We start from the raw sequence: 91,093 nt of genomic DNA, 5'->3' as shown, positions 1-91,093 counted from the left end.
CAATTAGCGTAAAGGTGCAGACTTGCACCTTCACGCAGCGACGGAGCGAATCCCATCCTCTCCGCCAGTTATATTCCAAGAACAAATGACAACGCTTGAGCGCTAGCCGCTTAGGCGTTTTTTCATCGTATAAAACATCGTCATTCTTCGCATCTTAATCGATGTGGAGGTGCTTCAATCATGGCTAAAATAGACGAGCTTCGCACGAGTCCTGAGCAGCTAGCCGAAGCTTGGCGCAATACGCTGCCGGAGACGATGAACAGCTCCGATAAGTGCGAGGTATTCCCCGATGAAGCAGACGCGAAAGCGCTGCGCGTAACGATTCATTCGGCAGGTCATCAAATGTATACGTTCGATTTCAAGGTTTCCTACGTGGATAGCCGCGAGGTGCTGGTGGAGCTGGTCGATGTGGAAAAGGACAAAGTAGCTGTCGACGAGCGTACCGATATGATGCAGCAGCTGATACACGATTATAAGCGTCATTTGCATGAGTGCGCTCAAGCACTGCAGCAATTGACGCATGCCTAAAGGAGACGCGCTGCTATGACGAAAGCAAAGGGCACTGCCGACAAAAACCTGCAAAACGTCGTTGAGGCGCTGGAGACCGAGCCGGTTAACAGCCATCATGCGCAACAGCTGCAGCAGGACAAGAACGATCGCCGTCATCAGGATTCATTGAATTTCGATCAACCTACCGACTTGGAGCATCAGCGCAACTAACAAGCTTGGAAGAAGGAGGTTATACGATTGAGCAAGCCAGATAGCGTTCCGGTGCCAGAAGCGAATGCGCAGCAGCAGCAGAAGCAGCGATCCGGCGGCGGCCTGCAAGCCCCGAATTCAGGATCCAAGAAGACCAAGCAGCATAATCATGTGTCGCATAACAATCCGCAAGGCTAGCTAGCTCGGCAGCAACACGAACAGGTAGAACCAGAACCGTTCGTCCGCAGCAGCTTTTGAAATATTACTTTGGAACCGTTTCGAGTCCCTCGGAACGGTTTTTTTCCTATGCGCTTCAAATGATCAGGTTATTAGTATAGAATGGAGGTGCTTGAACTAATGAGCGGAGGGGAACTTCGTAATGATAAAATATCAAAAATTAACGTTGCTGCTTATCGCGGTAATGATTTTCGCCATAGCGGGTTGCAGCTCCAGTACACCGCCTAAGGAAGCGCTCTTGAAAGCTTTAAGCAACAATGCGGCGGCTGACTCCTACGCCATTCATATGGATGTCGACATCGATGATTTGGAATGGACGGGGGGCGCGACAACGCAGCCTAATACGCTTGTAGCGGCAGCTCTTGTCGGCATGTTGAAAGACGCGAAGATTACGATAGATGGCGTGTATCGCAAAGATCTGATGCAAATGGACATGGATATGGAAATCGTGTTTCCCGGCGACATGGAAATGAAGCTGAGCGTGCCGATGATTATGACAAAGGATGCGCTTTACGTGAAGATTCCGCAAATTCCGATGCTGCAGCTGCCCGAAGCGATTAAGGATAAATACTTGAAGCTCGAATTATCCCAAGCTTCAGCTTCAGCGGAGCAAGAGAACGTAACGGAGATGGATGTTGAAGCGCAGCAGAAGCTCGGCAAGGAAGCAGTGAGCACGCTTCTCGAGTCATTTGACGAGAAGACGTATTTCAGCGAGCCGAAAGCGGCCGATGCGGGCTTGCCGAAGGATATGAAGGCGAACCAAATCGTTCAATTCGAAATCAATGACAGCAATTATGAGCAGACGGTTGAGACGCTTGTTAATCAGACGCTTCCGAAGCTGATCGATGTTCTGCTAGCGAACGAGGCGGCCCTGCCAGCCTTGAAGCTGGAGAAGACAGATGTCGAGAAAATGAAATCCGAAATGGATGCAAGCAAAGCGAAGGCGCTCGATATGTTGAAAAACGACGTTACCCTCGACCTTTTCAAAGCAACAGGAGCGATTAAGGACGAGTATCTGTCTTATGTAGGGATGGACTTGGCGGTTAAGGTAAGCGATAAGGAAGAGGGCAAGAAGCTGAACCTGGGACTGCATATGAACGTCAGCTACACGGATGTGAACAAATCACCGGAGCTGAAGTACGAAATTCCAACCGAAACAATCACGTTAGAGCAGCTCGTTCAGCTGTTCAAGTCGCCAACTGGCATGTAAAAATAGGAAAGGCAGGGAACGCGGATAACCGCTGTCCCTGCCTTTTTTAGTTGTCACGCAACCACCATTGATTTCTTGAGCAGCTCTTTCATCATTTGCGCTGCTTTCACCTTTACGTTGAGGCATTGGGAAATCTCGAGACTATAGCGACCTGCACGGATTTCATCGCGAATCTGCGCTGCTGTATCGCAATCCGCTTGGAGCTGGTTGTAGACGCTGCCGAATTGCAGCGGCTGATGCGAATCGCTTCCGGCGCAGGCCGGCAAGCCAAGCTGGTCGGCGAAACGGCGCACTTCATCGGCCATGCCGAAGCCGTATTGGAACAGATCCTTGGCGTTGACATCAAGGGCATCGAGACGCTGCAGCTGGAGCGGATCGTGATGGGTCAGCGGCGTGCTCTCGCGTTTCGGATGAGCGCCGATACGCAGAACGTCATAGTTTTCCGTGCGGTCAAGCAGCTCCTTGAAGGGGATAAAGCTGTCTTTGCCGCTATAAGGCTCCAGCTGCCCGCGCAGCTCCCTGATATCGACACGGTTACCGATAATGAGAATATGGCCAACTTCGGCAACGTCAACCTCCATGCCCGAGAACACTTTAAGGCCGCCTACTACATAGTGGTCACCGATATATTCAAACTCGCGATCGAGCTGATCCAGCATGTCGAAGAAATTGCGCGTGTTGAAATGCTCGGTCAGAGCTACCGCTTGCAGATCGTTTTCCTTCGCTTCGCGTGTCATCGAGAGGAAGTAGTCCATCGAAAAATCCGTTTTTTTCGCTAGTTTGCCGTGTGTATGCAAATCGATGTTCATTGTTATGTCTCCAATCTATAAATGAGGTGTTGGTTTGGTTTGATTTGATTTCTTTTGATCAAAAGACGAACATATGGCCAAAAGCGAGCAAAGCGATCATATAAAGCGCCGAACAGCCTAGGAAAACGAAATCCAGCGGCTTCACGCGCAAGTAGGCAAGTTTTAACCGCTTAGCGTCCGGGCTGATCAGAGCATACGTGAAGCCGCGTACCTCCAAGGCTTCTACGGTCGTGCGCGTACGCTTGGCTGTGTTCAAGATCAGAGGATAAAAAGCGCAAACCGCGATTTTGCCCATATAGACGAGAGACCGCCATTTCAGAAAACCTTTCTTGCGGGGCGAACGGCCGCGCAGCCTGAACGAGTGAATCAGGTTATGGTACTCCTCGATCAGAATCGGCAGCATGCGGTAGCCATAGGAAACCCCGAAGCTGAATTGCGCCGGCATCCCCATACTTAGCAAAGCATCACTGAGCTCCTCGGGATCCATGCTGGAGAAGACCGCAATGCTGGCGAGCGATATGATGAGGATTTTCAGCGTTAACGTCAATAAGGGCCAGACGGCTTCCAAGCTTCCGCCGAACAGGAGCGAGCCGAATAAAATATAAGTGATCTCGCTGACAAGGCCGATGCCCATAATGATAAGCACGAGCGGACTAACTTTGGACGAGATCGTAAGAAAAATCATCGGAATGAGCATGCCGAGCAATACGGTTTTGTTGTGGAAAAACCAAGGCGCCACAGCAAAGAACGAGTACCAAACAATCAGGATGCGCGGGTCGAAGCGGGACAGCAGGACGGACTGACGACCGAAGGCAGTGCGCATCAGCTCAATCTTGATTTGCTCCACGCTCAGCTTGTCGAGCATGTTTTGTTTAATGGCTTCCAGTTGCAATGGAGGCAGCCTCCTCTCGAATGTGATGTTGACCCATAAGCGAATGGATACGAGCGGCAAAATGGTCCACGGACAAGGAAGGCGGCCGTAAATCCAGCGCTAAGCTGAGCTGGGCGATCTGGGGAGCGATGAGTCCCGCAAGCTCCAGCACGGCCGTATGGCCGAACAGCGACTGCTGATCAGTGTCGAGCGCAACCTGGCCGTTATGCATAACGATGACACGGTTCGCCCACTCGGCGACAAGCTGCATATCATGCGTGGCGATGACCGTCGCCTTCACTCGCCCCTGCAGCTGATTCAGCATGGCGGTCATCTCGCGGCGGCTGGATGCGTCAAGGCTTGCCGTCGGTTCGTCCAGCAGCATGACGGTAGGCTGCATGGCGAGCCCGATCGCCAGTGTTGCCCTGCGCTGCTGACCGCCGCTGAGCAGTCTGCCATCCCGGTCTTGCAGTGGAGTGAGTCGCAGCCGCTCCAGTACTTCATCCACAAAGTGACGGTAATCCTCGGTGCTGCGGGCTTTGAGAAAATATTCGACGTCCTTGCGGACGGTATCTTCAATGAACATCTCTTCCGGGTTTTGATAAATATAGGACACGTAGTCGGATAGCGTCTCTGGTGAAGTATGCTTCGTTAGATGACCGCATACCGAGAGTGAACCTTCATTCGGACGCCGAATGCCCGATATGAGCTTTAATAAGGTCGATTTGCCTGCGCCATTGTTTCCAACAAGCGCAATGCGATCCCCTTCATGGATGGAGAGATTGATGCCTCGAAGGACGGGATGCAAGGTTCGAGTGATCGTTTTGTAACCATAGGATACGTTATCGAAATGGACAAGCGGTACTGCTGCAGCTGCTGCTGAAATAGATGGGCTGTTATCCTCGGTCTGAGTTGTAACGACTGTTGAGTGCTCCGGATGCTGAGGCAGCTTCGCGCGATAATAATCGACGGCTTGCGGGATTGTAATCGGGTAGAGCGGCGACTGTTGTCGGTGCGCCTCTGTCTCCCTAACCGCGAGCGTCACTTGCGGCGGCAATATATGAAGAGCTTCCAGCTCTTCAACCGCCGACAGCGCCTCTTGAACCGGCTTCACCCAACGAATCGTGCCGCTGTCCATAAGCACCACTTTGCTGCAATAGTCGGCTATGAACTCGGTATGATGCTCAATGACGATAATCGTTTTCCCATATTGCTCGTTCAGCATCTTAAGCTTGTCGTAAATAAGTCTAGCATGATAGGGATCGAGCTGAGCGACGGGCTCGTCGACGATAATAATATCGGGATCAAGCGATAAAGCGCCGGCCAGTGCCGTCAAATGCTTTTGCCCGCCGCTAAGCTGCCATATCCACTGCTCCTTCAAAGGCTCCAATCCCAGCATCGCTAGAGCGCGAGCAGCACGCTCACGGTAGTCCGCGAAGCCGTAGTTAAGCGGCGCGAAGCAAGCTTCGTCATAGACGGTTGGGCGTACCAGCTGGTTCTCGAAGTCTTGGAAGACGTAAGCCACCTTGCGAGAAAGGGAGGATACGGATTCGTTCTCGGCAATTAGACCGGCGACTTGAATATAGCCGCTAAGATCACCAACGTAATAGTTCGGGATCAGTCCGTTGAGGCATTTGCACAGCGTCGACTTTCCGCTGCCGTTCGTTCCCGCGATGGCGATGAACTCCCCTGGCTGTACGGTAAGATGGATATGTGAGAGTGCCATGACCTCCGCACCGGGATATTGAAAGTTAACCTCTTGCAGCTCGATGATAGGAGCCGCGGCTAGCGGCCCCTCCTGTTGTCTGTCGTTCCGATGTGCGTTCAAATCTGTTTTCCCTCCGGAGATTGACTTGTTTTGGACTTGGCCCGAATGGCTGCGAATAAGGTGACAATCAGAATCAGCGCCGCAGCGCCAACGCTTACCCACATGAACCCGCTGCCGTACTGCTCCAAGAACTCCGGCTCCCATACGGCGATATTAATGTCGGCTTCCGATAAAAATTCGCCGGTTACACCGATGAAGACGAACAGAATCGACGTGATAAGCAGACGCGGCGTCATCAGCTGTCCGAACGACACCTGCACGCGGCTGTCGCGCGGCTTCATGCCAAGCAACGGCTCGATCTTGCCGTACAGGCGCGGTACAAGATACAGCGTAGGGAGCAAGGAGAACAGTACGCCTGTAATGACCATGGCATTCAGGAAGCTGAGACCTTCGATTAACACGATGCTCTCTGGAATGCCGGGAACGGCCTCCAGCTCTTCGATGCCGAACCATACTTTGCTAATATCGACAATCGCGCTAAGCATTTGATCAATGCCGACTGCAACGAACGAAGCGAGCGCAAGCTGCTTGCGGTTGCGCGGATCGCTGACGAGCAGGCCGGCTATGTACATCGCAAGAGTGAACTCGATAAACTTCTCCAGCTCGCCAAGACCGCCGAATTGGCCCAGCAGCAGCTCGCCGAAGATGACTTCGCCGAAGGAGGCACCCAGGGCGGCGTACAGCGGGTTGAACAAGATGCATAGCGTCAAAGGAATGAATGCGAAATATTCGACCTTAATTTCAATCGGCCCAAGCTTGAGCTCGGGAATAAGCTCGGAGAACATATTAGAAATTCCGTAAAGCGACATCGCGAGTATGAACACCATCAGTTTTTGGGATTGCGTAAGCTCGTATCGGCGCCTTGGCGCAGAAACCATTGTAATTCCTCCTCGAATTAGATTCCTCCCTAATATAGGGATCAATTGTTATCGGATCATCAACAAATTGTATGGTTTGTGTAAAATAAATTTCATGATGTGTATGTATGAAAGAAAACTTTCAAAACAGATGATCATTTGCTATAATCCATGTAAATAGAATGAGGGGAGCGGTGACCAGGATGGCAACTTTTTTTCAATTGGAGATGGCTTTGGAGTCGATGTCGAAAAGCCAGCAGGCGATTGCCAATTACGTAGCGGGCGCACTGCAGCATATCCCGTATTGTACGGAGGAGGATATCGCGGTAGCCGTTGGCGTTAGCACGGCTACTGTTTCTAGGTTCTGGCGGTCGATCGGTTATCCGAATCTAAAGGCTTTCAAGAAAAGCTTGCTGCAAAATGAGCATGCAACACCAGCACGCAAGATGAAGTCGATCTTAAGCAAGGTCGAGCATGAAGAAGCGGATATTGTGACGGAAATGATGGGCATTGCTTCGGCTAACGTGGAGGAAACGTCGAAGCGGGTGGAGAGGGAGCAGTTCGAACAAGCTGTTGAGGCGATTGATCGAGCGAGTACGCTCTATGTATTCGGAACGGGAGCTTCCGTCTGCTTAACGGAGCTGCTGAAATTTCGTATGAACCGGCTAGGCGTAAGGGTCATTGGCATGGCGGGAAGCGGGAGCGAGCTGCTCGAGTCGCTGGCACAAGCGGGAGATGGCGATACGGTGCTTATGTTCGGTTTCGTGCGGCGGTCGCCTGAGCTTACGGTATTGCTTGAGCAGTCGCGGGAAGCGGGCTATACGACGGTGCTCGTGACCGATCTGCTCGTATCGGATATGCTGGCGCAAAGCGATATCGTGCTGCAGCTGGACCGCGGCGAGCTGGAGGGCTTTCACTCGATGACCGCTCCTGTCGCGCTGATCGACGCCTTGACGGTAGGACTTACGAAGCGCCGCGGCCGCGAGGCGCTCGACAAGCTTGATAAGCTGCATGCTCTGCGCAAGCAATATGCGGCACAATTGCCGAAGTAAGACACAACAAAAAACGGATTCCTCGATTGTCGAGAGAATCCGTTTTTTGTTGGCTATTTAAAAAACCGAATCGTAAGCGGATAACGGTAGAACTGACCTTCTGTAGCGCGTATCGTTCCGATAATTGTCAATACGAGCCAGAAGATACCGACGGCGATCGATGCAACAATACCGATGACGACCAGCCACAAAATAGCGGATATGATGCCATAGATCATAATGCTGATTTGGAAATTCAGCGATTCTTTGCCGTGGAAGTCCACATAATGCGATTGATCCTTCTTGATCAGCCAAATGATGAGCGGTCCGATAATGTTGCCGAGCGGAATGATGAACCCGGCGAAGGCAATGACATGGGCCAACATCGCAAATTGTTTCTCATCGGGATGAGGCGTGTAGGGATGGTTCAAGTAACGATTCTCCTTTCTTGTCCGTTTAGCTGTCGCTCGCTGCGCGGACGCACAGCATTTATGTATAAATATAACAGCTTTAGCTCGGAAATTCATGTAATATTTTGTATGTCGCATTGACGACAAGGGGTGGCGTCTGTTCCCTGCATGGGCGCTGCCTGCAGCCGGTTTCGTGCAGGAGCACAAACTTATAGATGGAAGGCCGGGCAACCGGTTCGAGCCGGATTCCGCCGTAACCCGCGCCGAGGAGGTTGCTGTTATTGTCCGACTAATCGAAATGCAGAAGTAACGGGCTCGAAATAGCAGAAGAAGTCCCTGCGATCAGTGGTCAAGACCCCATTTAGTGGACAGTTAGAAAAAGCCCTACCCAATAAGCTGTTTCCGGTATTGTACCGGAGGCAGCTTATTTAATTTTCTCTGCGGACGATGGTTGTTATAAAAATGGATATATTCTTCAATCCTACTTTGTGCTTCCTCGATGGATCGGATATCATAAGGATAGAGTGCTTCCGTCTTCAAATGTGAGAAGAAGCTCTCCATTGAGGCATTGTCGTAACAATTGCCTCGTCGAGACATGCTGATTTGGGCGCCAACCTTTGGCAGCATGTCGTGGTAGTCGTAGGACGTGTACTGGGATCCCTGATCGCTGTGAACGATCAGCCCAGTCACGTCCTTTTCCTTTTCAAATGCTTTGGAAAACGTTTGGAGTACAAGATCCTTATCATTTCGTAAACTCATGTTGTAGGCGACGATTTCGTTTTGACACAAGTCTTTGATGGTAGAGAGGTACAACCAGCTATCTTTCACTCGGTATTGTGTTACGTCTGTGACCCACTTCTGATTAGGTTGAAGGGCTTCAGAATTGCGCTCCAGCACATTTCTCACGACTCTGTCGCCTAAGCTCCAAGATCGATGATGACGGAATTTGCGGCGTATTTTTGCTTGCAGCCCCATTTCCTGCATGAGACGCAGGATCTTCTTGTGGTTCATCCATACCTTATGATCTTGGTACATAAACAATTGAATTTGTCTGTAGCCATAAATGCTTTTATAGCGTTCATACGTGGTGCGAATGATCTCTTTGGAGGACTTGTCCTTATCTACTGCTTTTCGTTTAAGATAGGCATAGAATCCGCTCTTAGAGAGACCGACTTCTTTGCAAAGTTCTGTAACGGTGAAATGGTCTCTGAGCTCTTCAACGAGCCTACACTTTTCTGGTACACCTCCGCCTTCGTAATGGCCAACCACTTTTTTAGAACGGCATTCTCCATTTCTAACCGTCTGACATAACTATTTTCAGTGGCATACTCTTTCCGTTTCCCGCGAGTGTCTGTCAGCTCGAATTCTCCCATCTGATTGTAGCGTCGCATCCACACTTTCAATCGCCCTACATCTGTAATCCCCAGTAATTCTGCTACTTTCTGCTTCGTCATACCTTGCAGTCGCATTTCTATTGCTTTTTTCTTTGTATCAAAGCTGTACGTCTGCAGACGTTGCCCTTTTCTCGCCATAACGAAAAGCACCCCCTATAGTTTTCATCGGTTTTAAACACCAGGGTGTTTTTCCAATGTCCACTATAAGGGGTGCAGTTCATCAGTCGCAGGGGCTTCTTCTGCTGTGGTTCTATGCGACCGGCTTAGTAACGTTTGGTTAGCTTCAAACGTCTAAGGTCTTATGCCATTGTATTGAGCCGTGCGGAGGGTATAGTGATTGTTTAAGAGCGTTATCCGTTTTAATCATCGGACAAGAGGCTTGCGCAAATGGGAAAACTTAGTTTATTATATACATAGATATTCGATGCATATTTAATCTATGTATTGTTTCGCTCATGAGGAGGATTGCAGTGAAGATCAATAAAGAGCTAATGAAGGGAAGCACGGTCATTCTTATTCTGACGCTGCTGAATCGGAAAGAAATGTACGGCTACGAGATGACGAAGGAGATCGAGCAGAGCTCCGGGGGCGTATTCACGTTCAAGGAAGGGACGTTATACCCGATCCTGCATACACTTGAGGTGGAGCAGCAAGTGGAGTCTTATTGGAATGAAGAGGGCGGACGCAAGCGCAAGTATTATCGGATAACGGAGCTGGGCCGCAAGCAGCTAGGCGAGAAGAAGAAGGAATGGTCCTTGTTCCGTGCAACGGTGGATCGCGTGATCGGGGAGGGGCATGCATGAACCGTGAGCTGAGACAGCATCCGTTGGTCGAGCAATATCTAGAAAGCGTATGCGGGAAAGTGAAAGCAAAGGAAGTGCATGAGGATATTAATCTTGAGATGCTTAGCCATCTTGAGGAGCGAGTCGAGGACAGACTTCTGGCAGGCGATATATCCGAGGAAGACGCGATAGCGGACGCCATCAAACAGATGGGCGATCCGGAGCAGATTGGCAAGCAGCTTCATGAGGCGCATAAGCCGAGAATGGAGTGGACTTTGCTTGGCATATGCATGCTGCTCATCGGTATTGGACTTGTTGCTATGCTGACGGTGCAGGCGACGGGAAATGAAAGGCTGGGTAATCATTTTGTAGAAAAGAAATTGTTGTTTGTCATAATGGGACTATTCGCGATGGTTTGCCTCTATTTCTTTGATTATCGCAAGCTGCAAAAGTACTCCTGGCATCTGTACGGCTTCACGATTCTTCTGCTGGCAGCTACCGGTCAAATGGGCAGCGCCATAAACGGAGCGAAGCAATGGATTATTATCGGCTCGGTTACCTTTAATGTTGCTGCCGCTTCTCCTTATCTATTCATGGTTGCTTTCGCAGGGATATTGACCAGGGAAACAACTGCCGGGCCGAGCAGATTAAGGCCGAAGCTGCGGCTGCTTCAAGATACTGTCTTGTTCTTCTTGCTGCCGACGTACTTCTACCTGACAACATCCTCGTTGTTATATTACAGCATCTTCTGCTTCGGTACGTTTCTAATGCTGATCCTAATCGGCAAGAAATACAAGGTGGTATTAGCCGGAGTCGGCACATTGGCCGCGCTCGCGCTATGGCTTGTTCAGGGAAGCCACAGATATAATTATGTATGGTTACGATTGAAAGGATTTATATTTCCCAATGCGGATAGCCATTATTACACAGATCGATCTATTGAAGCGATCCAAGATGGCGGTATGTGGGGGCAAGGGTTTGGCGCAGTCAATAACCGACTTCCTTCGTATAACAGCGAGATGCTCTATTCTTATTTAGTGTATAGCTTGGGATGGGTATTCGGTTTCATTATAGTCGTGTTGGCATTCTTGTTTGTTGCGCGTATTGTCAGAATGGCGTTGAAGCTGAAAGATCGTTATGCGAAAGGAATTATTGTCGGAGTGTTGTCGATAATGGGCTTTCATTTCATTTGGAATCTGCTCATGTGCTTTGGATTTATGCCCGTCTCCTCTACATCGCTTCCGCTTATAAGCTGGGGCTCCTATACTTTCATCGAGCTGGCGGCTGTGGGGTTGATGTTGGGCGCGAATAGACGAAAAGATATATTAGGGCAATCCGCATTGTCTTCGCAGAACATATAGCGGCCACTTGGCCGAACTTGGGTGGACCGTAGGCTTCAACGCACATCGTTGACGTTTACGGTCTTCCGCTTATTCTCATAATGGTGACCGCTACTGTTTCTTGGAGAACAGCTCCGTGACGTAAAAGGAAATGCGATTGTTGATTTCGGCGTTCAGTCGCTCTTGCTGTATATGCGGAAGCGCTGAACTGATGTCGATATGCATGCTCCGAAGCAATTGCTCGGCAAGCGCAAGATCGGCTTCGATTCTTGCGATCACGATATTCGCCGCTTGGATGAAGAGCGGGCGAAGCGATCTTGCCTTCTTATCCAGCTCCAAGCGATTGCGCTTGACGGCGGCAAGCGTATAAGACAGAATTACGTATTCTTTAATCAGCCCATTGGACTCCCTAACGGGATGCTGCTCTGTTACATAAGCGTTCATAGCCATTCGATCGTCACCTCATTTCCATTATATGCGAACACTTGTTCTCTAGTCAATGGAGTGTAGTAAAGACATCTTACTGAGCTGTTATATGCAGGCAGGATAAGGAAAATGGGGTGGCTAGATGACTGCTTGGGAGAGCGTGTTGGATATTTATGATATTTTTTAATCATAATTACCACAAAATATTAGTTTTTAAACAGCGTTGGTACGGTATTGTTCAGAGTTTCCTATTGAAAAAAAAGCCGTCTTTTGGTCTGTTCGAAACAGACCGAAAACGGCTCTTGTGTATAAATGCTGCAATATTTAAAAGAATAATGGCGCGCCGCGGGGGGATTCGAACCCCCGACCCATCGTTTAGGAAACGATTGCTCTATCCTGCTGAGCTACGGGCGCAACACTTCACATTTTAACATGGGTGAAGTTGGAGGCGCAAGTGATCGCTTTATTGCGGGATGATTCGAATGGTCTTCACTTCGAACGGGCAACCGTGCAATGACATGCCCGGAGCCGTCTTCGGCTATCTTCACCGTGTCGAAAATAATATTGGCATTGGATGAAGTGAGCAAGCTGCAGAACGTTCCGATTGCGCCGGCTGCTTGCGGAATAGGCGTATTGAGCTCTAACGCTTCACGAATGACCGGATTGCTGATGAAGCCTTCGCTCCAGACATGGAACGTATACGTAAATTCATGCTGACCGACATCTGCCGTCGCATCAGGGTCCGAAGGAACGCGAAGCAGCGGTCGCCCTCGACAAAAGCGGACCAGCTGTGCTGGCTTACCTATAACGGTCGGCGTCATGCGGCCTTGAGTAATTTAATGCCCGTAATGTCGAGCTTCGACTTAAGGTGGAGGTATAAAGCGTCATAGGTAACGAGCGAGCTATCCTCTGGAATCCGCAGCTGCAGCTTATCGAGAGGGAGCTGTAAGAGCACCGGTGAGCTTACAGTGGTGAAGTAGCTAGTGTGTTTGTGCTGTAAGAGCACGTGTGCTCTTACAGCGTAAGGGTCTGGTGTGGCAGTGGTGGTCGAGGAGAGCGCCAAAGAAAAAGAGCGGTGCAGGGATTAATCCCTGTACCGCTCTTAGTTATATCTCTGTGATCGTCTGCTTGCCGGAACGCACAATCGATTGGTCCACGAGTACCTGCATGGCGTCGATGCTGATTTCCATCGTTTGTTTGTTAATCGGTATGCACGACAGCTCCGTGCAAGCGATAATGACGCAGTTGCAGCCTTCTTGGTAGACGAGCTCGTTAATGATGCCTTCAAGAACGGCCGGATCGACCTCCAGATTGCTTTTTACCTGATTATAGATAATGTCCATCACGAGCTCTTGAATCGCTTCATTCGGCTCATGGAGCTTCATATTGTAGCTCTCGCAGCCCGCCTTATAAACACCGCTGTTAATAGTGCCGGTGGTCGCCAGTATACCGATCTTGCTATTGTCGCCGTATTTGGCATGAATGGCCTTCAACGTTTCGTCGACCATATTAATAATAGGAACGGTGGTCATTTCCTGCATCTGATCGTAGAAGTAATGCGACGTATTGCACGGAATGGCGATATGCGCCGCCCCAGCCAGCTCGAGCAGCTTGAAGTCCTTCTCGATCGCCTCCAAGAACAGCTCTCCTTGTCCGCTAAGAATGACACTCGTACGGTCAGGCAGCGTCACATGATTCAGAATGATCATGTTGATATGCTCTTGATCGCGGTCGGCTGCCGTATGCTCAATCACCTTATCGAAGAAAACGGAGGTTGCCTTCGGGCCCATTCCGCCAATGACGCCTAAGCTTTTATGTTCCATTGCTCTACCCACTTTTAAAATGAATTAGTTGTCCATGCGGCGGATTAATTGGCAGCGGATCTGTCCTCGAGCTGCTTCAGAGCGATCTGAGCGCCGGGATCCATGCCCTGACAGCCTGCCAACAGCACTAAGTCGCGAGATGCTGCATGGGACAGCCCTTCAGCAATCGCGTCAGGCAATTCGTCATACAGCCGTACACGGATGTTCGCTTGCTCCATGACGTCGAGGAATACTTGCGTCTCCTCATCGGTGACAAAGTCCTTGCTCGTCACATGCGAAATACTCCGCGTAGCAATGATCTCATCAAGCTCCAAACGCTTCATCCACTGGACAATCGTCTCGGCGTTTTCCCGATTGACGGTAGGTCCGCGGCTGCCTCTAATGGCATAGACTAGATGAAGCTTATCGTAATCCATGAACTTCACCGTCTCTAGCGTGACATGGATATTGCCTGGATTGGCGAAATGATCGTCAATAATCATAAAATCATTTTCATATATGAATTCGAACCGGCGCTCAACGCCGGCGAATGTACGCATCGTCGCTTGAATGGTTTCAACGGGAATGCCGCAGAGCAGGGCCACCGTAATGGCCACTATCGAATTATAGACGGAATGCAGACCTGGTACAGCAAGCTGAATATCGAATTCACCAGCCGTATGCCAAGTGCCATCCACTTGGAACGGCTTCACAATCTCGTATGTATAACGTGCGCGTCCCGTTGACAGATCGAGATTTTTGCAATAAATATGGCCTTCCTTGCTCTTCACGCCGAACGTCACGACGCTTGCCTTCGTTTTATCCGCGAGCGATGCCGAGTAGGAATCGTCGAGATTAAGGACGGCGTAGCTGTGCTCGCCCGCATTCGTGATCAAGCTGGATTTGGCCTCGAAATATTGTTCGAACGTTCCGTGGGAGTCGATATGCTCCCGGCTTAAATTGTTGAACGTCACAATGTCGTAATCGACGCCCTCAACCCGGCGAGTTTCCAGCGCGGCGGAGGATACCTCCATGCTGACATGCGAGACGCCCTTATCGACCATTTGCTTCAAGTAATGCTGCAGGTCAAGCGATTCCGGCGTTGTCAGCTCCGACGGGATAGAGACTTCGTCAACCTTGATGACAACCGTACCGATCAACCCCGTCTTGAGACCATGGTTCTCTAGGATGGCATTGGTCATATAGGAGGTCGTTGTCTTGCCGTTCGTCGCCGTTATGCCGATCATCTTCATCTTGTCGGCAGGGTTGCCGTAGAATGCCGCGCCAAGCTGCGCTAAAGCGATTCGGCTGTTCGCTACGCGAATTTGCGGTATGTCGAGGTCGAAGTTGAACTCTTCGACGACAGCTGCGACAGCACCGTTCTCTACCGCATTGCCGAGATACTTGTGGCCATTCGTTTGGTAGCCGTTGATTGCGACGAACAAGTCGCCCGGTTTGCACTTCTGGGAGTGGTAGCTAATTCCCGAAACCGTTATATCCTTCGGATGCAGCGTATCTAAAGTTGCGGTGGATGTCAGTAGTTCCCGTAACAGAATCATTTAAACGCACTCCTTTGTCCGAATCGATTCATGTTCTGCGTAAAATTTTGCCGGTAATCATGCGAAGGAATCCGAAGGCAGGCTTCGGATCGCTCCATGACCAGATAGCTGGTGCTTTGGGCTTGAACAGCGACTTGAACACTTGGCCGACGGTTAGCTGCTTCGTGCGAACGTAACCTCTGATGGCTAGCAAGTCCTCGTAGAAATACCAGAACACGCGGTTCGTGTCCTTCTTGAGCGCGCTTGGCGGCTGCGGCGAGCCTGTCAGTTCCATATATGTGAGATAAGGAATGTTCATTCCGACTTTGTAGAGCAGGTTGTTCAAGTTAGTGATGCGCACGTTGACCTCGATCAAGTAAAACTGACCGGTATCAGCGTCTTTTTTGAACTCAATCTCGGCGAAGCCTTTCCATTTCATCTTCTCTAGGAAGGGAGCGCCGATATCATGCAGCTCCTGTACATACTTCTGTCCCGTGTACACCGAAGCGCCGAAGTTGATCGGGAACTGGCGGTACTTCTGGCAAGTTACCCAGTTCGTCACCTTGGAATCTTGATTCAAATACGCGTCATAGGTGTACATATGATCATCGAAGCCTGGAATAATGCGCTGCACAATGACTTCTAGTCCTGCTTGCTTCGACTTCTCAAGCGCCTCAACGAGCTGCGATTTGTTGTCAACAATGAACAGCTTCTTCCTGAACTTCGCGACGAACGAAGGAGAATCTGTCGGCTTCACGACACAAGGATATTTCAAGATCGATTCTACTTTTTCGAAAAATTGGTCTTCGTCCACGCGGACGGTTTCCGGGACAGCAACGCCGTTCTCGCTCGCCAGACGGTGCAAAATTTCTTTGTTCATTAGGTTCGTGTAGATGCCTGGAACATCTTGCGGAATGAGGTAGAACTCGCGCAGCTCCTCCAAAAATTCATCCACTACCTCAACATAATTGTCGTGGCAAGGAATGAGCACTGGAGGCGCAGACTGCCCTTTGGCGTAGTCCTTCAGAAATTGAATGAAAGCCTTCTTATCATTCTTATAATGAGGGGCAATCAGCCGCTCTGAACAATACTTGGACTGAGCACCGTAATTATGATTGTCTGTGTAATCGACAGCAACCGTATGTATTCCATTAACGCCGAGGCAACGAATCGTACTAAGGCCGATATAATAATTGCATCCTAAGATGACTGCTTTATTGTTCATAGAAAAGGCACACCCCGCTTGATTTGCTTAAATAATTTTACTGCATACTTCCTTATAATACAAATGGATTTATTAGCAATAATAGGCGCCTTAATCGGTTTTAAACGTAAACAATTATAAATTGATTTTCTTTCACTATAAACAGAAATAGGAAATTAGAACTATTAAAGGGTGAAAAATAAAGCGCATATGTCGAATAATAAATGAAAATTGCTGGTGATCGTCGACATGATTTTACAAACTCCTTAAAAGTCTAGGAGTATAATAGAACTATTACCACACGAGTGCTATATAAGGAGCGTGCCCCGAAGCGAATATGGACAAATACAATCTGCTACAACAATTGCATTCGCTGCGGCTTAAGCTTCATGAGATTGCTGAGGCACGAGGCAGCTTGACTGACCCCGACGTTCTGGCGATCAGCGAAGAGGCTGATCAATTGATCGTAGAACTGCAATATCTACAGCGGGAAGAGCTGACATACAGTTCTTCCAGGCAATCGAATATATGATTATTTCTCCCTCAATTTGCGGAAGAACTGCGTTAGCAGCGAGGCGCATTCTTGCTGAAGAATGCCGCTCGTCAGCTCCGTTTCATGATTGAAGCGCGGCTCTTGAAGCAGATTCATAAGTGTACCTGCACAGCCGGCCTTCGGATCGGTTGTGCCATAGACGACACGTTTCACACGCGACTGGACGATTGCGCCTGCACACATCGGACAAGGTTCCAATGTGACGTAGAGCGTACAGTCCAGCAATCGCCATGCGCCGATGCGTTCTGTGGCGTCGCGGATTGCGACCATCTCCGCATGGGCGGTTGGATCGTTATGCGTCTCTCTTAAGTTATATCCCCTTCCGATAATCTCATTATTACGAACGATAATAGCCCCGATAGGCACTTCCCCGATCTGCTCAGCTTTTCGGGCTTCTGCGATAGCTTCCGTCATCCAGGCCTGATCTTCCAGTTCTCGTATCATTTTGGTAAATTTCCTTTCGATAATCGTAGTTTATTCTGCGAACAAATATTCCGTTGTTAACATGCAGTGGATAGAATTGTGTATAAAATAATAGTTATCCACAAACTTATGCACATTATATCAACTTCTGTGTATAACTCATGTGAACAGTGGGTATAAGCTGTCTATAAGTAATCGACTTTTATGCGATATCGCTATTTTTATAAATTGCTAGTTAATGGAATAGTTCCTAGGAACTGCTCCGAAATGATTACTGAACAAAAGGATGTGTCTATCGTTGTCGATTAAGATGAAGTTTTCACTTATGATTTCTCTTATTGTACTCTCGATTTTCATTGTCTACAGCATGTTGAACGAATATGCTTGGATACGCAGCATACGGGAAGAAATGAAGCAGGTCATGCTGGACACATCCATACAGGTAGCTGTATCCATGGATGCCTTCGAAACGAGCTCGGATGGCGGGTCTCTAGAATTGAAGAGTAGGGTAGAAGGCAAAGACATGTTCGACCTGGTACAGAAATTAAATAACAATATCAAAGAGATTACCGTCTTCCATAATAACTCGCAGGAAATATCGGCGGGCACGTATGCTTACAATGATGCTACCAACGATAGCCCATTTGTGCAAGAAGCGAGAGACAGTGAATTTGTGTTTCGCAAAATGACCATCGACGATAAAACGTATTATCGAAGCTACTATTCGAACGAGAAGCTTGGAAGCTATACAATCAGTATCGTCTATGACGGCAAMGGCATTCAGGATCTCGTTGGAGAGAAACGAAATGATACGTTAATCTACTCCGCAATCGTTACGGTACTCGTACTATTAATTAGCTATTGGCTTGTAGGCGTTATGATACGCCCGCTCAAAGATATTTTATGGAAGGTTAATGAGGTGTCATCCGTAAGGTTCCATCAGCCGATTCAGATTCGGCGCAAGGATGAATTCGGTTTGCTCGCTTTGAAGGTAAATGCCATGTCGCAGAACTTAAGCATCTATATGGACAAACTGCGCAAGGCGTTCGAAGAGAATAGACGGATGAAGGAGCATCTGGAGTCGTTCATTAATCATACTAGCGATGCGATCCATCTGTTGGAGCTGGATGGCACGATTATTCAGGTGAACCGCGCTTTCGAGCTGCTTTACGGTTATGAGGAAGAGGAGGCGATTGGACTTGTATTCCCGATCTTGCCCGATTCACACCGTGACGAGCTGGAACAGATGCTCAGTCAGCTCGTCGCAGGCAGAGTTCTTCCGGCCAAGGAAACCATGCGAATGACGAAGTCGGGAGAGTTGATCCCGGTGAGTATTACCATATCGCCAATCCGCGATTCAGATGGGACAATCCGCGCCTTCGCAAGCATTTCTAGAGATATGCGCTCCCGCAATAAGATGGACGAGCTGCTGCGGCGCTCCGAGAAGCTAACCACGGTCGGACAATTGGCGGCAGGGGTCGCGCATGAAATTCGGAATCCGCTTACAACACTGAGAGGTTTTCTCCAGTTGCAGCAGCAGACGAAGCAGCTTAATGTGTCTCATGTAGGTCTGATGTTATCGGAGCTGGACCGAATTAATCTTATTGTCGGCGAGTTCCTCATCTTGGCGAAACCGCAGGCCACGAAATTTGTAACCAAGGATATGCGCAATATTTTAAATGATGTTGTTGCTTTGATGAATAGCGAGGCACATCTGCACAATATCGAATTTAAGTCGCTATTCACGGAAGAAAACTGTCTCGTTTCATGTGAAGAGAATCAATTGAAGCAAGTATTCATTAATCTGCTGAAAAACGCGATCGAGGCGATGCCGACAGGCGGCCCGATCCATATTCATATTACGAATCGAAAAGGGATCGTTTCGATTACGATTACAGACGAAGGTGTCGGCATTCCGGAGGAGATGATCTCGAAGATCGGCGACCCGTTCTTCACGGGGAAGGAATCGGGCACGGGACTTGGTATTATGGTCAGCCAGCGAATTATTCTGAATCATAAAGGGAATCTCGATTTTCAAAGCCAAGAAAATGTGGGAACAACGGTGCATGTGTCGCTTCCGGCTTTGAAACCTTTGACGGAGGACGGTATACTAGAAGCATCATTAACCGAGGGTATGTAGATGCGAAGTGCGAGGGAGAGGATGCAATGAGCGCTGGGCCTCGTGACGATAGAGAGGGCTATAGCTGTGTGCTTGCAGGTGCGACCGGGCTTGTTGGCGCTGCGCTGTTACGACAGCTGCTGGCGGATCCGAATACTAGAACGGTGACCGTGCTCGTTAGGCGGCCGCTGGATGCTGCTGCAACGGCGGGACTTGAGGCCATGAGGTCTAAGCTGCGAATAATTGTAGCGTCCTTCGATGATATCGATCTAGCGATGCAGGACGTAGAGGCCGATATTGTCTATTGCGCGCTTGGAACAACGATTAAAGCGGCGGGCTCGCAGGAAGCGTTCCGCACGGTTGATTTGGAATATCCGCTCGCGCTGGCTCGCTATGCGAAACGAGTGAATGCATCGCAGTTCGCTGTTATTACGGCGATGGGATCTTCCAAGAGCTCGGCCTTCTTCTACAGCCGAGTAAAGGGCGAGCTTGAAGAGGAGCTTGCGAAGCTGGAAATACCGCTGCTCCATATTTTCCAGCCGTCGTTGCTGCTTGGGCACCGGAAAGAAAAGCGGCTAGGCGAGACGGTAGGGACGTGGCTGGCAACGGCGCTTGGCTTCACGATGGTCGGACGGCTGCGCAGGTATAGGGCGATTCGCGGCGATGTAGTGGCTGCTGCAATGCTTCGGGCTACTCGAATCGCATGGGCGGAGCAGCATGGGCAAGGGCAGAATAGGACCGTTCAGCGGAGTCCTGAAGTGAAGGTATATGCTTCGGGCGACATTGCTGAGTTAGGGCATATACAGGCGAGGTGACATGCAGATGAGAATTAACAAGTTTATTAGTGAGACGGGCTATTGCTCGCGCCGCGAGGCGGACAAGCTGGTGGACAGCGGCCGAGTTACGATTAATGGCGAGACGGCCATGCTCGGCAGCCAAGCCGAGCTAGGCGATGATGTGCGCGTGGATGGACGACGGATTGGCGAACAGAAACGGCATGTATATATTGCGTTGAATAAGCCTGTTGGCATTACTTGTACGACTGAGCTTCATATTAAAGGTAATATCGTTGACTTTATCGGTCATGAGGAACGCATATTCCCGATCGGAAGACTCGATAAGGATTCCGAGGGCCTCATTCTGCTTACGAATGATGGCGATGTCGTGAACCCGATCCTGCGTTCGGAAGGCAAGCATGAGAAGGAATACATAGTAACCGTTGACCGTCCTATTAACGATTCCTTCGTTCGAGGCATGTCGGAGGGAGTGCGCATACTCGGCAGCATGACGCTGCCTTGCAAGGTAACGCGTGTGACAGACCGCGTATTCCGCATTATTCTGACCGAAGGAAAGAATAGGCAAATTCGTCGCATGTGCGAGGCGTTCGGCTATCATGTCAGGAAGCTTCAGCGTGTAAGGGTTATGAATATTCAGCTTGGCGGGCTCGCATCCGGGAAGTGGCGTGATCTAACGGAGGCGGAGAAGTCGGCGTTATTCCGGACGCTGGGGTATGAGGTAAACAGCTAACCTTATCTATGTTAATTTCGATGAAAGTATAAAGCCCCGACAGGCTGCGATTAAGCAGCTTGCCGGGGCTTCGTATTTATTTGGCGGCTGGAATGACTTGCTGATTAGTTGGATCGGCGACGGTATGCGAGATCGATACTTCGACCCGTCTATTCTTCGCTTTGCCCTCAGTCGTCTTATTGTCGGCAATCGGCTGATACTCGCCATAGCCGACGGCTCTGAATTGTTGAGGCTTAAGCTTTTTGTTCTCCAGCAAAATATCCATGAACCGAATTGCCCGCATCGAGCTTAAATCCCAATTGGACTTGAAGAAGACGGTCGAAATGGGAGTCGTATCGGTATGGCCGGATATGATGACTTCGTAATCGGGATATCCTTGCAGCATCTTGCCGATGGCTATGGCAAGCTCTCTCGATTCCGGCTTGACGGTCGCCTGTGCAGGAGCGAATAGCGCATTGTCGCTGATCGTAATCATGAGCTGGGACATATTGAGCTTTGTCTCCAGATCGGTTGTCAGGCCGTTTTTATCAATATATTCGTCAAGCTGCTTCTTCAGCTTCTCGAGATCCTCTTGCTCTTGCTTCAAGGCAGCCTCGCGAAGCTTCTGAGCATCTTGTTCTTTCTGATCCTTCGGATTATCGTCTTTTTTGATTTGATCTTCCTTCGGCTTATCAGGAGAATCGCCTTCCGGCGTGATTGCCGGACTATCGAGTATGCCGCTGCCGCTATTAAGCGCGATGCTGAACGCCTTGGACATTTCCTCGAACTTCTTCACATCAACGGAGTTCATGGAGTACAGAACGATGAAAAGTGCAAGCAGCAGGGTCAGCAAGTCGGCATAAGGGATGAGCCAAGATTCGTCTACATGCTCTTCGTGATCGTCATGCTTATGCTTTCTGCTCAACGGCGCCTTCCTCCTTCTCCCTCAGTTTTCTTCTTTCTGTTGGAGTGAGGAATACGGACAACTTCTGGTTAATCGCAATCGTCGATACGCCGGATTGAATGGACAGCAGACCTTCAACCATCATTAGGCGGATTTGAATCTCGCTCTTCGACAAACGCTTTAATTTGTTGGCAATCGGATGCCATAAAACATAACCTGTGAATATACCAAGCAAAGTTGCGATGAAAGCGCCGGCGATCGCATGAGCCAGCTTCTCCATGTCGCTCATGTCGGCAAGTGCCGCGACGAGACCGACAACGGCGCCGAGTACCCCGAGCGTAGGCGCATATGTGCCCGCTTGCGTGAAGATGAGCGCGCCAGCTTTGTGGCGATCTTCGGTAGCGGCAATGTCTTCAAGCAAGACGTCGCGAACGAAGTCTTGGTCGTTGCCGTCGATAATCATACGCATGCCGTTCCGGAGAAACGGATCTTCGATATCGTCGACCTTCGCTTCAAGCGCAAGCAAGCCCTCGCGGCGCGTGATCGATGCCCATTCCATAAAGTTAGCGATCAACTGATCGCGTTGCATAAGCTTTTGTTCGGAGAAAACCATTTTGAACAGTTTGCCGATTTTTCCGAGCTCAGACATTGGGAAGGCAACCATGACCGCTGCAATTGTACCTAATATGATAATCATGAATGCGGCCGGATTGGCTAGAGACGATAAATGAGCGCCTTTAAACACCATACCTCCCAGAACAGCGACAAGACCTAGTACAATACCTATAATTGTTGAATTTTTCATCATACACCCCGTCCAGTACGTATTCGAATTAAATATTCTAGCGTTTACGCTTGTCTACTTTCTATTATTATCGACAAATAGGGTGGCTGAGATTAGAGTAAACGAAACGATTTGGGGCGGAAGACGTTTAATATTGTCGAAATGATGTAAAATAAGAGTATAAGGCCATATGCATTCGGGATTGAAAGCCCATCGAAGACATGCGGAGCAAAACGACACTAATAATAGAAGGCAGGTTATGAATATGGGAGTAAGACATGCAAGAGAATATGCGGATATATTGAAAGAGTTGACGGAGGCTGTAGCAGAGATTGAGAATAGCTACACGTTTTTTGAGATGGAAACCGAGGAATGGGAAGCGCTGCATGAGGATGACCGTCATGAGGTAATGGAAGCGCTGGCTGACGATGTGTTTTTCGGACTGGGCGAAAATCCGGAAATTAAGGTCGGCGAAGGCGTCATTACTTACAACAGCAAGCATCATATTATAGAAGTATCTCAGAGCAATCAGGTTACACGCATAGTTAGACTGATCTAAGTCAGCTTTTCTCCGGTTGTTGTTAGATTGCTACTATATAATAGATGTATCATTCGACAAAATAGTCGGGATGGCAGTTAATATGTCGCTTCTTTACATTTAATGTCGATTCATTTACAATGGTACTCATTAATATGGTAGATAATATAACATGCGAGTAAYACAAAGGAGAGCGCTATGAGTGATGGTCACACTACAATAGCACTACCAAAAGCGCTAGGTCTACAAGACGAAAAGCTAGCAGCCTACTATCAGCCGATCATAGCGATGGATACTCGGCGAATTATGGGCTATGAGGTGCTGGCTAGAGCGGTAAAGGGAGATTCTGTTCGCAGCTTGGGGCCTTTCTTTAGTGATGAAACGGTGCCCGATGAGGAGCATATTCTCGTGGATCGGCTGTTGCGCGAGCAGGCTTTTGCCAAGCTGGGTCAGATGGATGAACCTCCTATGCTGTTTATTAATCTAAAGCCTTCTTGGATTTATCGTTATGAGCAATCCGGAGAGCTGTTCACGTTGTCTCTGCTTAAGAAATACGGTATTGACCCAAGGAAAGTCGTTATTGAGATTACGGAGCAGAGCTTCCAAGGCTCAATGGAGGTGCTTCGCACCGTTGTAGACCTCTATCGGGAGCAAGGTTGTCAGATTGCAATTGATGATGTAGGCAGCGGTTTCAGCAGTTTCGACCGTATTGCTCAGATTCAGCCTAACTTGCTGAAGATCGATATACATATGATTAAGAGGAGCGCAACGCATGACGGCTACTTCGGCGTGCTTCGCTCCTTCTCAGATATGGCGGAGCTGATCGGCGCCTCCTTGCTCGTGGAAGGCGTCGAGACGAGAGAGGATCTTGCAAGGGCGATTCGAGCAGGCGCGCGTTATGTGCAAGGGTTCATGTTCGCGAGGGCTGAGGCGGACTTCCGCGATCCCGATTGCTTCGCTCCAATTATTGTAGAGGAGCTGGAGCGGCATCTGCTGCATCACGTCATCTCGGAGCGCGATTGGCAAGTCAAGGCTGAGCAGCTTGCGAAGCAGCTCGCGCATATCGTGGATACCTCCGATGGCATTACGGAAAATAATGACGATTGGGCTCTGCGGCTTCTGCCGGAGCTGGACACGAGCTATATTCGCGTGTACTTGTGCAATCAGGACGGCATTCAGCTATCGGCGAACTATTTCCGAGAGTCTGACGGCTCATGGCGGAGCGAGGACCAATTTCGAGGCGCGAACTGGTGCTGGCGGCCGTACTTCGTTCCGAACATCGTACAGATGAACGAGGATCGAAGATCGATTGTATCGAGAGCTTATACGGATCTCGATACACATGCATGGATTCGGACGATATCGGTGCTTGTTGGACCTGGACTTATTTTATTCGCGGATGTAATCGATATAGAGCACGGCACGCAAGCGATATAATAGCATTCAGAGCTGTTAGCTCTGGATAGGCTCGAACACCATGCAGTGGCATTCGGCGTAACCGTTCTGAGAAGGACGGGCATACGTATCGGTAATGCGGAAGCCCGCCTGTCCATAGGCGCGTACGGCTCGCGTATTCCAAGCGAGTACCTCTAAGTCGATCTCATGCTGAGGCATTCTTCTTCGCGCTTCAAGCGCAATTAGCTTAGCGAAGGAAGGACCTAAACCCCGGCTGCACAGATCAGGGTGAAGGCCGAGTCCGAGCCTGGTTACGCCGGTCATGGGGAACAACTGGGCGAAGCCGATCAGTCTCGAGCTATCGTCAACGATTGCTATATATTGCTGCGCACGCAGGACGGGATCGCCGAATTCGATTTCGTCCTTTTGCATTTGCTCCCAAGTTGGCCAGTGGTAGACATCGTAGGGAGGCTCATAAATCCAATTACATATTTCGACAGCATGCTGTATTTCCAGCGGACATATGGTCATTTGAATCGGATAGCGTTTATAATGAGAAGAATGGTTTAAATTATTCAATATCTTATAACCTCCGGATGGAGCAAATGAGTTGGATACGTATGACTAAGTATATCAGATAGGCGCCAGAAGGCGCGCGGACATAAGGAGAACTACGGCATGAAGAAGTTAATATGGATCGGCTGTCTGTCTTACTTGGTAATCGGTATTGCGCATGTGGTAGGCGGATCGATATTGGAGCAGCTAATTGATCATTATGGGCTCACGTACAAAGACGGCGGACAATGGATTATGAATCAATTTCTCGGCTTCCTGGTCGGTGTCATACTGGCTCCCTCCATCACGGCAAGAATCGGCAAGCGAGGCGCGGTGCTTATTGCGCTTGGCGCGCTTACTTTAAGCGAGGCCGCTTACAGCCTGCTTCTTCCCTGGGGCTGGATGCTGGCCGTCGCTCCTCTCGCGGGGTTCGGCTTCGGCATGACGGAAGCGGTCGTCGGCGCGATGATCATCGACCTTGCTAAGGGCAAGGCTTCGGCAATGAGCCGACTAGAAACGTTCTTTGGCGTCGGCGCACTTATTATACCGGTTGCAGCCGCTTATTTGATCGCTCAGAACGTATGGCAGGTATCGTTCCCGATACTGGCAGCACTGTCGGGCGTTACATTCGTATTGTGGCTCACGATGTCCTTCGGCAAGCTGGACGAGCAGATCGGCTTCCAACCGCCGAAAGCAGCGGTGAGCAGCAGCATGGAGCAAGGGACGGCAGGTGCAAGAACAGGTATATTCGGTTATCCGCGCACTGCGCTTCCGTTCTTGCTGCTGTCGGCAGCGTTCTTCATGATCTACGTAGGCATGGAGATGAGCTTCTCCAATTACTTGCCTTCCTTGCTTATTGAGCGTTCGCAGGTAAATGAGTCGAGTGCTGCGGCAGCGCTCAGCCTGTTCTGGGCAACAATGGTGTTCGGACGTATATTTGCAGGCACGTTGGCGGAGAAAATGGGGTATGCGAAGTATTTGTTTATTGCTACTGGCGGAGCAACGATCGTGTTCGCATTAATGGCGCTCATGGGTCAGCTCAGCTGGATGCTCTTCTTCGTCGCTTTAAGCGGTCTGTTCTTCTCGGGTATATTCGGTATCGCCCTTGTCTATGCGAACGCGTTAATCCCAGGCATGACTGAGCGGACGACGAGCCTGCTCGTAGCATGCGGCGGGCTTGGCGGGGCAATTTTCCCTCGCGTTACCGGCTGGTTCATGGATCGATATGACGGCGGGGTTACGCTTTGGTATGTAAGCGTACTGGTTCTGATCATGCTGCTCGTACTGGGCGCAATGCTTGTGCTCGGCAGAGGGCAGTCGCAGCGGCGCGATGCTGTGCGTAATAGATAGAAAGTAATAGGCCACCCCAACATGAACTGCACCCCGTCAAGTAGACAGTACAAAAAATAAAGATCTATGAAGCGGCCTTAGCCCTAAATTCAAGGGGACTGAGGCCGTTTAGTTTTTTCTGCAATCGTTCGTAATTGTAAAAGTGGATGTAATCATCAATATCGTTCTTTAGCTGCTCAAAAGTTTGGTATTTATGTAAGTAGTACTTCTCACATTTCAACGTTCYCCAAAATGATTCCATTGGACCGTTATCAATACAACGTCCGACCCTGGACATGCTCTGCTTCAGCTTAGCCTTATCCAACATTCTCTTAAAACCCGAAGACGTGTACTGAAAGCCCCGGTCGCTATGAAGGAGCGCTTTGCTTCTTGGCGCTGCCTTTAGAGCCAACTTCAATGTTTTAAACACGAGCGGATTATTATTGGAATGTCCCAGTACATAAGAAACAATCGATTTATCATGAAGGTCGAGAATGGCGCTTAAATAGGCCTTYTGACCGTTGCCGTATTTAAATTCAGTGACATCCGTTAGCCACTTTTCGTTCGGTACTTCCGCTTGAAACGCACGGTTTAATACGTTCTCAGCTACGTGCTGCGGTATAGAACGTTCATATTTCTTTTTCTTCCTGCGAATGACGGACTGAATTCCTCTTATCTTCATCAGACGATACACGCGTTTGTGGTTAATCTGCTTCTCCGTTTGTCGACGCATATGCAGCGTTAATTGACGGTAGCCGAAGGTGCCTTCAACCTTTTCATATAACGTCATCATGACCGCCGTAAGCTCYTGGTTCTCCAACTGTCGTTGGCTAGGCTTGTGACTGAGCCACTTGTAGTAGCTTGACCTTGGAATCTCCGCAACCTTGCACAGTAGCTGTATGCTAAGCGCTTCTGCCTGCTGCACGGCTTGGATAGCGAGATAAATGTTTTCCTGTCGATGTCCGCTTAGCGACGCCTCCCTTGAAACTCCTGTAACTTTTTTAAGAAAGCATTCTCCGCCCGAAGCCGCTCAACCTCGTACTCCAGTTTCTTCATGGCGAGCTTTTGCTGATCGACCTCAGATAACTCTTYAGGTGCCTTCGTGCGCCCTCTGCCGTCTMGCAAAGCGTTCTCGCCGTCTGCTTCGTACTTCTTTACCCATCCGTAAACTTGYTGATAAGAAACGTGATATTTCTCTACTGCTTTTTGATAGTTTCGATTTTGTGATAARCAATACATTACAATGTCCATTCGTTCTTCCCAAGTCGTTGTCCGTCCCTTTGTCATAGCGGCTCCGCCCCCGTTCTTATACGGTCTTAGACCGCTATGACTATTATACTTCTTAATCCAGTTTCGGAGCTGTGTGCGGCTTGCCATACGGTACTTCCTTATAATTTCATTCTGTGAGTACTTTCCAGATAGATAATCTTGAACAGCCTGAAGTTTAAGTTCCACTGAGTAGCTCTTATTCTCTGCACGCCATGCTAACCCTTCGAATCCGTACAGTGCATAACGACGTCGCCATTCCTTCAACGTACTGACGTTAATGTTATATTTACAAGCGATCTCACTTCGTGATCCCCGTCCTGCTTCATACTCCTTCAGAATGGCTAATTTCTCTTCCCCGCAGTACTCATTTATTTGAGACATGAAAAAACTCCCCTTGATAAACAGGTTTTTATTATTTCACCTGTCTACCTAAAGGGGAGCATATCACGCCGGGATGGCTTCTTCTATGTTTACTTCTATGCAGCGACCGCGATTAGTCGCGGCTGAAGATTTTGGAGAGCAGGCGGAGCATCTCGATGTAGAGCCATACGAGCGTGACCATGAGGCCGAACGCGCCGTACCATTCCATGTACTTCGGAGCGCCGCGCTGTGCGCCGTTCTCGATGAAGTCGAAGTCCAGCACGAGATTGAGTGCAGCGATGACGACGATAACGAGCGAGATACCGATGCCGATCAGGCCGTTGCTGTGCAGGAAAGGTACGCTGATGCCGAACATTCCGAGCACGAAGCTTACCAAGTAAAGAAGGGCAACGCCTGCTGTTGCGGCGAATACGCCAAGCTTGAAGTTTTCCGTTGCTTTAATAAGTCTTGTCTTGTATGCGAGGAGCAACGCTACGAATACACACATCGTCAGCAGTGCTGCCTGCATCGTTATGCCGTTGTACAGCGATTCGTAATTAGCCGACAATGCGCCGAGGAAAAGTCCTTCTGCTATGGCGTAAACCGGTACTAAGTACGGCGCCGTTCTTGGCACGAAGCTTATGATAAGCGCCATCACAAGACCGATAATAACGCCGCCGATCATATAGCCCATGACGTTCTGGCCGTTGAAATACATGTTCCAAGTCGAGAACGCGCCGCCTAGCATTAATGCGAGCGTAATGAACGCTTTATTGACCGTTCCGTTGATCGTCATCGCGTCATTCAACGAATTGCCGTGCCGATCAAACGTATGATCTCTTAATGTCGGATTACCGCTTCTTCCTAACATGGGTAATTCACCTCATCATCATTTTGTCCCGATTCTATCACATCCTATGATGCTCATCCACTAGCAATGACTATTTCTTTCGCTGCGGCATCAATAGGCGCTTCGGATCGGAGTAAGAATGTAATACGTATCATGCCCTTGCGTAGTTTCAATAATGATCGGTTTCTCTCTTCCTGTCAGGCGTAAGTATATATGCTCGCTCTCAATAGCATCAACCATATCTTTCATATATTTCCCGTTAAAAAATACCGTAATCGCTTCCCCCGACCTCTCCGCAAGCGCCACAGCTTCCGTCACATCGCCGATGTCGGGCGAAGCGGCGAACAATTCCGCATCATCTTCTCCGATGCGTAGTCCGATAATGTGCATATTGCCTGCCAACAGCGATACTCGTCCGACCGCTTCAGCAAAAGAGGCGGTATTCAGCTTGAGCGCTGTAGCTGTAGAGAAGGCGGACGGCAGCAGCTTGTCGGTCGGCGGGAATTGGCCTGGAATAAGCGATGTCTGCATGCTGAAGCTGCTTGTGGCGAACCGCACACCGTGTTCGCTGAAGCTGATCTGCGTGTCGCCGGCGTTGTCGGTTAGCATTTTCGAATAGTCGAGCAGATGTTTAGCTTCAACGACGATAGCTGTCGGCAAGCTGCCGCTGTCATCTGCGTGAAGTCGCGAGGAGCGGGATGCGAGCCGAACGCCGTCCGTTGCCAGCAGCTTCAGCTTACGTCCATCCTCGAGTATGGACATGGAGACGCCGGTAAGGACAGGGCGCGCTTCCGATGTAGAGGCGGCGAAAGCGACTTGCTTCACCATACCTCGCAGCTCCCCGTTGTTGATAAGGAAAAATGAGCGCGCTACGCCATGCAGAGTATTCGGGAATTCATCAGCATTCATCGTTGCGAGCCTGTAGTTGGATTGGCCGGCTTGGATGTGCAAGATTGTACTCTCGATTAACTCGAGCGAAACGATGCCTTCTGGCAAGTTGCGGACAATATCGATGAAGTAACGGGCGGGAACGACGGTTCTTCCTGCTTGCGTAACCGCAAGCGAATCGGAGGAAGAGGGCAATTGATATTGCAATGTCATCGTTAGTTTGGTGCAGGTCAACGTTAACTGGCGCATATCGGCCTGCAGCTTAATGCCTGCGAGAATGGGCTGGACAGGCCTTGAAGGCAGTGCTGCCGCGACATGCTGCAAGGCGTGATGGAGGTCGTGTCTCGCAATTTCAACTCGCATCGCGCTCACTGTTCTCCCGTTTGCTGATCGGACAAGTAAGCTTCAATCATGTTTCGTATCACTTCCGATCGTGAACGTCCGTCCTTCTCGCATTGGGACTCGATCTGCTCCCAAGTTGACGAAGGCAGCGTTAACGATATTTTTCTCGTTTCGCCAATGCCTTTGCGGCCGGCGCCGGTACGAGGCCCGCCTTGCGAGAACATGATCGATAGCTGTCCTTCGTGCTCGGGAATGCCGAGCTTTATTTTTTTCGCGGGCATAGGGATTAAGCTCCTCGCTATATTTGATTAAGGTAACCTATTTCAAATATTCATTAACTTAACTTTACCATGCCTAGTTGTGATTGGCAATATTTGCAACGAAGGCTGGCGATAAGCACTTTTTCGCACAATCTAATGAAGTCATGTTCTTGGATAAAAAGGTTGCGGAAACGGGACAACTTCCGCTTCGGCAAGCCTTTTTGGCCGTTGCCCGGCGGTTGGCATAAAACGAAAGTCCTATCCATATGGATGAGTATAATAGTGGCCGGAGAGGGTGGGCGCATGAGCAATCGTTACCCGTATTACAATCCGTATCGGCCGGGTAAACCGAGAGGTTACCGCCAATTGAACGGTCATGCCCTTGCATCGATGATACTCGGCATATGCAGCATCCTATTTTGGTGGACGTGGCTGCTAAGCATCGCGTGCGGAGTTATTGGACTGTTGCTCGGCTTCAAAGGCATCGATTCACAGCGACCAGGCTTAGCGAGAGTTGGAATCTTCACTTCGATTATCGGACTTGGCATAGGCGCGATTTCCTTATTGTTCAAGGTGATTTCATGGTTGTGATGTGGATGATGATCGGTTGCAGCCTTGTATTTATGATCCTTATCGTGGGGTTGCTATCCGGCAGCCAGCCGCATATTGATGAAGCGCTGGCTGAGTCCGAGCGTGACGTTGTGCCAGTGCAGATTGTTTCGGGAATCGCTCAGCATATCGGAGAACGGGAGGAGCAGCAGGATTCCTACTGCTTCTCCGAGCTTCACGATAGAGAGGCGATTCAGAGGCGCGGCGTACTGGCCGTACTCGCCGACGGTATGGGCGGGCTTGCAATGGGAGGCGAGGCGGGTCAACTGGCTGTGCAATCGATGCTTCAAGCTTATAGGAACAAAGCGGATGAAGAGAGCATTCCGCAAGCGCTGGAGCGGGCGATTCACGCGGCTAACCGCGATGTCTATGGGCTGGCGATAGAGCATGGGCTTGAATGGGGCGTAGGCACGACGCTTATTGCGGTTGTTGTGTCGGAAGACCGGCTGTATTGGACTTCGGCCGGCGATAGCCGAATATACCTGTACCGCGAAGGTACTTTACGGGCACTTACGCAGGACCATACCTATGCGAAGCAGCTGGATGAGCTCGTCAAAGCCGGTCTTATGACCCGTGAAGAAGCGGATACGCATCCGGAGCGGATGCTGCTTACGAGTTATCTCGGTATCCCGGAGCTGCGGGAGCTTGATCGTAATTGGACGCCATTTCACCTGCAGCCGGAGGATTGGATCTTGTTATGCAGCGACGGCTTCTATGACGGGCTGACGGAGCCGCTGATGAGTGAAGCGGCGAAGCTTACGCCTCAGCTGGCAGCGGAATATATGGTGCAGCGGATAATCGAAGAGGAACGTCCGTATCAGGATAATGCAACCGTCGCTATTTTGAATATATAGAAATGTTATCGTTTCACTCTTATACGGTCTCGGTACATACATATCAGCCTTTCGACGCTTCTACATGACTTGGCAACTAAAAAAGGCGGGCATAGGGATGAGAGATGATCGCATTTGCTTAGGGTGCATGGAATGGACGGACCGGACGGCAGTATGTCCTTCCTGCGGTTATGCGGGAGGCACGCTGCCAAGCGCTCCATGGCATTTGATGCCGGGTACGATTCTGAACGGCCGTTACTTGATCGGCAGGGTGCTGGGGCAAGGCGGCTTCGGCATTACGTATTTGGCATGGGATCTCAGTCTCGAGACGAAGCTGGCGGTTAAGGAATATTTGCCCCGCGAGCTGGCGACGAGAAGTCTCAATCAGCCGCCTATTAACGTATATTCGGGGGAAGCGCAGCAGCGGTACGCGTATGGGCTCGATCAGTTTCTAGAAGAAGCCAGGCGGGTGTTCAAGTTAGGACCGCATCCGGGCATAGTGACGGTGCGTGACTTTTTCAAGGAAAATGGAACGGCGTATTTGGTCATGTATTATTTGGAAGGGCAGACGTTCAAGGAGTTTCTGAAAATGCAGGGCGGACGCGTACCGTTTGTTATCGCGCTTGGCATTATGCGTCCGATCATGGATGTGCTGCAGGAGCTTCATGCGCATCACATGCTGCATCGGGATATTAGCCCGGAAAACATTTATATAACAACGAACGGCCAAGTAAAGCTGCTTGACTTCGGGGCTGCCAGGCAAGTGGCTGGCGAGCATAGCCTATCGGTTGTCTTAAAGCCGGGCTACGCGCCGGAGGAGCAATATCGAACGAAAGGAAAGCAAGGTCCGTGGACCGACCTGTATGCGGTAGCGGCAACGTTATATCGGGCAATCACAGGTCGGATTCCGCCTGAATCGCTGGATAGGCTGGATCGGGAATCGCTTGTCCCGCCTTTGCGGCTTCACGCGGTCATTCATCCCCATGAGGAAGCGGTGCTGATGAAGGCTCTTTCCGTACACGCTTCCGATCGCTTCCAATCGCTGCAATCGTTTCAAGCTGCGCTTGAAGCGGGCAAAAAAGAACGAAACGTATCTCCTTCAGAGAAGTTGCCTCATTTAAAGCTGCCTCAGCCCCCGCGTTCGCTTCCACAGCCTTCACGATCTAAGAAGCAGCAGGTGCGCGCCTCGCTTGCTCGGCGCCGCGCCGTTCCGAAGTGGATGCGTTTTGCTGGAGGCGGAGGCCTGCTCCTTATTATCGTTATCGTGTTCTCCCTTCTAGTGCTGAATCGGGGATTCCGTGTGCCTGCTTATATTGGACATAGCAGCGACTCTGCCGTTAGAGACCTTAGGACCTGGAACATGGCTTACAAAGTAGAATATCGCTATAGCGAGTCCATTGCGTTAGGAATGATAGTTGATCAGTACCCGCTCGCAGGTACGAAGCTGGAGAGAGGAGAAACGGTAACGCTCATCGAGAGCCTTGGTCCGGAATAGAACGCTATTGCACGGTTGTTCGATTTTTGCCGTTATTTTTGGATTCGTATAAGGCATGGTCGGCTTGTTGAAAACAGTAGGCCTTCGTCTCGCCCGGCGCAACGGCATGCAGGCCGACACTTACGGTGACGGGGCGCCGATTCAGCTCGGCAACAGGGTTCAACGCAATCGATTTGCGAAGGCGTTCAATGGAAGCATACGCTTCCGCCTCACTCGTCTCGCATAACAGCACGACGAATTCCTCACCGCCATATCTGGCAGCGAAGGCATTGGCGGTAATGTGCTTGGAGATGCAAGCGGCAACCTGCTTGAGCGCAATATCTCCGACCCAGTGCCCGTATGTGTCATTGACCTGCTTGAAATTGTCGATGTCGAGTATCGCAAGCTGGAGCGGAAACGGACTTCGGTTATATTGTTCAAGCAATTGTGCAAAATACTCATGGAACGACTTGTGATTATGCAGTCCGGTTAGGGGATCGATCTTCGTCATTCTCTCCATCACGATCGTTTGGACGAGCAGCTCCTGTTCGGATTGCATCGATTGATCAAGCTTTTCCACGAGCGCATGGCTGCGATGGATAACGCCAAGGCCGGTCATGGCCGCGCAGAATAGGATGCTCCCGACTATAATGATCTCGATGAGATCCTCCTCCTTCACATAACGGCCGGGTTGAACATAGAGGGCTACCATGGCTATCAGACACATCGCTAACGTTATGATCAAATAACGTTTCTTGAAATACATCATCGAGATAAGCAATGGGAATATAAGAATGATAGGTAAAGTATCGTAGCTGTCATGGATAAAGTAGAAGTACGAGTGCGAGGTTAATATGGATGAAATGACCGTCGCAAGCTCCATTCCGTTCGGCCATCTGCGGTAGACGATTTCCAGCGCAAGCACGAGCAGCAGAAAAATCGCGTTAGGTACGAGCATGCCGTTAAACAGATAGTTCACCGGCGTTAAGAAAGGCACATGCGCTGACAACACATAATGGATAAGGAGCATCGAGCCAAGAATAATCGTAGACATGGCCCAAAATAAGTTTAATATTCCGCGATTCCATTTTTGTGGAGTACGCATGGTTCGGTAGATGGGCAGAGACATAACATCCTCATTTCTAAAGGGTGAAATAATGAAAGACCGGTTATTAATATCGTACCTGCAATGTTTCTACGGAGCAGGCAGTTATTCCTTCATTATTCGACAGTTTTCCCTTCAAAAGTCAGATGGTTAGAATAACGCAGCTTCGGGGTAATATATGATGGATAACGAATATGTAAGCGGAGGCGATAGATGTGTATTGGAATGAGGAGGAGCGTAGGGATCGTGAGCACAACGATCTTGTGACGGAGAGGGATATCGATCCGGCTTTTGGACTGTTTGCGGACGAGGAGCAGACGAGCGCCGTGCTGGACGCGACGGACGAGCTGTTACGAAGATATCCGGATAGCGAGGCGGGTTTATCCAGCGCCATCATCTCGGGTGAAGGGGATGACGAGGTAGACACGCCCGAGGAGATTTCGGCTGAGATGGCTGCCGTGCCGGATGCCGATGACATCGCAAAGAACAGCCCGGTAGACCCGGCGTCCCCGGAGCAGGATTTCCACGGCACCGATCTGCTGAACGGCGTCGGGCTGCATCCCGAGGAAGAGACGGAGGAGTAGAAGGGAGAAGGCGTCCGTATAGGACGCCTTTTTCTATGTGTCTGTTGCCGCTGAGCATGATACAATAGAGGAACAAATGTTCTTGGAGGAGTCGGGGAGCTAAGTCATGTCAGACAAACCGAGTACGATCGCGATATCGGTAAGGCATCTGGTCGAATATGTCTACCTGAGCGGCAGCATTGATGTGAAGCTGAATGCGGTAGACGCATTGCATGAAGGAACGAAAGCGCATCAGCGGATTCAGCAGCAGTACGGCGAGCTTGACCGCAAGGAAGTATATTTGAAGGCGGACATCGAGGCGGAAGGGCTTGTTATTGCGGTGGATGGCCGATGCGACGGACTGCTTGCCACCGAGCATGCTATAACGATAGATGAGATTAAGTCTACATCCGGTGACCTAGACCTTATAACCGAACACTCTTATCCGGTGCACTGGGCGCAAGCGATGTTCTATGCCTATATGTATGCCAAGGATGAGCAAATGCCGCAGATGCGGGTGCAGTTGACCTATGTGCATACGCAGACCGACAGGCTGCAGCAATTCCATCGCATGGTGTCCTTCGAGGAACTCGAACGATTCGTAGAGGATGTCGTACAGCGATATATTCCGTATGCAGCGCTTCGCGTTCGTCATGCAGCTGAGCGGGATGCGAGCATCGAATCGCTCGCCTTTCCTTTCGGCACATATCGTGCGGGACAGCGCAAGCTGGCCGGCGCGGTCTACAAGTCGATCAATGAGGGCGTGCGGCTGTTCGCCAGAGCGCCGACGGGCATCGGCAAGACGATCTCGACGACGTTTCCGGCTGTCAAGGCGATCGGAGCAGGTATGCTTCAGCGCTTCTATTACCTGACGGCTCGCACAACGACGAGGAAAGCTGCTGAGGATGCGCTGCTGCTGATGGATGAGCAGGGACTGCGGATGCATACGGTTACGATTACGGCAAAGGATAAAATATGCTTTCAGGACGAAGTGCGTTGCGAGAAAGAGCATTGTCCGTTCGCGGACGGCTACTATGACCGGATCAACGGGGCGGTGCTTGATATACTCGCTAATGAAACGATCATCACGCGTTCGATCATCGAGCGATATGCGCAGATTCACCGGGTATGTCCGTTCGAATTCTCGCTGGATCTCGCTTACGCGGCCGATGCGGTCATTTGCGACTACAATTATATTTTTGATCCACGTATTTCGTTCAAGCGGCAATATAATGAGCAGAAGCGCAAGACCGCGCTGCTTGTCGACGAAGCGCATAATCTAGTGGACCGGGCGCGCGAGATGTATTCGGCCGAGCTGGTGAAGTCGGCGTTCCTTGCGCTGCAGCGAGAGTTGAAGGGAACGGATCAGGCAGGCTACAAAGCAGCCAAGGCGGTTAATGATTATTTCATTGCGCTTCGCAAGGGGAGCGAGGATTCGCCGCAGCTTGTAGAAAAGCTGCTTCCAGCGGAGCTTGTAGCGCTAGTAGAAACGTTCGCCGCCGCGATGGAACGGCTGCTCGCCGGAGGGCAAAGTGTAAGCGAGCTGCTGCTCGACACCTATTTTGCCGCGCAAAACTTCATTCGTACCGCTAAGCATTACGACGATAAATATGTGACGTTGACGGAACTCACGAAGAACGAGCTTCGCGTGAAGCTGTTCTGCCTCGATCCCTCGGAAATGCTGCAATTGATGGGCAAAGGGTATCGGTCCCATATTTATTTTTCGGCAACGCTGTCTCCGGTATCTTATTATATGGACATGCTTGGGGCGGGGGAGAAGGACTATACGCTGGCCGTCGCTTCGCCGTTCGATAAGGAACAGCTGGAAGTGATCGTGAAGCCGGTGTCGACCCGTTATCAGGATCGCGATGATTCGTATGCGCCGATTGCTCGTCAGCTTGCGCAATTGGTAACGGAGAAGCCTGGAAATTACTTCGTATTTTTCCCTTCGTACGCATATATGAACGCGGTGCATCAGACCTTTATGGAGAGCTGGACGATGAGGGAAGAGGATGAGAAGAAGGCTGAGGTGCTGCTGCAGCAGCGGGATATGTCCGAGGAGGAGCGGGATCAGTTCCTGGACAGCTTCCAGGGCGGCAAGGAGCGATCATTGATCGGCTTTGCGGTCATGGGCGGTGTGTTCTCCGAAGGCGTTGATTTGGCGGGAGACCGACTGGTCGGCGTCGTCGTTGTTGGCGTGGGACTGCCGCAGTTAGGCTTAGAGCGGAATATGATTCGCGATTACTTCAATGAGCAGGGCAAGAGCGGCTATGACTATGCCTACGTCTTTCCCGGTATGAACAAGGTGCTGCAAGCAGGCGGACGTCTCATTCGTTCGGAGACCGATAGCGGCACGCTGATGCTTATTGACGACCGTTACATGCAGCCTCATTACAACCGATTGTTGCCGGAGGAGTGGAGGCGTTAAAGTTACATCACCGCGCGTTCTGGCGCCTCTTGTTCAGTGCTGCGGCGGATGAACGGCGGGGCTTCGCCGAACTTGCGCTCCAGACGAACGGCGGCATAGAGGAAGAGCAGCAATCCTAGCAGAGATACCGCTACGGACAACGGCGTAATCCATATCGTTGACGGCTGGGTGAAGAAGGGGATAAAGGACACGGCCAGAATAGGAGGAGCGTTCCATTTGAACTTGCGGATCAGCCACATCACGGCTACCGTATTCAGAAGTATCGACAGAACGCCGGTGCTGAAGTGCATGCACACCGAGCCGATCAGCGATGCGGTTATTGCGCCAAAGGCGATTTTTCCGACGACATCCTTTTTGAAAGGCTTCGATATGAACAACAGGCTGAATGCGCCCAGCGTAGGGAAAAACAAAGTATGCATAATCGAAACATGCAGGGAGATCCAGTAGATCAGAACAATATAAGCACAGATAGCTACGGACTTAATGGTCATTATGATTGGATCCTTCTTTCTTTTTGATGAGAATAATAGCTGCGGCGCTTACGTAACGCAGGCGCAGCAACAAGTATTATAACACAAAAAAACGCCGTCCATAGAGATGGACGACGTTATATGGTATACATTAACAAATGAAGGAGTGGCGAAATGCTGCTGCATAAAGGAGAAATATTGTTTCGCCAAGGAGAGACGGGATCGCTCTACCATCTCCGCAGCGGCATGCTCAAGATCGTCCGAACGCACGAGGACGGGAGTCCGCTTCTCGTTAATATTATTACGCCCTATGAAACGATTCCTCACCATTCCTTGATTAGCCCGATGCCCTACCACGGCACGGCTGTTGCGCTCGTTACGAGCGAGGTGGTCATGCTGCAGCCGAGCGAATGGTATGAAGAACTGGCTCGCAGTCCGGAGAAATATCAGGAGGTCGCTTTGCTTCTGCAAAGCAAGCTTCGCATGCTGCAGCAGCGTATTGATCAATTGTCGCAGGTGAAGCCGATGGACAAGCTGATCAAGCTGCAGCAATGGTTCCGTCAATATATCGGTGCATCTTCGCTAACGGACGTCCTGACGCAGGACGAGATCGGCCAATTGATCGGCCTGCGCCGCGAGACGGTCAATCGGCTGCTTCGCGCTCAAGCTTCTGATTCCGCGGTTAGGCTGCCGGAAGGTCCGAAGAACTCGTAGCTGATATGATCCGCAGCGACTCCCCATTCGTTTAACATACCGTATACGGTCTTCATGAAAGGGACGGGGCCGCAGAAATAGAAGCGCGAGTCCGGCGAAGCGACGACCGATTGCAGCCAAGCTAGATCCACATACCCTTCTTTATGAAAAGCTTGTTGCTCTCTGTCGCGTATGTTCGGTTGATTATACACATAATAGACTTTGAGATGTTGATGTCTATTTTGCAGCGCTTCAACTTCCTGCTTCATGGCATGAACATTTCCGTTCTGCGCGGCGTGGATGAACGCAATCTCTCGTCCGGGCTGTTGTTCGAGAGCTGTATGGAGCATGCTAAGCATAGGCGTAATACCGACACCTCCGCTGAGCAGGACAAGCGGCTGATCGTCATTCGTATTCAGCGTGAAATCTCCGGCAGGCGCCGATAGCCATAACGCATCGCCTTGCTGAATTTGCTCATGCAGGTAGACGGATGCGATGCCGGCCGGCCGATCCTGCAGCGTGTTTTCGCGTTTGATGGTAATGCGATAATAAGGGTTGCCTGACTTGTCGGACAAGCTGTATTGACGTATATGCGTATACTTCTCGCCGGGAATGTCCAATTTGACGCTTATATATTGACCTGCCTCGTATAGAGCAAGCGCTCCGCCATCCTGCGGAACAAAGTAAAAGGAGGTGATGACGTCGCTTTCCTCTACTATTTTCTCAACCGTGAACGCTCTCCAACCGTCCCAGCCTCCGGACTGACGCTTCGCCTCTTCGTACATTTCAGCTTCTACGCTAATGAAGACATCGGCGATGACGCCGTAAGCTTCACCCCAAGCCTGCAAAATGTCATCCGTCGCAGCATCGCCAAGAACATCCTTAATCGCCTGCAGCAAGTGATGGCCGACAATTGGATAATGCTCCACCTTCACGCCTAAGCTGCGGTGCTTATGCGCGATTTGTTTGACCACGGGCAGGATGTCCGGCAGGCGGTCAATATGCAGTGCGGCCGCATACACCGTATTGGCAAGCGCCGTTTGCTGTCTTCCTTGCTTCTGGTTCGCATGGTTGAAAATATGGAGCAGCTCGGGATGGCTCGCGAACAGCATTTCATAGAAACGCTTCGTAATGGCAAGTCCGTGCACTTCGAGAACCGGAACGGTTGATTTGATAATAGCTACTGTATTGTTGCTTAACATGAAATATCCCCTCCTGGAGGTTTATACGGAAGTTTGTGATGATGCAGCCTTAGTATAAACAATCGCAGGAAGCTATATATGTGATTGAAAACACAGCAAAAAGCAACGATTTGTGACGGCCGTCGAGTGGGGGCTAACCCCGCTGGTCTAGATACAGCTCTAGCTGCTGAGGTGTCTCAAATTCGGCAATGTGTACGGTATGCGACTGGAGTAGGGAGCGCAGCCGCTCATCAAGAAGCAGAATCATGTCCCGCAGCTCGGATAATCGATCGGAGGCGAGCAGCTTAGGCAGATCAGGCAATCCAACAGCGATATATTCATGCATGTAGTCTGCGGTGGCGAGTACGGCGCTTGGCCAATAGCCATTTCTCGAATAGTAGAGGAAACGTGCAATCTCATCCTGGGCGCCGATGGACCAGAAGAAAGCTGTCGTATAATCATTCGCCTCGCAAGCCGTTAACAGCTTATCGAATTGCCCTCTGATTTCCTCGTAAAATCCTTTCATACGCCCTTTGTAATCAGGTCCGGCCGCATAATGCGCCTTCTGGGCGTTCAACAGTTCCAGCATATCTTGCACAAGCTGCTCGCTTGCCGTTTGTATTTCCTTTGTCTCGCTTGTCTGCATAAAAGTGTGCATGTGTTCATCCAGCCTCGCTGGTTTCAGATGAAATTGGTTGATTTGCTCTGTGTTTTTGCCCCAGCCTTTCGTGAAATAAGTGCCGTTAAGCAGAGCGAGGGCATACAGCGCATGAGTCAGAACACCATGCGCCTCCGTTCGGAACAGCGTCAGATTACCAGTTGAGTCGTTGTGGAGCAGAGACATTTGGTACATATGAACGTAGGCGTCGCGCAAATGATTTTCCGCTTTCTCTATGAGGGCGAGCGACGGCTTGCCGGTTTCGGAGATTCGCTTGCGGAGCTGCTCGAAGCGGGCAAGATCGGCGTCCGAACGGACGTACAGCAGCTTGCAGTCGGCGATGATGGATGTATTCGGCTCTTCGAAAGCGGCCATCCGCTCCGCGCGCTCCCATCTGATGGGCCAAAAGTCGAAGCTGATGCCGCCGCATAGGAACGATAGAGCCGCGCGGAAGCCTTGCGGCGTAGATGGAATGAAGAAGAAGTCGAGGTCGGAGCGGGAGGTAGCCGTTCCTTGCGCATAAGAGCCGTAATAGGCGACCAGGGCTATATCACCTTTGAAGCGGGTTTGTATATGCTGAATGAGCGTTTGGGCAACCTCGAACACGTTTGCCATGACATTCACGCCTCCTTTAATACGGATGGGTATCACCTAAAGTATATAGGAGGCCGGAAGCATACATCCGATAAAGAATGGTTTAAAAGGAGCTGTTGGTTTTGTCACTTTCGATAGACGGAATAAGTTGTTTTTGCCTGTATTTCATACAGTCTAATCGGCCCCAATCGCCTAATAAGCGACTTTTGAGTGGAGAACATACAGTCAAACCGGCATTTTAGCCCTTAGCAGGGTTCCTCTGTCCATTAGACTGTACACAATCCAATCAAACTCTGATATCGTATCGTTTCCGGCCATTTGACTGCACAAAATCCATTCATATCCCCGAATAGGAAATGGACAATCGAAAAAGGACCGCAGCCTCCACTTTACAGTGGAAGCCGGAGGTCCTTAGCGTAAGGATTTTGGGACGACAGCCGACTATTCCAGGCAGCGGTCTTGGAGCGCTGCGCGCTTATCGGCATCGAGGCCGAACTCTTGCTCCAGGAAGCTGTCCGTGTCGCCGTACTTCGTATCGATAGCGCCGAATACGGCTTCCATGAACTCGCGGCGGAGCTGGAACATCGCTGACAAGCGCTCCATTTGCTCTTCGTCGAGAAGCCCGGCCAACTGCTCCTTCATCTTCTCGTTCATCGAGACAAGCGTAACGTTCGAGATCAGGTAGTCTTCAATAATCGTCTCGCGATCGACGCCGAGAGCAAGTAGAATGAAGGCGCTGCCGATGCCGGTACGGTCGCGTCCGGCTGCGCAGTGGTGCAGCAGCCCGAGGCTCTCCGATTCCTGAAGGAGCGACATCAGCTTCTTGAAGGAGACGTTGTCGATGGCCATCTGCACGTACATGTCGGCGAACGTCTCGACGGACATATTACGGAACAGGTCGGACTTCAGCATCTCGCGAATATCGCCTGTATTATGAGGCTGGTTCATCGCAGGAACACGAACGTTAGCTACGTTATCGAAGAGAGGGTCCGGCTTAAGCTCGGCTTCTTTGTCGTCGCGGTAATCGAACACGGTCTTAATGCCAAGCGAAGCGAACAGCTCGCGGTCGCTCTCTGTCATGCCTGTCAGCTCGGCGGAGCGGAAGAGCAGCCCGCGCTTCACCTTGCGTCCGTCATTCGTCTCATATCCGCCCATGTCGCGGAAGTTAAGTACGCCCTGGAAAGGCAGAACTTTTACATCGGAATCGTTAACTTGCTGCGTTGTCGTCGTCATTATATCGTATAAGCTCCCTTCATCTAGACCCGTTTATTTCGTTAACATAACTGGTACGCAACTAGAATACAAGTTGAATGTTAACTTGAAATTATTGTGATGCGAAGGTTTTGTAAAGGGTTAGGAGCTGTAATTTTGTGGTTGACATCGTTTTCAACGGATGGTAAAGTGACAATTAGATTTTATTCGAGAGGAGGGTTACGTTACATGCGGAAATTTATGAGAGCCATTGCAGCAGGAATCATGATTCATCGTTTCAACATGAATAACGTAATCCATCCGCGCGTCATTTCCCTGTAATAAGGGAGTATACCCGTCAATAGGGGCGCAGGGTTACGTTACCGTAACTTTGCGCCTTTTCGTTTGCCGCAATCGGGTTGCGGCAGCCTGTTCGCAGGCTGCCCGCACGTCCCGCGGCGGAAGGAAGAAGCGTGTCGTTGCGGCGGCGCGCTTCTTTTGTTTTTTTCTAAGGGAAGAATGTCGTAAGGATGGATAGCGGAAGGTGTGGTAGAGAAGGATGTTTATTGTACTCAAAAAATTAAAATGGTTTTTCGGCATGAACTGGAAGCGGTATACGCTAGCGATCACGCTCCTCGTTCTGACGGGATTCATCGATGTCATTCCGCCGTGGCTGATCGGTTATACGATTGACGGCATTCACCAAGGCGTACTGGGCRACGCCGACTTCCAGCTTATTGTAGTCAGCTGGATCGCTTTAACGATTATCGGGTATGTCATTACATATGTGTGGCATTATCAATTGTTCGGGGGCGCATTCGTGCTGGAACGATTGCTTCGGTCGAGGTTGATGCGGCATTTCCTGAAGATGACGCCGACGTTMTACGAGCGCAACCGTACGGGCGACCTGATGGCCCGATCGACGAATGACCTTGGCGCGGTGGCGACGACAGCCGGTTTCGGCATCTTGACGCTCGTCGATTCGACGCTGTTCATGATTACGATTCTGATCGTCATGGCCGGCCTTATCAGCGTGAAGCTGACGTTGGCTTCGCTTCTGCCGCTGCCTCTTATGGCGCTGGCGATGAGCTACTTCGGCAAGAAGATTCACGAGCGGTTCATGGACGCGCAGGACGCCTTTGGCGATCTGAATGACCAGGTTCTGGAGTCTGTAGCGGGCGTGCGGGTTATCCGCGCATTCGTACAGGAGGAAGCGAGCGAATCGAGATTCAAAGCGAAGACGAAGGAAGTGCTAGGCAAAAACATCGCAGTCGCCAAGATCGACGCGTTGTTCGAGCCGACGATGAAAGTGCTTGTCGGAACGAGTTACTTGATCGGTTTATGTTACGGCGGTTATCTCGTATTCCATAATGAAATTACGCTTGGCGAGCTTGTCTCGTTTAACGTATTCCTCGGCATGCTCATCTGGCCGATGTTCGCCATCGGCGAGCTTATCAACATTATGCAGCGCGGCAACGCGTCGCTTGATCGTGTCAACGAGACGCTCGGCTATAAGCCGGACGTTCCCGAAGCCGCCGATCCGGTTGCGGTGAAGGAGCCGGAAGGTCTTCAGTTCCGGGATGTTACGTTCCGTTACCCGTCCTCGACAGTCGACAACTTAGCGGACGTGTCGTTCACGCTTCGCCAAGGCCAGACGCTTGGTATTGTCGGTCGGACCGGCAGCGGCAAAACAACGCTGTTGAAGCAGCTGTTGCGCGAGTACCCGCTTGGACAAGGCGATATTACGATCTCGGGCTCATCGATTGGTCATCTGCGCACGCAGGAGTGGCTGCGCTGGGTTGGCTATGTGCCGCAGCAGCCGATTTTGTTCTCGAGAACGGTGAAGGAAAATATTATGTTTGGGAAGAGCGATGCGACGGATGAAGATATGCAGCGTGCTCTGCAACGCGCTTCGTTCGCGAAGGATATTCAGTTCCTTCCGGACGGTCTCCAGACGATGGTAGGCGAGAAGGGCGTTGCGCTGTCCGGCGGGCAGAAGCAGCGGGTCAGCATCGCCAGGGCGCTTATCGCCGATCCGGAAATATTGCTGCTGGACGACGCTTTGTCCGCGGTAGACGCGAAGACGGAAGCGGAAATCATTGACGGCATCCGTACGGAGCGCGTCGGCAAGACAACGCTTATTACGACGCACAGGCTGTCGGCCGTTCAGCATGCGGACTGGATTATCGTCCTCGACGAAGGACGCATCGTACAGGAAGGCACGCATGAACAGTTGCTGGAGAACGGCGGCTGGTATCGCGAGCAATACGATCGCCAGCAGCTGGAAGCTTTTATCGAAGAGTAATAAGTGCAGATTCATAATTTAGGGGCGTGAAGGACAATGAAACAGACAACGGGCAAGAGGTTGTTTCAATACGCCATGCTTTATAAGAAACCGATCCTGCTGGCGCTGCTGCTGCTCGTGCTTGCGGTCAGCGCGGAGCTTGCAGGACCATTCATCGCTAAGCGAATGATTGACCAGAACATTCTCGGCATCGAGAAGAAGTGGCATGAGGTTTCGGCAGAACAGCCGTATGCGGTTCTTTATAAAGATAAATGGTATAAGCGCGAGGATCACTTCGCTGCGGATGAGCAGAAGGGCGCAGAGGTTCGCGTGCTTCAATCGGTGCGCCAGTTCTATTGGCTGGAAGAGCCGCTGAAGTTCGAGGACGGCAAGCGTGTCGTCACGGACGGCACGATGACCATAACGAGCAAGGAAACAGGCGAGCAAGCGAGCTATCCCGTGACCAAGCTCTCGTCCTCGGAGCTGTATAGCTTCTATAAGCCGGAATTTCCGGCTTTGCTGACAATGGCGGCGCTGTACTTCGGCTTGCTGCTGCTTGTGGCTGTGTTCACGTACGGCCAGCGGCTGATGCTGCAGACGTCGGCGAACAAGATCGTCCGCCGGATGCGGAACGACATTTTCGCGCATACGCAGCGGCTGCCGGTTAACTATTACGACAATTTATCGGCGGGTCAGGTCGTCTCGCGCATCACGAATGATACCGAGGCGATCCGCGAGCTGTACGTCGCGGTGCTGGCAAACTTTTTTACGGGCATTATTTATATGGCGGCGATCTACGGGGCATTGTTCCTGCTCGATGCAAGACTGGCGCTCATTTCGCTGCCGCTAGTGCCGATCCTTATCGTATGGATTATCGTCTACCGCAAGTTCGCGGCGCGTTATAACCGCATTATCCGCTCCAAGCTGAGCGAGATTAACGGCATGCTTAACGAGTCGATTCAAGGGATGCCGATCATTCAAGCATTCCGTCGCCAAGAGGAGACGAACAAGGAGTTCGAGTCGCTTAATGAGCATTATTACAAGTATCAGAACAAGCTGCTCAGCTTGAACTCCATTACATCCCATAACCTCGTTAACGTCGTGCGGAACATTTTGTTCCTCATTGTCATCTGGCTATTCTGGGGAGATTGGTTCGGCACGGCTGTATCGGTAGGCGTTCTGTACGCCTTCGTCGATTACATGAACCGGATGTTCGCGCCGATTGTCGGTATCGTGAACCAGCTGTCCAACCTAGAGACAGCGCGCGTATCGGCAGAGAGGGTGTTCCTGCTCATGGACGAGGAAGGCATCGACGTCGTGCCTGGCACGATGGATCGTTACAAGGGCGATGTGCAGTTCGAGCGCGTCTCGTTCGCTTACAAGAAAGGCGAATACGTGCTGAAGAACATTGATTTCCATGCGAAGCAGGGCGAGACGGTCGCGCTTGTCGGTCATACCGGCTCGGGCAAAAGCTCGATCTTGAATCTGCTGTTCCGCTTCTACGATATTAATGAGGGCCGTATCGTCGTGGACGGCAAGGAGGTTCGCGATATACCGAAGCAGCTGCTGCGCCAGCATATGGGCATCGTGCTGCAGGATCCGTTCCTGTTCACCGGAACGATCGCCTCGAACGTCAGCTTGGATAACCCGGCGATCAGCAGGGAGAAGGTCGAGCAATCGCTGCGCGATGTCGGCGCCTACGAAATGTTCAGCGTGCTGCCGGGCGGTATTGACGCGCCGGTTATCGAGAAGGGCAGCACGCTGTCGGCCGGTCAGCGGCAATTGATCTCGTTCGCGCGGGCGCTCGCATACGATCCCGCGATTCTGATCTTGGACGAGGCGACGGCGAGTATCGATACGGAGACCGAGGCGATCATTCAAGAGGCGCTCGATGTGCTTAAGAAGGGGCGAACGACGTTCGTTATCGCGCATCGGCTGTCGACGATTCGCGCGGCCGATCAGATTCTTGTGCTCGACCGCGGCGAGATCGTCGAGCGCGGCAATCACGAGCAGTTGATGGAGCATCGCGGCAAATATTACGCGATGTATCAGCTGCAGCAGGGCGGCGCGACGCAGCCGGCATAAGGCGGTTTGAAGCCTGCCTGCTCCATGCCGGGGCGGGGAATAGTGAAGGATCTCATGAAATAGTGAGTTAAATCTCACTATATAGTGGTGATATTGGCTGTTTGCGGAGATTAGTGAGGCAAACCTCATTAGCCGTGAAGCTGACTTCATGGGCAGTGAGCTTTGCCTCATTATTTGGCGGAGCGCGGTATCATTCAGCGTAATTAGTGAGTTTGTTTGGGTTCATAGATAGTGAAGTAGACCATATAAGCGAAGAAGGCTAGCTTCTCCATTAGGAGAGGCTAGCCTTCTTTATATATAAGGAGGAGGGGTTAGCGTGATCTGATAAATTAGGTTTTGAAGCGTCCGATCGTTTCATTCAGCGTGTTCGCCAGATTGCGAAGCTGCTCGGATGAGCTTGCGACCTCTTGCATCGAGGCGAGCTGCTCTTCGGAAGCGGCTGCTACGCGCTGCGCGTTATCTGCCGATGTAGCTGCAATGCCTTCGAGCTGGTCAAGCGAAGCGGCGATCTGTTCGCTGCCGGCCGACATCTGCTCGGAAGCGGCGGATACCTCTTGCACTTGGCTGGATACATCGCGTATCGACGTAACGATGGCGCGGAACGATTCGCCTGCCTTCGCGCTCACGATTGATCCTTCTCGGGCTGCGACTGCCGATTTCTCCATCGTCAGCACCGCATGCGACGTACCGCTGCCGATGCTGTGCAGAATCGCGCCAATCTGCTCCGATGATTCCTTCGAACGTTCGGCCAGCTTGCGAATTTCATGAGCAACAACGGCGAACCCTTTGCCGTGCTCGCCGGCACGCGCTGCCTCGATCGATGCGTTAAGCGCCAGCAAATTCGTCTGATTCGCGACATCGCCGATCATCGCGAGGATGCCGCCGATCTTATCGCTTTGCTCCTTCAACTCGTGAAGCGTAGCGACGGTTGTCGATACATGCTCTTCAATCTCGTGCATCTGTTGCAGGGTAGAATCAATGACACTCTCGCCTTCCGAAGCAAGCTGACTTGTATCTGCGGCTAGCTCGGATACGGAAGAGGTTGATTCCGCAATACGTTGTATGCCGACGGTCATCTCCGTCATCGCACGCTGACATTCTTGGAAGCTTTGCAACTGCGTATCTGAACCAACGGCTACCTCTTGAATCGCTTCTGTCACATCTTGCGTTGCTTGCGAGGTCTGCTCCGCGCTCTGCTGCATGTTGGCCGCAGCGCCCGCAACCTCGCCTGAAGTTGTGCTAATGTTACCTGCCAGCTCGCGCAGGCTTGCGATCATTGCGTTAAACGAGGTTCCTACTTGAGAAATTTCGTTTTGCCCTTTAACCGCAACGGCAAGCGTAAGATCGCCCTGAGCGGCTAACGCCGATACTTCTGCCAGCCTCTTGAGAGGCTTAAGCACCAAACGGATAAGTACGACAGCTATTAGAATAGCGATGACTGAGAATATTGCAGCAATGATAATGCTTTTCCATAATAGCTCGCTAAGCTTGGCGTTAATGAAAGCATAGTCGATATCAACTCCGAACATGCCTACTACTTGACCATCTTTAGATTGAAGCTCAGTCATTAAGGTGACCCATTGCCCGATCTGGTCCTCATAAACCTTGGAAACCGCAAATCCGTCTGCCGATGCTTCGGTGAACGTTGGCTGCAAAATCTCCGGAATCTCATAGGTGTCGCCGGGAGCAAAACCGGCAGCATGAAGCGCATCGTTGCTTTGCATAACGGTCGCGATCTTCTTCCCGTCTTGTTCAGTTACTTCGGGCATGTATATATAAGCATTCGCCACTAATTCGTTCTTTATCATCGTGTCCAGCAGTTGCTTAAGCTGTTGAAAAACATCGCCCTCCGTATCGCCGCCAGCCTTAATCTCCTCGTAGCCTCGGCCCAGCAAGAAGTAACTGGCTTCCATCTGGGCACCGAGTGTTTCACCGGTACGATTAATCTCCTGCGTAAAGGCGTTTTTTTGGCTGTTATAGGATAACGTCTCCGTAACTCCGATAACGACAATTAATAATAAAGCTAACACAATTGAACTTGCCACTACTAAACTTCTGTTGAACGCACGAAACATCCCATCACTCTCCAAAACATTGATTATGATGAATATCGTCGATTTATGTCGGATTATGTAGGTGGTAATTTGTGGAATCGACAATTCTAGTTGTATTTTCTGCAATAAGCATAACAATGGGATATTAGAAAAATGCGAGAATCAATGTTAGAAAAGTGTTGAATATATAAGCTTCCGAGCGGAATTCAGCTAACTTTCAGTCGGCTTTAAAGGACAATTAAGGAAGTGAGAGTAGGATGTTCCTGTAACAACATTATCGATGAGAGGTGGAATTACGAATGCTTCAATTGAAACCGAAAGCAAAAGCGATAACGGCAGGAGCCATCGCGCTTACTTTGACACTGGGAGGCGGCGTGCTTTGGAGCAGTCAATATGTGAATGCTGCCTCGTCTGACGTTGCTCAGACCGATTCTGACCAAACCGGCAAAGCGGCCGACGGTGCAGAGAAGAAGGGCAGGGGCGGGCAATTCGGCGGACATGGCCTCGGAAACATACAAGAACAGCTTCTCGCGTACTTGGCTATTGATGAAGCAGCGTTGAAGACACAGCTTAAGACGAGCACGCTCAGCGAAATCGCAGTGGCGCAGGGCAAAACTCGCGAAGAGTTGAAAGCGAAGCTAATCGAATGGCTGGAGGCGGAGCGTGCGAGCGCCCCGGCCGCATCTGCGGACACCGATAAGCTGAAGGACGGACAAGCAGAGAAGACGAAACCAACCGCTGCCGAGCAGGCGGAGAAGCTGCTTGATTCCAAAGGCGGCGGACAGGGGCTAGGCAAGCATGACGGTCGCGGCGGGAAGGGCTTTGGAGGCGGAGGGCTTGAAGCGGTAGCTGCAGCGCTAGGCCTAGGAGCGGACGAGCTTAAAGAAGCACTGGATGGCGGGAAAACGATTGCGGCACTTGCTGCCGAGAAAGGCATAGCCGTACAAACCGTTATTGATGCGCACATAACCGAAGTGAAAGCCAAGCTCGCCGAGAAGCTTGCGGCGGGAGAGTTGACGCAGGAGCAGTATGACGAGAAGCTTGCAACCTTGGCTGAGCATGCTGAGAAGCTTGTAAACGGCGAGCTTCAAGGGCGCGCTCAAGATGGCGGCAAAGGTCCGCGCGGGGAGCGTCCTAACGGAGCGCGAGGTACGAAGGAAGGTGACAAGCCGGCAGCGGAGAACGGGGCACAGGCAAGCGAAAGCGAATCGGCATCTCAAGCCGAAACCGGAGCAAGCGCTTAAGACGAACAATGGCAGTACAGGAGGCTAATCCTGTACTGCCATTCGTTGTTTATGCAGTGCTTTATGCTGCACTGCCGGCCAGCAGCGCTTCGAACTGATGGGCCGGAAGCGGCTTGCTGAATAAGTAGCCTTGCAGTTCATCGCACTTCAGCTCCTTGCAAAATTGCGACTCGTCATCGGTTTCAACACCTTCTGCCACGACCCTCATATCCATACTGTGCACAAGCTCGATAATAGCCCGAACGATCGAGGACTTCTTCTCGTCGGTCGTAATGCCTTGAATGAACGAGCGGTCAAGCTTCACATCGGAGATCGGCAGCCTTTGCAGCTGATTAAGCGTTGAGTAGCCGGTGCCGAAGTCGTCCATCGAGATTAAGATGCCGAGCTTGCGCAAATACTGGATCGTTTCAATGACTTGCTCCATATTACGCATGAAGACGCCCTCCGTAATTTCAATGCTGACGTATTCCGGCGATAATTGCGTATCTTCTAACGCGGATACGATCATTTCGATTAAGTTTCCTTGGAAAAAATGTCTGCCCGAGATGTTAACCGATACGCATATCGGAGGTAATCCCGCATCCTGCCACGCTTTGTTCTGGCGGCAAGCCTCGCGGAACACCCATCGGTCAATTTCTAATATGAAGCCCGCCTGCTCGGCAAGCGGAATGAACTTATCTGGCGGAATAAGGCCCAGCTCGGGATGCTGCCAGCGGATAAGCGCTTCTATGCCGCATAACTTCCCTGTCGAGGCGCTCATTTTCGGCTGATAGTGTAAGGAGAATTGGTTCGTTTGCAGCGCATTGTAGAGTCCGTTCTCCAAGTGCATCTTCTCTGTCATGACCGAGGCCAGCTTCGGCTTGTAGAAGCGGTAGCAGCCGTCGCCCTCTTCCTTGGCGCTGTACATGGCGATATCCGCGTTGCTAATAACGGTGTCGATATCTTCACCGTCGAGCGGATATAGACTAATGCCAATGCTGATTGTTAAGTAAAGCGGCATGCCGTCGATATCGAAAGGCTTGGAGAATGCTTCGCCGATCTGTTCCGCCATGTCGTGCACCTCCGCAACGTCGGTATATGAGCCGGCGAAGACGAATTCATCGCCACCGAGACGGAATACATCGAAGCTCGTTGCAGTCTCTGCGAAGCGGCTGGCAGCCTGCTTCAGGAGTCTATCGCCGGTTGCATGGCCAAGCGTATCGTTTACTTGCTTGAAGCGATTAATATCGGCGAACATAACAGCAATCTTATGCTCATTACCGGCATGTATCGTAATCATGTCTTGAATATGCTTCGTAAAGTGAAGCCGATTCGGCAAACCTGTCAGCATGTCGTAATAAGCGAGGCGATGAAGTTTCTCCTCCGATTGCCCAAGCATATACGCTTGAGCTTGCAGGCGCTCGCTGTTTTTCTGCGTCTCACCGAACATGTGGACGAGATTGACCGCCATTTGCTTGAAGTTGCTAATTAAGGCATGGATCTCGAAAATATTGCTGGACGGCCATTCGATCAGGTCTTCCTGCTTTAGGCGGCTCGGCAGATTGTTCGTCGCTTCGGCTAGTCGCTTCAAGCTTCTGCCTAGCCAGCGGTTAATGAAGAACGCAACAAGTGCGGCGAATAAGGCGAGTGTAATCAAATAAATGAAATGCGTGATGTATTTATTAAAAAGATAGTATTGATAGTTATGTAAAGGAATATCGATATGGATCATGAGGCCCGTATCATGGATGGGCGAGGCGTAACGGAACTTGCCTTCATGCCAAGTCGAGATATGGAGCGGATGCTCTTTAAGTACAGGAATAAGCAATTGAAGGTTGTTGCTTAGCGCTTTGTTAATCCGGTAGCTTGAGGTGTCATTACGGATGCTGCCGTTCCAAGGGATGACAGTGCCGCTTCCATCTGTAATGGTAATGGTGTATAGAGTGGACGAATGCTTGGCAATCAGCGATTGCAGGTATGCAAGCGTGGCCTCGGACTTATTGTCGTCATATCGAATCCTGCTCTCCATATATTCTCTTCCGATCATCGAAGCTACGTTGCTGGAAAGCTGCTCGGCGTGGCGGCTGGCTTCCTTGAAGGAGCCCGTGCTGCTAATGTAAATATTCAATAGAAACGGCAGTATAACGCACACGATCGAGAAATGAAACATGACGCGGTTGAGGGAGCTGGATCTGCGCCAATTGCGAGCGATGCCGGACCACTTTGAGAGCGGCAAATATTGCAGGGCAATATCGGCACACAGCGCGTTCAGCAGTCCGTTGATCGCCACAATCGACGTAACGAGCATCAGATCGGTCCCCATAGCGTTATATTGACCAACATGCGTAATATACGTTAGTGGGGCAGCGATAAGCAGCCAAAAGGCAGCGTCGCAGACGAACAGATGACTCGGGAACTTGCGAACGAGCAGACCGACAATGGCAATTTCCAGCAGTCCGATGTTATGGAATAGAGATTGATCCATAAGCTGAGTCCCAATCGTATGCACGACTGCGGCGGCCAGCAATCCGAGCCAGAACCCGAACAAGCGAAGTCCGACTAACAGGAATACGCTTGTAAAGGTGAATGTTATGCCATATAGAAAGGGATAGCCAAGTCTCTCGCTGATTAAAGCGAGCAGCGTGCATAGTAGAAAGGACAGGGCGATGATCCATCGATTACGCTTCGGTTGCTGTACAGTACTCAATTCGGGCCTCCTGGTAATATGTCAATGGAACGATTACGGTTGGATTTGACAATAAAAAAAGGATGCCAAACGGCACCCTCCTGCGGTCACGAATCATTAGGGTAACCCGGCGATCATGGCGTCATTACGCTGTAGACCCGTAGCTTTGCGTCCTATGCTTTCGCATAGTTTGCCCTTTGCCTATTCGGCTTTTCACCTAATATTCGACAATTTATTCTAAATTCCTTCTTTTTTTGAAGTATAGGAATATAGTTTCACACTATACCTCATGCCTATACTTCACCGGAATGAAACGCGCCTCGCCACCAAGGATGGCACAGAACCGAGCTGCGCAAAGACGCAGCTAACGGTTCGTGCGTAGCGACAGCCTTTTCACCTTGCGCAAACTTGAAAACTAAGCTTTCAGTACGTCGTGATCGACATAACGCTCGCCATTCATTTCGCTAATGATGTTGATAGCAGCTTTGGCGCCGTCGCCGGCCGTAATGATCGCATGAACGCTTACGCCTGCTACCGTTCCAGCGGCCCAGATTCCGGGAATGTTCGTTTTGCCGCTTGGATCGACAGCGACTACCGTCTTGATGCGCGGCTCAGTACCCGCTTTTGTCTGAACGCCGATATGCTCGGCAAGGTCAGTTGCGGCTCCGGTAGCGAGCAGGACATGCTTTGCCTCGTAAGCTCCGCCATCGGATTCAATCATGAAGCCGCCTTCGATGACAGTAATGTTCTGAACGGTTTCCTCCTTAATCTCGGTGCCGAATTTGAGCGCCTGCTTCTTGCCTGTCTCGATGAGATCGGGACCGCCGATTTCGACAACGCCGTAATGGTTCTCGAACCATGCGCGTTTCGTCATCCCTTTGTTATTTTCGAACATGACTGTCTTTTTGCCTGCCTTCGCGCTAAAGATCGCTGCGCTTGCTCCTGCGGGTCCAGCTCCGATAATTGCAATATCGTACACGCGTCCAACCTCCAAATGTATTTATTTCGTTCCTCTTTCGTTTTCGCCAATATTATATAAATGTTCCGCGGCAAAAATCAATCGGACAATTCTAGCCCGTTCACGATATGTTCATTATTGACGCGTTGCATTCGAACCGCGTCTTTGATATAGTTCGAATATCGAATAGTTCTACAGTAGAATTAGTTTGTCCGAGTCATTGAAGTCATTAGTGTTCGGACCATTACGACAGAGAAGGAGGATCTGATGCGGGAATGGATCTCAAACTATCCAAAGAAATTATACATCGCTACGAGGCTGCCCACTTCTTGGTTAACCGCCGATTAAACGCTTTGATACGCGAGCTGATGCCGGAAGAGCTGACGATCGACCAGTTCTCGACGCTGCGATATTTGCATAGCCAGGGGCGGAGCACGTCCTCGGAGCTGGCTGATATTTTCTGCGTGGGCAAAAGCTCGATTACGGCCATTATTAATCGCCTTTTCGACAAGAATCTGATTTATCGTCTGCCTGATGAGAAGGATCGGCGCGTCACGTATTTAGCGCTGACAAAGGAGGGAAAGCAGCTTTTTGACGAGATGGATGTAAAGATGTATGAGCTGCTGCTAAAGTATATCAGCCCGTTCGACGAGCAGGAAGCGATCACGTTCATTCAGACGTTCGAGAAGCTCGCTCATGAACTAGGCAAACCACAATAAGGCTATGAAGCGTAATCGTGAAGGGAGAGCAGAGAGAGAATGAGAGTCATACTGAAGCTGAAGTGGTTAGTGCTTGTATTATGGATTGCGGTGGCAGCAGGGCTGATGATTACCGCGCCGGCAATGGGGGAGCTTGTACGGACCAAAGGACAGATCGGCGTGCCGGAAGGTTACTCCTCGCATATCGCTAGCGAGCTCGTGAAGGAAGTGGGAGGCGACGATGGCGCAAGCGGCATGGCGACCGTGCTCGTCTTCCATAAGGAAGGCGGCTTATCGGAAAGCGACCTAGCCGAAGTGAAGGGCGGCGTTGATAAGCTGAAGGCTGAAGGCGAGGCCATCGGCGTCACGTCGGTTACAAGCCACTTCGATACGCCTGAGCTGAAACCGCAGATGGTGTCCGAGGACGGCAGCACCGTTCTGACGCTTTTGAGCGTCGAGGCCGGCGACCGGGAGCTGGTCGAGCTGAAGGACGGTCTGTATGAGTCGCTGTCCGATATCGGCATTGAGCATTATTATACCGGCAACTGGATTATCTCCGAGGATGTTGTGCAGAGCTCGCAGGAAGGGCTTAAGAAGACGGAGCTTATTACGGTCGGATTCATACTTATCATCTTGTTCATCGTCTTCCGTTCGGCGGTTGCGCCGATTGTGCCGCTGCTGGCGGTGGGCTTTACTTACCTCACCTCACAGTCGATAGTCGCATTCCTCGTGAAGTATGCCGACTTTCCGCTATCGAACTTTACGCAAATTTTCCTCGTTGCCGTCTTGTTCGGCATAGGCACGGACTATTGCATTCTGTTGATCAGCCGATTCAAGGAAGAGCTAGCCCATCGCGGCGACATTACGGAAGCGATCGTTCATACGTATCGCACGGCAGGCAGAACGGTGTTGTTCTCCGGGCTTGCGGTGCTGGTCGGCTTCGCGTCAATCGGCTTCTCGACGTTTATGCTGTATCGTTCGGCCGTTGCGGTCGCTGTTGGCGTAGCGGTGCTGCTCATTGCGCTGTTCACCATCGTCCCGTTCTTTATGGCTGTGTTGGGCAAGGCGCTGTTCTGGCCGGCGAAGGGCTCATTGGAGCATAAGCCGAGCAAGCTATGGGGCGCTGTCGGCAGCTTCTCGCTGAAGAAGCCGGTATGGGCGCTTGTGATATTGGCGGTTATTGTTGTACCGTTCCTCACCGCTTATAAGGGCTCTATCTCATTCAATTCGCTTGACGAGATCGGCGACAAATACGATTCCGTTAAAGCATTCAATATTATTGCGGAAGGGTTCGGACCAGGCGAATCGTTGCCAACGACGGTCGTCGTGAAGACCGATCAGCCGCTGGATACGCCGGAGGGACTGGCAGCGCTGGAGCAGGCGAGCCGCGAGCTGGCGAAGGCCGAAGGCGTGAAGGCGGTTCGCAGCGCCACGCGGCCGATGGGCGAGGCGATGGAGCAATTCCTCGTCGCCGACCAGGTCGGTACGCTCGAGGATGGACTTGGACAGAGCGGCGAAGGACTCGGCAAGATCGGCAGCGGCTTGTCCGAGGCGAGCAGCGCGCTGAACGAGAATGCGCCGAAGCTGGCCGAAGCGGTCGACGGTGCTGGAGAACTCGTCTCCGGCACGAATGAGCTGAAGACGGGCGTCGAGCAGCTTGGCGCTGGTCTGAGCAAGATCGAGCAAGGGCTGCTGGACGGCTCGGCCGGAGCGAAGGAGTTAACCGCTGGGCTTGAGCAGGCGCATGCCAGCGCGGTTCAATTGGCTGCTGCGAGCACGGAGCTTGCGGGCAGCTATGAGCAGCTTGGCGGCGGTCTGGATCAGTTGACCGGCGCTTATAGCGCAGTCGCCGCTGAGCAGGCGAAGCTGGCGGAAGGGCTGGCCGGCGTGCAGCAAGGCTTAAGCGGGCTGACGGACAACTATCCTGGACTGGCGGAAGATGCCGCATTCCAGGAGGCGCTTGGCGCGCTCGCCCAGCTGCAGCAAAGCGCTGCCGGCGTTCACGCCCAGCTTGCGCAGATGAACGCGCAGCTTGGCGCAATCAATACCGGCATGAAGCAGGCGAATGCTGGGTTCACGCAAGCCTCGCAAGGCCAATCCGCGCTTGCAGGCGGACTTGAACGATTGGCAGCCGGCATTGCCGAGCTGCAGAAGGGCATTGAGCAGGCAGCGGCAGGCCAGGGGCAGATCGTTTCCAAGCTGCCGGGCGTAACGCAGGGTCTTGGTCAACTGTCAGAAGGGCAGAAGGAGCTGCAGTCGGGCTTCGCGGCGCTTGGTGATCAGCTCGGCGAGCTGACGAGCGGACTCGACGATAGTGTCAGCGGACTTACGCAAGTGACGGATGGCCTGCAGTCGGCTGGCGGTTACTTGAATGGTTTGGCAGATTCGCCGAATAAACAAATGACGGGCTGGTATATTCCCGAAGAAGCGATTGCGAACGAAGAGTTCCAAACGGCACTTAATGTGTATATGTCCGAGGATCGCCATACGGCTAAGTTCGATGTCGTATTCCGTACGAATCCTTACGAGCAAGATACAATGGCTGAAGTTCCTTCGCTGGAAGCAGCCGTGGAACGGGCTCTGCAAGGCACGGCGTATAGCGATGCCGAGATTGCAATCGGCGGCGTGACGAGCATGAACCACGATCTGAGCAATATATCGTCGGCCGATTATTCGAAGACGGTTGTGCTCATGCTGATCGGCATAGCGATCATTCTGATCGTGCTGTTCCGTTCAATCATTATGCCGCTCTATATGATCGCCTCGCTGCTCGTTACGTTCTACACTTCGATGGCGATTACGGAAGTTATATTCGTACGTTTGCTTGGTTACTCGGGCGTCAGCTGGGCCGTGCCGTTCTTCGGCTTCGTCATGCTGGTGGCGCTCGGCATCGACTACAGCATCTTCTTAATGGATCGATTCAAGGAATATCGCCACCTGTCGCCTTCCGAGGCGATCCTTGAAGCGATGAAAAATATGGGTACCGTCATTATGTCCGCAGCCGTCATTCTCGGCGGCACGTTCGCGGCGATGCTTCCATCGGGAGTCATGTCGCTGCTGCAAATCGCAACGATCGTCCTGTGCGGGTTGTTCTTGTATGCGATGGTTATGCTGCCGTTGTTCATACCGGTCATGGTTCGCATGTTCGGCCCAGCCAACTGGTGGCCGTTCATGGGACGCGAGCGTGATGCCGACTCCGGCGCTTCCATCGGTTCGCACGGTCAGCGAGCTCGCATTGCCTCGCATGACCCGAAGTAAGTCAGATGTTTGTTGATAAATGAAAGAGGCCGTCCCAATAGCCAGTAGGCTGTTGGGACGGTTTTTGTTGTTTATGTGGAGGCTTTATGTGAGATAGAGATCGGTTCTCTATTTCTCCCAAGTCAGCTGAAATTGGTGGAATATGAGGTCTTTGCCGCGAGACTTGATAATGCGACTAAAGTTTCTTCGTTCGTTGCAGCTCCAGCTGTGGTTCAGCGGCAGGTGCGGCAGCCTCCTGCTGAGGGAACTGCAGCTCATATAGCTGCTTGTACCTGCCTTGCGCCGTAAGCAGCTCATCATGCGTGCCGGATTCGAGGATAACGCCTTTATCCAGCACGTAGATCGTATCGGCCTGCTGAATCGTTGACAGCCGATGCGCGATGACGAGGCAGGTGCGGCCTTCGAGCAAGTGCGCGAGAGCATCTTGAATCGACTTCTCGGATTCCGTATCGAGCGAGGAGGTTGCCTCGTCCAGTATGATGATGGCTGGATTTTTCAGTATGGCGCGGGCGATCGATATGCGCTGCTTCTGTCCTCCGGACAGCTTCACCCCTCGTTCTCCGATCTGGGAGTCATAGCCTTGCGGGAACGACATAATGAACTCATGCGCGCTTGCGGCCCGCGCGGCAGCCTCGATTTCTTCATCGGACGCGCCTTGCTTCCCGTACACGATGTTCTCGCGTATCGTACCGTTCAGCAGCACAATATCCTGCGAAACGATGCCAAGATGCGAGCGCATGGACGCCAGCTTCAATTGCTTAAGCGAAATGCCGTCGAGCGATACCGTACCCTCCTGAGGGTCATAGAACCGCGTCATCAAATGCGTAATCGTCGACTTGCCGGCACCGGAAGATCCGACGATGGCGGTAATCTTGCCCGGAGCAATCTCGAATTCAAATTTCGACAGCACCGGCACATCATTGTGATAGGCGAAGCTGACGTTGTCGAAGACGACGTGCCCTTGCACATGGGTCAGCGTAATAGCATCCGGAGCATCGGCAATTTGCGGCTGCGTGCCTAATATATCGACGATTCGCTCGTAAGCGGCAGCCGATTGTTGAATCGTATTAATGGTGCGGCTGAAGCGGCGGATCGGATTTTGCAGCAGGCGAAGGTATGCCATAAAGGCAACGATGGTGCCGATCGTCATGCTTCCGTCCATCGTGAAGCGTGCTCCGAACAGCAATACGGCAGCGAGTCCAATGAACAAGAGCATGTCGATCACCGGCTCGAACACAGCCCGCGTCTTCACGGCATGCAGATTCGCCTTCATATTGCTCTCGCTTCGCAGCGCAAAGCGTTCAGCTTCGAAGTCTTCGTTGGAAAAAGATTTAATGAGTCGAATGGATGATAACGTATCTTGCAGATGGTTGCTTACCTCGGCTACCGTCTCTTGCACTTTCTTAAAGGCCGCTCGCATCCGCTTGCCGAAAAATTGCGTCGTAAGAAGCATAAGCGGAAACGTTGCGAGCACGATGAGCGTTAACTGCCAGTTGATCCACATCATATAAGCAGCGACGGCGATGAAGGTGAACCAGTCGGTTATGATCGACATCATGCCCGACGAGACGAGCTGCTGAAGCATGTTCACATCGTTCGTGACGCGCGACATTAGATCGCCTGTGCGGTTGCGGTCGAAGAAGCCGATATCAAGCCGCTGAATATGCCGATACAGCTCGCCGCGTATGTCGTATACGGCGCGCTGGCCGACGGAAGCCATTAATAAGCTGCTTAAATAATTGAACAGCCCTAGCAGCAACGCCGTACCTAGCACGCCCAGCGCTACCCAAATCAAGCTGTCGTAACGCTGACTTGGAATGATGTCGTCAATCGTCCATTGCGTAAGACGCGGAATGGCGAACTCAAGCAGCGATACGGCAATGATGCAGATGAAGGCGGCTGCCATGAGCATCCATTGCGCTCGCACATGGAGAAACATTCGCTTGTACATGCTCCATATACTGCCGCGAGCTGGTTTCTTGGCCGGTAAAGGCGGCATTCGATTGCCCATAAAACCTGGATTCGGGTTCATGCTCGCATCACTCCGTTTCCTCGATAGCGCCGGACGCCTGCTGTGCGTATGCATCAAGCAACGAATTGATCTGCTGCTGCTGCTGCGATAACAGCGATTGAAGCTTGGACGAGAGCTCCTTGCTTGCCGAAGCTTCTTGCTCGGCGCGCGTCACAAGACGAAGCAGGTCGAAGGACTCGTTCGATAGGCCAAGCTTGCGTCTCATCTTCTCGAATCGATAGGCTTCCACTTCGGGAGGCAGTTTCCCGTTTTCGTCCCGTTTGGGGCGTTCGGGAAGCAGGGAGAGGGCGGATCGACCTTGTTCGGTGATCGAGTAAACCTTTTTGCTGCCGTCGTCCTCTCTGACCGAGACGAAGCCTTTTTCCTCCAGTGCTTGCAGTGTCGGGTAGATGCTGCCTGCGCTAGGAATATAGAGACCGCCGGATTGCTCCTCCAGCGTCTTCATAATCTGATAGCCGTGCATCGGCTCCTCGGCGAGCAGTCTGAGCAGCGCAATCTTCACGCCGCCGCGGCCGAAGTAACGTTTGCCGGAGCCAGGTTCTTTATGTGGATGCATAGTAGGTCTCACCTCGCTTGTATAATACGATATATCGTATTACTAAGTTAACGATATATCGTATTGAAGTCAATAGCCATTTTCCATCTTCGTCATTGTGTGGCTCTTATCATCATTGACAATGATTATTATTATTATTTACAATATCGGAAATATTTAAGCAAAGCTTGGGACGGAAGTTAATCTGCCATCGTTGTGATGATCTAGACAGCCCGTTGTGGTAAAATAAGACCAAGGTTACTCATATGATCCTCATTGGATGTGCTGAAAGCATGAACTTCAAAAACGACCATTTTCTTGAAAGAATCCTCTCCTTGTCCAGATGGTTCTTCTTAGTAGTTGCTGGAATTGTATACGTTTACTATTTTCATCATACGAAAGCAGATACTTGGCGCATAATCGTATTATTCAGCTGCTCAGTCTTGTATATATGGAGCTTGGGCGTCGTTATAAGGCGGGGAGAATGGACAGACGATGTCGTGAAAGCAACTGATATTTTATTATATTCCGCTAAGAAACAAGGCCGTAACTGTATTGTATGGGGAGTTGCCGACCGATAAATAAGGTAGGACACAACGAAATGCGCTACGGGGAGGGTATGGAATGGATAACAAGTGGAGGAGGCGCGGCTGGTATAAGCTTTTGCTACTACTCGTACTTGTGTTTATCTTGCTCAGTGGATGCGCCTCTCATAACGAGAACATAACCAGACAAGAAAGCAGTCCGCCTGGTGTGACGGATCGTATCACGATTAGGATTGCACAGAGCTTGCCTAATGACGTGCGAACCAAATCGCTGCAGACGCTTATTGAAGCTTTTGAACGGCAGCATCCAAGCATTAAGGTTGAACTCGTATCAACCGACTACGCCACGGCGGATAAGACGATAATGAAGCTGCTTGGCGAGGAGCAAAGGATAGATATTGTAGAAGTGAGAACCGGCAATTTGCAATCACTTGTCTCTGAGGGACTTATTGAAAACCTTCAGCCCTATGTTGCGCAATGGGATCAATATAGCATGTTAAGCGAGAACGCTCGTACCGCTGCAACCAGTCTAGACGGTACGCCTTACTACATTCCGAGCGGTCTATACCAGTCGCAATTGTATTATCGCAAAGATCTGTTCGAAGCCAAGGCGCTTCAAGTGCCTGAAACGTGGGAGCAGTTGTATTTTGTCGGGAAGCAGCTTACGAGCGCTCCGCGCAACCAATTCGGCTATGCCTTCCGCGGTGGAACGGGTGCTACCCGAATGTTGAATCAGATCATCCAGGCGTACAACAGCGACGATGTGAACCTGGGAGATCCGATGTACAGACATGACGGCAAGTCTATATTTGCCGATGATGGAGCTCTCCAAGCTATAGAGCTGTATCGGAATATATACGCCGACACATCGCCTCCGGAATCTATTAATTGGGGGTTCAACGAGCAGGTAGAAGCGTTCGCGAACGGCATGACGGCGATGCTGATTCAAGATTCAGACGCGATCGCGCTTATTGAGGAGAAGCTTGCGTACGGCATCTGGGCTACTGCTCCGCTTCCAGCTGGTCCCGATGGGGTGTCTTATTACAGTGTCGGCGGGGCGGGATGGGGAATTTCGTCCAAGTCCGGGCATAAGAACGAGGCATGGGAGCTGATCACCTTCTTATCGTCGACAGACAACCATATGAAGTTTGCCAAAGATACCGGCGTTATACCGATCTATAATAATGTGGACGACTCGGAGTTTTTCAAAACTGGAGCGTTCGCTCCTTATATTCTTATGAATAACAATCCTGTACGCTATGCGGGAACGAGAACATTAGGCGGCTTTGCTCAAAATGGGGATTACACGCAAAATGGACCGGACATGCTAAGAAAGTATTTGCGTGGAGATTGGACGGGAGAGCATCTGTTGGAAAAGCTTGACGAGATGTGGGAACGATCGCCTGAGTAGGAACATACAAGCGTAACGATGAATGGACGTTGCTTCATTCGCTTACACTATCTCTATATGCAGTTTGACCTTCTCCTGCATCGCCGATACGATAAGAGGGATAGTCGATTAGGTGAAAGGAAGAGTAAAGTCTATGAAGCGCTTATTAATTGTGTTTACAGGCGGGACCATTGGCAGCAGAAGCGCAGGCCGCGAGATTCAGGTGAATGAGTCAGGCTCGTATGCTTTGCTTGACGCTTATCAGGCTAGCGGCTTGAAGCGCGAAGAAGTCGTATTGGATACGATTCAGCCTCTTAATATTTTGAGCGAAAATATGACGCCGAATCATTGGGGCATTTTAGCCGCCGCGCTCAAGGAAGCGGACTGGCGGTCCTATGCGGGCATAATTGTGACACATGGCTCCGATACGCTCGCATATTCAGCGGCGATGTTCAGCTACTTGTTCGCTGATATTACGATTCCGCTCGTATTTACGGCGAGCAATTATCCTTTAGAAGACGAGCGGAGCAACGGCCTCGGCAACTTTAGCCACTCGATAGATTACATATTGGATGGCGAGCTGCCGGGCGTTTTTGTCGTCTATGCGAACGACAAGGCCGAGCCCATTGTCTATCTCGGTACTCGGATTACGCAATGCGAATCGTTCACCGATCAGTTTCGTTGTCCGTATGACCTGCCTTACGGCAAAATGGTCAATCGTAAGTTTGTACGGCTTGCGCATGACCATAATCCGACACCGGAGCAGCTTCGCGGCCGGAAGGATACCGGCTTGGCGGAATGGCAAAGTGAATCGCTTGCTATAGATTCAAGCATCGTATACGTGAAGCCCTATCCGGGATTGAATTATAGCTATTATCGGTTTGGCGAGGGTGACGAGCGGCGGCCGAAGGCGATTCTGCATGATCTTCATCATTCGGGAACGGCTTGCGCGGTAGATGAAGAACCGTATTCCCTAACTCGATTTATTGAAGCTTGCCAGACACAGCAGATTGACGTCTACCTTTGTCCGGTTAAGGACAGCTCGGATTCTATGTATTCCTCGTCGCTGAAGCTGATTGAGGCGGGTGCGATTGTGATCGAGAAGCTATCGGTAGAAGCGGCGCTTACGAAACTCATGCTGGGATGGGGCTTATATGGCGGATCGGGTGACGATGCTCGCGAAAGCGTTAAGTCGTTCGTAACGGGCGCGTCTATCTTTTACGAGAGGAATGAAGCATGCGATGTTCATTGACAGAGCGGAGTTCCTAACAGCTGAGCCGTTGGATCGGCTTATATCCTTTTACAACGAAACTCTGCAGTTTCCGATTGTAGACGAAGGCTTGAGCGGGCGTGTTACGTTTCAGGCGGGCTACTCTAGATTGACGTTCGTATCCGTGGAGAGCGCAGAAAACGATCCTTATTACCATTTCGCGTTCAATATTCCATCGAATAAGCTGGATGAAGCGAAGGCTTGGATCAGCCGGCATGTGCAGCTAGGCGTTGAGGCAGGCGAGGATGTCTCATATAGTGCCTTGTGGAATTCGCATTCGGTCTATTTTGCCGATCCAGCGGGTAATATATTGGAGTTGATTGCGCGTCATACGATGGATAACGAGGTGGACCGCCCTTTCGATGCGAAGCAGGATGTGCTGAACATTAGCGAAATTGGTTTGCCGGCACACCATGTGCGGTCAGCAGTGGATGCACTCGAGGCGCTTGGCATACCGACGTACAAGACGAGAGATGACAGCTTTAATCCGATCGGCGATGATGAAGGTCTGTTCATTATTCGAACGGTAGGGGGCAGGTGGCACTTCACGAATAAGACGGCGGAGAGCTTCCCTATACTTGCCGACATACGAGGTCTTGGTGAGTTGCATTTATATGAGAGCGGTCAACAGCTCGTCATCGAGCAAAATTAATTAATAATAAGTAGAGTAGAGGAGAATATGCGATGGGACAAACGGTATTGCAGGTAGGAGATCAGGTGCCTAATTTCAAGCTGCAGGCATCTAACGGCAAGGAAGCGGCACTCGCTGATTATGCAGGCAAGAAGCTTGTTATTTATTTTTATCCGAAGGATATGACGCCGGGCTGTACGACCGAATCCTGCGACTTCCGCGACTTCAACGGACAGTTCGCTGAGCATAATACGGCTGTTATCGGCATTAGCCCAGACGATCTGATGTCGCATGAGCAATTCATCGAGAAGCATGAGCTGCCGTTCCTGCTGCTGTCGGATACGGAGCATACCGTGTCGGAGCTGTTCGGTGTATGGAAGCTTCGCAGCTGGGAAGGCAAAGAGTTCATGGGCATTGAGCGCTCGACTTTCCTGCTGGATGAGCAAGGCAAGATCGCCAAGGAATGGCGCAGCGTGAACGTGGAAGGCCACGCAGCCGAAGTGCTCGAGGCGGCTAAGAGCTTGTAACGGATCAAGGAAAGGGCCCGCTAAGCGTATATGAGCGCTTAGCGGGCCCTTTTCTGTTGCCGCAGCTAACGTCCGGCATAAGCGTCGCATGAAGCATTGCGCTATCCACAGCAGTCTCATCCGCTGCGCGGGCGGCGTTGCAGAGCAAATAGGATGAGGAATGCATCCTATTCGTACAAACTTAAGTTACTTGTATGGAATAAGATGCGAAACACAGCTTATGGTTGGTGAGAGCGACGATTGTGATGGGCGCGGGCGGCGAAGCAGAGCAAATAGGATGAGGAATGCATCCTATTCATGCAAACTTAGGTTACTGGTATGGGATAAGATGCGAAACACAGCTTATGGTTGGTGAGAGCGACAATTGTGTTGAGCGGCGATGCAGAGCAAATAGGATAAGATAAGATCAAAAAACACCGCTATCCCAAGGACATTCGTCCAAAGGATAGGCGGTGTTCTTCACCTGCATATTCAACTATCAGCTTAGCTGGCTATCGGTTACTTACTTGTCTGTCTTCCAGCTCGGCAACGAGTTCACGTAGCTGTCGGACAGCTTGAGAAGCTCCAGCGCACGCTGGTACTCGTCTTCCGTTGCTTCCTGCTCGTTCACGCCGTCGCCAGCGAGAGGTAGATGTTTGCCGTCGTCATAGCCGCTGCCAGACATAAACAGCTCTTGGCTGCTTAAGAATGAGCCGCTCGGCAAATAATAACGTTGCGGAAGCACATTGTACGTTTGATTGAACAAGTCCTGACCGAAGTGAATTTGGTTGTCGAGCGATACGCCAAGCAAGTTCGCCACGGTTGGCAATACGTCAATCTGACCGCCCAATTGGTCATACACTTTCGCTTCAGGAGCGCTAGGGTTAATGATTACGAGCGGGATGTTAATCATATCGGTATAACCGTATTCACGTCCGTAAATTTCAGCCATAAGCTCTTTGTCATCGCGATCCAGCGAGTAGATCGGAAGGCCGAGATGGTCGCCGTACATGACGATCAAGCTATTATCCCATATGCCGCGATCCTTCAAGTCTTGAATGAAAAGTCCAAGCGCATAATCGGCATAGTTCTGACCGCGAATGTAGTCGCCTACGAACGTGCCTTCATAGCGTTCTGGAAGCTCCATTTGATACTTGTCTTCCGGTATCGAGAACGGGTGATGCGATGTCATCGAGATAACATGCGAGTAGAAAGGCTTGCCGCTTTCGCTCATGCGCTCCAGCTCTGCTGCAGTCTTCGCGTACAGCATTTCATCGGAAGGACCGAAGAATACCGTATCTTCATGTCCAAAAAACTTCTGATCGTAATAACGGTCGAATCCAAGTGCCTTATAAAGCTCGCCGCGATTCCAGAACTCTACGACGTTCGTGTGGAAAGTAGTCGTATCATAGCCGTTTGCTTTCAGCAGCTTCGGCAAGCTTGGAAGCTCTTTGTCGGCATACATCTGCGTTGCTGCGCCGCGCGGCGGTATATACAGCGACGAGTTGACGACGAACTCTGCGTCGGATGTGTTACCTTGTCCAACCTGCTGGTAAAAATGTTTGAAATAATAATTCTCATTCACGAGCTTGTTGAAGTTCGGCGTAATTTCTTTTCCGTCGATCGTCAGGTTGACGAGAAAGTTTTGGAAAGATTCCATCTGAACTATTATCAGATTTTTGCCTTCGGCCGATTTATAAAGTATAGGCTCAATTGGCGGTTGAGCGTTTTTAAGCGAATCGATTTTGGGCTGCGTAATTTGATTCGGGTCGACATACTCGAGATCCTTGTTCGAGAAGATCATGTACGCTTCATAGTTGAGAATGCCCATCTGCTCGGCCTTCACGATTTCATTCATGCTGGCACGGTTAGGCAGGATATTGAATAAGCACAAGCCGATCGAAATCGTAAACAAAGCGACAACGAGACGTTTGTTTTCCTTCTTCGAGCTTTCCTTCTTCCAGTTGATCGCTTTTTTGCGGGCGAACAGGAGAACGGCCATAATGATGATGTCGGTGAAAATAAACAAATAATACGGGTCCATCAGCGAGAACACGCTGTTTTTGACGGCGGTAACCTGATTGACCTGGGCCAAAGCAAAGTATGTGACGATGACGCCATAATACTTGTAATACATAAGAACGGCGAATAGTATAAGCGTCATTACTAGATTGGCAATCAAATAATAAACAAGCTTCCGCTTCGATGCGAACCATTCGATCAAGCAGAATACGATGAGAACGAACGGAACTTCCTTGAGTATTGTCGTCCACGATACGCCACCCTCAAAAACAACCATCCAAGTTAAGTAGCTTTTGAGAAGCAGAATAAACGAGAAAAATAGGATGGGACGAGTGCTCAGGATACGTTTCGGTGCTATAGATGACACATAATCGCCTACCTTTCACAGCAAAAACAGGCTATCTCTCGGAGTAGCCAGCAAGCTTCAAGTAATATAAATGTTTACGACTCATTTACAACCATTATGCTCTTTTTCAGCACGCAATGTCAAAGGCAAATGACCCCTCATTGTCCAAGACAAAATTTACTGACATCATTATCATTTTCGGAATTATTGATGTTCTCATTATTTTCATTTAATCCTAACGAATGGAGTGTAACTTTTGGCGGGTTACACTAGTCTATAACTTTGTTATACAATAAGTATTCAGCATATACCATGAATGAATTAGAATTATTAGGAAAAAAATAAATGCAAGAGGTGCAATATGAAAAGACGAAGAAGAATAGGATTCATCTTATTATTATGCCTTCTCATCACAATCGGTTATTCCTTCGTGAAGACAGGAACGCTGGAGACGATGTGGGGCAATATATTCGCTAGCGATGGACAAGCCGAAGCCGATCCCGGAGAAACCGTGGTGCAGCCAAGCGACACGCCTGACGTTCAAGCCCAAGATCCTGTAAGGACGCAGGAAGAAATGGTCGTCGTTGCCGAGCCGGATAGTGTGACGGCACTGGTTAATCCAGTCAATATGCTGCCTGAGGATTACAATCCAACGGACTTGGTATATCCCGATGTGCGATTCGTATTTAATGAAAAAATCGAGAAGCGAAAGATGCGCCAAGAAGCTGCAACCGCCCTTGAACAACTGTTTGCGGCGGCAGACGCGGACGGCATGCCGCTTGCGGGCGTATCTGCTTATCGTTCGCATGCGACGCAAACGTCGCTTTTTGACCGCTATGTGAAGAAAGACGGCCTAGAGAAAGCTAAAACATACAGTGCTGTGCCGGGCACAAGCGAGCATGAGACGGGACTGGCTATCGATGTAACGGCCAGCGATGGCAGCTGTGCGGTAGAAGACTGCTTCGGCGATATGCCGGAGTCGGCATGGCTTGACGAGCATGCGGCGGATTACGGATTCATCGTGCGTTACCCGCAAGGCAAGGATGACATTACGACATATCAATACGAGCCATGGCATCTGCGTTATGTAGGCAAAGAATTGGCGCAAGAGCTTGTGCAAAGCGGGGATACGCTTGAGGAGCATTACGGCGTTATACCGGTTAGCAAATAGGCGTAATAGCAGCGGCGCAAGGAAGACAGAGCCAATCGGATCCAGAAGGTTAGGACAGCCGATCGCGGGCAGTCGCCTTGCGTCGCTTTCTCATTGTTAATGTAAGACGTCTTCGTACGATTAAATCTTTGGTTCGAACGTTTTGCAGTCGGTTTCTTCGGAATTGCTCGCTTGTTTGCCGCGGTTGCTGACGACATAAATCGATGATGCGGCGCAATGATTACCCGCTGCCCAATACTTGCAGGAGTTGACTTCACATAATACATCCTTAGCCATTGACATTCACCTCCTCACCACTAGGATGGACAAACGATATATCGTTTTATACTTGAGAATAGACAGGAGCGATGGATATGAAGTTATATTTTAATCATGATGCAGGGGTTGACGATCTTGTATCGCTGTTTCTGCTGCTTCAGATGAAAAATGTTGAACTGACGGGTGTTTCCGTTATTCCAGCAGACGGCTACTTGGAACCGGGTGTGAAGGCCAGCCGCAAAATCATCGACCGCTTCGGAAGCGCCGCTGACAGCGATGCTATCGAGGTTGCTCGGTCGAATTCACGCGGCGTTAATCCGTTTCCTGCGGAATGGCGGATGCATACGTTCTATGTAGATGCGCTGCCGATCTTGAACGAATCGGGAACGATGGTGACGGCCGTATCCGATCTGCCTGCCCATAAGCATATGATTCAGAAGCTGCGCGAGTCGGAGGAGAAGGTGACGCTGCTGTTCACGGGTCCGCTCACTGATCTGGCCAGAGCGCTGGACGATGCGCCGGACATTGAGGACAAGATTGAGCGTCTCGTATGGATGGGTGGAACATTTAATGAGAAGGGCAATGTGCTGGAGCCGGAGCATGACGGAACGGCTGAGTGGAACGCTTATTGGGATCCGGAGGCGGCAGCCAGGGTCTGGGCAAGCAGTCTTGCCATTACGCTCGTTGCACTCGAAAGTACGATTAAAGTGCCGCTAACGGTAGCGGTGCGCAACCGCTGGGCTTCGCTGCGCAAGCATGAGGGTGTTGATTTCGTTGGGCAATGTTATGCTGTATGTCCGCCGCTTACGTATATGGAGACAAACTCCACGTATTATTTGTGGGATGTGCTGACGACGGCTGCCCTCGGCAACCCGGATCTTGTTAAGGTGAAGACCGTTCATAGCGCGGTTATTGATGAAGGACCTAGCCAAGGCCGTACGATCGAGAAGGAAGGAGGCAGGCCGGTCAGCCTCGTCTACGACGTTGATCCGGACCGCTTCTTCGACTACATTACATCGCTTGCGGCCAGTGCGGTAAGCAACATATAGTTAGAACATGAATAAAACCGCCAAGGCAGGAGAGATGCTCAGCATCTCAATGCATTGGCGGCTTTGTTGTTGTCTCTTTAGTCTACCTCATAAATCGAGCCTGACTTGCTCGCATATAACTCGGCATACACTTTCTCGGCGTATGCGTCCGTCATGCCGGAGATGTAATCCGCCACGAAGCGCGGCCAACTCCATTTGCTGCGGTGATGCTCGAAGTTATCGATCCAATCCGGCGGAATAAGCAGCCGGCCGTACTCGGGCACTTTGAAGCTGTCCCACAGACGGCGGATCATAATTTCGCTGCGCATTTGGAGACGCTGTACACGGAAATCCTTGATAAGCGTTACCCATGCCAGCTTCTTCAATATTTCCATCGTGCGCAGCAGCTCGATGTCCTGCTTGCCGCCGTCCACGAACGTTACTTTCTTCCAGCTTTTGCCTTGATCATCAATAATGCCAACCTTGCCGGCGAAGATGCTTACCCAGCGCGCCTTCATCTCGCGTCTTGCACGCGAAGGCTCACGGTCGCAGCCAACATACAGCGCTTCCCATTGCTCGAAATAAGAGCCAAGCACACGTTTCACCATCGCAGGGATGTCGACCTGGTCCCAGCCGACGCCCATATTGCCTTTGTCGTTCACAATCTCTTGTACGAGATGGTCGATGAGGCGGCTGTCTTCGAAGAAGGCGCGGTTCATCTGAATTTTGCCGGCCCGAATACCGTCCTCGATATCGTGCGTGGAATACGCGATATCATCGCATAGGTCCATCAGTTGCGCTTCGAGTGTGGAGCAGCCTAGGGGCATATTCCATAGGTTTCGCAGCTGTTCGATCTCTGTCCATTCCGTGCCGTATACGCCCTTGAGCCTGCCAGGCTCGTCAAGCCCAAAAGGGTATTTGTTCACGGCCAGCAGTACCGCTGCGGTCAGATCGAGCCCGCTGCCGCTTCCCGCGCGTTTCTCGAGAAACATCAGGATTCGGAAGTTCTGCGCATTGCCCTCGTACTTAATGCCATATTCCTCGCTCAGCAGCGAATTAAGCACCTCTTCGCCCTTGTGACCGAATGGCGGATGCCCAAGGTCATGCGCCAGTGCGGCGATTTCCACAACGGCTGGCTCAAGCATAAGACCAGGATGCTCGCCCAAGGAAAGAAAAGAATATTGCTTGCCAAGCCTTCGTGCCACCTCGCGAGCTATCTGCGACACCTCAAGCGAGTGGGTCAGCCTTGTGCGATAATAGTCGCCCGAACCTGCGCCGAACACCTGCGATTTTCCTTGCAGTCTGCGGAATGCGGGCGATTGTATAATTCGTGAGTAGTCGCGTTCATATTCATCACGCTCTTCGCTGAATGTGCTAAGAGCTTGTTCGTCCAATCGAAGCTTTCGTAAGTCCATCATTGTTCCTCCCGTGCTGCTTCTGTCGCCGCCAGGGCCTTGTCAGCTTTATACGCTTGATATTTATATCATACTTTATCATACTTTCAGACTTGAACATACTTCGGGCATAGAGTATGATCGCATTAACTTTTACTTGTGACTGAGGTGCAACAGATGTATGGCAATTATGCAGAATATCGTATCGATCATATTGGTTCTTAATATTGTTTTGGCTATTACGATTATTTTCTTGGAGCGGCGAAACGCCAGCTCAACTTGGGCTTGGCTTATGGTGCTGTTGTTCATTCCGGTTCTCGGCTTCGTTCTTTATTTGATTTTGGGCCAGAAAATTCGCAAACGCAAGCTGACCAAACTCATGGGCGTTAATCAGCGTATTATTGAAGATACGGTTGATCGGCAGAAGCGCGAGCTGAAGAGCTCAGAATTTATGTTCGCCGACAGCGAGATGCAGCAGTATCAAGATATGATGTACATGAATTTGAATTCGAGTTTCGCGGTCGTTACAAACAATAATGCGGTCGAGATCTTCACGGACGGCAATCGCAAGTTCGACGCTCTGCTGCACGACATCGAAGGGGCGCAGCATCATATCCATCTCGTCTATTATATCGTTCGGGACGATGAGCTGGGACGCAAGCTGGTTAAGGCGCTTGCGGTGAAGGCGGCCGAAGGCGTCGAGGTGAGATTCTTGTACGATCATATCGGAAGCTCCAATCTTCCGCGCCGCTTCTTCTCTGAGCTGCGGGCGGCAGGCGGCAAGGAGGCGGCTTTCTTCCCTTCGCGCATTCCTTATGTGAATATGAAGATCAATTATCGCAATCACCGCAAGCTTGCGATTATCGATGGCGCTATTGGCTATATTGGCGGCTTCAACATCGGAGATGAATACTTGGGTTTGAATGCTCACTTCGGCGAATGGCGCGACACGCATCTAAGAGTCGAGGGCAATGCGGTGCTGCAAATGCAAGCGCAGTTTCTMATGGATTGGAATTTAGCCGCTTCCGGCAAAATCGAGCTGGACAAAAACTACTTTCCGTATAGGGAAGAGCGGGTCGGCCATATCGATATGCAGCTCGTCGCGAGCGGACCGGATACCGAGTACCAACAGATCAAGGACGCTTATATCAAAATGATCTATGCCGCCAAAAAAACGATCTGCCTCCAAACGCCGTATTTTGTCCCCGACGAGAGCTTGATGACGGCGCTTAAGATCGCTGCGCTATCGGGTGTCGAGGTGCGTATTATGCTGCCGCGCAAGCGCGATCACTTCTTCGTCTATTGGGCAACGCATTCGTATTTGGGGGAGCTGCTTGCCGGCGGAGTGAAGGTGTTCATGTATGAGAAGGGGTTCCTTCATGCGAAGACGCTCGTTATCGATGGCAAGATTGCCTCGGTTGGAACGGCGAATCTGGACATCAGGAGCTTCAAGCTTAATTTTGAAATGAATGCGTTTCTATATAATACGCAGACGGCTGCCAAGCTGCAACGCATTTTCGAGCAAGATATCGAATATTGCCAGCAGCTAACCAAGGAGCTGTATATGTCTCGTCCGCTTATGAATAAGTTCAAGGAATCGGTCTCAAGGCTGTTATCGCCTATCTTATAAGGTCCTGCAAACGCATAAAAAGGGATTCTGCTTATCGATGATAACCAGAATCCCTTTACGTGCACTTGCTACTAATATTCAATTTATTTTAACGCTCCAATCCCTTTGCATGTATTCATTATTTTCCGATCAATCCCTTTCGATAAGTACCGGATGACAAGCTCGATATCAACGATGGACGACTCTGCTTCCCCGCATGTCTTGGATTAACACTTCGGATACTCCTTTCTGCTTTTATGGAAGACATGCTTCGCTAACAGCCTTCAATGGACTATCCCCTCTCTTATGGAATTCGCCTCCGTAAGCGGCGAGTTAATCAAGATTCCCAAATGGACAATGGATATGTGATGCTTGCGGCTACCTCCTATCCGTTTGAGATAGGCTAAGTATATTCTATTTTTTTAATTTTGTAAATATTCAGATAATTAATTCGACAATATTTTTTTAACAATCTAAAATGCGCAAACAAAAGTATATTTCCGAGGCAATAAAGGTCATTATAACGGTTATTGTGTCAATATAACGAAAACGCTGAACAAGCGGCTAATCCGGATAACGTTCCATAACCTTCAATTGACCAACTATGTAAATAGATTTATACTTAGTCTAAATCATATTAATGAGAAGGTGATTCATAATGACCAAAATTAATTTAACGATACAGCGCAAAGCAATCTACGAAGTGGTGCAGCATGCTGAGGACCATCCAACAGCGGCCGACGTCATTGAGCGGCTTCGCAGCAAAGGCTTTAACTTCGCATACGGGACGGTATACAATTCGCTTCGGTACTTGACGGATGTCGGACTTATCCGGGAGTTGAAGCTTGGCGAGGCGGTTAGCCGCTACGATGCCCGGACAGAGGAACATCAGCATATTGTTTGTTCGAAATGCGGACGGGTTGATGAAGTGATGGACGAATTGCCGGAAGCATGGATCAAATCGGTACAATCGTCTACAGGGTATGCGATTGCGCACGCTCATGTCGTACTTGAAGGAGTGTGCGGTCAATGCGCGACGAAGTAATCGTTAAAATGGATATGGATGCTGTCGTCGGTGCATCGATGCTCGGGACAGCAGAAGCTGGTCTAGGCGGCGTGCTTTGTTCGCTAACGAAGCGCGTTATGATCATCAGTCCATTGCCTGAGCGGGTCAAAGGACTGCTAATCACTTTATCCGCGGAATGCTTCGATGTGTTCTCGCTTCATGACTTTGATTCGAGCATGCTCCAGAGCTTGAAGCCGGAGCTGCTCGTATATGATGCGATTCCGGTTACGCGGGCCGGGAGCAGCAACACGCTTCAGGACGGCGCTGCATTAATAGAATTTGCCGATCGATCCGGCGTTCCTGTTCTCGTGTTGACGGATCAGCAATCGTCTAATCATAACGGCGAAGCTGCTCTTGGCGGAGCGGAACTGCTCGTATGGCCTGCCAGCCCGGACGAGGCGCTGAACCGAATTAATCAGATGTTAATGAATCGCCCAACTGCAGGCGTGTCCGATGAGACGATCGCGTTCAAGGATATTCGCGTGGACAAGAAGAAGATGACCGTCGTTCAAGGGACCAATCGGATCGACTTGACGAAGACGGAATACGATCTGCTGCTCTTCTTCCTGACGTCGGACGGCTCTGTTCTTACGAGGGAATCGATGCTGGATACGGTATGGGGGCTTCAATTCTATGGAGGCAGCAATGTGGTTGACGTTCATATAAAGAGTCTTCGCAAAAAGCTGAAGGACAGCGCCGTTGCGCCAAAATATATCGTGACGGTGCGCGGTGTCGGTTATCGGTTAGCCGATTAATTGCCTCCGCTTCATTCTTCATCTATTATTCATGAACCGTTCATGTTGATTTCATGACAGGCCACGCGCATAACCTTATCATAAGTATATAAGATTTAGATCAAGTCTAAATATACGAATGATGAGGTGTGCCCTATGAACAATCATTTAACAACGAACCAAGGAACGCCGGTTGGCGATAATCAGAATTCCCGTACAGCGGGACAGCGCGGTCCGGCGCTGCTCGAAGACTACCATCTGCTCGAGAAGCTGGCCCACTTTGACCGTGAGCGTATTCCGGAGCGCGTCGTTCATGCCCGCGGAGCGGGAGCGCATGGCGTATTCCGCACCGAAGCTAGCATGAAAGCTTATACGAGGGCTCACTTCCTGCAAGCGGAGGGAGAAGAAACGCCGGTATTCGTTCGTTTCTCCACCGTTATTAACGGAACGGGCTCACCGGAGACGCTGCGCAATCCTCGCGGCTTCGCCGTCAAGTTTTATACGCAGGAAGGCAATTATGATATTGTCGGCAACCATCTTCCCGTCTTCTTCATCCGCGATGCGATGAAGTTTCCCGATATGGTACATTCGCTGAAGCCTGCTCCGAACACGAATATACAAGATCCGGCTCGCTATTGGGATTTCATGACGCTGTCGCCGGAATCCACGCATATGCTGACATGGTTATTTTCCGATGACGGCACGCCTGCTAATTACCGGGAGATGGATGGATTCGGCGTTCATGCTTTCAAGTGGGTTAATGAGAGCGGCCAGATCGTCTATGTAAAATATACTTGGAAGTCGCAGCAAGGTGTTCGCAACTTTACGGCAGAGGAAGCATCTGCCGTGCAAGCCCAGGACTTCAATCATGCTACTCGCGACTTGTACGACTCTATCGAACTGGGCTCCTATCCGGAATGGGCGCTGCAAGTGCAAATCATGCCTGTTGATCATGTCGATCGATATGCTTTCGATCCRCTCGACCCGACGAAAGTATGGCCGGAGGATATGTACCCGCTAATTCGCGTTGGCACGATGACGTTGAACCGTAACCCGGTCAACTATTTCGCCGAAGTTGAGCAGTCGGCGTTCTCGCCGAGCGCGCTCGTGCCAGGCATTGAGCCGTCGGAAGACAAGCTGCTCCAAGGCCGCCTATTCTCTTATCCGGATACGCAGCGGTATCGACTTGGAGCGAACTACTTGCACATTCCGATCAACTGTCCGTACGCACCGGTACGCAATCATCAGCGCGATGGCGCAATGACAATGAAGGTCGATCCATCTCCGGTTAATTACGAACCGAACAGCTCGCAGAGCAGTCCGAAGGAGAATGCGGCTTATGCCGATTCAAGGATGCCGCTGCACGGCATGGCAGGACGTCAGCGCATCGACAAAACGGACGACTTCACGCAAGCGGGAGAACGTTACCGTTCGCTGCCAGAGCAGCAACGCAGCAATCTGATTTCGAACTTGACGGATGAGCTTAAGCAGACGAATGACGAGATCAGACTGCGCGCGATCTGCAACTTTTTCCGCGCAGATCATACGCTCGGGATGAAGCTGGCACAAAATCTTGGCGTCGATATTAGCGGTTTTATTCCGCGGGGCTAACGCGTGCACGGAAGACAACGAAAAAAACGGGGAGTCGCTTATTCAGAAGCGGCTTCCCGTTTGTGTTTGCATGTGCATAGGCGGGAGGGGTATGATGGAGGAGCGGCTAAGAAAGCGCTGCAATTACCATATCCACATTGCGCATAAAATCAAGCGTTGGAGGTCGGAATCCATTATGCAATACCGTCAATTAGGATCATCAGAGCTTCATGTGAGTGAGATCAGCTTCGGTACTTGGGCGATCGGAGGATCATGGGGCAATACGAGCGACGCAGAATCGCTTGCCGCCCTTGCAGCCGCAATGGATGCGGGCGTCAACTTCTTCGATACGGCAGACGTATACGGCGACGGCCGAAGCGAGCGACTGCTCGCAAGGGCGACGAAGGGCAAAGAAGATTCTATCTACATAGCAACAAAGTTTTGCCGGGCGGGCGACATTCACGATCCGGCTACCTATTCGGAGGCGGCGGTTCGCGCTTATTGCGAGGCGAGCTTGAAGCGGCTGGAGAGGGAACGAATCGACCTGTACCAAATTCATTGCCCGCCGCTTGACATATTGAAGGACGGCAGCGTGTTCGGAGTGCTCGACAAACTGAAGGCGGAAGGGAAGATCCGCGAGTACGGCGTTAGCGTCGAGTCGGTCGAAGAGGGCTTATACTGTCTGGAGCAGCCGAATGTAAGAGCGCTGCAAATTATTTTTAATATTTTCCGCCAAAAGCCGCTGGAGAGCTTGCTTGATGAAGCCCATCGCAAGGGCGTAGGCATTCTGGTCAGGCTGCCGCTGGCGAGCGGCTTGCTCACGGGCAAGTTCACGAATACGTCGACGTTCGAGGCGGACGACCATCGCCGCTTCAACGAGAACGGCGAGCAATTCAATGTCGGCGAGACGTTCGCCGGTCTTGGCTTCTCCAAGGGGGTCGAGCTTGCCGAGCATCTCCGCTGGATAGCCGAAGGCCGTGACAATATGACGCGGGCATCGCTGCGCTGGCTGCTCGATCATGTTGCAGTCACTTGCGTCATACCGGGCTTCCGCAACGTGCGTCAGGTAGAAGACAACCTTGCGGCTATGAACGTACCGTCGTTCTCCGATGAGGAGATGGAGAGATTGCGCGTCTTCTACCAGGAGCAGGTTCATCCGCACATCCGCGGTTCATACTAAATAACGAGCAGGTGTCCGCGATTTGCGGCGCCTGCTTGTTTGGTTATGTTCAACATTCTGATGTGGTGAGAAAAACTCCTATCGGAGTATGTCGAGGATGAGCGTCCTACAAGTTTGCGTAGCAAACTCGCTTCGGAAGCAAAGAAGTTTTTATCGCCAATCTGAATGATCTACTTTACGCTTTATCGCTGTAAAGTACTTAAACATTCTGATGTGGTAAAATACAATTACTAAATCTATTATTTACCCGCCTCTTGATAGGGCGGCGGAATCGGAGGTTAAGCAAGTTGTTTTGGTCTACTCCTATCGTTCAGCTCTTATCTGTATGCGTATCCGTTATTGCCGGTGTAACGCTTATTATATTGCGCATGAGGGCTGGCAAGAAACCTACTACGCTGAAGAAGATTATCATACCGCCGCTAGGCATGGCGACAGGCTTCATTATGTTCGTTGCCCCGATCACCCACATCCCGTGGTTGTGGGGAGTGTCCGCCTTCGGCACGGGACTGCTGCTGTTCGCTTTCCCGCTTATCGTAACGACGAGGCTTGAGCGCGTGCAATCGGACATTTACGTAAGGCGCTCCAAGGCGTTTATCGTCATTATTATTGTATTGTTCGCCATCCGTTTAGTTATGCATCAGGCTGTAGAGGAATTTATGTCGATTCCGCAGACCGGCGCTATTTTTTATTTATTGGCGTTCGGTATGATCGTGCCTTGGCGGCTCGCTATGGTGAGCGAATATTTGCGTCTGCAGCGGGCGTGAAGCAGTCATCTTCCATATTCAAACAGGAAATTCATTCCTCCGTGTAGAATGTTAGCATGCAACCGACTAGATTTATTGACGTATTGGTAACTTAAGATTCGCAAGGAGGAAGGAAGAGAGCTATGGATGCAAAATGGACCGAGCGGGTTAAACAGACTCACAACAAATTAAGAAAGCGGACACTGTCCGCAATCTTCCAAGAATTTGATAGCAAGATCATGATGCTGGAGAGTGACAAACGAGCTGAGAAATACCGCAAAATGTCGGCGACGCCATTCTCTTTTTTTCGCGGGAGCGCGTACTTATTTTATTTTGACATAAGCCGTGAATGGTTTTCCTATCATACTTCGCCTGCGCGTCCGACGTGGATTCAAGGCGATCTGCATTTCGAGAACTTCGGTGCGTTCCGCAATGAGAAGGGCGCGCTTGTGTACGATGTGAACGACTTCGACGAAGGTTATCTCGGCTCGTATCTTTACGATCTGCTGCGGATGTCGGTAAGCATCGCGCTTGTAGGCCGGCTTAAGGGACAGCCGATCGACAGCCAGTTGACGGCGATTGAGACGTATTTGCAAGGGTATTCCAAGCAGATGCGCAGGTTCGCGAAAGGCAAGGACGATCCGGGCTCGTACCAGATCGATCTAGAGCATGCTGAAGGGCCGGTGAAGAAGCTGCTCAAAAAGCTGCAGAAACGCCAAGACCAGCATTTCTTGGAAAAAGTAACGGCGCTTGTGCAAGAGCATCGGCAATTCGCGTACAACGAGGTAATATTGCCGCCTACGGACGAGGAGAAGGAAGCGCTGCTGGCGGCATGGCCGGAATATCTCGCTACAGTAGCGGCTGATGACGCGGAGGAGCTGCGGCATTTTCACATTAAGGATATTGCAGTGAAGCATGGCTCGGGTACGGCATCGATCGGACTCGACCGTTATTATGTGCTAATCGAGGCAGGCAATGAGGAGCTTGGCAATGACGACATCGTGCTTGAGGTGAAGGAGGTGCGCGTGCCCGTGCCGGCGTACTTCATGCCTTATGACGAGACGTTCTGGTCGGAGTTCGAGCACCAAGGCAAACGCGTGACGATGACGCAGAAGGCGATGCATCATGCGGCAGATCCATATCTCGGTTACTTGACGATCGGTGAGCGGAACTTCTATGTTCGAGAGCGCTCGCCTTATAAGAAACGGTTGAAGCTCGAGTCGTTGGAGACGTCAGGAGATATGCTGTCGGTTACGGAAACGATGGGCCGCTTAACGGCGAAAATGCACGCGCGCGCGGATGCAGATGTGGAAGGCGGCGTTCTCTCTTATCATAGCGAGCAGGAAATTGTAAAAGCGATGGGGCCGGACGAGGATACGTTCTGTCTGTCGATCGCGCAGTGGGCAATTTCTTATGCGAATCAAGTGGAGCAGGACTATTCGTTGTTCGTCGAGTGGGCGGACGGCCGCAAATAGGCAAGTAATCGAAAGGGGCTGTCCTAAAAAGCTTAGATGCTTTTTTGGGGACAGCCCCTTATTGCACGCTTGATCGGCCGAGTTTCCTCTGTAAGAGCGTATTTGCTCTTACACGAAGCGGACCATGGTTACTCTGTCGCTGTAAGGTCATATACGCGCTTACAGCCGCCCCCGAGCCGAACACTCCAGTTGTGTTTCCTCTGTAAGGCGAGCGCGCTGACTGTAAAGGTTTTTGGGACTAATAGAGGTTCGGTTTGACATGGATCATTCGGAGTGTTATGCTAAACAAGTCAAATAAATTGCATACAATTAAATTGCTATCTATCAAATTAACTTTGCGGGAGGACTTCACAATGAGCGTATATTCCTATGAGCTGGAAACAATTAAAGGTGAACAAGTAACGATGGACAACTATAAAGGCAAGGTGTTGATCGTTGTCAACACGGCGAGCAAATGTGGATTTACGCCGCAATATACCGATCTTCAGAAGCTGTACGAACAATATAAGGATCAAGGACTTGAGATTCTAGGCTTCCCAAGCAATCAGTTCGGGGAGCAAGAGCCGGGCGCTAATTCCGATGTACAAAGCTTCTGCCAAATCAATTACGGCGTAACGTTCCCGTTGTTCGCGAAGACGGATGTGCGTGACGAGACGGCGCATCCGCTCTTTGCCCATCTGACCGAGCAAGCGCCTTTTGCAGGCTTCAATACGGACGAGCCGAGCGGCAAAATGCTGAACGCGTTCTTGTCGGAGAAGCTGCCGCATTACCTTGAAGGCAACTCGATAAAATGGAACTTTACGAAGTTTCTCATCGACCGCGAGGGTAATGTCGTGAAGCGCTTCGAATCGACGGACGAGCCATTGGACATGAAGTCCGACATTGAGAAGCTACTGTAAAAAGAATTGAAAAAGCCCGTAAGCGCAGAGCTTGCGGCATACCTAGAAACCGTGCAAGGGTCGTTGTTGACCTAGGCACGGTTTTTTGTCGTTCTGTTTTTTTTGAAAAAATAGGCCTTGCTAGTTACGGACTATGGAGACTCTAATTGTGAGGTATCGGTCGTTTTTCGAATATTGAGGACTCTAGCGACTCTATCTGCACCAAACGGCGCTAATTAGCCAGTAAAATGATCAATTAGCGTCTCCTCAGTCCGTAATGATCACAGAAGCGGGGATATTGGGGGCTAAGTGTCGCTCGTGTCCGTTACGGCCAGCAGGCTCTGACGTAGTTACCATATTACGTTTCGATCCAGCTAACGGAGACGCCTGTGCCGATGATGCCGAGCAAGCTAAGGCTGCCTTTTACGTTAACGGTAAGGGATGTACCGGAAGGCAGGTTGAAGCGGTTCGGCAGGGCAAATCGGAATGGCCCCGGATATATGGGATAGGATAGCAGCAAAGTGCCGCCTGTTATGCCGCTCGTTGAGGTGGTGGCTGTTGCAACGCTTGTCGTCGCGCTTGTCAAAAACAGATTGGCAGGAGTTGCTGCGGATGGAGACGTTAGCGTGCCGCCGCTGTAAGCAGTCATTTGACCGTTAAAGCTGGAGAGTAGGCTCAGCGACACGTCGATGTATCCTCCGATGCTCTCTATAATGACTGTTCTGCCGCTGGCAGACGGATTATTGATCCGAAGCGACACATCTACTGTTCCGCCTAATATGCCAAGCGACCCGCTGTTCGATCCTTGTACGTTAAAATGTTTAGCAGCTGCCGTGGCGCCAGTCCGAGGGGGCGCGGTTGTGCCCGGCTGTCCATAGGAATCGACTAATTGGCCATGGAGTTCGTCGTCAGAGCGATTAAGAGGATTGTTGTTAGGCATCTAATGTTCCCACCATGAAATATTCGAGCCTGCGCTAATCGCACCTGGTCCAACGGACAATGTGATGGAGCGATTGGGCGGAACGATGATGCCGCCCGTGAATTCAATCGTGAACATTCCCGCTGCAAGCGGCGATGACATGAACAGCGTGGGCGTGCTTGTTACGCTGCCGGCTGTCGTTCTTGCCGATGCAATGCTCGTCAAGGCGCTGCCGAAGTAGCAATTGAACGGTGTTGGCGTCGTCCCGCCGCTTACTGTTCCCCCGGAGTACAGATTAAGCGTGGCAGCGGCGCTTACGCCTCCCGATATACGGGAGATGTACAGATTTCTGTCGCTTAGGTTCGGATTCGTAATCTGAATGAGCTGATTCTGACCGGATGAGACGGCCAGCGTTGAGGTCGTAACCATATACAATCTTCCGCTGGTAGAGGCATCTCCTTCCGGCGGTGAGACGGAGGCAGGATCAACATAGGTATTGTTAATCATCATGTACAGCGGATGGTTTTCGTTATTAAAGACGGCATTATTGGTCACGCGCGCACCTCCGTTTCTTTATTTGTAATAGAGAAGATTTGAGATCTTATCTATTAATATATGGCTTGTTCGCTAGAATCGATTGGGGAAATAACGAGAGAGACAAATATAGGTACTTCCATCTTGTTGTAAACGCCGTTTCGGGTTAGTAGCAGGTGGCATACAGTATCGAAACATGGACAACGAGGGGGAGAGGAGGCGACGGTGGCTAAATCAAAACGGTGTGAAGGAGTGGATTCCAAAAAATCCCGCAGCACACATAACGCGACAGGAGCGTGCGGAAGAATGCAGAAGCGAGCAGGCCGCAAGAGGCGTTGTCCAGCGCCTGCTGGCGGAAAGTTCTGTCAGGTCGTATATCGCAATGTCGAGACGACGAATGAGTTCACGGCGCTTCCTAGTCAGGAGATGAGCAACAGAAGCCTGTTTTCATATGCGATCGTCAACCGAGGCAGCAAGGGGGCGGTCGTACAGCTGGAGATTGGGCCGAATGACAGTGATTATCTCGTCGATATGGAAAGTGAAATTAACGGAGGTTCGATGGATATTATCGTCCCGTCTAAATTCATGCGTTTCGTAAGAGTATCGGTGAGATCGCTCGATCCGGGATTGCCTACGAAGCTGACAGTCTATTATCAAGCGCAATAGCATGGGGCCGTCATCTCCCTCGTTGTCGGTCAAACTATAAGTCTCATGGTGTGGAAAGGGTGATAGTTAATGCCAAACTTCTCGTCGTTTAACCCGAATCCGGACAATTTACGGACGCTCATATTCGGGAAGGACAATGCATCAACTGCAAGAGCGCTGTCCACGGATACAGATGGACATATCCTCAACATCATGCTGGACGGAACAATCAGCAACTTGATGGGGGTAACGATTACAGCCGGTACGATCAACTCCGTAATGGGCGCGACGATCACGGCGGGAACGTTGGACGCGGTGCTCGGCGCAACGATCACGGCGGGAACGTTGGACGCGGTGCTCGGCGCAACGATCACGGCGGGAACGTTGGACGCGGTGCTCGGCGCAACGATCACGGCGGGAACGCTGGACGTGGTGCTTGGCACAACAATTACAGCGGGAACGCTGGATGCTGTGCTTGGCACAACAATTACAGCGGGAACGCTGGATGCTGTGCTTGGGACAACAATTACAGCGGGAACGCTGAACGCGGTGCTTGGCACGACAATTACAGCGGGTACATTGGGTGCAGTGATGGGTACGACGATCACGACGGGATCGCTTAGCAGCGTCACTTCGATCTCACAGAAGAGCTTCCAAGAGACAGCCTACCTCGATCAGGTGACAGGCGATGCCTACACGGCTCTGCCAGCGGTTACGACGAGCGTATTCGGCAACTATTCTTTCTTCGTCTACAACAAAGGTCCGGGTACGAACAAAGTGGATGCGCGCGTTGAGATTAGCGCCAACGGTACGAACTGGTATGTGGATGTCGATACGGTTACGGGAATTGCGGTTGGATCGGTCGATGTATTGGTGCCGCAACGGTTTCTTAAATTTACGAGGCTTGCGCTTCGTTCCAGCACAGCGGCGAGTCCGACGACGGTGGATTCTTATTTTAACGGACAAGGCACTTAACTAGAATACAAAAAAGAAACAGGAGGGTGGCTCATGCTGCTCGGAGTACACATGATTGCCCGGAACGAGGCGGATGTGTTGAGGCGCTGCCTGCTTAGCGTGAAGAGCTTCGCGGACGAGATCGTTGTGGCCGATACGGGTTCGACAGACGATACGGCCGAGATTGCGAAGCAATGTGGGGCAAGGGTGCTGAGTGTCGAATGGCAGGATGATTTTGCAAAGGCGCGGAATGAGCTGCTGAAGCATGCAAGAACGGTATGGGTTCTTGTGCTGGATGCCGATGAATGGGCGATAGCAAATGAGAAGTCCGGCAAGATGCTCCGCGAAGAGCTGAAGCGGACGACGGAAGCTGCCCTTCGGCTGCCGATGCAGCATGAGTTGACCGCAGGCGATGCTGTTGTTCCGAAGCTGACGAGCGATGCGGTCAGATTGTTCCGCGCGGATTACGGCTTCGTCTATTACRGCGAAATCCATGAACAGCTCGTCCGGATTGGCACAGGCGCGAGTGAAGGCCGCATGTACGATGTAGACGGGCCGCTAAGCACTAGCGGTATCGTCATCGGCCATGACGGTTACGTGCCGGACACCATGACGCGCAAGTCGAAGGCAAAACGTAATTTACGGATCATTAAGGGTCAGCTGGCTAGGCGCCCGAATGATCCTTTTTGTCTATATAACCTTGGCGTGACACAGTGTCAATTGGGCCAGGCAGAGGCGGCCAGTCGAACGTTCCTTCAGTCGCTTGATGCGGTGGAGCATGATGCGCCCTATCGGCCGACTCTTGTACGCGATTACGCGAAGACGCTTATAACATTGAACCGCATGGAAGCGGCGGAGGAGCTTTTGCAAAAGGAAACGGGGATATATAGCGATTATACCGATCTTTATTGGCTGCATGGAGTGGCGCTGCAAGCTCTCCAGCTGTTGCCCGAAGCGAAGGCAGCCTACGAAACAGCTATCGAGCTCGAGAAGGGCATACACAAAAGCGGCGCTGTGCCTGTCAGCTATATATCCGAGGCTGGAGCAAGCAGCTATCGCGCAAAGTGCGGTCTTGGCGATGTACTCGTTAAGCTTGGCCAATCGGAAAAAGCGCTGCATATGTATGAGGAAGCCTTGGACGATCGGCCGGACTGGCAGCCAGCGCTTAACGGTCTTGCTTATGCGATGCTTCTGCGCGGAGCGGGAGATACCCATATTCGCGACCAACTAGCGGTGTATACAGGGGAAGAGAGCGATAACGGCTTGAGGCAGCTTGCAAGAGCCATGTGCGAGATCGGCGCTTATCGGATCGCGATGCCCATCTGGAGAGAGCAATCGATTCAAGGGCGCAAAGGAAAAGGGCTATCGACTGATACACGCCTAATAGCCGATGCACTGATCGGGACAGGGCAATATGCGGAAGCAGCCAAGCTGCTTATGATGCACGTACAGCTTCTGGGCGGCGACGAGGCAGCGGCGCTGGATGCGGCTTTGTGCTGGTGGAACGAGGGGTTGCCGTTGCCTCCTATTACTTTGGCGCGTATTGTTCAAGCTGCGGGAACGCAATGTACGCTCGCGCGTTTCAAGCAGATCGAGGTTGTAATGCTTGGCGCTCCTATTCGCGATGAATTTTGGCAAAGCTGGCTGAGCGGATCAAAGGATAGCGTCTGCGAGGCGCAATTGGTAAGACGGGCGGTAACACATGGCATGCTGCGGCTGGCAGCCCGTTTGACGGCTGCGATGGAGAAGCTGGACATCATGTTCGAACAGGCGCTTTATGACGAGGGATATAACGAGGCGGCGGCCGAGCTGATGCTGAGACGTTTTGCAGTCAAGGGGGAGCTTGCCCGCGGCCATTGGCTCAGATTAGGCGAGCTGCTGTACAACAACTATTTGTTTAGCGAGGCGCTCGCCATGTTCGAGGGAGGCATTGCCGCCAAAGAGGAGCAAACGCCGGCTGTGACTGCTCATGCTGCAGGTTCTAAGGTGGAAACGAAGCTGCGTATGGGTGCGGCGTCTTCGAGCTTGCAACTGGCGCTTGCGGCTGTGCGGTTGTCGGGTGATCCACTAGTAAGCAGCCGGGGCTGGGACGGAAGCAGGTATGAGGATGACGGGGCGCGGCTGACAGATGCGATCGCCAGATTGGAAGCGCTCGGTTGGCGGACGACTTGGAATGGAAGGCAAAGGAGGCGCGCGAATGGCGAAGCACCGGAAGCACATTTCCTTATGTATGATCGTTAGAAACGAAGAGCGTATGCTTCCATCATGCTTGCAGAGCGTATGGGGAATTGTGAACGAGATCATTGTGGTGGACACGGGTTCGACGGACCGAACGGTAGAGATAGCGGAATCGTTCGGCGCGATCGTCATACATGAGCAATGGGACAATGACTTCGCGAAAGCGCGCAATGCAGGCTTGGAGATCGCAACAGGCGAGTGGATCTTGTTCTTGGACGCAGATGAGCGCCTTGGAACGGGAGCGGGCGAGGAGCTGCTGAAGTATATGGATGAGTCTCGTGCCTGCGGTCTCTTTTTGCAAATATGGAATAAGGCTGATCGAAACGGGAATGAAAACGAGGACGAGATGGAGGGATCTGCCGGGGGGAGCGTACATCCTGTCCTTCGCATGTTCAAGAGTGATCCCGATATCCGGTTCGAGGGGCGGATTCATGAGCAGATAGCAGCTTCGATTCTGCGCCGCTGGCCGGATTCGGCTTTCTATATGACCGAAGTCAAAGTGTATCATTATGGATACCGGCAAGAGGTGATCGCCGAGAAGAACAAACAGCATCGCAATATGCGGCTGCTGGAGCTGGCCGTAGCGGAAGAGCCGGACAATTATTTTCACCGCTACAATATCGGGGTCGAGTATTTGCGTGCAGGCATGCCGGCCAAGGCTTTGGAGTCGTTTCGCGCAGCGCGGCAGCAGTCGGATTTCGAGAAGCTAAGTTATATGCATTTGGCCGTGAAATATGAGGTGCGCTCTTTGTTGGCGCTTCACCAGTATGCGGAGGCTGCGGAAGTTGCCGCCCAAGGCTCAAGGCTGGCTGAGGATTATCCGGATTTGTATCATTATAGGGCGATCGCGCTGGCAGGCTTAGGGAGATTGCGTGAAGCTGTTCAAGCGGCGGAGCAAGCGCTCCGTATCGGTGCTTCGCCAAGCCGCTACCATACGGAGGAGGGACTAGGGACGTACCGTACGGCTTATCTGCTTGGCCGGATGAAGGAGGAACAATTGGATCGGGCCGGCGTATTGGAAGCTTACGTGTCGGCTTTGCGATTCAAGCCGCAGCTGCTCTCGCCCTTGTACCGGCTGTGCAGTTATATACGGATTACGGGTGAGGAGCATCGTCTCTCCTCCTTGCTCGCTTCAAGAGTCATATGCAGCAGCGCGGCTGCCGTTATTAAACTCGCGGAAGTTATGCTGGAGAGCGGCTGCGACCAAGCGGCGCAGGAATGGGTAGGCTGGCATATCGGTCGGCTTGACGGGGCTCATCGTCAGCTGCTGGAACGCTGGCTGCGGGAGCTCGAAGACGATTGGAACAATCTTGAATCTGACGCAAATGCCGATAAGGATGGAACTGAAGCTGAGAAGCCAAACGAGTCGGTGAGCGCAAGTGCGGGATTGACGCGAGAATATATGTACGAGATGTGCGATAGAGCGGACGCGCACTTAGAGCTTCTGCAGCAGCATGGGTTGGATGGGCGTCGCGGAGGGGATAACATTGCTGAGGCTTCTTCCTATTCGTATAGCAAAGCCATTCGCTTGGCGCGATTATCGATACCGATCTATGAAGGCTGGAACTGATGCATCAGGCCGGTTCTACAAAATTTAGTACTGCCGAATCCCTCTTTCAACCGCTAGGATGGAAGTAATCCGCAGCCGCAGAGCGAGCAAAGAGGGAGTGGTTTTTAGTGAAGCCATTGTATACGTTTGTCAGCATACTCCTATCCATTTTTACGTCTTCGCTTTTAAGTGCCTTCATTATTTCTCTTATGTTTTTTGTTCTTCCAGCTATATTTATTGTCGTTATTTATTGCTTCATCGGAACGGCATTGTTAGGCGCTCCCGTATCATTTGTCATTCATATGATGGTCAAGTCGGAACGGTTGTACGCGATCTTCATTAAGTTGGTGCTGCACATTGCTGCAGCGGCGCTATTTATTATGCTCTTCTTCATAGACGAAATGAACGGACAAAATATTCTTTACAGCGGCGCAATCCTTTTTCTCATATCTGCCGTTATCAATGCCATCATCTACTTTGTCATCTATACGTGCATTAGGCGCTTCCTGTTCAATGATCGGCAAGCTGCTCCGCAATAATGGCCGTCCATGCCGCTTCCCACTTGCCGTGGTCGAACGATAAAGCAGTCTGTCTCGCCATGCGGCCCATTCGAAGCCGTTCCTCCTTATTGTCCAACAATGAACGAACCGCAGCCTCAAGCGAAGCGGAGCTTGGAGGCGTCTTGCGACCATTCAGCCCATCGATCACAATATCGTTAAGCCCGCCTACATTGCTGGCGACGACAGGAAGTCCGCAGCTCATCGCTTCTAGGCATGCGAGCGACGTTCCTTCAGAATAAATTGTCGGTATGACGGCTATATCTGCGTTGATATAGGCGCTGCGTACATCATCGAAGTCGTATACCCGTTGTTCGATTCGAGCCTGATGGAGATGAGCATCACGCCAAAGCCGGAAGGCGGCCGCGACTGGTGTATTCTCTACGAGCTCGCCTGCGAACTCGATAATCACATTCGGATAATCGCGAAGAATCGAATCGGCGAGCAGCATCATCGGGACGATACCTCTCTCAAAGCTAAGCCTCCTTGGATAGAGGATGCGGAGCATTTGTCCGCCCGCCTCATCCTTGTCGGTTGGAGGCGTGAACCAAGACGTATCCACCGAATTGGGCAATAGGGGGATGCGTCTTGAATCTATAAATTCGCATACCGACCGGCAGTAGGTTAAAAATTGCGAGTCCACAGACACGACCACATCCAATTGCGAGACGGCGTTATTAATCACAGAGGCGAGCTCAAGCTTCGCTTGATGTGGCATTGCTTGCCGATCCCAGCTAATGCCGTGGCAGATGCCGATGCTTCCGGGACGGTAACGAATGGGCTGCCATATACAGCTCGCATAAATAATAAGTCCCTCGGCCGCGGCGGCCATCGTCTCGAAGGCAGCGCCTATCCGCTCCGTGTCATAAGTCCAGCCGCGAACGGGAATGCTCTCGTATTCGGAGTCGAAGCTTCCGAAGTAGGATAGCTGATAGACGATAGGCTGAAGACCCATCGCGGCAATGACGCGGCATAGGGAGAGAATATACCGCTCCAGTCCGCCGCCGAACGGTCGGGAAATATTTTGCGTATACCCGTCAAGAAAGCTGTGTGTCAATATCGTAACCGATGTCTGCTTCAACCTATATCTACCTCCTCGCGCCAACGTATAAGATTCGGCTTCGGATCGAGTATCGATTCATAGTGCGCCAGGCTGCCCCATTTGCCATACGGGTCGTATTGCTTATAGCGCTCGTACTTCGCCTTGCGTTCCTCCTCGCTTCCCGCCCAGCCGAGATGCTTGACGCGAAGCTCGGTAGCGACACCTTGCAATGCTGCGCAGCTAAGAGGGAGGCGCGGTACGTGATGCTCCCATTGCGGATAGCTGTATGGATACCCCGGCATGTAACGGACAAGCGTCATGGAATGGCGTTTATGCAGATTCCACCATTCATCCTCGCGGTAATGCGTAAGCGAACCCCACATATCGAACATGCGAAAAGCAACCCAATCGTACCGATCCTGATCGATGAGGCTGCGAATTTGTTTTTTGGCACGCTGCTCGTAGATTTCATCGGCGTCGACGGAAAGCACCCAATCTGGCTCGGTATCGGCAGCTTCCTGCCACAGCCGCGACCGGAGTTTCCATTCCTGCTCGAAGAGAGGCTCTTCCAGCCGTACAAGCTTCTCCACCTTATCGAAGGAGCGGCAAATGTCATACGTATCGTCCGTGCTGGCATCATCTACAATAACGATCCCGTCGACGAAGCTGGATAGCTCTCCGAGCACCGCTTCCAAATAGCGGCCTTGCTCGTTGCGCACCTGCATGATTGCAGTTAATTTATTGCCGCTTGTTCGGCGCCGCCAAATTCGACCTTCTCCCATCGTAGATTCACTCCCCTCTGCTCTCGGCTTCGGTTCTTGCTTCCGCTCCTGCTCCAGCGAGCATAAGAATGGCGTTATCCAGCTCGCTTAGCTCAAGGATGCTGCCAATCGCCTCGACCCGGCTCTCCGCCGCCGCCAACCAAGCGTGAATCGCATCATGCCTGCGGCCTTGCAGCATCATTAGATAAGTCCCGTGCAGCAATTCATATTGCTGTTGCTCCTCGATTGAACGAACCGAAAGCTTCTCCATATGTTCCATCGCAGCTCCCAAACGCCCAATCTGAATATAAGCCTCAATAAGCAGATTACGGGCGACCGGTTCACTGCTTGCCTGCGGCTCCAATAGGTGCACGGCTTGCCGATAGTCATCATTGAGCCGATAGAGCAATGCTTTGGCAAGCGTCTCTTTGCCTTCCTGCAGCCAATCATCCATTAGATAAGCCTTCTGACGATCTTCGTCCGACACGGCCGAGTAGCTATAGGATTGAATAGCAGACCACGTATCTCCGTGCTTGAGCTGAATCGCAGATAGGAAACGGTAGTAGTCAGTCAGAGCATCTTTATTGCCTTCCAATATGGCCAGCTGAAACGCTTGCAGAAGCTCTTCCTCCGACTTGCTAGGATCATCAGCCAAATAACGAAATACGGCATGAAAAAAAAGCTCACTCGCCTTGACGGGGGCACTGGCACTGTTTTCGAGCTTTGATTGGATCGATTTCGCATATCTCTCTGCAATGAATCGCTGCTGCAGCCGAACGAGGGGTCTCGCCATATAATCCCCGATTGTCCAGCTGAAAGCTTGCCGCGCGAACAAATCGCTCACCTCGTCGCTTCCATCCAGCAAGAAAACATCTTCTCTTTGGAACGATTGCTCCAGGTAGTAGAGCTCGTTATTCGTGATGACCAGATGTCCTGCTGCACATAGCAGCTTGCGGCATTTCGACAGTAGTGCGCTCTCCGCTTCTAACGGGAAATGATCCAAGACGATAATCCGATGGGGGGACCATGCAAGGGCGGTGTGAAGCCAGTACGGGTTCATGACGATCGTAATCGCTGTTTTCCAGGGAATTGTATGAAGCTGATGCAGCGGGATAAGGACAGCATGAGCCGGATAATCGGCGGCTGTTCGGTCGGTAACGATATACGTTCGGTGCTGACTCGTATGGCCGAGCAGCAGTTGTTGATAGAGCGGGGAGAACTGCTGCCAATCGCCGTCCGGAAAAATAACGAGAACAGAAGCCGTCAAGGTCGATTCACCATCCGATCTTAAGAGAGATGGGGCATTCGAATTCCACTTCCGTACATAGGCTTGATGTGCGCTTTATGAAAGGTATGCRCGAGTCGGGGAGGGAATGCAAATAGATTTATGTCAGCTTGGTCATCTCAGCCCCCTATTTAGTCTGTCATTAGCGTCATTATAGGAAGCTAAATCGAGTGCTGCTTCCGTATGTGCATCAATAGTGGCGTTTCGGGCTCTTAAACTCACCTATTGCTCGGATTTCCTCAAAAACGTCTCAATAGCGTCCCGAAATCAAACTAATCAGGGTTTGGATAGTAAGATAGCCTATTTAGTTTCCCAAAAGGCAATTATCGCTGAAGCGCGGTCGCTCGTCTACTTATTGACTTCGATAGAGAGATTGGATTACCACATTGGCCAAGTGCGGTTTGATTTGCGTTAGCAATTCAAGGCTTGGTCAATTGGCAAGGCACACTACATTTGAAACGCGGTCGCAAGACCTTTCCACATTGGAATAGTGAGGGTTCATCTGATGGAACGATGAAGCGGTACGTGATTCCATTTGGCAATCCCATCTACCTCTGAAGCGCGGTCGCACCTCTTCGAATTGCTGCGTTAATAGATGGGATTATAATTTCTCTGAAATTTGTGTATTATAGTAGGATATATATTCTC

Annotated in this window: 82 protein-coding genes, 1 tRNA gene, 1 pseudogene and 1 riboswitch; of the genes and pseudogenes, 45 read left to right on the top strand and 39 right to left on the bottom strand. The window is 51.0% G+C overall.

What is annotated here, in order from left to right; translation table 11 throughout:
- Positions 1-180 precede the first annotated feature (180 nt).
- The 4 genes from AB4Z33_RS12020 to AB4Z33_RS12005 all read left to right on the top strand — a co-directional run bounded on the left by AB4Z33_RS12020 (position 181) and on the right by AB4Z33_RS12005 (position 2,146).
- A complete protein-coding gene (locus AB4Z33_RS12020) occupies positions 181-528 on the top strand; it encodes a hypothetical protein (RefSeq protein ID WP_337102448.1) in 348 nt (115 codons plus the stop codon).
- Positions 529-543: 15 nt separating this feature from the next.
- Positions 544-720: a hypothetical protein gene (locus AB4Z33_RS12015; RefSeq protein ID WP_337102447.1), complete on the top strand. Its 177-nt coding sequence runs from the start codon at positions 544-546 to the stop codon at positions 718-720.
- A gap of 27 nt (positions 721-747) precedes the next feature.
- Positions 748-897, top strand: a complete 150-nt coding sequence (locus AB4Z33_RS12010) for a small acid-soluble spore protein P (RefSeq protein ID WP_442050160.1) — start codon at positions 748-750, stop codon at positions 895-897.
- Between the two features lie 181 nt (positions 898-1,078).
- A complete protein-coding gene (locus tag AB4Z33_RS12005; RefSeq protein ID WP_442050159.1) occupies positions 1,079-2,146 on the top strand; it encodes a hypothetical protein in 1,068 nt (355 codons plus the stop codon).
- A gap of 53 nt (positions 2,147-2,199) precedes the next feature.
- Here AB4Z33_RS12005 and AB4Z33_RS12000 read toward each other — a convergent pair whose 3' ends face one another.
- From AB4Z33_RS12000 to AB4Z33_RS11985, 4 genes are read right to left on the bottom strand one after another with little or no spacing between them, the layout of a single operon-like run.
- Complete coding sequence (locus tag AB4Z33_RS12000; protein WP_442050158.1) at positions 2,200-2,955, bottom strand: PHP-associated domain-containing protein; 756 nt, start codon at positions 2,953-2,955, stop codon at positions 2,200-2,202.
- Positions 2,956-3,013: 58 nt separating this feature from the next.
- Positions 3,014-3,847, bottom strand: a complete 834-nt coding sequence (locus tag AB4Z33_RS11995; protein WP_442050157.1) for an energy-coupling factor transporter transmembrane component T family protein — start codon at positions 3,845-3,847, stop codon at positions 3,014-3,016.
- The gene (locus tag AB4Z33_RS11990) at positions 3,828-5,654 is read right to left on the bottom strand and encodes an ABC transporter ATP-binding protein (RefSeq protein WP_442050156.1); all 1,827 of its coding nucleotides are present in this window, start codon (positions 5,652-5,654) and stop codon (positions 3,828-3,830) included. Before AB4Z33_RS11990 ends, AB4Z33_RS11995 begins: the two co-directional genes overlap by 20 nt.
- Positions 5,651-6,532 carry a cell division protein FtsQ gene (locus tag AB4Z33_RS11985; protein ID WP_442050155.1) on the bottom strand — a complete coding sequence of 294 codons (882 nt, stop codon included), beginning with the start codon at positions 6,530-6,532 and terminating at the stop codon, positions 5,651-5,653. The genes AB4Z33_RS11990 and AB4Z33_RS11985 overlap by 4 nt, the downstream gene beginning before the upstream one ends.
- Positions 6,533-6,714: 182 nt before the next feature.
- On the opposite strand from AB4Z33_RS11985, the gene AB4Z33_RS11980 reads away from it, so the two are divergent.
- Entirely contained in the window at positions 6,715-7,563 is an 849-nt protein-coding gene (locus AB4Z33_RS11980) for a MurR/RpiR family transcriptional regulator (protein WP_442050154.1), read from the top strand.
- Positions 7,564-7,616: 53 nt separating this feature from the next.
- On the opposite strand, the gene AB4Z33_RS11975 is transcribed toward AB4Z33_RS11980, so the two are convergent.
- Positions 7,617-7,973 carry a DUF4870 domain-containing protein gene (locus tag AB4Z33_RS11975; protein ID WP_442050153.1) on the bottom strand — a complete coding sequence of 119 codons (357 nt, stop codon included), beginning with the start codon at positions 7,971-7,973 and terminating at the stop codon, positions 7,617-7,619.
- 115 nt (positions 7,974-8,088) lie between these two features.
- On the opposite strand from AB4Z33_RS11975, the gene AB4Z33_RS11970 reads away from it, so the two are divergent.
- Positions 8,089-8,262 carry an S-layer homology domain-containing protein gene (locus tag AB4Z33_RS11970; RefSeq protein ID WP_442050164.1) on the top strand — a complete coding sequence of 58 codons (174 nt, stop codon included), beginning with the start codon at positions 8,089-8,091 and terminating at the stop codon, positions 8,260-8,262.
- Between the two features lie 74 nt (positions 8,263-8,336).
- Here the strand turns inward: AB4Z33_RS11970 and AB4Z33_RS11965 are convergent, their stop codons facing one another.
- Together AB4Z33_RS11965 and AB4Z33_RS11960 are read right to left on the bottom strand one after the other, a co-directional pair.
- Positions 8,337-9,221, bottom strand: a complete 885-nt coding sequence (locus AB4Z33_RS11965; RefSeq protein WP_442050152.1) for an IS3 family transposase — start codon at positions 9,219-9,221, stop codon at positions 8,337-8,339.
- 122 nt (positions 9,222-9,343) lie between these two features.
- Positions 9,344-9,406 (bottom strand): annotated as a pseudogene (locus tag AB4Z33_RS11960) (hypothetical protein); the annotation flags it as partial.
- A 410-nt stretch (positions 9,407-9,816) separates the two neighbouring features.
- Here AB4Z33_RS11960 and AB4Z33_RS11955 point away from each other — a divergent pair.
- Together AB4Z33_RS11955 and AB4Z33_RS11950 are read left to right on the top strand one after the other, a co-directional pair.
- Positions 9,817-10,149, top strand: coding sequence for a PadR family transcriptional regulator (locus tag AB4Z33_RS11955; protein ID WP_442050151.1), 333 nt, complete (start codon positions 9,817-9,819; stop codon positions 10,147-10,149).
- Entirely contained in the window at positions 10,146-11,489 is a 1,344-nt protein-coding gene (locus tag AB4Z33_RS11950; protein ID WP_442050150.1) for an FtsW/RodA/SpoVE family cell cycle protein, read from the top strand. The genes AB4Z33_RS11955 and AB4Z33_RS11950 overlap by 4 nt, the downstream gene beginning before the upstream one ends.
- A 90-nt stretch (positions 11,490-11,579) precedes the next feature.
- On the opposite strand, the gene AB4Z33_RS11945 is transcribed toward AB4Z33_RS11950, so the two are convergent.
- The 6 genes from AB4Z33_RS11945 to AB4Z33_RS11920 form a co-directional block, all read right to left on the bottom strand.
- Positions 11,580-11,918 (bottom strand): hypothetical protein, encoded by a 339-nt coding sequence (locus tag AB4Z33_RS11945; protein WP_442050149.1) that lies wholly within the window; start codon positions 11,916-11,918, stop codon positions 11,580-11,582.
- Positions 11,919-12,230: 312 nt separating this feature from the next.
- Positions 12,231-12,308, bottom strand: a tRNA-Arg gene (locus AB4Z33_RS11940).
- On the bottom strand, positions 12,299-12,715 hold the full coding sequence (locus tag AB4Z33_RS11935) for a hypothetical protein (protein WP_442050148.1): 417 nt from the start codon (positions 12,713-12,715) through the stop codon (positions 12,299-12,301). The genes AB4Z33_RS11940 and AB4Z33_RS11935 overlap by 10 nt, the downstream gene beginning before the upstream one ends.
- A gap of 285 nt (positions 12,716-13,000) precedes the next feature.
- Positions 13,001-13,717 (bottom strand): aspartate/glutamate racemase family protein, encoded by a 717-nt coding sequence (locus tag AB4Z33_RS11930; RefSeq protein WP_442050147.1) that lies wholly within the window; start codon positions 13,715-13,717, stop codon positions 13,001-13,003.
- Positions 13,718-13,761: 44 nt separating this feature from the next.
- Complete coding sequence (locus AB4Z33_RS11925; protein ID WP_442050146.1) at positions 13,762-15,255, bottom strand: Mur ligase family protein; 1,494 nt, start codon at positions 15,253-15,255, stop codon at positions 13,762-13,764.
- A 28-nt stretch (positions 15,256-15,283) separates the two neighbouring features.
- On the bottom strand, positions 15,284-16,459 hold the full coding sequence (locus AB4Z33_RS11920; RefSeq protein WP_442050145.1) for a carboxylate--amine ligase: 1,176 nt from the start codon (positions 16,457-16,459) through the stop codon (positions 15,284-15,286).
- 316 nt (positions 16,460-16,775) lie between these two features.
- On the opposite strand from AB4Z33_RS11920, the gene AB4Z33_RS11915 reads away from it, so the two are divergent.
- Complete coding sequence (locus tag AB4Z33_RS11915; RefSeq protein ID WP_442050144.1) at positions 16,776-16,970, top strand: Spo0E family sporulation regulatory protein-aspartic acid phosphatase; 195 nt, start codon at positions 16,776-16,778, stop codon at positions 16,968-16,970.
- On the opposite strand, the gene tadA is transcribed toward AB4Z33_RS11915, so the two are convergent.
- Complete coding sequence (tadA, locus tag AB4Z33_RS11910) at positions 16,971-17,435, bottom strand: tRNA adenosine(34) deaminase TadA (protein ID WP_442050143.1); 465 nt, start codon at positions 17,433-17,435, stop codon at positions 16,971-16,973. It lies immediately after the preceding gene.
- Positions 17,436-17,712: 277 nt separating this feature from the next.
- On the opposite strand from tadA, the gene AB4Z33_RS11905 reads away from it, so the two are divergent.
- Genes AB4Z33_RS11905 through rluF form a run of 3 tightly spaced genes read left to right on the top strand, consistent with a single transcriptional unit; the run spans position 17,713 to position 21,060 of the window.
- Positions 17,713-19,554, top strand: coding sequence for an ATP-binding protein (locus AB4Z33_RS11905; RefSeq protein WP_442050142.1), 1,842 nt, complete (start codon positions 17,713-17,715; stop codon positions 19,552-19,554).
- Positions 19,555-19,580: 26 nt separating this feature from the next.
- On the top strand, positions 19,581-20,348 hold the full coding sequence (locus AB4Z33_RS11900) for an NAD(P)H-binding protein (protein ID WP_442050141.1): 768 nt from the start codon (positions 19,581-19,583) through the stop codon (positions 20,346-20,348).
- Between the two features lie 7 nt (positions 20,349-20,355).
- Positions 20,356-21,060, top strand: coding sequence for a 23S rRNA pseudouridine(2604) synthase RluF (gene rluF, locus AB4Z33_RS11895; protein WP_442050140.1), 705 nt, complete (start codon positions 20,356-20,358; stop codon positions 21,058-21,060).
- Between the two features lie 76 nt (positions 21,061-21,136).
- Here rluF and AB4Z33_RS11890 read toward each other — a convergent pair whose 3' ends face one another.
- Together AB4Z33_RS11890 and motA are read right to left on the bottom strand one after the other, a co-directional pair.
- The gene (locus AB4Z33_RS11890) at positions 21,137-21,964 is read right to left on the bottom strand and encodes a flagellar motor protein MotB (RefSeq protein WP_442050139.1); all 828 of its coding nucleotides are present in this window, start codon (positions 21,962-21,964) and stop codon (positions 21,137-21,139) included.
- Positions 21,948-22,748, bottom strand: coding sequence for a flagellar motor stator protein MotA (gene motA / locus AB4Z33_RS11885; RefSeq protein ID WP_442050138.1), 801 nt, complete (start codon positions 22,746-22,748; stop codon positions 21,948-21,950). Before motA ends, AB4Z33_RS11890 begins: the two co-directional genes overlap by 17 nt.
- A gap of 244 nt (positions 22,749-22,992) precedes the next feature.
- Here motA and AB4Z33_RS11880 point away from each other — a divergent pair, with 244 nt between their 5' ends.
- Entirely contained in the window at positions 22,993-23,286 is a 294-nt protein-coding gene (locus AB4Z33_RS11880; protein WP_442050137.1) for a hypothetical protein, read from the top strand.
- Positions 23,287-23,463: 177 nt separating this feature from the next.
- Entirely contained in the window at positions 23,464-24,702 is a 1,239-nt protein-coding gene (locus tag AB4Z33_RS11875) for an EAL domain-containing protein (RefSeq protein ID WP_442050136.1), read from the top strand.
- A gap of 15 nt (positions 24,703-24,717) precedes the next feature.
- On the opposite strand, the gene AB4Z33_RS11870 is transcribed toward AB4Z33_RS11875, so the two are convergent.
- The gene (locus AB4Z33_RS11870) at positions 24,718-25,191 is read right to left on the bottom strand and encodes a GNAT family N-acetyltransferase (protein ID WP_442050163.1); all 474 of its coding nucleotides are present in this window, start codon (positions 25,189-25,191) and stop codon (positions 24,718-24,720) included.
- 147 nt (positions 25,192-25,338) lie between these two features.
- Between AB4Z33_RS11870 and AB4Z33_RS11865 the strand changes: the two genes are divergently transcribed.
- Positions 25,339-26,565 (top strand): MFS transporter, encoded by a 1,227-nt coding sequence (locus AB4Z33_RS11865; protein WP_442050135.1) that lies wholly within the window; start codon positions 25,339-25,341, stop codon positions 26,563-26,565.
- 64 nt (positions 26,566-26,629) lie between these two features.
- Here the strand turns inward: AB4Z33_RS11865 and AB4Z33_RS11860 are convergent.
- The 4 genes from AB4Z33_RS11860 to AB4Z33_RS11845 all read right to left on the bottom strand — a co-directional run bounded on the left by AB4Z33_RS11860 (position 26,630) and on the right by AB4Z33_RS11845 (position 30,534).
- Positions 26,630-28,194, bottom strand: a protein-coding gene (locus AB4Z33_RS11860) for an IS3 family transposase (RefSeq protein ID WP_442050134.1) whose coding sequence is annotated in 2 segments (ribosomal slippage) — positions 26,630-27,558 and positions 27,558-28,194 — 1,566 coding nt in all. Because the reading frame shifts where the segments join, the coding sequence is not laid out codon by codon here.
- Positions 28,195-28,306: 112 nt separating this feature from the next.
- The gene (locus AB4Z33_RS11855) at positions 28,307-29,044 is read right to left on the bottom strand and encodes a Bax inhibitor-1/YccA family protein (protein ID WP_442050133.1); all 738 of its coding nucleotides are present in this window, start codon (positions 29,042-29,044) and stop codon (positions 28,307-28,309) included.
- Positions 29,045-29,134: 90 nt separating this feature from the next.
- Positions 29,135-30,274, bottom strand: coding sequence for a DNA polymerase III subunit beta (dnaN, locus tag AB4Z33_RS11850; protein ID WP_442050132.1), 1,140 nt, complete (start codon positions 30,272-30,274; stop codon positions 29,135-29,137).
- Between the two features lie 5 nt (positions 30,275-30,279).
- The gene (locus AB4Z33_RS11845) at positions 30,280-30,534 is read right to left on the bottom strand and encodes a ribbon-helix-helix domain-containing protein (RefSeq protein ID WP_442050131.1); all 255 of its coding nucleotides are present in this window, start codon (positions 30,532-30,534) and stop codon (positions 30,280-30,282) included.
- A gap of 282 nt (positions 30,535-30,816) precedes the next feature.
- Between AB4Z33_RS11845 and AB4Z33_RS11840 the strand changes: the two genes are divergently transcribed.
- The 3 genes from AB4Z33_RS11840 (at position 30,817) to AB4Z33_RS11830 (ending at position 33,450) form a co-directional block, all read left to right on the top strand.
- A complete protein-coding gene (locus AB4Z33_RS11840; RefSeq protein WP_442050130.1) occupies positions 30,817-31,104 on the top strand; it encodes a hypothetical protein in 288 nt (95 codons plus the stop codon).
- A gap of 32 nt (positions 31,105-31,136) precedes the next feature.
- A complete protein-coding gene (locus tag AB4Z33_RS11835; protein WP_442050129.1) occupies positions 31,137-31,976 on the top strand; it encodes a PP2C family protein-serine/threonine phosphatase in 840 nt (279 codons plus the stop codon).
- Positions 31,977-32,073: 97 nt separating this feature from the next.
- Positions 32,074-33,450 carry a protein kinase domain-containing protein gene (locus tag AB4Z33_RS11830; RefSeq protein ID WP_442050128.1) on the top strand — a complete coding sequence of 459 codons (1,377 nt, stop codon included), beginning with the start codon at positions 32,074-32,076 and terminating at the stop codon, positions 33,448-33,450.
- Positions 33,451-33,454: 4 nt separating this feature from the next.
- On the opposite strand, the gene AB4Z33_RS11825 is transcribed toward AB4Z33_RS11830, so the two are convergent.
- The gene (locus tag AB4Z33_RS11825; RefSeq protein WP_442050127.1) at positions 33,455-34,483 is read right to left on the bottom strand and encodes a GGDEF domain-containing protein; all 1,029 of its coding nucleotides are present in this window, start codon (positions 34,481-34,483) and stop codon (positions 33,455-33,457) included.
- A 266-nt stretch (positions 34,484-34,749) separates the two neighbouring features.
- On the opposite strand from AB4Z33_RS11825, the gene AB4Z33_RS11820 reads away from it, so the two are divergent.
- Both AB4Z33_RS11820 and AB4Z33_RS11815 read left to right on the top strand, forming a co-directional pair.
- Positions 34,750-35,118: a hypothetical protein gene (locus tag AB4Z33_RS11820; RefSeq protein WP_442050126.1), complete on the top strand. Its 369-nt coding sequence runs from the start codon at positions 34,750-34,752 to the stop codon at positions 35,116-35,118.
- A 106-nt stretch (positions 35,119-35,224) separates the two neighbouring features.
- Complete coding sequence (locus AB4Z33_RS11815; RefSeq protein ID WP_442050125.1) at positions 35,225-37,525, top strand: ATP-dependent DNA helicase; 2,301 nt, start codon at positions 35,225-35,227, stop codon at positions 37,523-37,525.
- 2 nt (positions 37,526-37,527) lie between these two features.
- On the opposite strand, the gene AB4Z33_RS11810 is transcribed toward AB4Z33_RS11815, so the two are convergent.
- Positions 37,528-38,016 carry a hypothetical protein gene (locus AB4Z33_RS11810; RefSeq protein ID WP_442050124.1) on the bottom strand — a complete coding sequence of 163 codons (489 nt, stop codon included), beginning with the start codon at positions 38,014-38,016 and terminating at the stop codon, positions 37,528-37,530.
- A 153-nt stretch (positions 38,017-38,169) separates the two neighbouring features.
- On the opposite strand from AB4Z33_RS11810, the gene AB4Z33_RS11805 reads away from it, so the two are divergent.
- Positions 38,170-38,709, top strand: coding sequence for a Crp/Fnr family transcriptional regulator (locus AB4Z33_RS11805; RefSeq protein WP_442050123.1), 540 nt, complete (start codon positions 38,170-38,172; stop codon positions 38,707-38,709).
- Here AB4Z33_RS11805 and hmpA read toward each other — a convergent pair.
- The 3 genes from hmpA to AB4Z33_RS11790 form a co-directional block, all read right to left on the bottom strand.
- Positions 38,658-39,890 (bottom strand): NO-inducible flavohemoprotein, encoded by a 1,233-nt coding sequence (hmpA, locus tag AB4Z33_RS11800; protein ID WP_442050122.1) that lies wholly within the window; start codon positions 39,888-39,890, stop codon positions 38,658-38,660. The two genes, AB4Z33_RS11805 and hmpA, sit on opposite strands and share 52 nt — an antisense overlap.
- Before the next feature lie 133 nt (positions 39,891-40,023).
- Entirely contained in the window at positions 40,024-41,142 is a 1,119-nt protein-coding gene (locus AB4Z33_RS11795; protein WP_442050121.1) for a nucleotidyltransferase domain-containing protein, read from the bottom strand.
- Between the two features lie 420 nt (positions 41,143-41,562).
- A complete protein-coding gene (locus AB4Z33_RS11790) occupies positions 41,563-42,354 on the bottom strand; it encodes a tyrosine-protein phosphatase (protein ID WP_442050120.1) in 792 nt (263 codons plus the stop codon).
- A gap of 517 nt (positions 42,355-42,871) precedes the next feature.
- Here AB4Z33_RS11790 and AB4Z33_RS11785 point away from each other — a divergent pair.
- Entirely contained in the window at positions 42,872-44,617 is a 1,746-nt protein-coding gene (locus tag AB4Z33_RS11785; RefSeq protein ID WP_442050119.1) for an ABC transporter ATP-binding protein, read from the top strand.
- 36 nt (positions 44,618-44,653) lie between these two features.
- The gene (locus tag AB4Z33_RS11780) at positions 44,654-46,681 is read left to right on the top strand and encodes an ABC transporter ATP-binding protein (RefSeq protein WP_442050118.1); all 2,028 of its coding nucleotides are present in this window, start codon (positions 44,654-44,656) and stop codon (positions 46,679-46,681) included.
- 329 nt (positions 46,682-47,010) lie between these two features.
- Here the strand turns inward: AB4Z33_RS11780 and AB4Z33_RS11775 are convergent, their stop codons facing one another.
- Complete coding sequence (locus AB4Z33_RS11775; RefSeq protein WP_442050117.1) at positions 47,011-48,726, bottom strand: methyl-accepting chemotaxis protein; 1,716 nt, start codon at positions 48,724-48,726, stop codon at positions 47,011-47,013.
- Between the two features lie 308 nt (positions 48,727-49,034).
- Here AB4Z33_RS11775 and AB4Z33_RS11770 point away from each other — a divergent pair, with 308 nt between their 5' ends.
- Positions 49,035-49,979 carry a hypothetical protein gene (locus tag AB4Z33_RS11770; protein ID WP_442050116.1) on the top strand — a complete coding sequence of 315 codons (945 nt, stop codon included), beginning with the start codon at positions 49,035-49,037 and terminating at the stop codon, positions 49,977-49,979.
- A gap of 61 nt (positions 49,980-50,040) precedes the next feature.
- Here AB4Z33_RS11770 and AB4Z33_RS11765 read toward each other — a convergent pair whose 3' ends face one another.
- Entirely contained in the window at positions 50,041-52,665 is a 2,625-nt protein-coding gene (locus AB4Z33_RS11765; protein WP_442050115.1) for an EAL domain-containing protein, read from the bottom strand.
- Between the two features lie 97 nt (positions 52,666-52,762).
- Positions 52,763-52,849, bottom strand: a riboswitch (cyclic di-GMP riboswitch).
- A gap of 210 nt (positions 52,850-53,059) precedes the next feature.
- The gene (locus AB4Z33_RS11760) at positions 53,060-53,623 is read right to left on the bottom strand and encodes an FAD-dependent oxidoreductase (RefSeq protein WP_442050114.1); all 564 of its coding nucleotides are present in this window, start codon (positions 53,621-53,623) and stop codon (positions 53,060-53,062) included.
- 254 nt (positions 53,624-53,877) lie between these two features.
- Here AB4Z33_RS11760 and AB4Z33_RS11755 point away from each other — a divergent pair, with 254 nt between their 5' ends.
- Together AB4Z33_RS11755 and AB4Z33_RS11750 are read left to right on the top strand one after the other, a co-directional pair.
- Positions 53,878-54,321: a MarR family winged helix-turn-helix transcriptional regulator gene (locus tag AB4Z33_RS11755; RefSeq protein ID WP_442050113.1), complete on the top strand. Its 444-nt coding sequence runs from the start codon at positions 53,878-53,880 to the stop codon at positions 54,319-54,321.
- A 39-nt stretch (positions 54,322-54,360) separates the two neighbouring features.
- Complete coding sequence (locus AB4Z33_RS11750) at positions 54,361-57,558, top strand: MMPL family transporter (RefSeq protein ID WP_442050112.1); 3,198 nt, start codon at positions 54,361-54,363, stop codon at positions 57,556-57,558.
- A 175-nt stretch (positions 57,559-57,733) separates the two neighbouring features.
- Here AB4Z33_RS11750 and AB4Z33_RS11745 read toward each other — a convergent pair whose 3' ends face one another.
- Positions 57,734-59,590 (bottom strand): ABC transporter ATP-binding protein, encoded by a 1,857-nt coding sequence (locus tag AB4Z33_RS11745; protein WP_442050111.1) that lies wholly within the window; start codon positions 59,588-59,590, stop codon positions 57,734-57,736.
- Between the two features lie 7 nt (positions 59,591-59,597).
- Positions 59,598-60,146 carry a PadR family transcriptional regulator gene (locus tag AB4Z33_RS11740; RefSeq protein ID WP_442050110.1) on the bottom strand — a complete coding sequence of 183 codons (549 nt, stop codon included), beginning with the start codon at positions 60,144-60,146 and terminating at the stop codon, positions 59,598-59,600.
- 603 nt (positions 60,147-60,749) lie between these two features.
- On the opposite strand from AB4Z33_RS11740, the gene AB4Z33_RS11735 reads away from it, so the two are divergent.
- From AB4Z33_RS11735 to bcp, 4 genes are all read left to right on the top strand, one after another.
- Positions 60,750-62,081, top strand: coding sequence for an ABC transporter substrate-binding protein (locus AB4Z33_RS11735; protein WP_442050109.1), 1,332 nt, complete (start codon positions 60,750-60,752; stop codon positions 62,079-62,081).
- Between the two features lie 133 nt (positions 62,082-62,214).
- Entirely contained in the window at positions 62,215-63,312 is a 1,098-nt protein-coding gene (locus AB4Z33_RS11730) for an asparaginase (protein WP_442050108.1), read from the top strand.
- Positions 63,302-63,982, top strand: a complete 681-nt coding sequence (locus AB4Z33_RS11725; protein ID WP_442050107.1) for a VOC family protein — start codon at positions 63,302-63,304, stop codon at positions 63,980-63,982. The genes AB4Z33_RS11730 and AB4Z33_RS11725 overlap by 11 nt, the downstream gene beginning before the upstream one ends.
- Positions 63,983-64,014: 32 nt before the next feature.
- Positions 64,015-64,488 (top strand): thioredoxin-dependent thiol peroxidase, encoded by a 474-nt coding sequence (bcp, locus tag AB4Z33_RS11720; RefSeq protein WP_442050106.1) that lies wholly within the window; start codon positions 64,015-64,017, stop codon positions 64,486-64,488.
- A gap of 502 nt (positions 64,489-64,990) precedes the next feature.
- On the opposite strand, the gene AB4Z33_RS11715 is transcribed toward bcp, so the two are convergent.
- Complete coding sequence (locus AB4Z33_RS11715; protein ID WP_442050105.1) at positions 64,991-66,856, bottom strand: LTA synthase family protein; 1,866 nt, start codon at positions 66,854-66,856, stop codon at positions 64,991-64,993.
- A gap of 340 nt (positions 66,857-67,196) precedes the next feature.
- Between AB4Z33_RS11715 and AB4Z33_RS11710 the strand changes: the two genes are divergently transcribed.
- On the top strand, positions 67,197-68,006 hold the full coding sequence (locus AB4Z33_RS11710) for a M15 family metallopeptidase (RefSeq protein ID WP_442050104.1): 810 nt from the start codon (positions 67,197-67,199) through the stop codon (positions 68,004-68,006).
- A gap of 120 nt (positions 68,007-68,126) precedes the next feature.
- On the opposite strand, the gene AB4Z33_RS11705 is transcribed toward AB4Z33_RS11710, so the two are convergent.
- On the bottom strand, positions 68,127-68,282 hold the full coding sequence (locus AB4Z33_RS11705) for a DUF1540 domain-containing protein (protein ID WP_169084362.1): 156 nt from the start codon (positions 68,280-68,282) through the stop codon (positions 68,127-68,129).
- 71 nt (positions 68,283-68,353) lie between these two features.
- Here AB4Z33_RS11705 and AB4Z33_RS11700 point away from each other — a divergent pair, with 71 nt between their 5' ends.
- Positions 68,354-69,313: a nucleoside hydrolase gene (locus AB4Z33_RS11700; protein ID WP_442050103.1), complete on the top strand. Its 960-nt coding sequence runs from the start codon at positions 68,354-68,356 to the stop codon at positions 69,311-69,313.
- Between the two features lie 77 nt (positions 69,314-69,390).
- Here the strand turns inward: AB4Z33_RS11700 and AB4Z33_RS11695 are convergent, their stop codons facing one another.
- Positions 69,391-70,707 carry a deoxyguanosinetriphosphate triphosphohydrolase family protein gene (locus AB4Z33_RS11695; RefSeq protein ID WP_442050162.1) on the bottom strand — a complete coding sequence of 439 codons (1,317 nt, stop codon included), beginning with the start codon at positions 70,705-70,707 and terminating at the stop codon, positions 69,391-69,393.
- Positions 70,708-70,867: 160 nt separating this feature from the next.
- Between AB4Z33_RS11695 and cls the strand changes: the two genes are divergently transcribed.
- The 8 genes from cls (at position 70,868) to AB4Z33_RS11655 (ending at position 79,982) form a co-directional block, all read left to right on the top strand.
- Entirely contained in the window at positions 70,868-72,316 is a 1,449-nt protein-coding gene (cls, locus tag AB4Z33_RS11690; protein WP_442050102.1) for a cardiolipin synthase, read from the top strand.
- 637 nt (positions 72,317-72,953) lie between these two features.
- A complete protein-coding gene (locus AB4Z33_RS11685; RefSeq protein WP_442050101.1) occupies positions 72,954-73,340 on the top strand; it encodes a Fur family transcriptional regulator in 387 nt (128 codons plus the stop codon).
- Positions 73,325-74,116 (top strand): response regulator transcription factor, encoded by a 792-nt coding sequence (locus tag AB4Z33_RS11680; protein WP_442050100.1) that lies wholly within the window; start codon positions 73,325-73,327, stop codon positions 74,114-74,116. Before AB4Z33_RS11685 ends, AB4Z33_RS11680 begins: the two co-directional genes overlap by 16 nt.
- Positions 74,117-74,251: 135 nt before the next feature.
- On the top strand, positions 74,252-75,706 hold the full coding sequence (locus tag AB4Z33_RS11675; protein WP_442050099.1) for a catalase: 1,455 nt from the start codon (positions 74,252-74,254) through the stop codon (positions 75,704-75,706).
- 175 nt (positions 75,707-75,881) lie between these two features.
- Entirely contained in the window at positions 75,882-76,865 is a 984-nt protein-coding gene (locus AB4Z33_RS11670; protein WP_442050161.1) for an aldo/keto reductase, read from the top strand.
- 287 nt (positions 76,866-77,152) lie between these two features.
- Complete coding sequence (locus AB4Z33_RS11665; protein ID WP_442050098.1) at positions 77,153-77,629, top strand: CcdC family protein; 477 nt, start codon at positions 77,153-77,155, stop codon at positions 77,627-77,629.
- A gap of 122 nt (positions 77,630-77,751) precedes the next feature.
- Positions 77,752-79,083 (top strand): DUF2252 domain-containing protein, encoded by a 1,332-nt coding sequence (locus AB4Z33_RS11660; RefSeq protein ID WP_442050097.1) that lies wholly within the window; start codon positions 77,752-77,754, stop codon positions 79,081-79,083.
- A gap of 353 nt (positions 79,084-79,436) precedes the next feature.
- Complete coding sequence (locus AB4Z33_RS11655; RefSeq protein ID WP_442050096.1) at positions 79,437-79,982, top strand: glutathione peroxidase; 546 nt, start codon at positions 79,437-79,439, stop codon at positions 79,980-79,982.
- A gap of 337 nt (positions 79,983-80,319) precedes the next feature.
- On the opposite strand, the gene AB4Z33_RS11650 is transcribed toward AB4Z33_RS11655, so the two are convergent.
- Together AB4Z33_RS11650 and AB4Z33_RS11645 are read right to left on the bottom strand one after the other, a co-directional pair.
- Positions 80,320-80,901 carry a hypothetical protein gene (locus AB4Z33_RS11650; RefSeq protein ID WP_442050095.1) on the bottom strand — a complete coding sequence of 194 codons (582 nt, stop codon included), beginning with the start codon at positions 80,899-80,901 and terminating at the stop codon, positions 80,320-80,322.
- On the bottom strand, positions 80,902-81,435 hold the full coding sequence (locus AB4Z33_RS11645; RefSeq protein WP_442050094.1) for a hypothetical protein: 534 nt from the start codon (positions 81,433-81,435) through the stop codon (positions 80,902-80,904).
- A gap of 285 nt (positions 81,436-81,720) precedes the next feature.
- On the opposite strand from AB4Z33_RS11645, the gene AB4Z33_RS11640 reads away from it, so the two are divergent.
- From AB4Z33_RS11640 to AB4Z33_RS11620, 5 genes are all read left to right on the top strand, one after another.
- Positions 81,721-82,080 (top strand): DUF6385 domain-containing protein, encoded by a 360-nt coding sequence (locus tag AB4Z33_RS11640; protein WP_442050093.1) that lies wholly within the window; start codon positions 81,721-81,723, stop codon positions 82,078-82,080.
- A 69-nt stretch (positions 82,081-82,149) separates the two neighbouring features.
- A complete protein-coding gene (locus tag AB4Z33_RS11635) occupies positions 82,150-83,034 on the top strand; it encodes a DUF6385 domain-containing protein (protein ID WP_442050092.1) in 885 nt (294 codons plus the stop codon).
- 33 nt (positions 83,035-83,067) lie between these two features.
- Positions 83,068-85,254 carry a tetratricopeptide repeat-containing glycosyltransferase family 2 protein gene (locus AB4Z33_RS11630; protein WP_442050091.1) on the top strand — a complete coding sequence of 729 codons (2,187 nt, stop codon included), beginning with the start codon at positions 83,068-83,070 and terminating at the stop codon, positions 85,252-85,254.
- Positions 85,211-86,821: a glycosyltransferase gene (locus tag AB4Z33_RS11625; RefSeq protein WP_442050090.1), complete on the top strand. Its 1,611-nt coding sequence runs from the start codon at positions 85,211-85,213 to the stop codon at positions 86,819-86,821. The genes AB4Z33_RS11630 and AB4Z33_RS11625 overlap by 44 nt, the downstream gene beginning before the upstream one ends.
- A gap of 107 nt (positions 86,822-86,928) precedes the next feature.
- Positions 86,929-87,339, top strand: a complete 411-nt coding sequence (locus tag AB4Z33_RS11620) for a hypothetical protein (protein ID WP_442050089.1) — start codon at positions 86,929-86,931, stop codon at positions 87,337-87,339.
- Here the strand turns inward: AB4Z33_RS11620 and AB4Z33_RS11615 are convergent.
- The 3 genes from AB4Z33_RS11615 to AB4Z33_RS11605 are packed head-to-tail and all read right to left on the bottom strand — an operon-like array spanning position 87,311 to position 90,427.
- Positions 87,311-88,438, bottom strand: a complete 1,128-nt coding sequence (locus tag AB4Z33_RS11615) for a glycosyltransferase family 4 protein (RefSeq protein WP_442050088.1) — start codon at positions 88,436-88,438, stop codon at positions 87,311-87,313. The genes AB4Z33_RS11620 and AB4Z33_RS11615 overlap by 29 nt on opposite strands.
- Complete coding sequence (locus AB4Z33_RS11610) at positions 88,435-89,181, bottom strand: glycosyltransferase family 2 protein (protein ID WP_442050087.1); 747 nt, start codon at positions 89,179-89,181, stop codon at positions 88,435-88,437. Before AB4Z33_RS11610 ends, AB4Z33_RS11615 begins: the two co-directional genes overlap by 4 nt.
- A gap of 7 nt (positions 89,182-89,188) precedes the next feature.
- A complete protein-coding gene (locus tag AB4Z33_RS11605) occupies positions 89,189-90,427 on the bottom strand; it encodes a hypothetical protein (RefSeq protein ID WP_442050086.1) in 1,239 nt (412 codons plus the stop codon).
- Positions 90,428-91,093 lie beyond the last annotated feature (666 nt).

The organism is Paenibacillus sp. 2TAB19 (assembly GCF_052115185.1).
GTDB lineage: Bacteria > Bacillota > Bacilli > Paenibacillales > Paenibacillaceae > Pristimantibacillus.
The sequence above is the reverse complement of the archived record's forward strand: the minus strand, read 5'-3'. Positions and strand labels throughout refer to the sequence as shown.

Bases quoted from the DNA above. Each gene is read 5' to 3' on its own strand.
- AB4Z33_RS11845 (WP_442050131.1), bottom strand. From the start codon at position 30,534: ATGCCCGCGAAAAAAATAAAGCTCGGCATTCCCGAGCACGAAGGACAG.
- AB4Z33_RS11835 (WP_442050129.1), top strand. From the start codon at position 31,137: ATGATCCTTATCGTGGGGTTGCTATCCGGCAGCCAGCCGCATATTGAT.
- tadA (WP_442050143.1), bottom strand. From the start codon at position 17,435: ATGATACGAGAACTGGAAGATCAGGCCTGGATGACGGAAGCTATCGCA.
- AB4Z33_RS11640 (WP_442050093.1), top strand. From the start codon at position 81,721: ATGCAGAAGCGAGCAGGCCGCAAGAGGCGTTGTCCAGCGCCTGCTGGC.
- AB4Z33_RS11900 (WP_442050141.1), top strand. From the start codon at position 19,581: ATGAGCGCTGGGCCTCGTGACGATAGAGAGGGCTATAGCTGTGTGCTT.
- AB4Z33_RS11745 (WP_442050111.1), bottom strand. From the start codon at position 59,590: ATGAACCCGAATCCAGGTTTTATGGGCAATCGAATGCCGCCTTTACCG.
- AB4Z33_RS11880 (WP_442050137.1), top strand. From the start codon at position 22,993: ATGGGAGTAAGACATGCAAGAGAATATGCGGATATATTGAAAGAGTTG.
- AB4Z33_RS11725 (WP_442050107.1), top strand. From the start codon at position 63,302: ATGTTCATTGACAGAGCGGAGTTCCTAACAGCTGAGCCGTTGGATCGG.
- AB4Z33_RS11695 (WP_442050162.1), bottom strand. From the start codon at position 70,707: ATGGACTTACGAAAGCTTCGATTGGACGAACAAGCTCTTAGCACATTC.
- AB4Z33_RS11920 (WP_442050145.1), bottom strand. From the start codon at position 16,459: ATGAACAATAAAGCAGTCATCTTAGGATGCAATTATTATATCGGCCTT.
- AB4Z33_RS11770 (WP_442050116.1), top strand. From the start codon at position 49,035: ATGCTTCAATTGAAACCGAAAGCAAAAGCGATAACGGCAGGAGCCATC.
- motA (WP_442050138.1), bottom strand. From the start codon at position 22,748: ATGAAAAATTCAACAATTATAGGTATTGTACTAGGTCTTGTCGCTGTT.
- AB4Z33_RS11680 (WP_442050100.1), top strand. From the start codon at position 73,325: ATGCGCGACGAAGTAATCGTTAAAATGGATATGGATGCTGTCGTCGGT.
- hmpA (WP_442050122.1), bottom strand. From the start codon at position 39,890: ATGTTAAGCAACAATACAGTAGCTATTATCAAATCAACCGTTCCGGTT.
- AB4Z33_RS11650 (WP_442050095.1), bottom strand. From the start codon at position 80,901: ATGCCTAACAACAATCCTCTTAATCGCTCTGACGACGAACTCCATGGC.
- AB4Z33_RS11825 (WP_442050127.1), bottom strand. From the start codon at position 34,483: ATGTCTACGATTATTCTTGGCTCGATGCTCCTTATCCATTATGTGTTG.
- AB4Z33_RS11750 (WP_442050112.1), top strand. From the start codon at position 54,361: ATGAGAGTCATACTGAAGCTGAAGTGGTTAGTGCTTGTATTATGGATT.
- AB4Z33_RS11710 (WP_442050104.1), top strand. From the start codon at position 67,197: ATGAAAAGACGAAGAAGAATAGGATTCATCTTATTATTATGCCTTCTC.
- AB4Z33_RS11625 (WP_442050090.1), top strand. From the start codon at position 85,211: ATGGCGAAGCACCGGAAGCACATTTCCTTATGTATGATCGTTAGAAAC.
- AB4Z33_RS11950 (WP_442050150.1), top strand. From the start codon at position 10,146: ATGAACCGTGAGCTGAGACAGCATCCGTTGGTCGAGCAATATCTAGAA.
- dnaN (WP_442050132.1), bottom strand. From the start codon at position 30,274: ATGCGAGTTGAAATTGCGAGACACGACCTCCATCACGCCTTGCAGCAT.
- AB4Z33_RS11935 (WP_442050148.1), bottom strand. From the start codon at position 12,715: ATGACGCCGACCGTTATAGGTAAGCCAGCACAGCTGGTCCGCTTTTGT.
- AB4Z33_RS11610 (WP_442050087.1), bottom strand. From the start codon at position 89,181: ATGGGAGAAGGTCGAATTTGGCGGCGCCGAACAAGCGGCAATAAATTA.
- AB4Z33_RS11685 (WP_442050101.1), top strand. From the start codon at position 72,954: ATGACCAAAATTAATTTAACGATACAGCGCAAAGCAATCTACGAAGTG.
- AB4Z33_RS11875 (WP_442050136.1), top strand. From the start codon at position 23,464: ATGAGTGATGGTCACACTACAATAGCACTACCAAAAGCGCTAGGTCTA.
- AB4Z33_RS11840 (WP_442050130.1), top strand. From the start codon at position 30,817: ATGAGCAATCGTTACCCGTATTACAATCCGTATCGGCCGGGTAAACCG.
- AB4Z33_RS11815 (WP_442050125.1), top strand. From the start codon at position 35,225: ATGTCAGACAAACCGAGTACGATCGCGATATCGGTAAGGCATCTGGTC.
- AB4Z33_RS11810 (WP_442050124.1), bottom strand. From the start codon at position 38,016: ATGACCATTAAGTCCGTAGCTATCTGTGCTTATATTGTTCTGATCTAC.
- AB4Z33_RS11915 (WP_442050144.1), top strand. From the start codon at position 16,776: ATGGACAAATACAATCTGCTACAACAATTGCATTCGCTGCGGCTTAAG.
- AB4Z33_RS11870 (WP_442050163.1), bottom strand. From the start codon at position 25,191: ATGACCATATGTCCGCTGGAAATACAGCATGCTGTCGAAATATGTAAT.
- AB4Z33_RS12015 (WP_337102447.1), top strand. From the start codon at position 544: ATGACGAAAGCAAAGGGCACTGCCGACAAAAACCTGCAAAACGTCGTT.
- AB4Z33_RS11755 (WP_442050113.1), top strand. From the start codon at position 53,878: ATGGATCTCAAACTATCCAAAGAAATTATACATCGCTACGAGGCTGCC.
- AB4Z33_RS11780 (WP_442050118.1), top strand. From the start codon at position 44,654: ATGAAACAGACAACGGGCAAGAGGTTGTTTCAATACGCCATGCTTTAT.
- rluF (WP_442050140.1), top strand. From the start codon at position 20,356: ATGAGAATTAACAAGTTTATTAGTGAGACGGGCTATTGCTCGCGCCGC.
- AB4Z33_RS11705 (WP_169084362.1), bottom strand. From the start codon at position 68,282: ATGGCTAAGGATGTATTATGTGAAGTCAACTCCTGCAAGTATTGGGCA.
- AB4Z33_RS11670 (WP_442050161.1), top strand. From the start codon at position 75,882: ATGCAATACCGTCAATTAGGATCATCAGAGCTTCATGTGAGTGAGATC.
- AB4Z33_RS11635 (WP_442050092.1), top strand. From the start codon at position 82,150: ATGCCAAACTTCTCGTCGTTTAACCCGAATCCGGACAATTTACGGACG.
- AB4Z33_RS11795 (WP_442050121.1), bottom strand. From the start codon at position 41,142: ATGGCAAACGTGTTCGAGGTTGCCCAAACGCTCATTCAGCATATACAA.
- AB4Z33_RS11930 (WP_442050147.1), bottom strand. From the start codon at position 13,717: ATGGAACATAAAAGCTTAGGCGTCATTGGCGGAATGGGCCCGAAGGCA.
- bcp (WP_442050106.1), top strand. From the start codon at position 64,015: ATGGGACAAACGGTATTGCAGGTAGGAGATCAGGTGCCTAATTTCAAG.
- AB4Z33_RS12020 (WP_337102448.1), top strand. From the start codon at position 181: ATGGCTAAAATAGACGAGCTTCGCACGAGTCCTGAGCAGCTAGCCGAA.
- AB4Z33_RS11980 (WP_442050154.1), top strand. From the start codon at position 6,715: ATGGCAACTTTTTTTCAATTGGAGATGGCTTTGGAGTCGATGTCGAAA.
- AB4Z33_RS11985 (WP_442050155.1), bottom strand. From the start codon at position 6,532: ATGGTTTCTGCGCCAAGGCGCCGATACGAGCTTACGCAATCCCAAAAA.
- AB4Z33_RS11655 (WP_442050096.1), top strand. From the start codon at position 79,437: ATGAGCGTATATTCCTATGAGCTGGAAACAATTAAAGGTGAACAAGTA.
- AB4Z33_RS11865 (WP_442050135.1), top strand. From the start codon at position 25,339: ATGAAGAAGTTAATATGGATCGGCTGTCTGTCTTACTTGGTAATCGGT.
- AB4Z33_RS11740 (WP_442050110.1), bottom strand. From the start codon at position 60,146: ATGCATCCACATAAAGAACCTGGCTCCGGCAAACGTTACTTCGGCCGC.
- AB4Z33_RS11925 (WP_442050146.1), bottom strand. From the start codon at position 15,255: ATGATTCTGTTACGGGAACTACTGACATCCACCGCAACTTTAGATACG.
- AB4Z33_RS11855 (WP_442050133.1), bottom strand. From the start codon at position 29,044: ATGTTAGGAAGAAGCGGTAATCCGACATTAAGAGATCATACGTTTGAT.
- AB4Z33_RS12000 (WP_442050158.1), bottom strand. From the start codon at position 2,955: ATGAACATCGATTTGCATACACACGGCAAACTAGCGAAAAAAACGGAT.
- AB4Z33_RS11730 (WP_442050108.1), top strand. From the start codon at position 62,215: ATGAAGCGCTTATTAATTGTGTTTACAGGCGGGACCATTGGCAGCAGA.
- AB4Z33_RS11700 (WP_442050103.1), top strand. From the start codon at position 68,354: ATGGATATGAAGTTATATTTTAATCATGATGCAGGGGTTGACGATCTT.
- AB4Z33_RS11805 (WP_442050123.1), top strand. From the start codon at position 38,170: ATGCTGCTGCATAAAGGAGAAATATTGTTTCGCCAAGGAGAGACGGGA.
- AB4Z33_RS11660 (WP_442050097.1), top strand. From the start codon at position 77,752: ATGGATGCAAAATGGACCGAGCGGGTTAAACAGACTCACAACAAATTA.
- AB4Z33_RS11830 (WP_442050128.1), top strand. From the start codon at position 32,074: ATGAGAGATGATCGCATTTGCTTAGGGTGCATGGAATGGACGGACCGG.
- AB4Z33_RS11735 (WP_442050109.1), top strand. From the start codon at position 60,750: ATGGATAACAAGTGGAGGAGGCGCGGCTGGTATAAGCTTTTGCTACTA.
- AB4Z33_RS11790 (WP_442050120.1), bottom strand. From the start codon at position 42,354: ATGACGACGACAACGCAGCAAGTTAACGATTCCGATGTAAAAGTTCTG.
- AB4Z33_RS12005 (WP_442050159.1), top strand. From the start codon at position 1,079: ATGATAAAATATCAAAAATTAACGTTGCTGCTTATCGCGGTAATGATT.
- AB4Z33_RS11945 (WP_442050149.1), bottom strand. From the start codon at position 11,918: ATGGCTATGAACGCTTATGTAACAGAGCAGCATCCCGTTAGGGAGTCC.